115 protein-coding genes and 2 tRNA genes (2 of these 117 only partly in view) are annotated in these 110,439 nt (G+C 63.8%); 54 read left to right on the plus strand and 63 right to left on the minus strand.

The genetic code is table 11. The features are described from left to right. The 3 genes from trmB to AWB74_RS04050 form a co-directional block, all read right to left on the minus strand. A protein-coding gene (gene trmB, locus AWB74_RS04040; RefSeq protein WP_061145474.1) for a tRNA (guanosine(46)-N7)-methyltransferase TrmB crosses the window boundary here: on the minus strand, positions 1-551 show its 5' portion. It extends 205 nt beyond the left edge of the window; the window shows 551 of its 756 coding nt (coding positions 1-551); the start codon lies at positions 549-551; the stop codon falls past the left edge of the window. Positions 552-617: 66 nt separating this feature from the next. Further along, positions 618-692: transfer RNA gene (locus tag AWB74_RS04045), tRNA-Gly, on the minus strand. Between the two features lie 53 nt (positions 693-745). Then, positions 746-1,306 (minus strand): YggT family protein, encoded by a 561-nt coding sequence (locus AWB74_RS04050; protein ID WP_061145475.1) that lies wholly within the window; start codon positions 1,304-1,306, stop codon positions 746-748. A 144-nt stretch (positions 1,307-1,450) separates the two neighbouring features. Between AWB74_RS04050 and AWB74_RS04055 the strand changes: the two genes are divergently transcribed. From AWB74_RS04055 to AWB74_RS04065, 4 genes are all read left to right on the plus strand, one after another. After that, a complete protein-coding gene (locus AWB74_RS04055; protein ID WP_143749139.1) occupies positions 1,451-1,729 on the plus strand; it encodes a hypothetical protein in 279 nt (92 codons plus the stop codon). 388 nt (positions 1,730-2,117) lie between these two features. Further along, entirely contained in the window at positions 2,118-2,279 is a 162-nt protein-coding gene (locus AWB74_RS46840) for a hypothetical protein (protein ID WP_014190770.1), read from the plus strand. 334 nt (positions 2,280-2,613) lie between these two features. Next, positions 2,614-2,937: a hypothetical protein gene (locus AWB74_RS04060; RefSeq protein ID WP_061145605.1), complete on the plus strand. Its 324-nt coding sequence runs from the start codon at positions 2,614-2,616 to the stop codon at positions 2,935-2,937. Positions 2,938-3,076: 139 nt separating this feature from the next. Then, positions 3,077-4,042 carry a threo-3-hydroxy-L-aspartate ammonia-lyase gene (locus AWB74_RS04065; protein WP_061145477.1) on the plus strand — a complete coding sequence of 322 codons (966 nt, stop codon included), beginning with the start codon at positions 3,077-3,079 and terminating at the stop codon, positions 4,040-4,042. Positions 4,043-4,052: 10 nt separating this feature from the next. Here the strand turns inward: AWB74_RS04065 and AWB74_RS04070 are convergent, their stop codons facing one another. Genes AWB74_RS04070 through AWB74_RS04080 form a run of 3 tightly spaced genes read right to left on the minus strand, consistent with a single transcriptional unit; the run spans position 4,053 to position 7,326 of the window. Further along, on the minus strand, positions 4,053-4,721 hold the full coding sequence (locus AWB74_RS04070) for a LysE family translocator (RefSeq protein ID WP_061145478.1): 669 nt from the start codon (positions 4,719-4,721) through the stop codon (positions 4,053-4,055). Positions 4,722-4,726: 5 nt separating this feature from the next. Beyond that, the gene (locus AWB74_RS04075; RefSeq protein WP_061145479.1) at positions 4,727-5,734 is read right to left on the minus strand and encodes an asparaginase; all 1,008 of its coding nucleotides are present in this window, start codon (positions 5,732-5,734) and stop codon (positions 4,727-4,729) included. Next, a complete protein-coding gene (locus AWB74_RS04080; RefSeq protein WP_061145480.1) occupies positions 5,731-7,326 on the minus strand; it encodes a UbiD family decarboxylase in 1,596 nt (531 codons plus the stop codon). Before AWB74_RS04080 ends, AWB74_RS04075 begins: the two co-directional genes overlap by 4 nt. A gap of 399 nt (positions 7,327-7,725) precedes the next feature. Between AWB74_RS04080 and AWB74_RS45515 the strand changes: the two genes are divergently transcribed. Both AWB74_RS45515 and AWB74_RS04085 read left to right on the plus strand, forming a co-directional pair. Continuing rightward, a complete protein-coding gene (locus AWB74_RS45515) occupies positions 7,726-7,920 on the plus strand; it encodes a hypothetical protein (protein WP_143749140.1) in 195 nt (64 codons plus the stop codon). After that, complete coding sequence (locus tag AWB74_RS04085) at positions 7,917-9,071, plus strand: transglycosylase SLT domain-containing protein (RefSeq protein WP_061145481.1); 1,155 nt, start codon at positions 7,917-7,919, stop codon at positions 9,069-9,071. The genes AWB74_RS45515 and AWB74_RS04085 overlap by 4 nt, the downstream gene beginning before the upstream one ends. 53 nt (positions 9,072-9,124) lie before the next feature. Here the strand turns inward: AWB74_RS04085 and AWB74_RS04090 are convergent, their stop codons facing one another. The 4 genes from AWB74_RS04090 to ribBA are packed head-to-tail and all read right to left on the minus strand — an operon-like array spanning position 9,125 to position 12,481. Continuing rightward, positions 9,125-10,318 carry a pyridoxal phosphate-dependent aminotransferase gene (locus AWB74_RS04090; RefSeq protein WP_061145606.1) on the minus strand — a complete coding sequence of 398 codons (1,194 nt, stop codon included), beginning with the start codon at positions 10,316-10,318 and terminating at the stop codon, positions 9,125-9,127. Positions 10,319-10,330: 12 nt separating this feature from the next. Next, complete coding sequence (gene nusB, locus AWB74_RS04095; protein WP_061145482.1) at positions 10,331-10,768, minus strand: transcription antitermination factor NusB; 438 nt, start codon at positions 10,766-10,768, stop codon at positions 10,331-10,333. After that, positions 10,765-11,274, minus strand: coding sequence for a 6,7-dimethyl-8-ribityllumazine synthase (gene ribH / locus AWB74_RS04100; RefSeq protein WP_061145483.1), 510 nt, complete (start codon positions 11,272-11,274; stop codon positions 10,765-10,767). Before ribH ends, nusB begins: the two co-directional genes overlap by 4 nt. A 43-nt stretch (positions 11,275-11,317) precedes the next feature. Next, on the minus strand, positions 11,318-12,481 hold the full coding sequence (ribBA, locus tag AWB74_RS04105) for a bifunctional 3,4-dihydroxy-2-butanone-4-phosphate synthase/GTP cyclohydrolase II (protein ID WP_061145484.1): 1,164 nt from the start codon (positions 12,479-12,481) through the stop codon (positions 11,318-11,320). A gap of 220 nt (positions 12,482-12,701) precedes the next feature. Here ribBA and AWB74_RS04110 point away from each other — a divergent pair, with 220 nt between their 5' ends. Beyond that, positions 12,702-13,025: a type II toxin-antitoxin system prevent-host-death family antitoxin gene (locus AWB74_RS04110; RefSeq protein WP_061145607.1), complete on the plus strand. Its 324-nt coding sequence runs from the start codon at positions 12,702-12,704 to the stop codon at positions 13,023-13,025. Then, entirely contained in the window at positions 13,018-13,437 is a 420-nt protein-coding gene (locus tag AWB74_RS04115) for a type II toxin-antitoxin system RelE/ParE family toxin (RefSeq protein ID WP_061145485.1), read from the plus strand. Before AWB74_RS04110 ends, AWB74_RS04115 begins: the two co-directional genes overlap by 8 nt. A gap of 27 nt (positions 13,438-13,464) precedes the next feature. Here the strand turns inward: AWB74_RS04115 and AWB74_RS04120 are convergent, their stop codons facing one another. From AWB74_RS04120 to AWB74_RS04135, 4 genes are all read right to left on the minus strand, one after another. Further along, positions 13,465-14,076 (minus strand): riboflavin synthase, encoded by a 612-nt coding sequence (locus AWB74_RS04120; protein WP_061145486.1) that lies wholly within the window; start codon positions 14,074-14,076, stop codon positions 13,465-13,467. Positions 14,077-14,104: 28 nt separating this feature from the next. Next, positions 14,105-15,217, minus strand: a complete 1,113-nt coding sequence (gene ribD / locus AWB74_RS04125; protein ID WP_061145487.1) for a bifunctional diaminohydroxyphosphoribosylaminopyrimidine deaminase/5-amino-6-(5-phosphoribosylamino)uracil reductase RibD — start codon at positions 15,215-15,217, stop codon at positions 14,105-14,107. A gap of 18 nt (positions 15,218-15,235) precedes the next feature. Next, entirely contained in the window at positions 15,236-16,519 is a 1,284-nt protein-coding gene (hemL, locus tag AWB74_RS04130; RefSeq protein WP_061145488.1) for a glutamate-1-semialdehyde 2,1-aminomutase, read from the minus strand. A gap of 163 nt (positions 16,520-16,682) precedes the next feature. Continuing rightward, positions 16,683-17,174, minus strand: coding sequence for a hypothetical protein (locus tag AWB74_RS04135; RefSeq protein WP_061145489.1), 492 nt, complete (start codon positions 17,172-17,174; stop codon positions 16,683-16,685). Between the two features lie 148 nt (positions 17,175-17,322). On the opposite strand from AWB74_RS04135, the gene AWB74_RS04140 reads away from it, so the two are divergent. Beyond that, positions 17,323-18,534, plus strand: a complete 1,212-nt coding sequence (locus tag AWB74_RS04140) for a Bcr/CflA family multidrug efflux MFS transporter (RefSeq protein ID WP_061145490.1) — start codon at positions 17,323-17,325, stop codon at positions 18,532-18,534. Here AWB74_RS04140 and AWB74_RS04145 read toward each other — a convergent pair whose 3' ends face one another. From AWB74_RS04145 to AWB74_RS04175, 7 genes are all read right to left on the minus strand, one after another. After that, positions 18,535-20,655 carry a prolyl oligopeptidase family serine peptidase gene (locus AWB74_RS04145; protein WP_061145491.1) on the minus strand — a complete coding sequence of 707 codons (2,121 nt, stop codon included), beginning with the start codon at positions 20,653-20,655 and terminating at the stop codon, positions 18,535-18,537. It lies immediately after the preceding gene. Positions 20,656-20,736: 81 nt separating this feature from the next. Next, positions 20,737-21,261, minus strand: coding sequence for a helix-turn-helix transcriptional regulator (locus AWB74_RS04150; RefSeq protein ID WP_061145492.1), 525 nt, complete (start codon positions 21,259-21,261; stop codon positions 20,737-20,739). A 15-nt stretch (positions 21,262-21,276) separates the two neighbouring features. Then, positions 21,277-21,537 (minus strand): hypothetical protein, encoded by a 261-nt coding sequence (locus tag AWB74_RS04155; RefSeq protein ID WP_061145493.1) that lies wholly within the window; start codon positions 21,535-21,537, stop codon positions 21,277-21,279. A 237-nt stretch (positions 21,538-21,774) separates the two neighbouring features. Continuing rightward, the gene (locus tag AWB74_RS04160; RefSeq protein ID WP_061145494.1) at positions 21,775-22,893 is read right to left on the minus strand and encodes an ABC transporter ATP-binding protein; all 1,119 of its coding nucleotides are present in this window, start codon (positions 22,891-22,893) and stop codon (positions 21,775-21,777) included. A gap of 34 nt (positions 22,894-22,927) precedes the next feature. After that, on the minus strand, positions 22,928-23,785 hold the full coding sequence (locus AWB74_RS04165; protein WP_061124372.1) for a carbohydrate ABC transporter permease: 858 nt from the start codon (positions 23,783-23,785) through the stop codon (positions 22,928-22,930). Continuing rightward, complete coding sequence (locus AWB74_RS04170; RefSeq protein ID WP_061145495.1) at positions 23,775-24,713, minus strand: carbohydrate ABC transporter permease; 939 nt, start codon at positions 24,711-24,713, stop codon at positions 23,775-23,777. The genes AWB74_RS04165 and AWB74_RS04170 overlap by 11 nt, the downstream gene beginning before the upstream one ends. Positions 24,714-24,873: 160 nt before the next feature. Then, the gene (locus AWB74_RS04175; protein ID WP_014190792.1) at positions 24,874-26,127 is read right to left on the minus strand and encodes an ABC transporter substrate-binding protein; all 1,254 of its coding nucleotides are present in this window, start codon (positions 26,125-26,127) and stop codon (positions 24,874-24,876) included. 606 nt (positions 26,128-26,733) lie between these two features. On the opposite strand from AWB74_RS04175, the gene zwf reads away from it, so the two are divergent. From zwf to AWB74_RS04190, 3 genes are all read left to right on the plus strand, one after another. Next, positions 26,734-28,194, plus strand: a complete 1,461-nt coding sequence (zwf, locus tag AWB74_RS04180; RefSeq protein ID WP_061145496.1) for a glucose-6-phosphate dehydrogenase — start codon at positions 26,734-26,736, stop codon at positions 28,192-28,194. A gap of 129 nt (positions 28,195-28,323) precedes the next feature. Then, on the plus strand, positions 28,324-29,034 hold the full coding sequence (pgl, locus tag AWB74_RS04185) for a 6-phosphogluconolactonase (protein ID WP_061145608.1): 711 nt from the start codon (positions 28,324-28,326) through the stop codon (positions 29,032-29,034). After that, positions 29,015-30,925 carry a bifunctional transcriptional regulator/glucokinase gene (locus AWB74_RS04190; RefSeq protein ID WP_061145497.1) on the plus strand — a complete coding sequence of 637 codons (1,911 nt, stop codon included), beginning with the start codon at positions 29,015-29,017 and terminating at the stop codon, positions 30,923-30,925. The genes pgl and AWB74_RS04190 overlap by 20 nt, the downstream gene beginning before the upstream one ends. Before the next feature lie 59 nt (positions 30,926-30,984). Here the strand turns inward: AWB74_RS04190 and AWB74_RS04195 are convergent, their stop codons facing one another. The 6 genes from AWB74_RS04195 to AWB74_RS04220 form a co-directional block, all read right to left on the minus strand. Beyond that, on the minus strand, positions 30,985-31,830 hold the full coding sequence (locus tag AWB74_RS04195; protein WP_061145498.1) for an alpha/beta hydrolase: 846 nt from the start codon (positions 31,828-31,830) through the stop codon (positions 30,985-30,987). 317 nt (positions 31,831-32,147) lie between these two features. Next, positions 32,148-33,290 (minus strand): porin, encoded by a 1,143-nt coding sequence (locus AWB74_RS04200; RefSeq protein ID WP_061145609.1) that lies wholly within the window; start codon positions 33,288-33,290, stop codon positions 32,148-32,150. Between the two features lie 307 nt (positions 33,291-33,597). Then, a complete protein-coding gene (locus tag AWB74_RS04205) occupies positions 33,598-34,746 on the minus strand; it encodes a porin (protein ID WP_061145610.1) in 1,149 nt (382 codons plus the stop codon). Positions 34,747-35,281: 535 nt separating this feature from the next. Further along, positions 35,282-36,061, minus strand: a complete 780-nt coding sequence (locus AWB74_RS04210) for an ABC transporter ATP-binding protein (RefSeq protein ID WP_061145499.1) — start codon at positions 36,059-36,061, stop codon at positions 35,282-35,284. A 25-nt stretch (positions 36,062-36,086) separates the two neighbouring features. Continuing rightward, a complete protein-coding gene (locus AWB74_RS04215) occupies positions 36,087-36,800 on the minus strand; it encodes an ABC transporter permease (RefSeq protein WP_061145500.1) in 714 nt (237 codons plus the stop codon). A 27-nt stretch (positions 36,801-36,827) separates the two neighbouring features. Then, positions 36,828-37,514 carry an ABC transporter permease gene (locus AWB74_RS04220; RefSeq protein WP_061124379.1) on the minus strand — a complete coding sequence of 229 codons (687 nt, stop codon included), beginning with the start codon at positions 37,512-37,514 and terminating at the stop codon, positions 36,828-36,830. A 444-nt stretch (positions 37,515-37,958) separates the two neighbouring features. Between AWB74_RS04220 and AWB74_RS04225 the strand changes: the two genes are divergently transcribed. Further along, complete coding sequence (locus AWB74_RS04225) at positions 37,959-38,657, plus strand: pirin family protein (protein ID WP_061145501.1); 699 nt, start codon at positions 37,959-37,961, stop codon at positions 38,655-38,657. Between the two features lie 69 nt (positions 38,658-38,726). Here the strand turns inward: AWB74_RS04225 and AWB74_RS04230 are convergent, their stop codons facing one another. After that, positions 38,727-39,308 carry a Spy/CpxP family protein refolding chaperone gene (locus tag AWB74_RS04230; RefSeq protein ID WP_061145502.1) on the minus strand — a complete coding sequence of 194 codons (582 nt, stop codon included), beginning with the start codon at positions 39,306-39,308 and terminating at the stop codon, positions 38,727-38,729. Between the two features lie 246 nt (positions 39,309-39,554). On the opposite strand from AWB74_RS04230, the gene AWB74_RS04235 reads away from it, so the two are divergent. Together AWB74_RS04235 and AWB74_RS04240 are read left to right on the plus strand one after the other, a co-directional pair. Beyond that, the gene (locus AWB74_RS04235; protein ID WP_061145503.1) at positions 39,555-40,277 is read left to right on the plus strand and encodes a response regulator; all 723 of its coding nucleotides are present in this window, start codon (positions 39,555-39,557) and stop codon (positions 40,275-40,277) included. Next, positions 40,261-41,601, plus strand: a complete 1,341-nt coding sequence (locus AWB74_RS04240) for an ATP-binding protein (protein WP_061145504.1) — start codon at positions 40,261-40,263, stop codon at positions 41,599-41,601. The genes AWB74_RS04235 and AWB74_RS04240 overlap by 17 nt, the downstream gene beginning before the upstream one ends. A gap of 28 nt (positions 41,602-41,629) precedes the next feature. On the opposite strand, the gene AWB74_RS04245 is transcribed toward AWB74_RS04240, so the two are convergent. Further along, entirely contained in the window at positions 41,630-41,893 is a 264-nt protein-coding gene (locus tag AWB74_RS04245; RefSeq protein WP_014190806.1) for a double-stranded DNA-specific endonuclease, read from the minus strand. A gap of 120 nt (positions 41,894-42,013) precedes the next feature. Next, on the minus strand, positions 42,014-43,699 hold the full coding sequence (locus AWB74_RS04250; RefSeq protein WP_061145505.1) for a sensor domain-containing diguanylate cyclase: 1,686 nt from the start codon (positions 43,697-43,699) through the stop codon (positions 42,014-42,016). A gap of 735 nt (positions 43,700-44,434) precedes the next feature. Between AWB74_RS04250 and AWB74_RS04260 the strand changes: the two genes are divergently transcribed. The 4 genes from AWB74_RS04260 to AWB74_RS04275 all read left to right on the plus strand — a co-directional run bounded on the left by AWB74_RS04260 (position 44,435) and on the right by AWB74_RS04275 (position 48,354). Continuing rightward, on the plus strand, positions 44,435-46,198 hold the full coding sequence (locus AWB74_RS04260) for an ABC transporter permease (protein WP_061145507.1): 1,764 nt from the start codon (positions 44,435-44,437) through the stop codon (positions 46,196-46,198). 12 nt (positions 46,199-46,210) lie between these two features. Further along, complete coding sequence (locus tag AWB74_RS04265) at positions 46,211-47,566, plus strand: ABC transporter ATP-binding protein (protein WP_061145508.1); 1,356 nt, start codon at positions 46,211-46,213, stop codon at positions 47,564-47,566. Positions 47,567-47,741: 175 nt separating this feature from the next. Then, on the plus strand, positions 47,742-47,942 hold the full coding sequence (locus tag AWB74_RS04270; protein ID WP_087038837.1) for a type II toxin-antitoxin system HicA family toxin: 201 nt from the start codon (positions 47,742-47,744) through the stop codon (positions 47,940-47,942). Positions 47,943-47,952: 10 nt separating this feature from the next. Then, positions 47,953-48,354: a type II toxin-antitoxin system HicB family antitoxin gene (locus AWB74_RS04275; protein ID WP_061145509.1), complete on the plus strand. Its 402-nt coding sequence runs from the start codon at positions 47,953-47,955 to the stop codon at positions 48,352-48,354. A gap of 67 nt (positions 48,355-48,421) precedes the next feature. Here AWB74_RS04275 and AWB74_RS04280 read toward each other — a convergent pair whose 3' ends face one another. From AWB74_RS04280 to AWB74_RS04290, 3 genes are all read right to left on the minus strand, one after another. Further along, positions 48,422-48,946, minus strand: a complete 525-nt coding sequence (locus AWB74_RS04280) for a hypothetical protein (RefSeq protein WP_061145612.1) — start codon at positions 48,944-48,946, stop codon at positions 48,422-48,424. Continuing rightward, positions 48,943-49,497 carry a hypothetical protein gene (locus AWB74_RS04285; RefSeq protein WP_061145611.1) on the minus strand — a complete coding sequence of 185 codons (555 nt, stop codon included), beginning with the start codon at positions 49,495-49,497 and terminating at the stop codon, positions 48,943-48,945. The genes AWB74_RS04280 and AWB74_RS04285 overlap by 4 nt, the downstream gene beginning before the upstream one ends. 291 nt (positions 49,498-49,788) lie before the next feature. Continuing rightward, the gene (locus tag AWB74_RS04290) at positions 49,789-50,856 is read right to left on the minus strand and encodes a sigma-54 interaction domain-containing protein (protein ID WP_061145510.1); all 1,068 of its coding nucleotides are present in this window, start codon (positions 50,854-50,856) and stop codon (positions 49,789-49,791) included. A 589-nt stretch (positions 50,857-51,445) separates the two neighbouring features. Between AWB74_RS04290 and AWB74_RS04295 the strand changes: the two genes are divergently transcribed. From AWB74_RS04295 to AWB74_RS04335, 9 genes are all read left to right on the plus strand, one after another. After that, positions 51,446-51,814: a hypothetical protein gene (locus AWB74_RS04295; RefSeq protein WP_061145613.1), complete on the plus strand. Its 369-nt coding sequence runs from the start codon at positions 51,446-51,448 to the stop codon at positions 51,812-51,814. Positions 51,815-51,877: 63 nt separating this feature from the next. Further along, complete coding sequence (locus AWB74_RS04300; protein WP_061145511.1) at positions 51,878-52,195, plus strand: DUF883 family protein; 318 nt, start codon at positions 51,878-51,880, stop codon at positions 52,193-52,195. A 76-nt stretch (positions 52,196-52,271) separates the two neighbouring features. Beyond that, complete coding sequence (locus AWB74_RS04305) at positions 52,272-52,502, plus strand: hypothetical protein (RefSeq protein WP_061145512.1); 231 nt, start codon at positions 52,272-52,274, stop codon at positions 52,500-52,502. A 348-nt stretch (positions 52,503-52,850) separates the two neighbouring features. Continuing rightward, entirely contained in the window at positions 52,851-54,254 is a 1,404-nt protein-coding gene (locus AWB74_RS04310; RefSeq protein ID WP_061145513.1) for a sigma-54-dependent transcriptional regulator, read from the plus strand. Between the two features lie 221 nt (positions 54,255-54,475). Next, positions 54,476-54,694 carry a hypothetical protein gene (locus AWB74_RS04315; RefSeq protein ID WP_061145614.1) on the plus strand — a complete coding sequence of 73 codons (219 nt, stop codon included), beginning with the start codon at positions 54,476-54,478 and terminating at the stop codon, positions 54,692-54,694. A gap of 224 nt (positions 54,695-54,918) precedes the next feature. Next, positions 54,919-55,155 (plus strand): hypothetical protein, encoded by a 237-nt coding sequence (locus AWB74_RS04320; protein WP_061145514.1) that lies wholly within the window; start codon positions 54,919-54,921, stop codon positions 55,153-55,155. Positions 55,156-55,346: 191 nt separating this feature from the next. Continuing rightward, a complete protein-coding gene (gene otsA / locus AWB74_RS04325; protein ID WP_061145515.1) occupies positions 55,347-56,798 on the plus strand; it encodes an alpha,alpha-trehalose-phosphate synthase (UDP-forming) in 1,452 nt (483 codons plus the stop codon). A gap of 130 nt (positions 56,799-56,928) precedes the next feature. Then, positions 56,929-57,282, plus strand: a complete 354-nt coding sequence (locus AWB74_RS04330) for a hypothetical protein (protein ID WP_061145615.1) — start codon at positions 56,929-56,931, stop codon at positions 57,280-57,282. 121 nt (positions 57,283-57,403) lie between these two features. Beyond that, the gene (locus tag AWB74_RS04335) at positions 57,404-58,312 is read left to right on the plus strand and encodes a YihY/virulence factor BrkB family protein (RefSeq protein ID WP_061145516.1); all 909 of its coding nucleotides are present in this window, start codon (positions 57,404-57,406) and stop codon (positions 58,310-58,312) included. A gap of 153 nt (positions 58,313-58,465) precedes the next feature. Here AWB74_RS04335 and AWB74_RS04340 read toward each other — a convergent pair whose 3' ends face one another. Next, positions 58,466-59,950, minus strand: a complete 1,485-nt coding sequence (locus AWB74_RS04340; protein ID WP_061145517.1) for an RNA polymerase factor sigma-54 — start codon at positions 59,948-59,950, stop codon at positions 58,466-58,468. A gap of 458 nt (positions 59,951-60,408) precedes the next feature. Between AWB74_RS04340 and AWB74_RS04345 the strand changes: the two genes are divergently transcribed. Further along, the gene (locus AWB74_RS04345) at positions 60,409-60,750 is read left to right on the plus strand and encodes a BON domain-containing protein (RefSeq protein ID WP_061145518.1); all 342 of its coding nucleotides are present in this window, start codon (positions 60,409-60,411) and stop codon (positions 60,748-60,750) included. A 314-nt stretch (positions 60,751-61,064) separates the two neighbouring features. Continuing rightward, entirely contained in the window at positions 61,065-61,289 is a 225-nt protein-coding gene (locus tag AWB74_RS04350; protein ID WP_061145519.1) for a hypothetical protein, read from the plus strand. A 101-nt stretch (positions 61,290-61,390) separates the two neighbouring features. Here the strand turns inward: AWB74_RS04350 and AWB74_RS04355 are convergent, their stop codons facing one another. Next, positions 61,391-61,843, minus strand: a complete 453-nt coding sequence (locus AWB74_RS04355) for a PA2169 family four-helix-bundle protein (protein WP_061145520.1) — start codon at positions 61,841-61,843, stop codon at positions 61,391-61,393. A gap of 201 nt (positions 61,844-62,044) precedes the next feature. Here AWB74_RS04355 and AWB74_RS04365 point away from each other — a divergent pair, with 201 nt between their 5' ends. Further along, positions 62,045-62,299, plus strand: a complete 255-nt coding sequence (locus AWB74_RS04365; protein WP_143749141.1) for a hypothetical protein — start codon at positions 62,045-62,047, stop codon at positions 62,297-62,299. A gap of 65 nt (positions 62,300-62,364) precedes the next feature. Here AWB74_RS04365 and AWB74_RS04370 read toward each other — a convergent pair whose 3' ends face one another. From AWB74_RS04370 to AWB74_RS04395, 6 genes are all read right to left on the minus strand, one after another. Then, positions 62,365-62,937: a glycine zipper family protein gene (locus AWB74_RS04370; protein ID WP_061145523.1), complete on the minus strand. Its 573-nt coding sequence runs from the start codon at positions 62,935-62,937 to the stop codon at positions 62,365-62,367. A gap of 65 nt (positions 62,938-63,002) precedes the next feature. Then, positions 63,003-63,368, minus strand: a complete 366-nt coding sequence (locus AWB74_RS04375) for a DUF1488 family protein (RefSeq protein WP_061145524.1) — start codon at positions 63,366-63,368, stop codon at positions 63,003-63,005. Further along, positions 63,365-63,910, minus strand: a complete 546-nt coding sequence (locus AWB74_RS04380) for a DUF4142 domain-containing protein (protein ID WP_235024473.1) — start codon at positions 63,908-63,910, stop codon at positions 63,365-63,367. Before AWB74_RS04380 ends, AWB74_RS04375 begins: the two co-directional genes overlap by 4 nt. Positions 63,911-63,930: 20 nt before the next feature. Further along, a complete protein-coding gene (locus AWB74_RS04385) occupies positions 63,931-64,482 on the minus strand; it encodes a type 1 glutamine amidotransferase domain-containing protein (protein WP_061145525.1) in 552 nt (183 codons plus the stop codon). Between the two features lie 105 nt (positions 64,483-64,587). Then, entirely contained in the window at positions 64,588-65,955 is a 1,368-nt protein-coding gene (locus AWB74_RS04390; protein ID WP_061145526.1) for an MFS transporter, read from the minus strand. A gap of 99 nt (positions 65,956-66,054) precedes the next feature. After that, entirely contained in the window at positions 66,055-66,558 is a 504-nt protein-coding gene (locus tag AWB74_RS04395; protein ID WP_061145527.1) for a YbhB/YbcL family Raf kinase inhibitor-like protein, read from the minus strand. A gap of 309 nt (positions 66,559-66,867) precedes the next feature. Here AWB74_RS04395 and AWB74_RS04400 point away from each other — a divergent pair, with 309 nt between their 5' ends. Further along, the gene (locus AWB74_RS04400) at positions 66,868-68,346 is read left to right on the plus strand and encodes a sensor domain-containing diguanylate cyclase (RefSeq protein WP_061145617.1); all 1,479 of its coding nucleotides are present in this window, start codon (positions 66,868-66,870) and stop codon (positions 68,344-68,346) included. A gap of 44 nt (positions 68,347-68,390) precedes the next feature. Here the strand turns inward: AWB74_RS04400 and AWB74_RS04405 are convergent, their stop codons facing one another. Then, positions 68,391-68,780, minus strand: a complete 390-nt coding sequence (locus AWB74_RS04405; RefSeq protein WP_235024474.1) for a hypothetical protein — start codon at positions 68,778-68,780, stop codon at positions 68,391-68,393. A 129-nt stretch (positions 68,781-68,909) separates the two neighbouring features. Between AWB74_RS04405 and AWB74_RS04410 the strand changes: the two genes are divergently transcribed. Next, entirely contained in the window at positions 68,910-69,587 is a 678-nt protein-coding gene (locus tag AWB74_RS04410) for a TetR family transcriptional regulator (protein WP_061145528.1), read from the plus strand. Between the two features lie 69 nt (positions 69,588-69,656). Here the strand turns inward: AWB74_RS04410 and AWB74_RS04415 are convergent, their stop codons facing one another. Next, positions 69,657-70,514 (minus strand): shikimate dehydrogenase, encoded by an 858-nt coding sequence (locus tag AWB74_RS04415; RefSeq protein ID WP_061145529.1) that lies wholly within the window; start codon positions 70,512-70,514, stop codon positions 69,657-69,659. A 243-nt stretch (positions 70,515-70,757) separates the two neighbouring features. Between AWB74_RS04415 and AWB74_RS04420 the strand changes: the two genes are divergently transcribed. Continuing rightward, the gene (locus tag AWB74_RS04420; RefSeq protein WP_061145619.1) at positions 70,758-72,653 is read left to right on the plus strand and encodes a bifunctional sugar phosphate isomerase/epimerase/4-hydroxyphenylpyruvate dioxygenase family protein; all 1,896 of its coding nucleotides are present in this window, start codon (positions 70,758-70,760) and stop codon (positions 72,651-72,653) included. Between the two features lie 18 nt (positions 72,654-72,671). Here the strand turns inward: AWB74_RS04420 and AWB74_RS47160 are convergent, their stop codons facing one another. Next, positions 72,672-73,175, minus strand: coding sequence for a hypothetical protein (locus AWB74_RS47160; RefSeq protein ID WP_235024475.1), 504 nt, complete (start codon positions 73,173-73,175; stop codon positions 72,672-72,674). Here AWB74_RS47160 and AWB74_RS04430 point away from each other — a divergent pair. The 3 genes from AWB74_RS04430 (at position 73,161) to AWB74_RS04440 (ending at position 74,930) form a co-directional block, all read left to right on the plus strand. Further along, a tRNA-Arg gene (locus AWB74_RS04430) sits at positions 73,161-73,235 on the plus strand. The genes AWB74_RS47160 and AWB74_RS04430 overlap by 15 nt on opposite strands. Before the next feature lie 142 nt (positions 73,236-73,377). Continuing rightward, on the plus strand, positions 73,378-74,178 hold the full coding sequence (locus AWB74_RS04435) for a bestrophin-like domain (protein WP_061145531.1): 801 nt from the start codon (positions 73,378-73,380) through the stop codon (positions 74,176-74,178). Next, the gene (locus AWB74_RS04440; RefSeq protein ID WP_061145532.1) at positions 74,178-74,930 is read left to right on the plus strand and encodes a class I SAM-dependent methyltransferase; all 753 of its coding nucleotides are present in this window, start codon (positions 74,178-74,180) and stop codon (positions 74,928-74,930) included. Before AWB74_RS04435 ends, AWB74_RS04440 begins: the two co-directional genes overlap by 1 nt. Positions 74,931-74,970: 40 nt before the next feature. Here the strand turns inward: AWB74_RS04440 and AWB74_RS04445 are convergent, their stop codons facing one another. Next, a complete protein-coding gene (locus tag AWB74_RS04445) occupies positions 74,971-75,153 on the minus strand; it encodes a rubredoxin (protein WP_041730228.1) in 183 nt (60 codons plus the stop codon). Positions 75,154-75,423: 270 nt separating this feature from the next. Between AWB74_RS04445 and AWB74_RS04450 the strand changes: the two genes are divergently transcribed. From AWB74_RS04450 to AWB74_RS04475, 6 genes are all read left to right on the plus strand, one after another. After that, entirely contained in the window at positions 75,424-75,807 is a 384-nt protein-coding gene (locus tag AWB74_RS04450; protein ID WP_407642396.1) for a DUF4399 domain-containing protein, read from the plus strand. 184 nt (positions 75,808-75,991) lie between these two features. Continuing rightward, on the plus strand, positions 75,992-77,926 hold the full coding sequence (locus AWB74_RS04455) for an ATP-binding cassette domain-containing protein (RefSeq protein WP_061145533.1): 1,935 nt from the start codon (positions 75,992-75,994) through the stop codon (positions 77,924-77,926). A gap of 317 nt (positions 77,927-78,243) precedes the next feature. Then, positions 78,244-80,223 (plus strand): DNA topoisomerase IV subunit B, encoded by a 1,980-nt coding sequence (locus AWB74_RS04460; protein WP_061145621.1) that lies wholly within the window; start codon positions 78,244-78,246, stop codon positions 80,221-80,223. A gap of 34 nt (positions 80,224-80,257) precedes the next feature. After that, positions 80,258-82,576, plus strand: a complete 2,319-nt coding sequence (parC, locus tag AWB74_RS04465) for a DNA topoisomerase IV subunit A (RefSeq protein ID WP_061145534.1) — start codon at positions 80,258-80,260, stop codon at positions 82,574-82,576. Positions 82,577-82,777: 201 nt separating this feature from the next. Then, complete coding sequence (locus AWB74_RS04470; protein WP_087038846.1) at positions 82,778-83,089, plus strand: type II toxin-antitoxin system RelE/ParE family toxin; 312 nt, start codon at positions 82,778-82,780, stop codon at positions 83,087-83,089. After that, positions 83,076-83,399: a helix-turn-helix domain-containing protein gene (locus AWB74_RS04475; protein ID WP_061145535.1), complete on the plus strand. Its 324-nt coding sequence runs from the start codon at positions 83,076-83,078 to the stop codon at positions 83,397-83,399. Before AWB74_RS04470 ends, AWB74_RS04475 begins: the two co-directional genes overlap by 14 nt. A gap of 23 nt (positions 83,400-83,422) precedes the next feature. Here the strand turns inward: AWB74_RS04475 and AWB74_RS04480 are convergent, their stop codons facing one another. Then, positions 83,423-83,998 carry a PIN domain-containing protein gene (locus AWB74_RS04480; protein WP_061145536.1) on the minus strand — a complete coding sequence of 192 codons (576 nt, stop codon included), beginning with the start codon at positions 83,996-83,998 and terminating at the stop codon, positions 83,423-83,425. Continuing rightward, complete coding sequence (locus AWB74_RS04485; protein WP_061145537.1) at positions 83,995-84,462, minus strand: helix-turn-helix domain-containing protein; 468 nt, start codon at positions 84,460-84,462, stop codon at positions 83,995-83,997. Before AWB74_RS04485 ends, AWB74_RS04480 begins: the two co-directional genes overlap by 4 nt. 74 nt (positions 84,463-84,536) lie before the next feature. Between AWB74_RS04485 and AWB74_RS04490 the strand changes: the two genes are divergently transcribed. After that, entirely contained in the window at positions 84,537-84,995 is a 459-nt protein-coding gene (locus AWB74_RS04490; protein ID WP_061124418.1) for a CopD family protein, read from the plus strand. A 9-nt stretch (positions 84,996-85,004) separates the two neighbouring features. Here AWB74_RS04490 and AWB74_RS04495 read toward each other — a convergent pair whose 3' ends face one another. The 6 genes from AWB74_RS04495 to AWB74_RS04525 form a co-directional block, all read right to left on the minus strand. Beyond that, on the minus strand, positions 85,005-87,434 hold the full coding sequence (locus AWB74_RS04495; RefSeq protein ID WP_061145538.1) for a bifunctional diguanylate cyclase/phosphodiesterase: 2,430 nt from the start codon (positions 87,432-87,434) through the stop codon (positions 85,005-85,007). A 459-nt stretch (positions 87,435-87,893) separates the two neighbouring features. Next, entirely contained in the window at positions 87,894-88,784 is an 891-nt protein-coding gene (locus AWB74_RS04505; protein WP_061145540.1) for a PhzF family phenazine biosynthesis protein, read from the minus strand. Between the two features lie 82 nt (positions 88,785-88,866). Continuing rightward, positions 88,867-89,328, minus strand: a complete 462-nt coding sequence (locus AWB74_RS04510; RefSeq protein WP_061145541.1) for a RidA family protein — start codon at positions 89,326-89,328, stop codon at positions 88,867-88,869. A gap of 25 nt (positions 89,329-89,353) precedes the next feature. Further along, on the minus strand, positions 89,354-90,550 hold the full coding sequence (locus AWB74_RS04515) for an aminotransferase-like domain-containing protein (RefSeq protein ID WP_061145542.1): 1,197 nt from the start codon (positions 90,548-90,550) through the stop codon (positions 89,354-89,356). A gap of 85 nt (positions 90,551-90,635) precedes the next feature. Beyond that, the gene (locus tag AWB74_RS04520) at positions 90,636-91,556 is read right to left on the minus strand and encodes a DMT family transporter (protein ID WP_061145543.1); all 921 of its coding nucleotides are present in this window, start codon (positions 91,554-91,556) and stop codon (positions 90,636-90,638) included. A 39-nt stretch (positions 91,557-91,595) separates the two neighbouring features. Further along, positions 91,596-92,378: a VOC family protein gene (locus AWB74_RS04525; protein WP_061145623.1), complete on the minus strand. Its 783-nt coding sequence runs from the start codon at positions 92,376-92,378 to the stop codon at positions 91,596-91,598. A 175-nt stretch (positions 92,379-92,553) separates the two neighbouring features. Between AWB74_RS04525 and AWB74_RS04530 the strand changes: the two genes are divergently transcribed. After that, entirely contained in the window at positions 92,554-94,017 is a 1,464-nt protein-coding gene (locus tag AWB74_RS04530) for an aminotransferase-like domain-containing protein (RefSeq protein WP_061145544.1), read from the plus strand. A gap of 299 nt (positions 94,018-94,316) precedes the next feature. Here AWB74_RS04530 and AWB74_RS04535 read toward each other — a convergent pair whose 3' ends face one another. Then, positions 94,317-94,820, minus strand: a complete 504-nt coding sequence (locus tag AWB74_RS04535) for a hypothetical protein (RefSeq protein ID WP_061145624.1) — start codon at positions 94,818-94,820, stop codon at positions 94,317-94,319. A 212-nt stretch (positions 94,821-95,032) separates the two neighbouring features. Between AWB74_RS04535 and htpG the strand changes: the two genes are divergently transcribed. The 7 genes from htpG to AWB74_RS04570 all read left to right on the plus strand — a co-directional run bounded on the left by htpG (position 95,033) and on the right by AWB74_RS04570 (position 102,323). After that, positions 95,033-96,937: a molecular chaperone HtpG gene (gene htpG, locus AWB74_RS04540; RefSeq protein WP_061145545.1), complete on the plus strand. Its 1,905-nt coding sequence runs from the start codon at positions 95,033-95,035 to the stop codon at positions 96,935-96,937. Between the two features lie 85 nt (positions 96,938-97,022). Further along, positions 97,023-97,664, plus strand: coding sequence for a chorismate--pyruvate lyase family protein (locus tag AWB74_RS04545; protein WP_061145546.1), 642 nt, complete (start codon positions 97,023-97,025; stop codon positions 97,662-97,664). Beyond that, positions 97,661-98,155 (plus strand): DNA-deoxyinosine glycosylase, encoded by a 495-nt coding sequence (locus tag AWB74_RS04550; protein ID WP_061145547.1) that lies wholly within the window; start codon positions 97,661-97,663, stop codon positions 98,153-98,155. The genes AWB74_RS04545 and AWB74_RS04550 overlap by 4 nt, the downstream gene beginning before the upstream one ends. Next, a complete protein-coding gene (locus AWB74_RS04555; protein ID WP_061145548.1) occupies positions 98,152-99,054 on the plus strand; it encodes a class I SAM-dependent methyltransferase in 903 nt (300 codons plus the stop codon). The genes AWB74_RS04550 and AWB74_RS04555 overlap by 4 nt, the downstream gene beginning before the upstream one ends. Before the next feature lie 206 nt (positions 99,055-99,260). Beyond that, on the plus strand, positions 99,261-99,509 hold the full coding sequence (locus AWB74_RS04560; protein WP_061145549.1) for a DUF3311 domain-containing protein: 249 nt from the start codon (positions 99,261-99,263) through the stop codon (positions 99,507-99,509). Further along, positions 99,509-101,059: a monocarboxylate uptake permease MctP gene (gene mctP / locus AWB74_RS04565; RefSeq protein WP_061145625.1), complete on the plus strand. Its 1,551-nt coding sequence runs from the start codon at positions 99,509-99,511 to the stop codon at positions 101,057-101,059. Before AWB74_RS04560 ends, mctP begins: the two co-directional genes overlap by 1 nt. 154 nt (positions 101,060-101,213) lie before the next feature. Next, positions 101,214-102,323 carry an FUSC family protein gene (locus AWB74_RS04570; protein WP_061145550.1) on the plus strand — a complete coding sequence of 370 codons (1,110 nt, stop codon included), beginning with the start codon at positions 101,214-101,216 and terminating at the stop codon, positions 102,321-102,323. A gap of 11 nt (positions 102,324-102,334) precedes the next feature. Here AWB74_RS04570 and AWB74_RS04575 read toward each other — a convergent pair whose 3' ends face one another. The 7 genes from AWB74_RS04575 to AWB74_RS04605 all read right to left on the minus strand — a co-directional run bounded on the left by AWB74_RS04575 (position 102,335) and on the right by AWB74_RS04605 (position 108,321). Continuing rightward, positions 102,335-102,763, minus strand: coding sequence for a VOC family protein (locus tag AWB74_RS04575; protein WP_061145551.1), 429 nt, complete (start codon positions 102,761-102,763; stop codon positions 102,335-102,337). 238 nt (positions 102,764-103,001) lie between these two features. After that, on the minus strand, positions 103,002-103,955 hold the full coding sequence (tal, locus tag AWB74_RS04580) for a transaldolase (RefSeq protein WP_061145552.1): 954 nt from the start codon (positions 103,953-103,955) through the stop codon (positions 103,002-103,004). 206 nt (positions 103,956-104,161) lie between these two features. After that, positions 104,162-104,404 (minus strand): energy transducer TonB family protein, encoded by a 243-nt coding sequence (locus tag AWB74_RS04585; protein ID WP_061145553.1) that lies wholly within the window; start codon positions 104,402-104,404, stop codon positions 104,162-104,164. A 72-nt stretch (positions 104,405-104,476) separates the two neighbouring features. Next, positions 104,477-105,673: a benzoate/H(+) symporter BenE family transporter gene (locus AWB74_RS04590; RefSeq protein WP_061145554.1), complete on the minus strand. Its 1,197-nt coding sequence runs from the start codon at positions 105,671-105,673 to the stop codon at positions 104,477-104,479. A gap of 10 nt (positions 105,674-105,683) precedes the next feature. After that, a complete protein-coding gene (locus AWB74_RS04595) occupies positions 105,684-106,859 on the minus strand; it encodes a vWA domain-containing protein (RefSeq protein ID WP_061145555.1) in 1,176 nt (391 codons plus the stop codon). Positions 106,860-106,883: 24 nt separating this feature from the next. Beyond that, positions 106,884-107,474 carry a GNAT family N-acetyltransferase gene (locus AWB74_RS04600; protein WP_061145556.1) on the minus strand — a complete coding sequence of 197 codons (591 nt, stop codon included), beginning with the start codon at positions 107,472-107,474 and terminating at the stop codon, positions 106,884-106,886. Between the two features lie 4 nt (positions 107,475-107,478). Next, entirely contained in the window at positions 107,479-108,321 is an 843-nt protein-coding gene (locus tag AWB74_RS04605) for an AAA family ATPase (RefSeq protein ID WP_061145557.1), read from the minus strand. 407 nt (positions 108,322-108,728) lie between these two features. Between AWB74_RS04605 and AWB74_RS04610 the strand changes: the two genes are divergently transcribed. Beyond that, on the plus strand, positions 108,729-109,094 hold the full coding sequence (locus AWB74_RS04610; protein ID WP_008350687.1) for a c-type cytochrome: 366 nt from the start codon (positions 108,729-108,731) through the stop codon (positions 109,092-109,094). A 45-nt stretch (positions 109,095-109,139) separates the two neighbouring features. Next, positions 109,140-109,520 (plus strand): c-type cytochrome, encoded by a 381-nt coding sequence (locus AWB74_RS04615; protein ID WP_061145558.1) that lies wholly within the window; start codon positions 109,140-109,142, stop codon positions 109,518-109,520. A gap of 88 nt (positions 109,521-109,608) precedes the next feature. Here the strand turns inward: AWB74_RS04615 and AWB74_RS04620 are convergent, their stop codons facing one another. Both AWB74_RS04620 and nth read right to left on the minus strand, forming a co-directional pair. Continuing rightward, positions 109,609-110,040, minus strand: a complete 432-nt coding sequence (locus tag AWB74_RS04620) for a DUF1841 family protein (protein WP_061145559.1) — start codon at positions 110,038-110,040, stop codon at positions 109,609-109,611. A gap of 62 nt (positions 110,041-110,102) precedes the next feature. Then, positions 110,103-110,439: the 3' portion of an endonuclease III gene (gene nth, locus AWB74_RS04625; RefSeq protein WP_061145560.1), read on the minus strand. 308 nt of this gene lie beyond the right edge of the window; only the last 337 of its 645 coding nucleotides appear in the window; its start codon lies off the right edge, out of view; the stop codon is at positions 110,103-110,105.

Consider the following 110,439-nt stretch of genomic DNA (forward strand, 5'->3'; position numbering starts at 1 on the left):
ATGCGCGACACGAGCTGCGCGACGAACTTCGGCTGGATCAGGCGGCGCTTGTGATGACGCGCCTTGTGCCACGGATCGGGAAAGTAGATGTGTACGCCGTCCAGGCTGTCGGGCGCGATCATGTGTTCGAGCACTTCGACGGCGTCGTGCTGAAGGATGCGGATATTGCCGAGCCCTTGCTCGCCGATCAGCTTGAGCAGCGCGCCGACACCCGGCTCGTGCACTTCCACGCCGATGAAATCGTCGCCGGGACGCGTGGCGGCGATCTCCGCCGTGGTCGCACCCATGCCGAAGCCGATCTCAAGGATGCGCGGCGCCTGCCGCCCGAAGATCGCGCTCCAGTCGGCGAGTTGCGGCGAGTAGGGCACGACATAGCGCGGACCGAGTTCGTCGATCGCGCGCTGCTGACCCGGCGACACGCGGCCCGCGCGCGTGACAAAGCTGCGGATGCGCCGATGGTGCAGCGTGGAGGCTTCGCTTGCTTCGTTCGTTTCGGGTGAGGCGCTGTCGTCGATGCCGTCGGTGGCGTCGTCCTGGGGATCGTGGTTCATGACAAGGCGATGCTGGAAACTAAAAAGCCGCCCAAGCGTGACTTAGGGCGGCTTTCGTGAGGATTCTGGAGCGGGCGATGGGAATCGAACCCACGTCTGTAGCTTGGGAAGCTACGGTAATAGCCATTATACGACGCCCGCGAGAGCCGACTATTGTAAGCGCAACGCGTCTCGCGGCGCAATTGCGCGAGGTTTCAGATGCCGAACAAGGTCATCGAAACGGCGACCCGCGTCACGACCATCAGCAATACCTGCACGATCACGAACAGCAGAATCGGCGAAAGGTCGATGCCGCCCAGACGCGGCAGAATGCGCCGCAGCGGATCCAGAAACGGCGCCGTGATCTGATAGAGCAGCGGCATCGCAGGCGATTGCGGATTGAGCCACGAGAGCAGCGCCATCAGAATCGTCACCCAGATGATGAGGTTCAGCGCCCACTTGACGACGGTCAGCAACGCGACGAGCAGCAGCATCGGCAGCATGAGCGTCGGATCGATGCCGGCGAGCACGACCATCAGCGTGACATACACCGCCGACGCGATGAACGCGGCGAGGATGCTCGCCCAGTCGATCTTCCCGCCCGGCAGAATCTTGCGAAGCGGCAGGACGATCCAGTTGGTCGCCTGCATCACGGCGTTCGACACGGGGTTGTAAGGCGGCATGCGCACGACTTGCATCCATGCGCGCAGCAGGAGCGCTGCGCCGAACAGCGTGAAAAGGGTATTGAGCAGAAAGCGGGCGATATCGCCGAACATCTCGGGTCCTCTGGAATGCGGTGCGCAGTGTCGCGACTTGCGCCGGGTCGAATAAGCGAAAAGATAAAGAAGAAAGCGGCGCTAGCGGACGATGCAAAGCCCGCAAGTCCTGCCGGTGAGGCGGCCGTCCGTGCGGCGCGAATCGTGAATGCTGACCTTGATCATTGTTCGTTCTCTGGACTTGATTGGCTTGCCGAATTCTTCGGAATGCGCGGCGCGTCGTGCCACATCGTGCAGATTCGAATGCACGCATGCCGCCCGATGAAGCCTCGCGATTTCCTGATTGCGGCGCCTGAATTCCCCGTCCACCAACCTGTCTGGTGGGGCGCCGGACGTCACCATAACATGGCTTTAAGCTGGCTTGGGGACGTTGTCGCACGCGGCACGAGCGATCGGCCGCTCAAAGCGATGAAAGAGAAGTGAAGGCAATCGGAAAGCCGGTTTTGGCGGCGAACGCCAGCCTAGTGTTGCCATTCCGAGACGATCTCTGAAAAGCACATTTCATGCAAAACTGGCAGGATATAAAGACAGAAAGCGAAAAAGCGGATCGTCGGGGCGGGCTTGCCAGAGGCGCGGACTTCGCACGAAACCCGGTTTTTCCGCGACAGAGGTCTGAAGTGCGAAAAAGGCATGTTTTCTGCTGAATGTGGCGCAGCGCACATGCACCGGAAGACTTGGTTTCTTTGCGAACATCGAGGGACGAACAGGGCGCTCAATACTAAAGAGAACACGAATTCAGCGGGAAAGGCGCGCGGTGGAACACTGGCGGCTTTTCCCTTCCGGGTTTCATTCGCTACGTTCGGAGGTCGCCATGAGCATTTTTTCTTATCGAAAGCATTTGCGATTCTTGAGCCAGACCCAGCGGCGTTGCTGGTGGGATCAGAAAAAGCGCCTGACGCCCCGGGTCGTGATCGGCGCAGCGTATGTGCCGCCGAACGTCACGCGTGAATTCGCTTATATAAAGGTGGGCTGAAGCGCGCGCTTTAGGACTCTCACGTAATACATGAAAAGCCTCGCCGGGCGAATAGTCCGGCGGGGCTTTTCGTTCTTTTGTAAATAGACGTTACGCGCTTTTTATCTGGCCGAGAGCAACCGTTCTGGAACTGGCCGCCGAGGTCCGCCGAACGGACGATCGGCGCGTGTCGGAGCGCGTCGTCCGGCTTTCAAATTCGTACCCACGTTAAGGAACTTGCAATTTGCAACAAATGGGCACGCCGACCCCGCGGCTTTTTCGATAAATTCATTTCATGCCGTCGCTCGTGAGCCGTCAGACCCGGCCAACACGCGAAGCGACGAGGAGAACGAAAGTGAAAAAGCTCGGTGGTTTACTGGTGGTCGGCGCGCTTGGCGTGGGCTTCGTGAGCGCGGCGCAAGCGCATGTTTCGGTGGGCGTGGGAATCGGAGTGCCGGCGTATCCGGTCTATGCCGCGCCGCCTGCTCCCGTCTATATGGCTCCGCCACAGCCGGTATACGTGGCGCCGCCTCCGCCTGTCGTTTATGCGCCGCCGCCCGCGGTGGTCGTCGGCGGTTACCCCGGTTACGGTGGCTATGGCGGTTACGGCTACTATGGCCGTCCGTATTACCGGCATCACGGCTATTACCGGCACGGGCCGGGCTATTGGCGTCACTGAGCGCGTCACTGACCGGTCTAATCGGAAAGTGCAAAGGGCGATGCAACGCGCATCGCCTTTTTCATGCGCGCGCGGTTTTTGAATTTCGCGACGGAACTTGGGACAATGGTGATCCCCTTCACCTCCCGTCCCGACTCCGATGTCCTCACTTCCCGCCCCCACATTCGATGACGTCGCCGATGCCGCCAGGCGCATCGAAGGCTTCGCGCATCGCACGCCCGTCCTGACTTCGCGTACCGCGGATTCCATCGCGGGCGCATCGCTTTTCTTCAAATGCGAGAACTTCCAGCGCATGGGCGCGTTCAAGTTCCGCGGCGCGTACAACGCGCTCTCGCATTTCGACGACCGCCAGCGCGCTGCGGGCGTCATCACGTATTCATCCGGCAATCACGCGCAGGCGATCGCGCTGTCGGCGAAGCTCGCCGGCATCCGCGCGACGATCGTCATGCCCGAGGACGCGCCCGCCGCCAAGATGGAAGCGACGCGCGGCTACGGCGGCGAAGTCATCACGTACGACCGCTATACGCAGAGCCGCGAGGAAATCGGCCGCAAGCTTGCGGAAGAGCGCGGCATGACGCTGATTCCGCCGTACGACCATCCGCACGTGATCGCGGGGCAGGGGACGGCCGCGAAGGAACTGATCGAGGAAACCGGTCCGCTGGACTATCTCTTCGTGTGTCTGGGCGGCGGCGGGCTCATCGGCGGATGCGCACTCGCGGCGGCGGCGTTGTCGCCCGACTGCAAGGTGATCGGCGTCGAGCCGGAAGCGGGCAACGACGCGCAGCAGTCGCTTGCTCGCGGCCAAATCGTGCATATCGAGGTGCCGCGCACGATCGCGGACGGCGCCGCGGCGACGCACATCGGCGAATACAACTTTCCGATCATCCAGCGTCACGTGGATCAGATCGTCACCGTGAGCGATGCACAGCTCGTCGAGACGCTGCGTTTCTTCGCGCAGCGCATGAAGATGGTCGTCGAGCCGACCGGCTGTCTCGCGGCGGCCGCGGTGCTGCAGAAGGTCGTGCCGGTCGAGGGCAAACGCGTTGGCGTGATCGTGTCGGGCGGCAACGTCGATTTGCCGAAGCTGTCCCAGTACCTCGCTTAACGACGGATCGTCACGACGCCGCGTGCACGATCAGATCGCGGTAGCCGTTGACGATCACGCTGTACGCGAAATACGCGAAGAGCACGGCGGACATCACGTGGCAGGCGCGCAGGAGCCGGGTTCCGGCGCGCTTTCTGCCGTGGCTCGCGAGCGTGCAGACGAAGAGCGTCCAGCCGAGCCCGCCGCAGAAGAAGCCGATAAGAAACACGGACGCGCTTATTGGACTCGTCGCGCCCGCTTTCGCGATGAGCGCGCCGCCCACCGCCGCGAACCACAGGATCGCGCTCGGCGACGACACCGCGAGGAGGCATCCGCGCACGAAGCTTTTCCAGTGCTTCGGGCGCGGCACGCTGAAATCCGCTTCACCTTCGACGGGCGGCGCGGACGCCGGATTGAGCGCCTCGCGCGTCATCTTCCAGGTCAAGAACAGCAGCACGATCGCGCCGCCGATCCACACGACCCAGCGCACCGCATCGAACTGCAGGAGCGCCGACATGCCCGCGAGCGCGAGCGCCGCATAGAACAGATCGCCGAAACACGAGCCGAGACCGAGCATGAAGCCCGGCTTGAAACCGTGCGTCAGCGCGAGGGAAATGATCGCGACATTCGCGATGCCGATATCCAGACACAACGACAGCGACAGAAAAAACCCGTCCGACAGCAGCGGCCACGAATGCATGTTTGTTATGGATGGTTGTGAAGCGTGAAGCTCACGTCGAGACGGCCGGTCGGCACGCCCATCGTGTTGCGCGTCGGCGGATTGCGAAAGGCGGCGAGCGTGTCGCGTTGACCTTGCGTGCCGATGCCGAGCAGATCGAGCACGTGAACCACGATTGCATTTACCACCGCCGTGTTGCCGTCCTCGACCTTCACCGCGATGCCGAGTGCGCCGGCATCGGGATTTGCCGCGCGCCGCACGCCGATCGCATAGCTCGCATCGGCGCCCGTCTTGCCGACGAGCTCGCCGCCGAACGCCTGCATCAGCAGCGTGCAGAAGCGTCCTTCACCCGCGACGAGTTCCGGATGCGACGTCATCGCGCGATGAATGCGCGCGAGCGGCGAGCCTTCCGGCGCATCCGCGATTTTCATGTAGAGCCGCGCGAGACGGTCGAGCGGGAACGCGGGCGTGGGCAGATTGCAGCCGTCGATGGCCCATTGCACGTCGTCGTCGGCGAGATCGACCGCGCGCGCCACGGTGCGCTTCACGTGCGCCTGCAGCGCATGGCCGGGCAAGTGATAGTCGGCGAGCGATTCGCCCATCGCTCGCGCCCCCGCGAGCATGCCGGCGTGCTTGCCGGAGCAGTTGCTGCATGCGGGCGTCGGCGTGAAATCGCGTTTGATCCAGTCGCGATACACCGCGTCCGAAATCGGCGCATGACCGCCGCAGCGCAGATCGCTTTCAGTCGCGTTCGACCGGGCGAGCATCGCGAGCGCGCGCTCGATATGACGCGGCTCGCTGCTATGCGAGCCGCACATCAGCGCGAGGTCTTCATCGGTGAAGCCGAAACGCTCGAGCGCGCCGGTCCCGATGACGGCGAGCGCCTGCGCGGGCTTCGCCGCCGAGCGCGGCAATGTCACCCGATGCGGATCGCCGAAGGAATGCAGGAGGCGCCCATGCGCATCGACGACGGCGACGTGCGCCGCATGCGTGTTCTCGATGACATCGCCGCGATAGAGGGTGGCTGCGATCATTTGTCGAGTCCGAGTTCGGCCCAGAGACCATCGACGCGGCGTTTCACGGCTTCATCCATGACGATCGGGCGGCCCCATTCGCGCGTCGTTTCGCCGGGCCATTTGTTGGTTGCGTCGAGACCCATTTTCGAGCCGAGCCCCGCTACCGGCGACGCGAAGTCGAGATAATCGATCGGCGTGTTGTCAACCATGACGGTGTCGCGTGTTGGATCGACACGCGTCGTGATCGCCCAGATGACTTCCTTCCAGTCGCGCACGTTGACGTCTTCATCGACCACGACGATGAACTTCGTGTACATGAACTGGCGCAGGAAGCTCCACACGCCGAACATCACGCGCTTCGCGTGGCCGGGATAGCTCTTCTTCATCTGCACGATCGCCATCCGGTAGCTGCATCCCTCGGGCGGCAGATAGAAATCGGTGATCTCGGTGAACTGCTTCTGCAACAGCGGCACGAAGACTTCGTTCAGCGCGACGCCGAGTACGGCGGGCTCGTCGGGCGGCTTGCCGGTGTAGGTCGAATGGAACAGGGCGTCGCGGCGCATGGTGATCTTCTCGACGGTGAAGACCGGAAACCATTCCTGTTCGTTGTAGTAGCCCGTGTGATCGCCGTACGGCCCTTCGAGCGCGTGCTCGTATTTAGCGCTTGCAGAGTTCGACGGACGCGGCGGCGCGCCTTCCGGCGCGGGCGGCACGTTGCCGTCATGCGGATAAATGAACCCTTCGAGCACGATTTCCGCGCGCGCCGGCACCTGCAACGTATCGACGCCCGGCGTCAGGCACTTCGCGAGTTCGGTGCGCGAGCCGCGCAACAGCCCCGCAAACTGATATTCGGACAACGAATCGGGCACGGGCGTCACGGCGCCGAGAATCGTCGCGGGATCGGCGCCGAGCACGACCGCCACCGGATAAGGCTTGCCGGGATTCGCGAGCGCAAACTCGCGGAAGTCGAGCGCGCCGCCGCGATGCGCGAGCCAGCGCATGATGAGCTTGTTGCGCCCGATCAACTGCTGCCGGTAGATGCCAAGATTCTGGCGCGACTTGTTCGGACCGCGCGTGACGGTGAGGCCCCATGTGAGCAGCGGTCCGGCGTCGCCCGGCCAGCATGTCTGGATCGGCAGCTTGTTGAGATCGACGTCGTCGCCTTCCCACACCACTTCCTGACAAGGCGGCGCGCTGACCGATTTCGGCGCCATGTCCCACACAGCCTTCGCGAGCGAGAGCAGCTTGCCCGCGTCCTTGAGGCCTTTCGGCGGCTCGGGTTCCTTCATCGCGGAAAGCAGCCTGCCGACATCGCGCAGCGAGCTCAGCGCGGCGACATCGCTGCCGAGGCTCACATCGCCGCCACTCTGCGCTTCCGTCTCGATGCCCATGCCGAGCGCGACGCGCCGCGTCGTGCCGAACAGGTTCGCGAGCACGGGCATCGTGTAGCCGGTGGGCGCTTCGAAGAGCAATGCTGGTCCGCCCGCGCGCAACACGCGATCGGAGACTTCGGTGATTTCGAGAACAGGGGAGACGGGCTGCCGAATGCGGCGCAGTTCACCGAGCGCTTCGAGGCGGGCGGTGAAGTCGCGCAGATCTTTGTATTTCATCGATGGTCGAATTTGGACTCGAAGGCGCCTGGATCATGAGCGACCAGGGGGCGGGACGGCTGCGCGCTAGGCGATTGTCGATTTTACCTGCGTCGGCGTCCGTGCGTTGCCCGACATTAAGCAAATTCCGCTTCGAACCGCCCGAGAGACGTGCTTTTCGGGCGCTGAACGCTGTTCAATATAACTGTAAGTAATTGAAACAGAAGTCTTTAGCATTGACTCATCATTAAACCCTGATAGAATCGCTTCGAATCTATTGCAGGTTTTGAAACTTTTTACCTTAGCCTCAGGTCTTTCAGACGCACATGCGTCGCCTGCGCCGCTCCTGCCCGGCGACTCATGGCTGTTGGTTGTCATTGCCGGCGTTTTGCACGCCGGTTTTTTCGCGTGGAAAGCCACGTGCGCGTTCAGGGCATGCAGTTCGTGCCGCGCAACCCGGTGACCTTTTGCCGGATCGGCTTTCCAGACGGCGCATGCCGTATCCCCGATGCCGCTTATGCTTGCCAAGCGCGAGCGGTGTCTGATTTGCGCATCGAATACGTCGTTTATTCGTATTCATCTGCGCTAATCAAGCAACATTGGGAGTATCGATGAACGCTTCAGCTTGGTGGGGTTCGGACACTCGCGCCGCGCAAATCATGCGCATCGCAGTGCGTCGCGGACGCCGTTTGAGTCACCATCTCTTCGCCGTGGTCGGTTGCGCGGCCGTCATCAGCGCGCTCGCACTGTGGTTGCTGCCGTCCTGGCGCACCACGTTTGCAGCAAGGATCATGCCGTTCGTGTCGGCCGCCGTGCAGGCCGGACCGGCGCGCCTGCTAGCGGGCCAGCCGCTGCCGCCGTTCGCGGCCGTGCATCGCCAGCCGAGCGACGCGATGCTGCCCATGAACCTCGCGGCGAACACGGCCTCGTCGGTCAAGTCGAAGGCGCCGGGCGCCGCCGCGCCGTCGCTGGGCGCTGCCGCCACCGACGACGCCAGCACGCACCATCTCACCGGCGGCATCAGCCTCGCGATTTCGCCGAACGGGCTCGATCCGCGCACGATGCCGTCCGTCGGCATGCTCGCAAGCGCGATTCCGGCGCAGCGCATCGCCGCCGACGCCCGAGACGACCGCGTGCTCGCCTCCACACGCGAGCAGAAGCTCGTCGCGAACTTCATCGCGCGCCGCTATCGCGTGGCGGAAGATCCGGTCAGCCAGCTCGTGCGCGCCGCGTTCGACACCGGCCGCGAAGTCGGCCTCGATCCGCTGCTCCTGCTTTCCGTGATGGCGATCGAATCGGGCTTCAATCCGTACGCTGAAAGCGGCGTAGGCGCTCAAGGCCTGATGCAGGTGATGTCGAAGGTTCATTCCGACAAATTCCAGTACTTCGGCGGCTCGCACGCGGCGCTCGATCCGCTCGCGAACATCAAGGTCGGCGCGCTCGTGCTGAAGGACTGCATCGCGCGCGGCGGCTCGGTGGCGGGCGGCTTGCGCTATTACGTCGGCTCGACGACGCAGGACGACGGCGGCTACGGCGCGAAGGTGCTGGCCGAGCGTTCGCGTCTGCGCGATATCGCGCGTGGTCGCAACGTACCGATCAACGCGCCGCAGGCGCCGGTTCAGACCGCCGCGCCGAAGCAGGTGCTGGCGTCGGCCGCTGCGGACAAGCGTGTCCACATGACGATCGATACGGCGAAGAAGTCGGCATCGCAGGATGACGGCGATGGCGACACGAAGCACGTCGCTTCCGCGGAGCTCGGCGCTTAAAGCTCGCTTTGCGTCAGACGAAAAAAAGGCACCGTTCGGTGCCTTTTTGTTTTTTATCGACGGAACAATGTGCCGAGCCGTTCGACCGCTTCCTCCAGCTTCGAATACGCGGTCGCATACGAAACGCGGATGTAGCGCTCCGGCGCATGAAACCCGAAGTCCATGCCGGGCACGAGCACGACGCCCGCGTCGTGCAGCATCGAGTGCGTGAGCGCGTCGCTGTTGCCGGCGGCGGGGTGGCGGACCGTGGTGGTATCGGCGTAGACGTAGAACGCGCCATCCGGCACCACCGGCACGCCGAAGCCGAGCGAGCCGAGCGCCGGCACGATGTAATCGCGCCGCCGCTTGAACTCCAGCCGGCGCGCTTCGTAGATCGCGATGGTTTCGGGCTCGAAACACGCGAGCGCCGCGTGCTGCGCGAGCGCCGATGCGCAAATGAACAGATTCTGCGACAGCTTCTCGACCGCGCTGACCATCGCGTGCGGCACGACGAGCCAGCCGAGCCGCCAGCCGGTCATGTTGAAGTACTTCGAAAAGCTGTTCACGGTGACGACATCGTCGCCGAAGGAGAGCGCCGACACCGGTTTCGCGTCGTAGCTCAAGCCCTGGTAGATCTCGTCGACGATCGTGAAGCCGCCACGCGCACGCACCGTGTCGACAATGCGCCGCAACTCGTCCGGTTCGATCGACGTGCCCGTCGGATTCGACGGCGACGCGAGCAGCACGCCGCGCGTCCTGTCGTTCCAATGCTCTTGGACATGCTCTGCCGTGAGCTGAAAACGCTCGGCCGGACCGCTCGCGATGAGCACCGGCTTGCCATCGGCGGCCGACACGAAATGCCGGTTGCACGGATAGCACGGGTCGGGCATCAGGACTTCGTCGCCGTTGTCGACCAGCGCCATGCACGCGAGCAGAAGCGCCGCCGATGCGCCCGCCGTCACGACGATGCGCTCCGGATCGACAGTGAGGCCGAACGTATCGCGATAATGTCCCGCGATCGCCTCGCGCAGCGCGTGAATGCCGAGCGCATTGGTGTACTGCGTGACGCCGCGCTTCAGCGCATCGGCGGCGGCGCGGGTGACGGGCTCCGGCGCGGTGAAATCCGGCTCGCCGATGCTCATGTGGATGACGTCGCGGCCCGCGCGTTCGAGCGCCTGAGCCTCTTTCATCAGCTCCATCACGTAGAAAGGCTCGATCGCACCGACGCGCGACGCGAGCCTGACGAGCGGTTCCGCGGTCTGGTTCACGGGCTGGTTCACTCAGGCTCCGCGACCGCGCGCCTGGGCCTCGGTCGGGCGCATGACGACAGCGAGCTTGTCGAGCACGCCGTTCACGTATTTGTAGCCGTCCGAGCCGCCGAAGGTCTTCGTCAGCTCGACCGCTTCGTTGATGACGACGCGATACGGCACGTCGATGTGATGCTTGAACTCGAACGCGGCGACGAGCAGCACCGCGCGCTCGACCGGCGACAACTGCTCGATCGGGCGGTCGAGGCACGGCTGCAACTGCTCGGACAGCGCGTCGGATTCCTTGATCACGCCATGCAGGATCGCATCGAGATGCGTCTGGTCGGCCTTGTCGAAGCCTTGCGCGCTGCGCAGCTGCGCGTCGATTTCGCCGGCGGGCGCGCCCGACAGCAGCCATTGATACAGCCCTTGCGTCGCGAGTTCACGCGAACGGCGTCGAGCGCTTTTCATGCACGATCCTCGTCTTCTTCGTCTTCGTCTTCTTCATCACCGTCGAGCTGTTCGAGCGCGACGGACAGATTCGCCATTTCGACCGCCACGCGCGCGGCGTCGCGACCCTTTTCGGTCATGCGCGCGACCGCCTGCTCGTCGTTCTCGGTCGTCAGCACGGCGTTGGCCACCGGAATGCCGAAATCGAGCGCGATGCGCGAGATGCCCGAACCGCTTTCGTTCGACACGAGCTCGAAGTGATACGTCTCGCCGCGCACGACGGCGCCGAGCGCGATGAGCGCGTCGAACTGGGCCGATTCGGCGAGCTTTTGCAGCGCGAGCGGAATTTCGAGCGCGCCGGGCACGGTGACGAGCAGCACGTCCTGGCCGATCACGCCGAGGCGCTCCAGTTCTTCGATGCACGCATCGGCGAGGCCGTTGCACACCGGTTCGTTGAAGCGCGACTGCACGATGCCGATGCGCAGGCCGTCGCCGTCGAGGTTCGGCTGATATTGTCCGATTTCCATGTATGAGGTCCGTTGGTTTTAGATTGTTCGGTTGAAAGGGGCGTCAGGCCGAGCGCAACTGCGTGATGCCCGGATCGGCGGGCGCGGCCGTCGCGGGGCAGCCGGGCATCGGCACGAAGCCTGTCACTTCGAGCCCGTAGCCCGACATGCTGCCGAGCTTGCGCGGATTCGCGAGCACCTGCATCTTGCCGACGCCCAGATCGCGCAGGATTTGCGCGCCGATGCCGTAAGTCTTGAAGTCGATCGGGCGGCGCTTGAGCTCGGCGGCCTTGTCCTTCTGTTCGAAGGCGCGGAACACGTCGACGAGATGCTCCTTCGTGTCGCCGCAGTTGAGCATGACGATCGCGCCGAGATCGCGCGCGGCGATTTCCTTCATCGCGGCGTCGATGGTCCAGGAGTGCGTCGACACATCGATTTCGAGCAGATCGAGCACGGAGAGCGGCTCGTGCACGCGCACGGGCGTTTCGCGATCGGGGTGCGGCATGCCGCGTACGAGCGCGATGTGCGGCGAGTGCGTCGGGTCGTCGCGATACAGCACCGCGCGGAACGGGCCGTGCGCGGTCTGCATCGTGCGCTCGCAGACTTTTTCGATGATCGATTCGGTGCGGCTGCGGTAATGGATCAGGTCGGCGATCGTGCCGATCTTGATGCCGTGCTGCTGGCTGAATTCGATGAGATCGGGCAGACGCGCCATTTCGCCGTCGTCCTTGATGATCTCGCAGATCACCGCGGCGGGCGTGAGGCCGGCGAGCGCGGTGAAGTCGCAGCCGGCTTCCGTGTGGCCCGCGCGTACGAGCACGCCGCCCGGCTGCGCCATGATCGGGAACACGTGGCCGGGCTGCACGATGTCTTCGGCGCGCGCGTCGTGAGCGACCGCGGCGGCGATGGTCTTCGCGCGGTCGGCCGCGGAAATGCCGGTGGTCACGCCTTCGGCCGCCTCGATGCTGACGGTGAACGCCGTGCCGTACTGCGTGCCGTTGCGGTGCGTCATGAGCGGCAGGTTCAGTTGCTTGCAGCGGTCCTGCGTGAGCGTGAGGCAGACGAGGCCGCGGCCGTACTTCGCCATGAAGTTGATGGCTTCGGGCGTGACGAATTCGGCGGCGATGACGAGATCGCCTTCATTCTCGCGGTCTTCTTCGTCGACGAGGATCACCATCCGGCCGGCTTTCAGTTCAGCGATGATCTCAGGAGTGGAGGCGAGCGACATGATGACGTCCCGTACTGGGTCCGGTTTGGGGAAAGCGCGTATTTTACGCCACGGCCGATGGACAGTTGCTGAAATCGGCGGACAGGTGAAAGGGAAGTTTGCCTATGCCTTTCGGACGAATGGTGTGGAGGCGGTGAGCGAAGCAAACTAACATCGTCGCAATCTTCACACGAACTGGATTCGTACCATGCCGAACACCCGAGACCGGAAGGACCCTTGCATGATTTCTTCCGCAACAGACATCATTCCCCTTTCGCACGCGAGCGCTCGCCTCTCGGAACTGGTCGATGAAGTACGCGACGGAACCGAGAAGATCATCACCAAAGACGGTAAGCGCTGGGCGGCGTTGATCAGCGCGGAGAAGCTCGACGCGTTCCATCGGATGGAGCTCGCACAACTTCATTTGCAGACGCTGCACGACGTGAAGAACGGGCTCGACGATATCGCGGCCGGCCGCACTACCAGCGCACTGGATGCGATCGCGCGTATCAGGGCGCGCCGAGCCACGAATCGTACCGAACGAGGGGACGCTGATCGTGAATGATGGACGCAGACCCGCCGACATTCTCTTCACGGAAGGGTTCATCGACAGACTCGCGAGCATCGAGGAATACTGGAACCGCATCGGCTTTCCGCAAGGCTTCGATCGTCTGCTCGACGCTATCGAGAACGATGCAATTCCACTCCTGCAAAGCTTTCCGGCGATGGGGCGGCGCTTTGTCGGCGCGCTATCCGAGGCTTGCGAGTCGCGACTCGTGAACGACGTGCTCCCGGCCATCACTCGAGCCGATGGGCGGGCGCAAGGAGAGCTCCGCGAGTACGTGCTGGACGACCATGTACTGCTTTATCTGCTGACGGGCAACACGGTTCATTTGCTTTCGATTCGCTACGACAGGCAGCCGTCCTTCGACTTTCATTTGCTGCACTCACCGGAGGCCGAATATTCGACCGGCTGACGATACTGCGCGTCGCCAACGCCCGGCTCACCCCGCACTCATCATCCGCTCGACATACCGCGCGATCAGATCGATCTCCAGATTGACCTTCGCGCCCGCGGACAGCGCCTTGAGCGTCGTCACTTCGACGGTATGCGGAATCAGGTTGATGGAGAATTCGCAGCCATCGGCGCGGTCGCTGACCGAGTTCACGGTGAGGCTCACGCCGTTCACCGTCACCGAGCCCTTGTAGGCCAGATACTTGCCGATGTCCTTCGGCGCGACGATGCGCAACTCGTGCGACTCGCCGACAGGCTCGAACTTCGACACGACGCCCAGTCCGTCTACATGGCCGGAGACCAGATGGCCGCCCAGCCGGTCGTGCGCGCGCAGCGCTTTCTCCAGATTCACCTGCACGAGCGCATCGCCGAGGCCGACGGTCTTGTTCAGGCTTTCGCGCGACACGTCCACATCGAACGATTCCGCGGACTTCTGGATCACCGTCATGCACGCGCCCTGAATGGCAATACTGTCGCCGAGCTCGACATCGGCGAGATCGAGGCCGCCCGCCGCGACCGTCAGACGAACGCCCGCTTCCTGCGCCCCGAGCGGCGTGACTTTTTCGATGCGGCCCACCGCCGCGACGATTCCTGTGAACATCGGCTTTCTTCCTTGAGTCGGTGCGTGATCAGTTCGCGACGTTGGCCTCTGCGAAGCGCGCAAGAATGCGCAGATCGTCGCCGAGCCGGTCGATGCGATGAAACTTCAGATGCGGCCGCGCATCGAGCGTGTCGGGCGGCGCGAAGTCGAACATGCCGGGCGCGCTGCCGAGCAGGCTCGGCGCGAGATAGACCAGCAGTTCGTCGACGCAGCCCTCGCGCAACAGCGAGCCGTTCAGCTTGTGGCCCGCTTCGACATGCAGTTCGTTGATGCCGCGATCGGCGAGCGCGGTGAGCATCGCGGGCAGATCGACCTTGCCGTGCTCGTTCGAAAGCTCGATCAGCTCCGCGCCTTTGTCGCGCAGCGCATCGATGCGCGCAGTGTCCGTGTCGGCCGCATGAAAGATCCACGGCGGCGCGCCATCGAGGATGCGCGCGTGCATCGGCACGTCGAGACGGCTGTCGATCAACACGCGTTGCGGCTGGCGCGGCGTGTCGACCGCGCGCACGGTCAGTTGCGGATCGTCCTCGCGCACCGTGCCGATGCCAGTAAGAATCGCGCAGGCGCGAGCGCGCCACGCGTGGCCGTCGGCGCGCGCGTCTTCGCCGGTAATCCACTGGCTTTCGCCCGATGGAAGGCCCGTGCGGCCGTCGAGCGTCGCCGCGACTTTCATGCGCACCCACGGACGGCGGCGCGTCATGCGCGACACGAAGCCGATGTTCATTTCATGCGCCTCGTTCGCGAGCAGGCCGCAGCGCACGTCGATGCCCGCGTCGCGCAACATCGCGAGACCGCGGCCTGACACCGTCGGATTCGGATCTTCCATCGCGGCGATGACCTTCTCGACGCGCGCATCGATGAGCGCATGCGTGCACGGCGGTGTGCGCCCGAAGTGGCTGCACGGCTCGAGCGTCACATACGCCGTTGCGCCGCGCGGGTCCTTGCCGCGTGAGCGGGCGTCTTTCAGCGCCTGCACTTCGGCATGATCCTGACCGGCCGGCTGCGTGAAGCCCATGCCGATCACTTCGCCGTTCTTGACGAGCACGCAGCCGACGCGCGGGTTCGGCGTCGTCGTGTACATGCCCTTCGACGCGAGCGCGAGCGCGCGCTCCATGTGGGTGAAGTCGGTTTGCGAGAACATCGGCGCGGTCCGGAAGCGTCAGGCCGCGAGCGACGCGAATGCGCCGCGCGCCGCGTCGATGGTCGCGTCGATCACGGCGTCGTCGTGCGCGCTCGACACGAAGCCCGCTTCGAACGCGGACGGCGCGAAGTACACGCCGGCGTCGAGCATCGCGTGGAAGAACGCGTTGAAGCGCTTCGTGTCGCCCTGCTGGATCTGCGCGAAGCTGCCCGGCACGGTGTCCATGAAGTACAGGCCGAACATGCCGCCAATCGAATCGGCGGAGAAGGGCACTTTGGCGTCGCGCGCGGCGTTCGTCAGGCCATCGACGAGCTTGCGTGTCTGCTTCGCCAGATCGTCGTAGAAGCCGGGACGCTGGATCAGTTGCAGCGTCTTCAGACCGGCGGCCACCGCGATCGGATTACCCGACAGCGTGCCTGCCTGATAGACGCCGCCGAGCGGCGCCAGATGCGCCATGATGTCGCGCCGCCCGCCGAACGCCGCCGCCGGCATGCCGCCGCCGATGACCTTGCCGAGGCACGTGAGGTCCGGCTTGATGCCGTAGACCTGCTGCGCGCCGCCGAGCGCGACGCGAAAGCCGCACATCACTTCGTCGAAGATCAGGACCGAACCGTGCTCGTTGCAGCGCTCGCGCAGCGCGTTCAGGAACTCGGGCGTCGCGCGCACGAGATTCATGTTGCCCGCGACCGGCTCGACGATCACCGAAGCGATTTCCGCACCGAACGCCGCGAACGCCTCGTTCAATTGCTCGACGTTGTTGTATTCGAGCACCGTCGTGTGCTTCGCGATATCGGCGGGCACGCCCGCGGAAGTCGGATTGCCGAACGTGAGCAGACCGGAGCCGGCCTTCACGAGCAGGCTGTCCGCGTGACCGTGATAGCAGCCTTCGAACTTGATGATGCGGCTGCGGTTCGTGAAGCCGCGCGCGAGACGCAGCGCGCTCATGGTCGCTTCGGTGCCGGAGGACACCATGCGCACCTGTTCGATCGACGGCACGAGCTTGCAGATTTCCTCGGCGATCTCGATTTCGGCCTCGGTCGGCGCGCCGAACGAGAAGCCGTTCGCGAGCACGCGCTGCACGGCGTCGAGGACTTCGGGATGCACATGGCCGAGGATCATCGGGCCCCACGAGCCGATGTAGTCGATATAGCGCTTGCCTTCGGCGTCCCAGAAGTACGGCCCCTGCGCGCGCTCGATGAAACGCGGCGTGCCGCCGACCGAGCGGAACGCCCGCACCGGCGAGTTCACGCCGCCGGGAATGGTTCGCTGGGCGCGTTCGAAGAGAGCTTGATTCTTGGACATGGAGAAAGCCTGCGCTGAAAGTGGATGCGGGAGTCGCGAGGACCGGCCGGACGCTCGAGCGGCGACGCGTGCAGCGCGCAAGATGCGCGGTCCGACGCGAAAAAACGATGCTGAAATTGTACCGGAGTCGATGCGAGCGAGCCCGTCGCGTCGTGTCCGAGGCTTACGCCGGCTTCGAGCGCTTCGCGGTTCCAGATCCCGTATGTGGGTTCGCCGCGCGCCGTCCGGTCCGCGCGGTCCACAGCTTCTCCAGCGCGCCTTCGGCCACCGGCTTGATGAGCGTGCCGGACATCTGCGCGTCCCACGTCTGCACCGAGAACGGATGCGCCCGCAATTCGTCGCGCGTGACGACGACTTCCTTGTGCGCATCGGTGAGAAAGTCATACACGAAATCGATGCACAGCCGATAACCGCGTTTGCTCGCGGCATCGGGCACTTCGTAAGGCGCGCGCGTCACCCAGCCCGACGCGAACACGCCCTTCGGTTCCTGCGACACGCGATGCACGAACACGCGATCGCCCGGCAGGAGCCCGCGCGCAGTGCCGCAGCCCCAGACATCAGCGACGGCTTCGCCCGCCTTGACGCGCCGCGCGATATCGGGCAGTTCGGGCCACGGCCACTTCTTCGGGCTCCAGATCAGCAGAAAGGCGGCCATCGGATCCACGCGACGATAAAGAAAGGAAGCGATGAGCTTAGCGCAACGCCGCGCTCAGGGACGGATCACGGCGGCGCTCGCGTACAATGTTTGCTCCTTACGCGGCAGAAAGGCCGCGTTGCCTCGAATCTTCCCCTGTGCCCACCTCATGTCCGACACCACCCGGCGCCGGCCCGATGGCCGTCTGATCCTGCTGCTCGGCGCGCTTGCCGCGTGCGGCCCGCTGTCGATCGACATGTATCTGCCGAGCCTGCCGGCGCTCGCCGCGTCTTTCGGCACGAGCCCGGCCGCCGCGCAAAGCACGCTCACGAGCTTCATGTTCGGCTTCTCGTTCGGCATGCTGCTGTATGGCCCGCTTTCCGACGCCTACGGCCGCCGGCCCGTTCTGCTCGGCGGCATCGCGTTGTACGCGTTCGCGAGCATCGGCTGCACGGCGGCGTGGTCCATCGACGCGCTCGTCTTCGTGCGCTTCCTGCAGGCGCTCGGCGCGGGCGCGGCGTCGGTGCTCGCGCGCGCGATCGCCCGCGACGCCCACGAGCCGGGCGACGCCGCCCGCGTGCTGTCGATGCTTTCCATCGTCACGTCGATCGGACCGTTGCTCGCACCGCTGATCGGCGGGCAACTGCTTCTGTTGGGTGGATGGCGCGTGGTGTTCGTCGCGCTGACGCTCTTCGGCCTGACCTGCGCCGTCACCGCGTATCTGCGCGTACCCGAGACGTGGCCGAAGGAGAAGCGCGCGAGCGCGGCGGTCGGCAAGTCGTTCGCGGCGTACGGTCATCTGCTGACCGATCCCGTCACCTGGGGCCACATGATGTGCGGCGGCATGGCGTTCGCGTCGATGTTCGCGTACATCACCGCGACGCCGTTCGTCTATATCGATTACTTCCACGTGAAGCCGCAGTACTACGGGCTGCTGTTCGGGCTGAACATCGTCGGCATCATCGCGGGAAACGTGCTCAATACGAAGTTCGTCGGGCGCGTGGGCGCCATGAAGATGATCTCGGCCGCGTCGTTCGTGAGTGTCGCGGCGGCGCTCGCGGTCGCGCTCGTGTCGCTTACCGGCTGGGGCGGGCTCTGGTCGATCGTCGCAACGCTCTTCTTCGTCGTCGGCGTCGTGGGCCTGCTTTCGGCGAATTGCACGACCGAGCTGATGCATCGCTACCCGAAGAACGCGGGCGCGGCTGCCGCCGTTTTCGGCGCGATGCAGCTTGCGCTCGGCGCGCTCGCGAGCCTCGCGATCGGGCTCTTTCACGATGTGTCGCCGCATGGCATGGGCATTGTGATCGGCGTATGCGGCGTGCTGACCTTCGCGGGGCGCACGCTGGTGCTGCGCTCGCATGCGGCGCCCGTGAAGGTGTGATCAGGCGAGCGGGCCGATCGTCGTCGCGAGGAACGTGAAGGCCGCCGCTTCCGCCTGCGCAACCGCTTCCGGCTCGACGCCCGCGCCGTGTCCGCCTTCGCCGGTCTCCTGATACCAGACCTCGTCGTGGCCTTGCGCTTGCATCTTCGCGGCCATCTTGCGCGCGTGGCCGGGATGCACGCGGTCGTCGCTCGTCGATGACGTGAAGAGCGCCGGCGGATACGCGATATCCGCATCAACGTTCTGATACGGCGAATACGCCATGAGATGACGCAGATCGTCGGCGTCGTCCGGATCGCCGTATTCATCGATCCAAGATGCGCCCTGCAACAGCAAGTGAAAGCGCGCCATGTCGAGCAGCGGCACTTCGGAAAGCACCGCGCCGAACAGCTCGGGCCGCTGCACCATGCATACGCCGGTGAGCAAGCCACCGTTGCTGCCGCCGCGAATCGCGAGCTGCTTTGGCGTGGTGATGCCCGTGTCGATGAGCGCCTGCGCGACCGCGATGAAATCGTCGAACGAAATCTGGCGGTTCTCGCGCAGCGCCGCCTGATGCCACGCCGGCCCGAACTCGCCGCCGCCGCGGATGTTGGCGATCGCGTAGAGCCCGCCGCGCTCCAGCCACGCGATGCCGGTGGTCGCGTCGTAATGCGGATCGAGCGCGACTTCGAAGCCGCCGTAGCCGTAGAGCAGGCAAGGGCGCGTGTTCGTGCTCTTCGTGCTCGTTTCGATGTCGCGTCCGATCAGCCAGTAGGGAATGCGCTCGCCGTCCGGCGCGATCGCGTGGCGGCGCACGGCGCAAAGACCGCTCGCGTCGAACTGCGCGGGCAGGCGCGCGAGCAGTTGCCACGGCGCGTCGCTCGCGAGATCGGCGTGATGGAGCGACGGCGGCTCCAGAAAGTGCTCGACGTGGATGAGCACGGTATCGTCGCGCTCGCTGTCGATCGAATCGACCCAGGACTGGCTCGCGTCCGGGAGCGCGAAGTCGCGCGCTTCCCAGTCGCCGTTTTCCTGCGATGGCGGACGCATGAGCGTGACGCGCGGCGTGCCGTCGTCCATCTGCGAGACGATGAGGAACTGTTTCGTGAAGTCGATGCCCGCGAGCACGAGGCGTTCGGACGGCGTGAAAAGCGCGGTGAAATGGCGCGAGCCCGCGAGGAACGCATCGCGCCGGATGACCGTCAGCGTGCCGGGCGCATGGCGGCGGCCGCCCGCATTCCAGAACTTGCGCGGCGTGACGAAAAGCCAGCCGTTCCAGTGCTCGATCTCCACGTGCGCTGGCAGGTCGTACTGACGCCATGCGTTGACCGGCTCGTCGAGCCAGTAGTTGAGCGTGTCGTAGAAGCTCACCGCGCGCGACGCGAGATGCAGTTTCTCGATGGGATCGTAGTCGACGCCCGCCGACACGTCGCGCCGCTCGCCCTCGAACACGACGGGCGCATCGGCCAGCGGCGTGCCGCGCTTCCAGCGGCGCGACTGGCGCGGAAAGCCCGAAGTGGTCAGCGCGGGGCGCGGGTTCGTCTTGCTGTCGTCCCAGCCGACATAGACCGTATCGCGATCGATCCACGAGATGTCGTGCTTGCCGACATCGGGCAGTCCGAAGCCATCCGCGACGAAGCTTTTCGATTTGATATCGAACTCGCGCACGATCACCGCATCCGAGCCGCCCGGCGACAGGCTCACGAGCGCGCGGTCGTAATCGGGGTAGAGCATGTCGAAGTCGGCGAGCGCCCAGCGCGTGTCGTCATCGGCGCGGGTGTTGAGGTCGAGCGCGTCGACGTCGAGGATCGTTTCCCATTCGGTCGCGCCCGCGAGCCATGATGCCCAAGGCGTGCGACGCACGATGCCGAGCGGATGGGCGTCGTCCTGCCACGTGTTGTAGGCCCAGTCGCCATAGCGCGAACAAGTGACGATGCGATCCTTCGACGTGTACGCTTTTTCGAGCCGCGCGGCCAACGCGCGCGCTTCGGGCGTGCGGCCGAACGCGGCTTCGGTGCGGCGGTTCTGGGCGTCGACCCAGGCTTGGGCGCGGGCGTCGTCGAGGGATTCGAGGCCGATGTAGGGATCGGAGCCTTCGACTGTGGACCAGGCGAGTTCGGGATGCGAGGAGAGAAGTGTCATGCGGCGAGAGCCAATCGGAATGCAAAAGGCCGATTGTGCCTGTAATGGCGACGAGTGAGGCATTCATGCTCTCGCGCCAGTTCAGGCGACCAGCTTCTTCAGCTCCCGAGTCATCTGGGGCAAGACTTCCCGATCTCCGATTGCAAGATTGACCTGTTTAGCTGCGTTCGCCACGTCAAGCAGGTCAGCGTCGATGTCATAGCCTCCGCGGTCGTTCAGCCACGCAAGAATGTCGGACAGGTGCCAAACGGATGGATTGCCCTCATGAACGGGCGCCGGGAATTCCAGCGCGTTCGCGAGCATCAATTTGCGCATGTTTTGGCGTGTCATTCCCGTCATCTCGGCTACGTCTGTAAGACCGATGAAGTCGGGAGCCGCTTCGATAAGGCGAGCAGAGGCAATGGCCTGCTTGACGTTCACAAGCGCCGAGAAAATAGCGCTCCATGCAGTCGTGCTATCTCGCGTGAATGCTAACGCAAGTCGTCCGGGCTGACCGATTCCCACAGTCGCGTCATCACAACCGGATTCTGCGAGCCGCTCGACGAGTTGCTCGTGATCGCAGTCTTCTGCTGACAGCCGGTACTTGAGAGTGAACACGTATTCCATGAGGTATCCCGCGAATTATCGGGCAGTCTTCTTTCTGCGGGTCGTGCAGTTGTCGACCACGCGTTTCAGGTTATTCGCATGATTCACTGCATTGCGAGGCGTGCTCCAGATGCTCGTGATGCAGAATTCCCCGCAACGGCAATCCGAATCGTTATACGGGCAATAAATTCTTCCCCACGCATGCCCGTTTCCTTTCTTGGGCTCGACCACCCAGCCGTTCGCTTCGGCATAAAGAAGCGCGGCTTCGATCTCTTTCTTCGGATGCGGTCGCTTCATCGGCAATTCAGTCTATTTACAGCTTGATTGGTTGTCAAGTGACAACCCACGAGATCGTCGCGAAGGCGGGTCAACGCGTTCGCGGTGTTGCCCCTTTACCTGACGACTAGCGCCAATCTTACCGATAACTCCGCATTAAACGCGATATGCAGTAATCCGAAATATGCTGGATGCGAGGCGCAAAACGAAAAACGCCACGGCTCACCGTGGCGTTCGAAGTCAATCAAAAAAGCAGAATCAAGCCAGCCGCTCTTCCGTCTGCGGATCGAACAACACCGCCTTCGATACATCGAACAACAGCGTCATATTCGTCAGCGGTTGCGGATTCGACGCCGGATGCACACGCGACACGATGCGCTTGCCGTTCACCTGCGCGAACACGAGCGTGTCCGGGCCGGTTGGCTCGATCACGTCGACGCGCACATCGACCGGCTGCAGGCTCGCATCCGACACATCGTGTGCGGCGCGCGAATCGGTGATGCGCTCCGGGCGCAGTCCGAGCACCACGTCCTGTCCGACCTTGCTGCGCAGACGGCCCGCATCGAACGGCAGATTGAGCACTTTCTGCGCGACGCCCGTATCGACCTGCAAGCCGACGCCCGAGCCCGATTCGACGAGCTTGCCGGTGATGAAGTTCATCGGTGGGGCGCCGATGAAGCCCGCGACGAACAGATTCGACGGCGAATCGTAAATCTCCTGCGGCGCGCCGAACTGCTGCACGATGCCGTCCTTCATCACCGCGATGCGATCGCCGAGCGTCATCGCTTCGATCTGATCGTGCGTCACGTAGACAATCGTCGTGCCCAGACGCTGATGCAGCAGCTTGATTTCCGAACGCATCTCGATACGCAGCTTCGCATCGAGGTTCGACAAAGGTTCATCGAACAGGAACATCACAGGATCGCGCGCCAACGCACGACCCATGGCGACGCGCTGACGCTGACCGCCCGAGAGTTGCCCCGGCTTGCGATCGAGCAGATGACCGATCTGCAACGTCTCCGACACGCGATCGACGATCTTCTTCTGCTCGTCCTTTGGCACCTTGCGGATATTGAGGCCGAACGAGATGTTGTCGCGCACGCTCATCGAAGGGTAGAGCGCGTAGGACTGGAACACCATCGCGATATCGCGGTCCTTCGGCGAGAGGTCGTTGACCGTCTTGCCGTCGATCATGATGTCGCCCTGGGTCACGTCTTCGAGACCGGCGATCATGTTCAGCAAGGTCGATTTGCCGCAGCCCGAGCCGCCGACGAGGATCAGGAACTGACCGTCCTCGATGTCGATGTTGACGCCCTTGAGAACCGGCACCCCGTTGGGGTAGGTCTTGTACACGTCACGGATGGAAAGGCTTGCCATGTGAATCCTCTATATCTCTATCGAACGAAGTCGATTAACCCTTCACCGCGCCGGCCGTCAGCCCGCGCACGAAATAACGTCCGGCGATCATGTAGACGAGAATCGTCGGCAATGCGGCGATGATCGCGCCCGCCATGTCGACGTTGTATTCCTTCACGCCCGTCGATGTGTTCACGAGGTTGTTCAGCGCGACCGTGATCGGCATCGAATCCACGCCGGAAAACACGATACCGAACAGGAAGTCGTTCCAGATCTGCGTGAATTGCCAGATCAGGCACACCATGAAAATCGGCAGCGAGACGGGCAGCAGAATCTTCGTGAAGATGGTGAAGAAGCCCGCGCCGTCGATGCGCGCCGCCTTCACGAGTTCAGCCGGAATGCTCACGTAGAAGTTGCGGAAGAACATCGTCGTGAACGCGATGCCGTAGATCACGTGAACGAGCACGAGGCCGGTCGTCGTGTTCGACAGTCCCAGGAAGCCTTGCAGACGCGCCATCGGCAGCAGGATCGCCTGGAAAGGGATGAAGCAGCCGACCAGCAGCATCGTGAACAGGCCGTCCGCGCCGCGGAAGCGCCAGTGCGTGAGCACATAGCCGTTGAACGCGCCGACGAACGACGAGATCAGCACGGCCGGAATCACCATGCGCACGGAGTTCATGAAGAACGGCTGCATGCCGTCGCAGCGCACGCCGGTGCACGCTTCCTGCCACGCCTTCACCCACGGCGCGAAGGTGAAGTGCGAAGGCGGCGTCAGCAGATTGCCCGTGCGAAGCTGGTCGAGATCCTTGAACGACGTCGACAGCATCACGTAGATCGGGAACAGAAAGTACAGCGCGAACAGAATCAGCACCGCATAGATGACGGCGCGGCTCAAAGTCATCTTAGGCTGCATTTCGCGTGCTCCTCGATTCGAGATACATGAGCGGCACGAGCACCGCGACGACGGTGGCGAGCATCATCATCGACGATGCCGCGCCTACGCCCAGCTGTCCGCGGTTGAACGAGAACGTGTACATGAAGATCGCGGGCAGCGAAGACGACGTGCCCGGACCGCCCGCCGTCAGCGCGACGACCAGGTCGAAGGTCTTGATCGTGATGTGGCAGAGAATCAGCAGCACGGAGAAGAACACCGGGCGCATGCTCGGAATCACGATCTTGCGATAGATGGTCGGCAAGCCCGCGCCGTCCATCTGCGCCGCCTTGAAGATTTCACTGTCGACGCCGCGCAAACCGGCGAGGAACAGCGCCATCACGAAGCCGGTCGATTGCCACACGGCTGCGATCACGACGCAGAAGATCGCCTTGTCCGGATCACCGAGCCAGTTGAACGAGAAGCTCGTCCAGCCCCAGTCGTGGAAGACTTTTTCCAGGCCGAGGCCGGGATTCAGAATCCACTGCCACGCGGTGCCCGTCACGATGAAGGAAAGCGCCATCGGATAAAGAAAGATCGCGCGCAACGCGCCTTCGTTGCGGATCTTCTGGTCGAGAAGGATCGCGAGGAAGAGGCCGAGGAACACGCAAATCCCGATGAACGGAATGCCGAACCAGCCGAGGTTGGCGGCGGAAGTCCACCAGACATCGTTGGCGAAGAGTTGTCGATATCGGTCGAAGCCGGCGAAATCGTAGCGCGGCATCAGCCGCGATTCGGACAGCGACAGATACCCCGTAATGGCGATGAAGCCATACACGAAGACGAGCGCGATCAGGACGCTGGGAGCAAGCACCAGCTTCGGGATCAGGCGATCGGCGAGCGCCGCCGTCGGTGATGCGCGACGGGGCGGGCTTTGCGGTTTCTTGTCCGCGGTGATGGAGGCAGTCACGACTCGACTCCTGGAAGATGCGCCGGCGCGTCTCGTGCGTAGGGCGGCACGGTCTCGCGCGCATGCGGCGAATGGCGGCGGCGCTAAATGGTGCGACGTTGCTTGTGGCTGACAAACCGCCCGGCGCATGCATCAGCACACGCGCCGGGCGGACACTGCCTTACTTCGTCTTGGCGGCGTTCGCGAGTGCGGCAACCGCGCTCTTCGAATCCTGCGACGAGTTCATGAACTTCGTCACGACATCGGTCATCGCGCCGGCGACGGCATCGCCCTGAGCCATGCCGTGCGCGAGCGACGGAACATAGCCGCCCGATTTGATCGCCGTTTGTTCATCAGCGTAGGACTTCTTCGCGCAGTCGTCGAATTTATCCATCGACACGCCCAGACGCACCGGGATCGAACCCTTGTTCAGGCTGAACTGCTCCTGGAATTCCGGCGTCATGATGGTCTTCGCGAGTGCGAGCTGGCCCGGCGTCGCCGCCTTCTGGCCCTTCTGCTGGAAGAACACGAAGGAATCGACGTTGAACGTGTAGGCCTTTTCCGTGCCCGGCACCGGCGCGCAGATATAGTCCGTGCCCGCCTTCTTGTTCGCGCCGGCGAATTCGCCCTTCGCCCAGTCGCCCATGAACTGCATGCCGGCCTTGCCGTTGATGACCATCGCGGTCGCGAGGTTCCAGTCACGGCCCGTGCGGCCGCTGTCGAAGTAGCCCTGGATCTTGCGGACCGTATCGAACACCTGAACCATCTTGTCCGACGTCAGGGTCTTCTGGTCGAGATCGACGATCGCCTTCTTGTAGAAGTCCGCGCCCTGCGACAGCACGACGTCTTCCCACAGCGTCAGGTCCTGCCACGGCTGGCCGCCCATCGCGATCGGCATGATGCCCGCGGCTTTCATCTTGTCGGCGACCTGGAAGAACTCGTTCCAGTTGGCCGGCACCTTGCCGCCGGCTTTGTCCAGCGCCGCCTTGTTGATATACAGCCAGTTCACGCGATGCACCGAGAAAGGCGCGGCGACATAGTGGCCGTCGGCGTGGATGATCTTGTCGATTTCCGGCGGCAGGTTCTTCTTCCAGTCGCCCGCGACGGAATCGATCGGCACGAGCACGCCTTGCTCGGCCCATTCCTGGATCAGCGGGCCCTTGATCTGCGCCGCCGACGGCGCATTGCCCGAGATCACCTGCGTCTTCAGCGCGGTCATCGCGGCCGCGCCCGCACCGCCCGCGACGGCGAAGTCCTTCCAGGTGTAACCCTGCTTCGTCATGTCGTCCTTGAGCACGCCGACTGCCTTGGATTCGCCGCCGGAGGTCCACCAGTGCAGAACGGAAACAGCCTCGGCAGCCTGAACCGCCGACGCCGTCGCGCCGCACAGAAGACCTGCGGCGCACAGCGCGCCCATGAGCTTACGGACTTTCATTGTTAATCTCCTCCAGACACCTGAACAAGAAACGATTGGCTCCCGATGCCGCCAGAAGCATGGCTAAAAGCGTGATCAAAAGCGGTGGTCAAACGGCAAAACTGTATGGCTGAAAATCGGCGGTGTCGGCGGGGAAGCGGCAGGCGCGAATCGAACGAGCGCGGCGTGCCGGGCCGGCAACCGATGGTCGGCCGCACGGCTCTCAAGAGATGAGTAAATTGAATCGCAACGGCTGTCTCCTCTTTTGATTTTTACCTGGGCGTTCAGGCTTCGCCACGCAGGGCGCGCTCGACGGCAAGGCGCGAGGCCCGTCGCATGCGAACCGGAAAGGGCGCTTTCCGGTGGAGAGCGGCACACCGCAGGCTCCATTAACATGCGCTCAGGATGTCTACCCGGGAAACTGCAAATCTTCAGATTGATCTGGTTGTCAGATTGCGGTTTTTCCTTCAGTGACATTTCCTCTTGATTTGGATTGTAGTTAAACTACAATTCAGTGTCAAAAAAATTTTTATCGGACTACGGCCCTCGTCGGGCGTCCGAAAGTTTCATAGGCGGCACATCCCGATTTCGACTCACATCCCAGTTCTCGAACCCACGTTCAGGCCCATGCAAAGCGACTCGAACTTCACCTTCGTACTCTTCGGCGGCACCGGCGATCTCTCGATGCGCAAGATTCTTCCCGCGCTCTTCGAGGCGCATCGCGCGGGCATGCTCAACCCGGCGGGCAAGATCGTCTCGGTCGCGCGCGAAGCCAAGGAGCAGGCCGAATATCGCGCCTGGGTAGAAGAGCACGTGAAGCCGCACGTGTCGAAAAATGGCGTCGACGAGTCCGCGTGGCGCAGCTTCGTCGAGCGCTTCGAATACGTCGGGCTCGACCTCGGCCGCGCGGAAGACTTCGCCCTGTTGCGCGACGTGCTCGGCCGCTACGACGGCACGCGCGTCTTCTATCTCGCGACGGGCCCGTCGCTCTTCGTGCCGATCTGCCGCGGGCTCGCCGATGTCGGGCTGAACCAGAATTCGCGCATCGTGCTGGAGAAGCCGCTCGGCTACGACCTGAAGTCGTCGAACGCGATCAACGACGCCGTCGGCGAAATCTTCCAGGAAGAGCAGATCTACCGGATCGATCACTATCTCGGCAAGGAGCCCGTGCAGAACCTGCTGGCGCTGCGCTTCGGCAATGCGCTCTTCGAGCCGCTATGGCGCCGCGAATGGGTCGAGAGCATCCAGATCACGATCGCGGAAGAATTGGGCGTGGAAGCGCGCGGCGACTTCTACGACAATACGGGCGCGCTGCGCGACATGGTGCAGAACCACCTGCTGCAATTGCTCTCCATCGTGACGATGGAGCCGCCGCACTCGATGGATTCCGACTCCGTGCGCGACGAAAAGCTGCGTGTGTTGCGCGCGCTCAAGGCCATCGACGAGCGCGACATCAGCCGCGTCGCGGTGCGGGGGCAATATCATGCGGGTGTGATCCGCGGCGCGCAGGTGCCGGCCTACGCGACCGAGAAGGGCGTGCGGCCCGAGAGCAGCACGGAGACGTTCGTCGCGCTGAAAGTCGAGATCGAGAACTGGCGCTGGGCAGGCGTGCCGTTTTTCCTGCGCACGGGCAAGCGCCTTGCCGATCGTGTCGCGGAGATCGTCGTGAACTTTCGCGCGGTGCCGCATTCGTCGCTCGGCTCCATGCCCTTGCGCGCGGGCGCGAACCGGCTCGTGATCCGCTTGCAGCCCAACGAGTCGATTCGTCTCTATTGCCTGGCGAAGCAGCCCGGCGAGGGCATGAATCTCGCGAGCGTGCATCTGGATCTCGCGTTCGATCAGTTCTTCAAGGAAGGACAGATGGAGGCGTATCAGCGCCTGTTGCTCGACGTGATCAACGGCCGGCTCGCGCTCTTCGTGCGGCGCGACGAGCAGGAAGCGGCCTGGCGCTGGGTCGAACCTATTCTGAACGCGTGGGCGTCGGCGACGACCCGGCCGAAGCCGTATGCGGCCGGCACGTGGGGTCCGGCGGCATCGAGCGCCATGCTCGCGCAGGCGGGCACGTGCTGGCTCGAAGAGGAAAATTGACGGCGTGAGCCCGACGCTGCCCGAACGAGGCGCGCGGCGCGCACGGGAATGCAGGACTCCGCTTCGCCCATCGTCGCGATGGTGCGAACAGATGGCGGATCGATAAACCAGAACAAGCAGGAGGAGCAAGTGATCGAGCTTCGTACTTTCGACGATCCGCGCGCCCACTCGGACGCGCTGGCGAAAGCCGTGGGCGACGCGCTGAAGGCGTCCCTGGCGGCAAGGGGCGCGGCGTCGGCCGACGCCGCGGGACAAACCGCGCACGCCACCCTCGCGGTATCGGGCGGATCGAGCCCGAAGCCGTTCTTGCAGACGCTTTCGCGCGCGCCGCTCGACTGGGCGCACATCGACGTGACGCTCGTCGACGACCGCTGGGTGCCCGAGACGGACCCGGCAAGCAACGCGACGTTCGCGCGCGAGACGCTGCTGCAGAACGCGGCTGCGTCGGCCTATTTCCTGCCGCTCGTCGATACGGCCAAGACGCTCGAAGCGCACATCGCCGAACTGAACGCCGATCCGCGCCGCCGTCTGCCGGATGTCGCCGTGCTCGGCATGGGCGAGGACGGCCACACGGCCTCGATCTTTGCCGACGCCCCCGAATGGGAGTTCGCGACCACGACGAAGGATCGCTACGTGTCCGTCCATCCGGGCGCGGCGCCGCATGCGCGCGTGAGCCTGTCGATGTCGGCGCTGACGCAGGTCAGGCAGTTGTATCTGTTCATTTCCGGCCAAAAGAAACTCGACGTACTGAACGCGGCGCTCGCCGCGCCACAGAAGAACGCCATCTCGACGCTGGCCCACGCTCAAGGAGTGAAGCTCGATGTCTACTGGTGTGCATAAGGCAGCGGCTCAGCACGCCGACGGACCGAGGCTGCTCGCCGACATCGGCGGCACCAACGCGCGTTTCGCGCTGGAGACCGCGCCCGGCGAGGTCGGGCAGATCCGCGTGTATCCGGGCGCCGATTACCCCGGCATCGCGGAAGTGATGCAGCAGTATCTGAAGGACACGAAGGTCGGCCGCGTCAATCATGCGGCGATCGCGATCGCGAATCCGGTCGACGGCGATCACGTGAAGATGACCAATCACGACTGGAGCTTTTCGATCGAAGCGACGCGACGCGCGCTCGGCTTCGACACGCTGCTGGTCGTGAACGATTTCACCGCGCTCGCGATGGCGCTGCCCGGCCTCACCGACGCGCAGCGCGAGCAGGTGGGCGGCGGCTCGCGCCGGCAGAACAGCGTGATCGGTCTGCTCGGACCGGGCACGGGCCTCGGCGTATCGGGCCTGATTCCCGCCGATGATCGCTGGATCGCGCTCGGCAGCGAAGGCGGCCACGCCACGTTCTCGCCATTCGACGAGCGCGAAGATCTCGTGATGCGCTATGCGCGCCGCAAGTTTCCGCACGTATCGTTCGAGCGCGTGTGCGCGGGGCAGGGGCTGGAGCTGATCTATCGCGCGCTGGCGGAGCGCGACAGCGTGGCGGTCGCGGACGACTTCAGCGCCGCCGACGTGACGCAGCGCGCGCTGCAGGGCGAAGCGCTCGCGCTAGAGACCGTGAACTGTTTCTGCGCGATCCTCGGCACGTTCGCCGGGAATATTGCGGTGACGCTCGGCGCGCTGGGCGGCATCTTTATCGGCGGCGGCATCGTGCTGAAGCTCGGCGAGCTGTTCCACAAGTCGCCGTTTCGTCAGCGATTCGAGGCGAAAGGGCGCTTTCAGCAATATCTGTCGGGCATCCCGACGTACATCATCACGGCCGAATATCCGGCGTTTCTCGGCGTGTCCGCGATTCTCTCGGAGCAGTTGTCGAACCGGGCGAATAGCGGCTCGTCCGCGGTGTTCGAGCGCATCCGCCAGATGCGCGACGCGTTGACGCCCGCTGAGCGGCGCGTCGCGGATATCGCGCTGAATCACCCTCGCTCGATCATCAATGATCCGATCATCGACATCGCGCGCAAGGCCGACGTGAGCCAGCCGACCGTGATCCGCTTCTGCCGTTCGCTCGGCTGCCAGGGTCTGTCCGATTTCAAGCTGAAGCTCGCGACCGGGCTCACGGGCACGATCCCGGTGAGCCACAGCCAGGTGCATCTCGGCGACACGGCCACGGACTTCGGCGCGAAGGTGCTGGACAACACGGTGTCGGCGATTCTTCAGTTGCGCGAGCATCTGAACTTCGAGAACGTCGAGCGCGCGATCGACATTCTCAACGGCGCGCGGCGCATCGAGTTTTACGGGCTCGGCAATTCGAACATCGTCGCGCAGGACGCGCATTACAAGTTCTTCCGCTTCGGCATCCCGACGATCGCTTACGGCGACTTGTACATGCAGGCGGCCTCGGCAGCGCTGCTCGGCAAGGGCGATGTGATCGTGGCCGTGTCGAAGTCGGGGCGCGCGCCGGAACTGTTGCGCGTGCTCGAAGTGGCGATGCAGCAAGGCGCGACGGTCATCGCGATCACGTCGAGCAACACGCCGCTCGCCAAGCGCGCGACGGTTGCGCTCGAGACGGATCACATCGAGATCCGCGAGTCGCAGCTTTCGATGATCTCGCGCATTCTGCACCTCGTGATCATCGACATCCTCGCGGTCGGCGTGGCGATTCGACGCGCGGCGCCGAAGCCGGGCGCGAAGATCAGCGAAACGGTCGCGAAGGCGCGCCAATCCGGCGACGATGACGCCGCCGCGGTGCTCGACTGGCTGAGCCACGGCGCGTCGGGTATGGCGCGGGACTGACGGATTCGCGTTTCGTGATCAAGAAGGCCGCCGATGAAGAATCGGCGGCCTTCGTTCGTTCAGTACGAGGCGACCGCGTACTTGGAAGCGGGACGCCCGACATTCTTCACCGACGTCGATGCAGGCGCCGCCGCGTCGTTCGCGGCGAGGCCGAGAAAGTCCAGCACGCTGCTGGCGACCAGACGGCGATCGTTGTCGATGCAAATCATGTGGTAGCTGTTTTCGAGCACGACGAGTGTCGATTGCTCGATGGTGTCGCGCAGGAAACAGGCGGATCTGAGGCTCGTCAGATCATCGTCGCGCGCGTGCAGGACGAGCGTCTCGCAGCGAAGTCTTGCGGCGTCGCGCTTCGCCATGCGTCGCAATCGATCGACTTCGCGCAGGCAGGCGAGCGGCACCCAGCGATAGTGAAACGTGTCGCCGCGTTCGAACTTCGCCTTGATGATCGTGCGCATCAGCGTGTTCTTGACGCCGAACGGCTCGTGCTCGCGCACCCGCATGCGCGTGCGCAGTATCGGGAGGCGATACAGCAGATGACGGGCGAAGGCGTACCACGGCGTCGCCCAGCCGTCGACATAGATCGGCGACGCAAGCGTGATCAGCTTGCCGCGCTCGTGCCGCTCCTGCGCACATAACCAGATCGCAAGCAGCGCGCCCATGCACATGCCGATGACATGCACGACGTCGTAGTCCTGCGTCACTTCGTGATACTTCGCGCGGACGGCTTCGAGCCACTGTTCGGCGCGCAGGCCGATCAGATCGTCGGGCGTGCCGCCGTGACCGGGCAGCGTCAACGTGTGCGTATCCACGCCGGCACGCCGGAGCATCTTGTGGATCGAGCCCAGATCGAATTCCGTGCCGCCGAGCCCGTGGATCAGAAGCACGGCGGTGCGACGCGTCTGCATGCCGATCAGCCGCGCGCCGTCGGACGCACGTCCGTGCGATCGATGGTCCGGGGCTCGCGCAGAGCGGCGCGGGAGGCGAATTTGACTGGCTGAGGCACGGGAAGCGCTCGCATAGGGAAACGAACCCGCGAGGCTATCGGTTGGGCGGAACAGCGATAATTGGATGTATCCGAAATGGCTGCTCTATCGCAAGCAATCTGTAAATAATGCGGATTTAAAAAAAACGGTGCGACATCACGGGGACATCGCACCGGCACGCGCCTCTCGCAGCGGCGTGAAAACTTTCTATCGAGCTATGACTGGTCTTGTCCCGCCGATCAGAACGAGTGCTGGATACCCGCGTACACGCCCGTCTGGCTATGGCCCGGAATCGGGTTGTCGGTCGCCGCGGAGTAACCGTAGTTGTTGGCGTTCAGGCCGTAGTTCGCGTTCTTGCTGTTCTGCACGGTTGCGACCTGCAGATCGAACAGGGTGCGCTTGGACAGGTTGTACGAACCGCCGACCGAGTAGATCGTGGCGTTACCCGCGCCGTTGTTGCCGTTCACGTGGTAGACCGCGGCGATCAGTGCCGCCGCCGGCGTTGCTTGCCATGTCACGCCGCCCCATTCGTGGTCGAGCGCGGTCGGCTGGCCGGGCAACTGGGCCACCATGCCCGACGTGCGGATCGCCTGATAACCAGCCTGCAACTTGAACTGGCCGAGGAACACGTTGGCCATCGCGGTGTATTCGCGCGAGTAGGCGTAGGCGCCGTTGCCATTGGCCTTGTTCAGCTTGTTGCCGCCGTTGACCGGATCGTAGATGCCGCCGAGCGCGCCATTGTTCGGATTACGGATTTCATCGTAGATGCCGCGAACCTGGAAGTACGGCGACGTGTAGGTGACCTGCGCGCCTGCCTGACGGCCTTGATCGGTCGTGCCGTTGCCGTTCCAGCCCGTCGCGTTGGAGAACGAATACTGACCGTAGAAATCGAAGCCGGCGAACTTCGGCGACTGGTACGAAATGTTGTTGCTCGACTGCGGCCAGTTGCGGCCGCGCACCAGCGATGCCGACGACCAGTTCGACTGACCGAACGGATCGAAGTCCCACACGCCGTTCGAGATGAACAACTCGCGTCCCAGCAGGAAGGTACCGAACTGCTGATTCGCGATACCGACGGTCGCCCAGCGATTGAACAGGTTGCCTTGTGCCTGTCCGTTCATGGCATTGAAGCCGTTTTCCAGCTGGAACAGGACACGGTTTCCGCCGCCCAGATCCTCGGCGCCCTTGATACCCCACAAGCTCGTGCCCCAGTCGCCGCTTTCTGCCCGGAAGCGATTTGTGCTGCCGCCATTTCCGGACGGCACGCCATTCATGTATTCGAGTCCCGCATCGATGCGACCGTACAACGTCACGCTGCTTTGTGCGTGCGCGACCGCGCTGAAAGTGAGTAGCGCCGCTGTCGCGAGCAAAGCCTTTTTCATCATCTCCTGCCAACCCCTAGAAAGGTGTAGTTCAAAATTGCCGTGTTTTACTTTCGAAACGAGCGCGCGGCCGCACATTGCAACGTGCGTGGTCGATTCGAATTCGGATTTTGGAGGAGAACTGACTTTGTCTGCGCCTTCAATTTGTAGTTTTTGGTCTTCGGCTTGACAGGCCTGTTCGGACTGCGATAGGACTCGCGTGCGCCAATAAAAAACGGTGCGATACCCTTTCGGGCACCGCACCGATACGCGCCTCTCGCAGCAGCGTGAAAACCTGATGAAGCTATGTTTTGTTCAGACTCGTCGCTTAGAACGAGTGCTGGATGCCTGCGTACACGCCCGTCTGGCTGTGACCCTGGAACGGGTTGTCCGTCGAGGCGGCCGTGCCGAAGTTGTTGGCGTTCAGGCCGTAGTTCGCGGTCTTGCTGTTCTGCACCGTCGCGACCTGCAGGTCGAGCAGGGTGCGCTTGGACAGGTTGTACGAGCCGCCGGCCGTATAGATGGTCGCGTTACCCGCGCCATTGTTGCCGTTCACGTGGTAGACCGCCGCGATCAGCGCCGCTGCCGGCGTCGCTTGCCACGTCACGCCGCCCCACTCGTGATCGAGCGTGGTCGGCTGGCCGGGCAGCTGACCGGTCATGCCCGAGCTGCGAATGGCCTGATACGCGCCCTGAATCTTGAACTGGCCGAGGAAGACGTTGAACATCGCCGTGTATTCGCGCGAATACGCGTAGGCGCCATTGCCGCCGTTGCCGCCGTCGATCGGGTTGTAGACGCCGCCGAGCGTGCCGTTCGCCGGATTGCGGATTTCGTCGTACATGCCGCGCACCTGGAAGAGCGGCGTCGTGTACGTGATGTAGGCGCCAGCTTCACGGCCTTGCGGGGTCGTGCCGTTACCGTTCCAGTTCGTCGCGTTCGAGAGCGAGTACTGACCGTAGAAGTCGAGGCCCGCGAACTTCGGCGACTGGTACGAAATGTTGTTGCTCGACTGCGGCCAGTTGCGGCCACGCACCAGCGACGCCGACGACCAGTTCGACTGGCCGAACGGATCGAAGTCCCACACGCCGTTCGCGATGAAGAGCTCACGACCCAGCAACAGAGTACCGAACTGGTTGTTCGCGATACCGACCGTCGCCCAGCGATTGAAGAGACCGCCGCCGCCCGGGCCCTGGCCCGTCATGGTGTTGAAGCTGCCTTCCAACTGGAACACGGCGCGATAGCCGCCGCCCAGGTCTTCGACGCCCTTCATACCCCACAAGCTAGTGCCCCAGTCACCGCTTTCCGCCTTGAAGCGGTGCGAGGAGCCGGTGGCGGGCGCGCCGGCCGGACCGGTCGGCACACCGTTCATGTATTCGAGCCCAGCGTCCAGGCGGCCATACAGCGTCACGCTACTTTGAGCGTGCGCCACCGCGCTGAACGTCAGCAGTGCTGCCGACGCGAGCAAAGCTTTCTTCATCATCTCCTCCAACCCTGTCAAGAAATAGAACCCAAGTGCTGCTGTGTGGTTCGATGCGAGCGCACCCAACCGAAAAATCGTTTTCAGAGGAAGGACACGCGGGCTGTGGTGCTTGACGATCCGCGCGTCGTGGGCGCGAACCCGGCGCCGATCCGTCGATCGGCGCCGTTCCTCCGTTTCTTTTGGACTTTTGAAGTAAAACTACTTTTTGCGTACTTCGTTTTGGTACTTTCGTTACCAATTTAACAAAATACGTTACAGCCGCCAAAGAAAATCGAGGAACCGCTGCCGTGTGTGTCAAAAATGCAATGCCCATGTGGTAGACACGCTACCCAAAGCATGGGAAATCGCCCGCAAAGCCTTATCCCATCAGGGCTTCAGCCTGCTGTAAGTTTCAGGGTCAGGTTTGTCGCCTATTGACGCGGGAGTGCCGTAGCGCTAGTTCGGCGAAGAGCGCAAGGCCGGCCCGCACCGCCGCGCGCAGGACGCAAAAAAGGCGCCTCGCGGGCGCCTTCGGGAAGGGAGTTGTTTCGGCTTACTTGAGACTGCCGGACAGGAATTGCCTGAGCCGCTCGCTGCGCGTATTGCCGAATACTTCATCCGGATGGCCTTCTTCCTCGATGCGCCCCTGATGCAGAAACACCACATGATTCGACACGTTGCGCGCGAACGCCATCTCGTGCGTGACGACGATCATCGTGCGGCCTTCTTCTGCTAGCGTCTGCATCACTTTGAGCACTTCGCCGACGAGCTCGGGGTCGAGCGCGGACGTCGGTTCGTCGAAGAGCATGACGTCGGGATGCATCGCGAGCGCGCGGGCGATCGCCACGCGCTGCTGCTGTCCGCCCGACAGATGCGACGGATACTGCTTCTCGACGCGCGGCGCGAGCCCAACCTTCTCCAGATACGTGCGCGCGCGGTCCTCGGCTTCCTTCTTCGAGAGCCCGAGCACGTTCACGGGCGCCTCGGTCACGTTCTCGAGCACGTTCATGTGCGACCACAGATTGAAGTGCTGAAAGACCATCGAGAGCTTCGAACGCACTTGCCGCAGTTGCTTCGCGTCGGCGGCCTTGAGCGCGCCGGTCTTGTCTTTCATCGTGCGGACTTCGTCGCCGTCGACGAAAATGCGCCCCTGATTCGGCTGCTCCAGAAAGTTGATACAGCGCAGCATCGTGCTCTTGCCCGAGCCCGACGAGCCGATGATGCTGATCACGTCGCCGGCTTTCGCCTTGAGCGAAACGCCCTTCAGAACTTCGTTGCTGCCGTACTGCTTGTGGATGTCGTCGACGAAAAGCTTGTGCTGCTGGGAAATCATGAACGGTCCTTGGGCGGCGATGTTCTTATTTGCCTTGCGGCCGCAAATAAGCGAGCCAGCGATGCTCGGCGCGGCGGAACAGCCACACCAGAGCGAACGAGATGATGAGATAGAGCAGGGCGGCGATGCCGAACGCCTCGAACGACTGATACGTCGCCGAGTTGACATCGCGCGCGATCTTGAGGATGTCCGGGACGGTCGCCGTGAACGCGACGGTGGTCGCGTGCAGCATCAGAATGACTTCGTTGCTGTAGTACGGCAGCGCCCGTCGCAAGGCCGAAGGAAGAATCACCCGCCGATAAAGCGTGAACGACGACATGCCATAGGCGCGCGCCGCCTCGATCTCGCCGTAGGGCGTCGCCTTGATCGCGCCCGCGAAGATTTCGGTGGTGTACGCGCAAGTGTTTAGCGTGAACGCGAGAAGTGTGCAGTTCATGCCGCTGCGGAAAAATTCAGCGAGCGGCAGGGAATCGCGCACGACCTGCAAACTGTACAGGCCCGTATAGCAAAGCAGCAGCTGAACGTAGAGCGGCGTGCCGCGAAACACATAGGTGTACAGCCACACGGCGCGCGACAGCAGCTTGTTCTTCGACACCCGCGCGACCGCGAGCGGCACCGAGAGACAGAAGCCGAGTCCGATGGAAATGACCAGCAGCCACATCGTGATCGCGAGACCGGTGATGCGGTAGCCGTCGGTGAAGAGGTAGTTCTTCCAGTATTCCTGGATGATTTCGATCATGATCCGTGACGCTCTTTCATGGGCAAATTAGAGGTCGGCCTTGCGCACGCCGATGGAATAGCGCCGCTCCAGCCAGATCAGCACGAGATTCGAGATCGTGGTGATCGCGAGATAGATCGCGCCCGCGATCAGCGTGAAGAAGAAGAAACGCAGCGTGCCCTTGCCTGCGTCCTGCGAGGCCTTGACGACGTCGGCGAGACCGATGATCGACACGAGCGCGGTCGCCTTGACCATCACCTGCCAGTTGTTGCCGATGCCCGGCAGCGCGAAACGCATCATCTGCGGAAACATGATGCGCGAGAAGGTCTGCCACGGCGTCATGCCGTAGGCCACGCCCGCCTCGAGCTGGCCGCGCGGCACGGACAAGAACGCGCCGCGAAAGGTTTCGGTGAAATACGCGCCGTAGATGAAGCCGAGCACGAGAATGCCGGCGAGGAACGGATCGATGTCGATCTGATCCCAGCCCGCCGCATCGGTCAGCAGATTCAGCCAGATCTGGATGCTATAGAAGAGCAGCAGCATCAGCACGAGATCGGGCACGCCGCGGATGAGCGTCGTGTAGACGGTGCCGACGCCCGACGCAAACCGGTTTCTCGACAGCTTCGCCGCCGCGCCGATCAGGCCGATCACGAAGGCGAACGCGAGCGAGAGCACCGCCAGCTTGACGGTCTGCCAGGTGCCCGCGAGGATCAGCGGACCGTAGCCTTGCAACATGGTGATTCCTTGATGAGGTGCCTAACGTGCATGGAGCGCGGGTGCGGCTGCGTCTGGCGCGGCGCGGCTTTTGCCCGCGCGCAGCCTTTTTTCCGTCCGCCTCTCGCTTCGCGGCCGGCGGTCGCTATTCTAGATGGTCAAAATTGCGGACTGCCGTTGCTGCTAACCCTGCTGTGCGGCGGACTCGCTTTTTCTCTGATTTCCGGGCGCCTGAAAGCGGCGAACCGCGCTTCAGGTCAGGCTTGTGGCCGATCGCCGCCCCGTCGCACCCCGAAAAGCGCGGTATTTTACCCGAACGCGGCTCACGCGCGAGCGCGAAGCCGGACGCGTCCGATTACACGCATGAGCGGAACGATGTAGTGCCGCCGCACGCGTTGTTTCGGAAGGTCCGCGCCCTTACATTCTCTCCATCGCAAAACAACGCCTTGGGCGGGAGCAAATATCATGATCGAGATTCGCCGCAGCAACGAACGGGGTCACGCCAACCACGGCTGGCTGGACTCGTATCACAGCTTCTCCTTCGCCGATTACTACGATCCCGAGCACATGCACTTCGGCGCGCTGCGCGTGATCAACGAGGACCGCGTCGCGGGCGGCCAGGGCTTCGGCGCGCATGGCCATCGCGATATGGAAATCGTGAGCTACGTGCTCGATGGCGCGCTGGCGCACCGCGACAGCATGGGTAACGGCTCGACGATCCGTCCCGGCGACGTCCAGCGCATGAGCGCGGGCACCGGCGTGCGTCACAGCGAGTTCAACGGCTCGCCGACCGAAACCGCGCATTTCCTGCAGATCTGGATCATTCCGGATGCGCCGGGCGGCGCGCCGGGCTACGAGGAAAAGCGTTTCGCGGACGATGAAAAGCGCGGCCGGCTGCGCGTGATCGCGTCGCCGGAAGGTGAGGACGGCTCGGTGAAAATCGGCGCGGACACGCGCATCTTCGCGGGTCTCTTCGATGGCGACGAGCGCACCGACTTCGACGTGCCGGCGGGCCGCCGTGTGTACGTGCACGTGGCGCGCGGCGCGGTGACGGTGAACGGCGAGACGCTCGCTGCCGGCGATGCCGCCAAGCTCGAAGACGTTTCGAAGGTCACGGTCGAGAAGGGCGACGACGCGGAAGTGCTGCTGTTCGATCTCGCCTGATCATTGTCCTGATGTGACAAAGACCGCGGAGCGCAAGCTCCGCGGTCTTTTTTTACGCGTCAAGCCAGCTTACGGCTTGGCAGTCGCCGATGCGCCCGCCGCCGCGCCCGGCGCGCCGTGCTTCTCCCAGCGCTCATGCCGCTTCTGCTCGTGCTCGCGCATCTTCGCGAAGTGCTTCTTGAGCGCCGTGCTGACGGTCGTCTTCTGCTGATCGTTCAGCGAGTGATAGAAGTTGAGCCACGCGGTCGCGGTCTGCTCGCGCAGTTGCGACGCCTGCTGATCCAGCTTCTGATGCGCGGCGTGCATCGCGTCCAGGTCGAGGATCGCCTGGTTTTCCGCCGACTTGAACTGCTCGTGCATCTGTTTGCGCGCTTCACGCATCTGCTGGTGGCTCTGCTTCATCGTGTCGAGCGCGGTCTGCCACAGCTTTTCCTGATCCGCGTTGAGCTTCAACTGGCCGTGCAGCTCGTCCAGTTGCTTCTTCATGCGCATTTCCATGCGATGCCCGCCGGGGCCGCCGTGACCGCCCATCATGGCCGGGCCGCCGGGGGGCGGCGCCGGCGGCGCGTCGTTCGTGGCGGCGTAGGCCGTGCCGAACGTCAGCGCGATTGCAGCAGCGGCGGCGGTGAGGATGCGATATTGCTTGGCCATCTCGTGACTCCCTGGATTGTTGTCGAAGCCGAAGCCGCGAGACCCTGAAAAGACGTGTCGGAAAGTGCGTCGAGGTCTTGCGCTTGTCGGTGAGACACAGCGTAGGGGTTCGCAACGGGACGCGTGTTACGGCATCGTTTAGGCTTATTACGCGGGTTTACGCCTCCCTTTCGTGGTAACACGCGGTAACCCTTATGGGGCGGCTGTCATCAATCGAGTTCTGACTCACGCGCTAAACTTCATCCCATGACTACGCAAATACTTGTCGTCGACGACGACGCCGAACTGCGCGACCTTCTGCGCGACTATCTGGTCCGGCAGGGCATCGAGGTATCGGTGCTGCATGACGCCGGTGGACTCGAACGCCGTATCGAACGCGAGCGGCCGGATCTCATCGTGCTCGATCTGATGATGCCGGGCGTCGACGGGCTTACCGCGCTCAAACAACTGCGCGCGTCCGGCGACGACATCCCCGTCATCATGCTGACCGCGCGCGCCGACGACGTGGACCGCATCGTCGGCCTGGAGCTCGGCGCGGACGATTACCTCGGCAAGCCGTTCAACCCGCGCGAACTGCTGGCGCGCGTGCAGGCAGTGCTGCGCCGCCGCCGCACGATTCCGTCGGCGGCGCCCGAGCAGCGCGAGCCCTTTTCGTTCGGCCGCTTCCGGCTGGATTTCCAGTCGCGCACGCTGCAACAGGACGACAAGCCGATCACGCTGTCGGGCAGCGAATTCGCGCTCCTCAAGATCTTCGTGAACAACCCGATGCGCACGCTCACGCGCGAGCGCCTGCTCGAACTGCTGCACGGCCCGGAATACGACGGCACCGACCGCGGCATCGACGTGCAGGTGTGGCGCCTGCGCCGCATCCTCGAGACGGACCCGTCCGCGCCGCGCTTCATCCAGACGGTGCGGGGGCGCGGTTACGTGTTCGTGCCGGACGGCGAGCAAAATGCGCCGGGCATTTGACACGCTCTTCGGCCGGCTGGTCCTGATCGTCATCGGCATGCTGGTGTTGTCGCATGTCGCCTGGTTCGCGATCATCCGCTTCGAGCGCGACAACGTGCAGACGCGCTTCGCCGTCGAGGAGGCCGTGTTTCTCGTCGAGGCGGTGCGTCAGCACATCGCCAACACGCCGAATCAGCCTTTGCCGCCGCGCGTGCGCACGGTCGAGCTCGACAGTCCGGACGTGCCGAGGCAGCCGGACGGCGACATTCCGCCGCCGCTGCAACGCTTCATCGAAGATTTGAAAGACCGTCTGCCCGACGGCACCGACGTGCGCCTGAACGAGCCCGGCGGCCCGCCGAGCGTATGGGTGCATGGCGTGAAAGACACGGGCTGGATCGTCGTGCCGGTGCAACCGCTGCGGCCGCCGCGCTCGCGCGACCGCATGCTCGTGTGGCTCGCGCTGATCTTTTCGACGGCCGTGCTCGCCGCGCTCTTCGGCGCGTGGCAACTGCAATATCCGCTGCGCGCGCTCGCGCAGGCGGTCGGGCGTTTCGGGCGCGGCCAGCCGACGCCGCCCGTACCCGAGCGCGGCCCGCGCGAATTGCGTCAGCTCACACACGGCTTTAACCAGATGGTGCGCGAAGTCTCGCAGACCGAAAACGATCGCGCCGTGATGCTCGCGGGCGTCGCGCACGATCTGAAGACGCCGCTCGCGCGCCTGCGCCTGCGCGCCGAAATGATGGACGACGAGAAAATGCGCGACGGCGTCGTGCGCGACGTCGAATCGATGGCGCATATCGTCGATCAATTCCTCGTGTTCGCGCACGACCGGCCGGACGGCAGCGAGCCGGTTCCCGTCGACGAGCAGTGCGAGCGTATCGTGCGCGCGTATCGGGCGGTGTCGCCGGGCGTGCAGCCCGTTCACCTGAATCTGGAGGCCGGGCCGGCGTTCGTGCTGCCCGCGGCCACGCTGGACCGGCTGCTGTCGAATCTGCTCGACAACGCGCATGCGTATGGCGCGCCGCCTGTCGTCATCGAGACGCGGCGGGGCGCGAAGGGCTGGGTCTTATCCGTCGCCGATCACGGCAAGGGCATTGCGCCGGACGATCTCATCAAGGCGAGCCGGCCGTTCGTGCGGCTCGATCCGGCGCGCGGCGGCAGCGGCCATAGCGGATTGGGACTTGCGATCGTGGAGCGGCTCGCGCGGCGCGTGGGCGGCGAGTGCGAGATCGGCAATCGTCCCGAAGGTGGGCTGCGGGTCGCGATGACATTTCCCTTCGACATCGCCACGCAGCCGCTCGCCGAGCGCCGCGCCGGCCCGCAGCACGAAGAGCGCGCGCTGTAACGCCGCGCGCCAGTCGAACGAAGCGGCGTCAGTCGAACAGGGTTTCGAGCGCCGACGCCGCTTCGCTGTCGACCGTGTTGTACGTCACCGTCGACGCTTCGAAAATGTAGTGCGTCGTGTACTTGCCGAGGCGCGAGAGAATCTCTTCCTGAATCACTTCGGGCGCGAGGTCGATCTTCAGGAACCACGCCGTCGACGAAAGCCGCGTCTGAAACGAGCCGTACTCGGCGAGCAGATGGTCGAACGTTTCAGCGTCCTGATCGCGGCATACGATGACCAGATTTCCCTTCATGCAATCCTCCCGGTTGGGGCCAGCGGCATTCGTTATCGAACATCGATGATACCTGCGGGAGGCGTGCGCGTCGCGACATGCGGATGACCGTGCGATGACCCGGCGCGCCGGCAAAAGGCCTCACTTGCCTGCGAGCGTGTCTTCCGGGTGCCGCGCGGACGAGCCCGGATCGGCGGGGCGCACTTCGCTGCGGTCGCGCCCGCGCGATTTCGCTTCGTAAAGCGCGAGATCGGCGCGCGACAGGATCCATTCGAGCGCGTCGTCCGGCGCGAGCTCGGTGATGCCGATGGAAACCGAGAGCGCCGCATCATCCGGTAGATGCGCGCAATGCTCGTGATGAAAGCGCTTTCGCAGGCGCTCCAGCACCGCTTGCGCATCGGCGAGCGAGGTTTGCGGCAGCAGAATGCCGAACTCTTCGCCGCCGAGCCGGCCGATCGCATCGCTCGGACGGAGCTGCGCGCGACACACTTCGACGAAATGCTCCAGCGCGCGGTCGCCCGACGCATGGCCGAAGCGGTCGTTGATCTGCTTGAAGTGATCGAGATCGGCGATCGCCACCGACAACGGCGTGCCGGCCGAGCGCGCGAGCTCCACTTCATGACGCAGCGTGTCGAGGAAATAGCGCCGCGAGAGGGCGCCCGTCAGCGCGTCGTGACGCGCCTCGGCCGACAGCAGCGTATTGGCGGACTGCAACTGCTCGGCGAGATCGCGCGTCGCGCGGTGCAGGCGCCGCTCGCGCGAGTACGACGTCGCGATCACGAGAGCGAGGGTCACGACGCCCGCCATCGTCAGGAACACGAGCAGGCGGTCGCGGCTGTGATTGCGGCTGATTTCCGGCCAGCTCGTGAGCGGATGCACGATATGCGCCGAGAGGCCCGAATTCAGACCGGTGCGTTCGTCGTAGAGCGAGGGCACGTTGCTGCCGTTCGCGGCGTAGAAGGTTTGAGCCAGCGCGGGCGCGAGCCAGTGCTCGGAGGCGCGCATCTGCTCGCCGATGTGCGATACGCGCAGCTCCGGAAACGACTCGCGCCGGTAATGCTCGATGCGCTCATGCTCGGTCATGCGCGCGACGGGCGCGTTGGGCATTGCCTCATATTCGAGCCGGCCGTCGTGCGCCATCACCACGACGCCGTTCTCGTCGGTCACGAAGGTGCCCGCGCGCGACACCCAGTGCCGCAGACGGTCGATGCTCACCTTGGCGATCACCGCGCCGACGAGAAAGCCGTCCTCGTAGGCGGGCGCCGCGATGAAAATGCCCGGCTCGCCGGAAAGGCGTCCGACGCCGTACATTTCGACGAAGCCGCCGAGCAGCGCGCGCGTGACGTAGCCGCGGGCGCTCATGTCGTAGCCGATGAAGCTGTCGTCGTCGTTGGCGTTGCTCGACGCGATGCAGAATCCCTTCTCGTTGACGAGCCAGATCGAATCGAGGCCGGAGAAGCCCTGGGCGTCGTGCAGGAAGTGGTTGACCTTCGCGAGTCCGGGGCGCGCGGTCCAGTCCTTGCGGCGTTCGAGTTCCGTCGCGGCCGGGTTCGAGGCATAATTCCGCGACTCCGCCAGCGCCCGCTGCGTGAGGTCCATCTGCGCGAGCGTGGCGGGAATGGCGCGCGACATCGCCAGATCGCTCGCGATGATCTGCGCCATGTTGTCGACGATGGACGCCGCCATCTGGCGCTCCGTGCGCACCGTGGACGTCATCTCCTGCTGTACCATTCGGTCCGACAACAAGCCGGCAGCAATCCAGCACGCGAATGCCAGCGCCGCGAGGCCGAGCGTCGCGATCACACGGTGCAGGATGAGCTTGTTCATCGATCTCGGGCGGCGTGGAAGATCACGCCGTGCGCGGACAGCGCGCGCGCCATCCGTGCGGGGCGGCCGGCGCGAAGCCGGCAACGCGGGCGCGCGGATTGCAGCGCACGAGGTCTGCCGCGTCACGGATCGCGCCCGCAACGGCGCGGCGAGTCGGGCTCAGGTGGTCTTGCGGCTCGGATCTGGCGTCGTGTCGCATCGCTTCGGCGCTCAATTTATTGTTCGTGATAAGCCAAGATTGGACGATGTTTTTCGCCGCCTATCAAGGGTCTTGTTACGGCGGGCGGCGGGCGTCGAACATAACGGACGCGCGCCGTGCCACCACGCTCGCCGCCTCGTTGCGTCGCTGCCCGGCCCGGCGAAGCGCAGCCGGTCTGAAAGGAAGCGAAAGCACGCGGGCGACGGCGTATCCGGTGCGGAATGCCCTTCATTTTGCCCGTGCCGTGCCGAAGAGCAACAGAAAGATCGCACGAATCGCGCGCCGGGCCGCATGAACGGTTGTATCTGTCACATCGCTTGGTGTAGTGTCGCTCGGTTCAGCGCGGGCAATTCTCGACGCGGCGACTGCCTGGCGCCGCTCATTGCGCGCTTCGTGTCGTCCTTTCGACGGCCGCGTGCGTTGAGCATGGGGTCGTCCGGGGCGAAGGTTCCTTGCCCGCCCGACGGCTCGCTTGCCGTCTCAAGCACTATCCCGCGCTCGCGCGGCCGGAACAAAGCCTTACGGGGAGGGCCTTCATGGAATTTGGTTTCAATCTGAATCGCACGGCGAACGCGTCCGCGTGGCGGCTCCTGCCCAATCGCTGGGATTTCGTGGCGTTCCCGATGATCATCTGCATGATCGCGCTCGCCGCCGTCGGTTTTCATGAAACCCTGGCGCCGATCTCGACGCTGCAGTCGCAGGCGATTTCGCTCGATCCTGCGAATCTGCCCGAATATGCGTTGCGCACGACCTTGCGCATGCTGCTCGCGATGATCGCATCGCTGATCTTCACGCTGGTCTACGGCACGCTCGCGGCGAAGAGCCGGCGCGCGTCGATCGTGCTCGTGCCGATTCTCGACATTCTCCAGTCGGTGCCGGTGCTGGGCTACATCTCCTTCACGGTGACCTTTTTCCTGGCGATGTTCCCGGGCCGCGTGATCGGCGCCGAGCTCGCGGCGATCTTCGCGATCTTCACGAGCCAGGCGTGGAACATGACCTTCAGCTTCTATCAGTCGCTGCGCACCGTGCCGCGCGATCTGGATGAAGTTTCGCGCGGCTTTCATCTAACCAACTGGCAGCGTTTCTGGAAGCTCGAAGTGCCGTTCTCGATGCCCGGCCTCATCTGGAACATGATGATGTCGATGTCGGGCGGCTGGTTCTTCGTCGTCGCATCCGAGGCGATCACCGTCGGCAACCGCACGATCGTGCTGCCGGGCATCGGCGCGTATCTGGCCGCGGCCATCGGCGAGCGCAATGTCGGCGCGATCGGCTGGGTGATCCTGACGATGATCGTCGTGATCCTCGCCTACGACCAGCTGATGTTCCGCCCGCTCGTCGCGTGGGCCGACAAGTTCCGCATGGAGTTCACGAGTTCGGGCAACGCCCCGGAATCGTGGCTGCTCGACCTGATCCGCCGCACGCGCCTGATTCACCGTCTGCTGGTGCCCGCGGGCTGGATTCTCGCGAGGCTCGCGCGCGTGCCGATCAAGCTGCCGTCGTTGCAGGGCGCGTTCGAGAACGTCGGGCTGCCGCTGCGCGCGAAAGTGCCGTCCACGCGCGTGGGCGACATCGCGTGGGGCACCGTCGTGCTGCTGGTCACCGTGTTCGTCGTGTGGAAGGTCGCGTCGTTCGTCGCGACGGGCGTCACCTGGGGCGAAATCGGGCGCGTGTTCCTGCTCGGCTTCATCACGCTCTTGCGCGTGGTGGTGCTGATCGCGATCGCATCGGTGATCTGGGTGCCGATCGGCGTGCTGATCGGCCTGCGTCCGGCGCTCTCGGAGAAGATCCAGCCGCTCGCGCAGTTCCTCGCGGCATTCCCGGCGAACCTGCTGTTCCCGGTGTTCGTCGTGGCGATCGTGCACTGGAACCTGAACCCGGATATCTGGCTGTCGCCGCTCATCGTGCTCGGAACGCAGTGGTATATCCTCTTCAACGTGATCGCGGGTGCGTCCTCCTACCCGAACGATTATCGCGAGGCCGCGACCAACTTCCAGATCCGCGGCTGGCAATGGTGGAAGAAGTGCATGCTGCCGGGCATCTTCCCGTACTACATCACCGGGGCGATCACCGCGTCGGGCGGCGCGTGGAACGCGAGCATCGTCGCGGAGGCGGTGTCGTGGGGCAAGACGGAGGTCGTCGCGCACGGCCTCGGCGCCTACATCGCCCAGAACACCGCCGCGGGCGACTACCCGAAAATCATTCTTGGCATCGCCGTGATGTCGCTGTTCGTCACGCTGTTCAACCGACTGTTGTGGCGCCCGCTATACGCCTACGCCGAAGCAAGACTCCGGCTGGATTGAGGACGAGTTCCGATGCAGAACCTGAAAAATACGCAGACCCTTCAGCGCACTGCGGGCGCGGCGCCGGCTGGCACGCCGCCGCGCCTCGGCGCGGAAATTCTGCGCGTGCAGAACGTGAGCCGCGGCTTCAACAAGACGCAGGGCGAACTGCTCGTGCTCGACGACGCGAACCTCGCGCTGCGCGAAGGCGAGATCGTCGGTCTGCTCGGGCGTTCCGGCTCGGGCAAGTCCACGCTGTTGCGCATCATCGCCGGGCTGATCGAGCCGACGGCGGGCGAGGTCACGTACCTGAACGAACCGTTGCGCGGCCCCGCGAAGGGCGTCGCCATGGTGTTCCAGACGTTCGCGCTGTTTCCGTGGCTGACCGTGCTGCAGAACGTGGAAGCGGGACTGGAGGCGCAGGGCGTGGGTTCGCGCGAGCGCCGTGAGCGCGCGCTCGCCGCGATCGACCTGATCGGTCTCGACGGCTTCGAGAACGCGTATCCGCGCGAACTGTCGGGCGGCATGCGCCAGCGCGTGGGCTTCGCGCGGGCGCTCGTCGTCGATCCGACCTTGCTGCTCATGGACGAGCCGTTCTCCGCGCTCGACGTGCTGACCGCCGAGAACCTGCGCACCGATTTGCTCGATCTGTGGACGCAGGGCCGCATGCCGATCAAGTCGGTGCTGATCGTCACGCACAACATCGAGGAAGCGGTGTTCATGTGCGACCGCATTCTCGTGCTGTCGTCGAATCCGGGCCGCGTGATGGCCGAAATCAAGGTGCCGTTCAAGCATCCGCGCAACCGTCTCGATCCGGCGTTCCGGCGGCTCGTCGACGATATCTACGCGAAGATGACTGCGCGCCAGATGGACGAAGCGAAGAAGAAGGGGCTGGAGCTGCGGAGCTGGCTGCCGTCGGTATCGACGAACCTGATGGCGGGTCTCATCGAAACGCTCGCGGCCGAGCCGTATCACGGCCGCGCCGACATGCCGGAAATCGCGCGGACGCTGCATCTCGAAGTGGACGAGCTCTTTCCGATCGCCGAAGTGCTGCAGCATCTCGGTTTCGCCGATGTGCGCGAGGGCGATATTTTCCTGACGCCGCAGGCGCGCGTGTTCGCGGAGTTCGGCACGCAGGAGCGCAAGATGATGTTCGCGGAGCATCTGCTGCGGCATGTGCCGCTCGCCGCGCGGATCAAGAAAGTGCTGAACGAGCGGCCAGGGCATCGCGCGCCGCGGGTGCGCTTCGAGCAGGAACTTGAAGACTTCCTCTCCGACAAGGCCGCGCAAGAGACGCTCGATGCGGTCATCGACTGGGGACGGTATGGGGAGATTTTCTCGTATAACGACCAGACCGAGATGCTGAGCCTGGAGGATGTGGAGGCTTGAGTTTCGTTGTGTTTTGATTCGATTTCGAAGCGCGGTTGCCGGTGACGGAACCGCGCTTTTTCGTTGGCGTTGGCCGTTTGGCTGAATGTTCGCTTGGTGCGACGGATCGTAACGTTCTCGTCTTGAGGATCAATGCTGCGTGTGTAAAATTACACACGCAGCATTCGGAGACGAGATGGAATCATCGCGCTTGATACGAATGCTTATGGATGACGGCTGGGAGTTGGTTCGTACCCGAGGCAGCCACCACCAATTCAGACACAGAACCAGGGGCGGTCGCGTGACCGTGGTTCATCCAAAGAAAGACATGGCGATCGGGACAGTCAGATCAGTACTCAAAGGCGCCGGATTGCTCAACCGTCTGTACTCGTCCTAAGGAGCCGGACATGGAATTTGCCCTCGCCATTCATAAAGATCCTGAAAGCTGCTACGGAGTGACCGTGCCCAACGTGCCCGGCGTTTTTTCGGCCGGAGATACGATCGACGAAGCGATTCAAAATGCCAGGGAAGCTATCTTTTTTCACATCGAGACGATTATCGAAGACGGCGGAGAAGTCTCGATCACGTCGAGAAGCATCGAGGAACTGATCGTCGACCCCGATTTCGCCGGCGCTATCTGGGCCTATGTCGAAGTCGACCTCTCCAAGCTCGACTCGCGTCCCGAACGCATCAACATCAGCCTGCCGCGCTTCGTCCTGCACAAGATCGACAGTTACGTTGAAGCGCGCCACGAGACGCGCAGTGGCTTCCTCGCGCGCGTCGCGCTCGAGGCGATCGCAAACGGCTGAAACGAAAAAAGCGCGGCCTCCTTTCAGGAGCACCGCGCTTTCCGTATTCAGATCGCGACAAAACAGACTACTGCAAACTTCCCCACCGCTCGACCGCAGGCTCCGCCGATGCCCACTTCCATCCCTCAGACTGCTGGCAGGCCGTCGCGATGAACCAGTCGGCGGGCGCCTTGGCGTCGTCGCCATCGACGACCGAGAAGGCGAACTCCTTGCACGTCGCGAGCGCGCTGCCGAATTCGCGCAGCACGCGCACTTCGCCGTGGCCGTTCTCGACCGGCAACGTGTGCTTGACCTTCCAGGGCCGTGTCTCGCCGACCTGCGAGCTGCCCGCCGTCACCGCGATCATGACCTGCTGATCCTGATGCAGCGATTTCGTCACGCGCTTGACGGCTTCGTCCGTGGCGGCCTGTACCGCGACGCCCACCGCGAAGCCGACCGCCGGATTGGTCGTGAACGCGCCGGTCGCGATGCCGGCCGTGGCGCCCGCCGCCGCGCCGATCGACGCACAGCCGCTCATCGACACGCAAGCCGCCGCCGCCGCCGCGACGACGCTCACGCGCAGCGCCAGAGTTACGTCGAAGCTCAGTGTCATTGCAGCGAGCCCCAGCGCGGCGTAGCGGGTTCGGCCGACGCCCATTTCCACTTGTCGCCATCGCGGCACACCGATGCAACGTAGAACGCGCTGCCGGCAGGACGGTCCTTGGTCGCGTCGCGGTCGACGGAGAACACGATTTCCTTGCAGTCGAGCACGCCGTTGCTGATGGTGCGGCTCACCGTCACGCGGCCCTTTTCGTCTTCTTCGATCGGCACCGAATGGACGATCTTCCACGGCGCGACGGCCCCGACCGCCAGCGGTCCGGCGACGAAGGCAATCTGATCCTGTGTGTTGGTATGGACGACGCGCTGCGAGTATTGGACCCCCGCGCGCGCCGCGGCGACCGCGCCGAGGCCGATGCCCGTCGCCACCGCGGCGTTGCTGGTGACGCTGTTCGCCACCGCTGCGCCCGCGATACCCGCGCCGGCCGTCGCGCCTTCGCTGTAAAGCGAGTTGCATCCGCTGAGGCTCACGCAGGCGATGGCGCCAGTGATGACCGCGGCGAGCGTGGCGGCGCGCGGCCCGCGCCGATGGACCCTGATCTGCATGTTGCTGTTTCCTTCGTCTGCCGTTTCCCGATGCTTGCGATCGGGTTTCGAGAGGTTCGAATCTACTTGAGGTTTCGCTTTCAAATGACCGTCCGGCAACGCCCGGAGACAATCACGAAGCGCGGACCTCGCGCATTCTGAAGCATGCTTCTAATTACCGCTTTGAGAAAATTGCAAGAAATTGCAAACGAGCAGAGCACGTTGCGATCCACGATCCGATCGCGGACAAAAAAGCGAGCGCGTGGAATGCGCGCTCGCTCGATGTTCATGCGAAAAAGCCGGGCAGGGCGCTCAGCTTTCGTTGTTCGAACCCGCTTCGCCGGATTCCGTGTCCTCGTTCTCGTACGCGCCGAGGCGGTTGTACAAAGTCTTCAGGCTCACGCCGAGCGCTTTCGCCGCGCGCCGCTTGTCGCCGCCGCAGTGCTTGAGCGTGCCGAGAATGATCTGCTTCTGCGCATCGGCGAGCGGCGTGCCGACCCATACGTTCATCGCATCGCCTTGTGTGACAGGCTTCTTCACGCGCGACGCGAGATGCGGGTGCGCGATTTCCACCGTTTTTTCCGCAAGAATGAACGCGCGATACACCGTGTTCTTCAACTCGCGCACGTTGCCTGGCCACGAGTAGGTACGCAGCACGTCGAGCGCACGCTTGCTGAAGACCTTGCTGGTGCCTTCCTGCGCGTTCATTTCGGCAAGGAAGTGCTGCGCGAGCAGCTCGCGGTCCGAATCGCGCTCGCGCAAGGGCGGCGCGCGCAGCGGAAAGACGGCGAGGCGATACATCAGATCCTCGCGCAAGCCGTTTTCCTTCACGGCCGTGACGGGATCGCGGTTGGTCGCTGCGATCACGCGCACGTCCGAGCGGATGAGATCGTTGCCGCCGACGCGAAAGAACGTGCCCGTCTCCAGCGCGCGCAGCAGTTTCACCTGCCGAACCGGCGACATTTCGGTCACTTCGTCGAGAAAGAGCGTGCCGCCGTTGGCATGCTCGAAGTAGCCGATGCGTCCCTGCACCGCGCCCGTGAAGCTGCCTTTCTCGTGCCCGAAGAGCTCGGCCTCGATGAGGTTGTCGGGAATCGCGCCGCAGTTCACGGCGATGAACGGCGCGTCCTTGCGCGCGCTGTAGTCATGAATCGTCCGGGCGACGAGCTCCTTGCCGGTGCCCGACTCGCCGATGATGAGCGCGGTCGCATCGGTGGCGGCGACGCGCTCGATCTGCGCGTACAACTCCTGCATCACGGGCGATGAGCCGTAGAGCAGTCCATAAGACCTCAAGCCCGGCACTTCTCCCGTGTTGCGCTTTCTTTGCGCGGGTGTATCGCCGACCGCGATGGGCGGCGGATCCAGATCGGTTGACGCCATGTGTCCTGATCGTTCCTGAGTTCTGCGTATGTGGTGGGTGGTGGGCGGGCGGCCCGCGCTCGTCTGCGGTTTCGGCCAGTGTGTACGCAGTCGGCGCGCGCGAGCGGCGCAACCGTGGATGACCGTGCGCACCGGCATGTGACGCGCCTCGTGCGCGCTGCCCGTCGGCTCACGTTCTTCGCGAGCCCCTTTTCCTAATCGTGCGTCCGTACAGGGTCGTTTGCATTGGCTGCTTTCGCATTCGAATCGTTGCCAACCAGCCTGTCTCAATAACGCTATTTAACCATTCGCAACGACTCGGCGGCAATGCGCGATCCTACTCCGCGCATATTTTGTCAGCGGCCGTTGCGCGCCGTCCGGCGGTTTCGGAAAGGTTCTCTTTTCGGCTTCGAGAAATTACAACGCGACGGCGTAATTGTTACCCGACCATCCGGTGATAAGCGGGGATAGCGTGCGTTCGTTCAAGGCCGATCGGCCGTGGCATGAAAGCTGCATCAACGAGGTCATCGTGATTCTTATTCGAAAGTCCGCCAACGAAGCATCGCGTCCGAGGCGCACACACGAGGATGGGCGAGAGAGGCAACGCATCATGGAAGACTTCTTTAATTTCGAAGCGGCCGCGCGAGAGCGCACGAACCCGCGCATGAGCACCGCACGGCCCACCCGCGCACGGCGCACGCACGGATCGGGCGGCGATCGGCAGGAACTCGTGGCTGGCGAGCCGATCGACATCTATCACTGGGCCGCGGTCGCGCTCGTCACCGCGCTCATGTGTGCGGTGCTAGGCTATGCAGCGGGCACGCCAGCGCTCGCGCGCGCCGCGAACGTGACGAGCCTCGTGTTCGGCGCGATGGGTGGCGCGCTGATGGCGAGCGGCGTCGTACGCAGTCTGCGCGCGCGGATCGCGTCAGGCGGGCGGCTCGCGGTGGCGCAGGTGCCGGTCGCTGAATCACAGTGATCCGGCGCCGCCTCAGGCCAATACCCCGTTCCACAGAACCCACTTAGGCGAGGACTTCATTCCATGAGTCAAACGACTGTCCAGCTTGCGTTGGGCAAGCAAAAGATCATCGAGGACATCAAGGTGCTGCTGAACGACTCCGAGGAGTTGTTGCGGCTTTCGGCGTCGCTGCCCGGCGAGGGCGTCGAAGCGCTGCGCTCGCGCCTGCGCGATCACGTCGATTCGGCGCGCGTCGCGCTCGAAGACGCGCAGGCGAGCGCGCAGGGCCGCTATCGCGCGGGCATCGATTGCACCGAGAAATACGTGAAGGACAACCCGTGGCAATCGCTCGGGATGGCCGCTGGCATTGGCTTTTTGGTCGGCCTTCTGGTTTCACGCTGATTCGCCGCGGCACACTGCGACCGCCGCTGGTTTTCTGCGGCGGCATCGAATTTCTTGAAGATGGGAGAGAACACAAATGGCACGGCCTTCGATCGGAATCTTCGGCGCGCTGTTCGCGGTGGGCAGCGTTCTCGCATGGAAATGGGTGCAATCGCAGGATCTCGCCGGACGGCGCACGGCGCGTGACCTGAATCGCTGGGAAGACGAGGGCGGCAAGGTGCTGACGCCCGGCGGCTCCGCGCAAGCCGTTAACGGCCACGGCCCCGTGGGCGGGACGGCCGATGCGTGGCATTTCCCGCGCAGTTGATTTGCGGGAAATACCGCAGTTGAGGTGATCGTTTCACGCCGGTTAAATGATGCGATCAATGAGAACGCACGCTGGATCAGCGTGCGTTCTCATCTTGATAAACGCTTATAATCAGCGAAACTTCGGCGATAAGTTGCCTAAATGGAAAAACTTACGCGGAAGTCGTGCCAAGCGTACAGAACTTCGGTAATTATTTTTAGTCGCGCATTTGCGTTGCCCGCTGATCTAATCGGGCATCACTGAGAACGTGAATCGCACCGGCCCGCACGGCGTCCTTGCCGCGCGGAGAAGACCACGCCACCACCGGGCGTGTGACCCTGAAAACGCTTTGGAAGAATTCGAGACGCAATGCCACACGTATTGATTGTCGATGACGATCCCAGTACCCGCGAGGCGCTAGCCGCGATCATCGGCGAAGATGGACTGACGACGGCCACCGCCAGCGATTTGCGCGAGGCGCGCATTCAGCTCGTGCGTCAGACGCCGGACGTCGTATTCACCGACCTGAAACTCCCTGACGGCACCGGCGTCGATCTTTTCGAAGATCTCGACCCGCGCTCGGGCGTGGAAGTGATCGTGATAACCGGTCATGCGACCGTGGAGTCCGCCGTCAGCGCGCTCAAGATGGGCGCAGCGGATTACCTCGTCAAACCGATCAACATGCAGCGCGTGAAGGCGATCCTTTCGCGCCTGCCGCGCGCCGGCGATCTCAAGGCGGAAATCGGTACCCTGCGCGGCGAATTGCGCCGCATGGGCCGCTTCGGTCTGATGCTCGGCAATTCGTCGGCGATGCAGACCGTCTATGACCAGATCGGCCGTGTCGCGCCGACGGCCGCATCCGTGCTGCTGATCGGCGAATCAGGCACCGGCAAGGAAGTCGCCGCGCAGACGCTGCACGAGCTCAGCCTGCGTCGCAAGCATTCGTTCATCGCCGTGAACTGCGGCGCGATTTCGCCGAACCTCATCGAATCGGAGATGTTCGGCCACGAGCGCGGCTCGTTCACGGGCGCGGACCGTCAGCACAAGGGTTATTTCGAGCGCGCGAACGGCGGCACGCTGTTTCTCGACGAAATCACCGAGATGCCGATCGAGCTTCAGGTGAAGCTGCTGCGCGTGCTCGAAACGGGCATGTTCATGCGCGTGGGCACCACCAAGGAGATCGAGACGGACGTGCGCCTGATTGCCGCGACCAATCGCGATCCCGAGCAGGCCGTGCTCGAAGGCAAGCTGCGCCTCGACCTGTATCACCGGCTCAATGTCTTTCCGATCAACCTGCCGCCGCTGCGCGAGCGGGGCAAGGACGTCGAGCTGCTGGCGCAGGCGTTCCTCGACGAACTCAACTCCCGCTACAACACGAAGAAGAATTTCCCCACCGCCGTGCGCGAGATGCTGGGCTCGTACAACTGGCCCGGCAATGTGCGCGAGCTGAAGAACTACGTGCAGCGCGCGTACATCATGTCGGCGTCGGACTCGGACAGCACGGCGACCGTGCCGCTGCAGATTTCGCTGTCGAAGCCGTCGGCGGGCACGGCGGTGACGATTCCGTTCGGCACGTCGCTCGCGCAGGCCGACCGTCAGCTGATTCTCGCGACGCTCGATCAATGCGGCGGCGTGAAGACGCGCGCCGCGGAAATCCTCGGCATCAGCCTGAAGACGCTCTACAACCGCCTCGTGGAATACGGCGAGGACGCGAACAAGGCGGCCGTCGGCGAAGGCGGCGACGTCAACGAGTCGGACAACGAAAATCCCTGAACGTCGCGTATCTTTAGACGAAAACATGCCTGCGTCTTTTAAAAGCGCAGGCGTTTTTCATTGGCAGGCGCGTTTTCTACGCCGATAATGTGACAGATGGATGCAGACCGGACGCTTCCAGGGGCATGTCCCTTGCTGTCGATCGAATGACATCGGCGCGCGCCGCGCAATGGCGCCGCGCGGATGGGAAAGTACGATCACGAGACCGCAAGGAGCCCGCCATGTCCCTCAGTGTTCCCGATCGCGCCTGCGCAAGCGCCCGTATCGATGCACAGACGCCGCAGCCGCCGGACCCGCCGGTGACGCCGCCCGATCAGCCGCCGCCCACGCCGATGCCACCGGACACGAATCCGGACCCGACGCGTGAACCGCCGGTGCCGCCGTCGCAACCCATCGGCGATCCGCCGCCGGGACCGGGCGACCAGCCGCACGTGTACTAGCAGCGCCGAAAGATGCTGGACTGCAGACGTTGGACAATGCCCAGAATTCGTGCAAGGTTTGAATAAGTTTCCATCCCGGACGTAGGGATTACAACAGATGACGCAACAATGACCGGCGACGCCCCAGTCGCCGGTCGTTTTTTCTGAAGCCGCGCTTGTTTCGAGCGCACCGGTCCGACGCCGCCGACGTCACTATCGCGACGGCCTTCTTTTCTGGAGGCATCATGAGGCATCCCGCACTCCGACGCTCTGCGCGTCATTCTTCCAAGCGCGAAGCGCGCGCCGAAGCCGCCAAGGCTGCCGGCGTGCAAGGCGCATCCGCGCCGCCCGCCGAGCACGATCCCGCTGGTCAGAACCGCCCTGCGCCTGGCGCTCCGCCAGACGGCGAACACAACCAGGGCGGTGTGCGCCGCGAGGGCATCGACTATCAGCGCGACCTGGGTTCCGAGCAGGACGCGTGATTTCCTGCCGGCAGACGTACCCGGCACAAGAACAAAAATTTCTACGCGGCGTGCGTTCGCCGCGTGTTTTCGTTCGTCCGTAACATCTTCATACAAACTTCTATTTACAAAAATCGCCAAAAAGGCACAAGTTTTGCATACCCTAGATCGCCAATTCGAGCATGCAACGACAACTGAGAGGTGATGCTGTAATGAGCAGATTGATCGTGGTATCGAATCGCGTTGCGCCGACGCAGGAAGGCAAGCCCAGCGCGGGCGGCCTCGCGATCGGGGTACTGGACGCGCTCAAGGAGACAGGCGGCGTCTGGTTTGGCTGGAGCGGCGAGATCGTCGGCGAGGCGGGTGCTCCGGTCGTCGAGCAGAGCGGCAAGGTGACTTACGCGACCGTCGGGCTCACGCGCCGCGATTACGACCAGTACTACCGGGGCTTCTCGAACGCCACGCTGTGGCCGACTTTCCACTATCGCAACGACCTGTCGCGCTTCGATCGCGAAGAATATGCGGGCTACATGCGCGTCAACGCGAGTCTTGCCGCGAAGCTGAAATCGCTTCTCAAGCCCGATGACATCATCTGGGTGCACGACTATCACATGCTTCCGTTCGCGAACGAATTGAGAAAGCTCGGCGTCGCGAATCCGATCGGCTTCTTCCTGCATATTCCGTTTCCGGTCCCGGAGATGATGCGCACCGTGCCGCCGCACGAGGAACTGATCGCGGCGATGTGCCAGTACGACGTCGTCGGCTTTCAGACCGACGCGGACAAGCAGTCCTTCATCGATTACGTGGAGCGCACCGGCCGCGGCCACTACAGCGACGACGGCATGCTGCAGGCATTCGGCCGCATGCTGAAAGTGGGCGCCTATCCGATCGGCATCTATCCGGAGGCCATCGCGAAGGCCGCCGAGCAGTTCTCCAACCGCAAGCAGGTCAAGAGCCTGCGCGACAGCATGCACGGGCGCAAGCTCATCATGAGCGTCGACCGTCTGGATTATTCGAAGGGTCTCGTCGAGCGCTTTCAGGCGTTCGAACGGCTTCTGCTGAACGCGCCAGGTTGGCACGGTCGCGTGTCGCTCGTGCAGATCGCGCCGCCGACGCGCTCGGACGTGCAGACGTATCAGCGCATCCGTCAGAATCTCGAAGGCGAGGCGGGGCGCATCAACGGGCGATTCGCGCAGCTCGACTGGACGCCGATCCAGTACCTCAACCGCAAGTACGAGCGCAATTTGCTGATGGCGCTGTTCCGGCTCTCGCAGGTCGGCTATGTGACGCCGCTGCGCGACGGCATGAATCTGGTCGCCAAGGAATATGTAGCGTCGCAAGACCCGGCCGATCCGGGCGCGCTGGTGCTCTCGCAGTTCGCGGGCGCGGCGGATCAGTTGCCCGGTGCGCTGGTCGTCAATCCGTTCGATTTGTCGCAGATGTCCGAAGCGCTGGAGCGAGCGTTGTCGATGCCGCTCGCCGAGCGTCAGGCGCGCCACGCCGACATGATGGTGCCGCTGCGCGAGAACAATCTCTCGGTCTGGCGCGATTCGTTCCTTTCGGATCTGCGCAGCGTCGCGACGGCGACATCGGTGACGGAGAAGACCGTCAAGACCGTCAAGCAGGGCGCCAGCGAAGCAAAGCGTCCGGCGGCGAAGGCCTGATCCAGTCGAAAAAGTCGTCTCGTACGCCGGCCCCGCGCTTCGCAAAGAGCGCGGGGTTTTTTTGCGCCGATGGCCCGCGTTCGCGGAACGGGTTTTGCGGACTCGTCAGGGACACGATCCAATGGAGGTCATGATGAGTGGAAGCACATTGAACCCGCCGGAAGACGACGGCGTGGAGTACGGCAAGGGGCATGGAACCGGCGCGCTCGGTCCGAGCGACTCGTCCGACAGCGGCTCGGACGTGCAGGGCGAAAAGCGCTATCCGGGCGATATCGAAGACGAACTCGACGCGCACGCGCTCGGGCAGTCCGCCGCGGAACTGAACAGCGATACGGATCGCGCGGGCACGGGCGAGGCCGCATCGGCTGACGGCGACAACAATATGGCGGCCGACGCCGATATCCTGCCCGACGAAATCCAGGACGAGGTCGGCGGCCTCGCCGATGAGGACGCTGACTCCGACCCTGACGAAGAACAGGCCTGAACACGCTGCATCCGGCGCAAGCGCGGCGCGCTCCTCACGGAGCGCGCCGTTTTTTACACGCGCTTCGCATCGCGGGGCTAACATCGTCGATTGACACCTTTCGCCGCTCACGCCTTCACCGATGGACCAGCACGTTCCCACTCAATCCGCGCCCGTTGCCTCGGGCCGCACGTCGCGTTTCGGCTGGCTCTCGTGGATCTTCGATCCCATCGTGCAATGGACGCAGGACCACTGCCTGATGTTCTCGGCGGCCATCGCGTTTTTCGCGGCGTTTTCGCTCGCGCCGACGCTCGTCATCGTGATCGCGGTGGCGAGCGTGTTCTTCGGTGCGGACGCCGTGCAAGGGCGGCTCTTCGCTGAAATCAGCGGCGTCGTCGGCGTCGATGCGGCGCACGCGCTGGAAGCGATCGTCGCGAACGCGTGGCACGCGGATATCGCGCGCAGCACGGCGATTCTTTCGCTCGCGGGCGTGCTGATCGGCGCATCGGCGACGTTCTCGTCCTTGCACAGCGCGCTCAACGTGATCTGGCCCACGCCCGCCGTGAGCACGCGCGAAAGCATCGTCACGCTGTTGCGCGTGCGACTCATGTCGTTCGGGCTGGTCGTCGGCTCGGGTTTGCTGGTCGCCGTGCTGCTCGTAATGGATGCGTTCGTCGAGCTGCTCGGCCATTGGGTGCTCGGCGATGGCAGTCCGTTCATCCTGCTGTCGGGACTGACGAGGCGCGCGATATCGCTCGGAGTGCTGATGATCGCGTTCACCGTGCTGCTCAAGTTCCTGCCGACGACGCGCATGCTGTGGCGCGACGCCGCGCTCGGCGCTGCCGCGGCCGCGCTGCTCTTCGAAGGCGGCAAGCGCCTCTTCGCGTTCTATCTCGCGCACGCCGGCACCGCGAACATGTTCGGCGCGGCCGGATCGCTCGCGATCATCCTCATGTGGCTCTACTACTCGGCGGCGGTGTTTCTGCTCGGCGCGGAACTGGCGGCGACGGCGGCGCGAAAGCGCACGCATCGGGCGTCGGGCTGGCGTTGATGTGGACCGATGCGTCGTTACGATTGCGGCGCAAAAAAAGGCCGTCCGCGAACGGACGGCCTGTCGGCTACGCTCTTTGTCGCTCAGGCGCCTCGCTTGACCGGGTCGTCGCCGAACGCTTGAGAGCGTGGAAACATCGACGCCATCGGCCCTTCAAGCCTGGCGGCGCAATTCCGCCGGCGGCACCTTCATCAGATGCCGATACTTCGCCACCGTGCGCCGCGCCACGATCACGCCCTGATCGGCGAGCATCTTCGCGAGACTTACGTCGGACAGCGGATCGCGCGTATTTTCCTTGGAGATCATCTCCTTCAGTAGCGCGCGCACCGCCGCGGCCGAGCACGTGCCGCCGCTTTCCGTGCTCAGTTCGCGCGGGAAGAAGTGTTTGAACTCGAAGATGCCGCGCGGCGTGGCCATATACTTGTTGCCCGTCGCGCGCGAGATGGTCGATTCGTGCAGGCCGAGCTCGTCGGCGACATCGCGCAGCACGAGCGGCTTCAGCGCGATCTCACCGTAATCGAAGAACGCCTTCTGATGCGAGACGATGCACTCGGCTACGCGCTGAATCGTCGTAAAGCGCTGCTGCGCGTTGCGGATCAGCCAGCGCGCTTCCTGTAGCTGCTGCGCGAGCGGCGAGCGGCTCGCGCCCGCCGACTGCGCGAACAGCTCCGCATACATGCGATGGATTCGCGCGCGCGGCAGCACTGCCGGATTGATCGTCACGACCCATTGCTTTTTCACCTGACGCACGATGACGTCCGGCACCACATAGTTGTCTTCGCTTCGGCCGTAGTTCTCGCCCGGCTTCGGATCGAGACGGCGCACGAGCGCGCACGCGATACGTAGTTCATCGGCGGTGCAGCCGATCTTCTTCTGTAACTCGGCCTGCTCGCGGCGTGCGAGCCGCTCCAGATGATGCGCGACGATTTCGAGCGCGACAGCGCGGCCCGGCGTCTCTTCGTCCAGCGCTTCCAGTTGCAGCGAGAGGCATTCGGAGAGATTGCGCGCGCCGACGCCCGGCTTGTCCAGCGACTGTACGAGCCTGAGCGCGATGGTGAGTTCGTCTTCGCTCAACCCCGGCTCGATTTCGACGACGCCCGCGAGCTCGCTCAATTCCTGCCGCAGATAACCGTCGTCGTCGAGCGCTTCGATGATGAGTTGCGCGATCGCGCGATCACGCTCGTTCAATTGATATAGCCGCAGCGCGTCGTGCAGCGTTTCATGTAACGACGGCTCGATGCGCACCCAGTCGGCGGGATCGGAACCTTCGCCATCGCCACTGCCGCGCGATGCGCCGCGGCCGAAGGGATCGGACGAGAACTCGCTGACGTCGTCGCGCGAGCCGGCATCGGCGCTGGCTTCGCTCTCCATGCTGGGTTCGGATGCGAGCGGGACTTCGGCCGCTGCATCGGCAGTGTTCGTGGACGTGGAGTCGGCCATCGAGCTGCCATTGTCGGCGCCGAGCGCGTTGTCTTCGGTCTGCGACTCGTCGTATTCGAGAAAGGGGTTCGTGTCCAGGGCGTTGCGCAATTCCTGCTGAAACTCCAGCGACGAGAGTTGCAGGAGACGAACGGACTGCTGGAGGCGCGGCGTGAGCGCGAGCGTTTGCTTGGCGCGGAGTTCGAGTGTAGGCGGCATTGCTTGCTAATCCTCGATTGTTCTAAACGTAATGGGCTGGTTTGGAGGTGACTAAAGCAACAGCCATGCCATCTAACGATAAGCTCGCGCCGCGACTACGTTTTTTCCGTCGGCTCGCTCCTTCCGCAAGCCTCGGCGAGACAGTTTTCACGCAGTTTTTACACGTGCCCGACCAAAAGCGACGCGCGTTTCGGGCCGCATTGCTCAGCCCGCGCGACGCGATTTCACGAGCGTCGAAGATTTGTTCGAAGGCTCACGTTGCCCTTGAGCGACGGTGCTTCGCGAGCTTTTTTCAGACGCATCCATCGCGCCCGCGTCGGTGGCGGCACGCAAGTTGCGGACAAAGGGGACGATCCGCGTGCTACGGCGCGGACGTGACAAAGAGCGGTTCCTGCACGCATCGCATGAAGCGGGCGAACGGGACGCAAGACCAAAATCGACAAAATGGGAGTAATGCCATGAAGACGACTCAAATCCTGAAGGCAGCCGGCGGTATCGCATGTGTCGTGTTTGCGCTGAACGTGGGGGCGCAGACGAATTCGGCGTCGTCGACGAGCGGTTCCGATACGTCAATGGGCCAGAAGGTCGACGACAGCGCGATCACCACCAAGGTCAAGGCCGAACTCCTCGGAGCGAAGAACGTCAAGTCTACGCATATCCACGTGAAGACGCACGCGGGCATCGTTTCGCTGACGGGCTCCGTGCCCTCGGCGGCGGACAAGACCGCGGCGGAAGAGGTCGTCTCGAACGTCTCGGGTGTTGCTTCCGTGAAGAACCATCTTAAAATTGCCGCCAAGTAATGGCATAGTTCGTATGCCCGGCTTCGCCACGGCGGGCCGCGGTTGAGTGCCAGCAGTACGGAACCCGCGCGGGGTCCGACGATTCGCCTCACACGGCGAGCAGTCGGACGAAGCGCGGGTTCTCGCATGGAGGCGCCGGGTCCGCACGGCGCTTCAGTCGCAACTTCACGCATGACGCTTCACGCAGTGCGCATCACCTCGCAGCACTTCGAAACTTAAAACACGAGTACGACCGTTCAGGACGGTACTTACCCAGGCGGTTCACGAATGCGCAGTAGCCCGGCGTTCGGAGGCCGCGGAAAAAGGAGCTCTTCATGAAGACGAAAAAGATGGCATTGATCGGCGCGCTCGCGCTGGCGTTCTCGACGACGGCGTTCGCGCAGGCAGCGTCCGATGCAGCCGGGACCGCGGGCACGCAGGCGAAGAAGGAGAAGGGCACCTATCTGCATCAGCAGAACAAGGCGCACAAGCTGAAGGGCGCATCGGCAGCGGCGGCGGCTTCGTCGCTCGGCACGAACGACAAGGGTCAGCCGCAATAACGGGCGTCTCGCCTGCGCTGGACAAACGAACGGCCGCATCGCGCGGCCGTTCGTGTTTCTTCGCGGCCCGTTACGACTGACGGGCCGCGGGCTTCATCGCATCAGGACTTCGCTGCTGCGTACTGATCGCGAAGATCGCGGATGCGATCGTGATTTTCCACCACGCCCTGATACTGGCGCTCCACGACGGCGCGGATATCGGCCGGCAGGTCCTTGTCTAGCGCCTCGCGATAGTTCTTCTTCGCGGCATCCTCGCCGCGCTCGCATTCGGCGAGAATCGCGTGATCGCTGTGGCCCGTCACGGCCGACTTCACGTCGACCCAGCCGCGATGCAGCGCGCCTGCCATCGAACCGCCGGTCTCGGGCTTGCCGCCCAAGCGGGCGACGATATCCTGCAACTCGCGCGCGCCTTCCGTGCATTTCTGCGCGCGGTTCTGAAACAGCAGCTTGAGGCTCGGGTCACGCGTGTCCTCGGCGGCCTTGAGAAATCCCTTCTCGCCGTCCTTCGACGTTTCGACGAGATCGTTGAGTACCGATACGACGTTCGTGCTCATATGACACCTCCTTTTCGTTTGACATTGTCACGCCGCATTCTCCCTGCGGGATGCGGCTCGCCGATACATAGCGCACGCGGCGTGCCAGCAGACGCCGGGCTGCGCGGTATGTGACTTGCTGTCGCCGATAGACCAAAGCGACGCATTAAAGCGCGCGTCCGATATGAGACGCGCGCACATGAACGGCAACAGGAGAGCGTAGTGAAATACTTCAATCGACTCGTGCATCGCGAGTTTCTGATTCTCGTGGCGATCGCGGCATCGGCCGTGACGTTGCAGGTGCGTGAGCATGTCGCGGGCGTCGAATCGCAGCCGGCGCAGGGATCGCGTGAAACCGATAGGCGCTTATGCGAGCCGTCCGCTGCGAACGATGGCGATGCACCGCGCATGCTGCCTGCCGACTGCGGCATTCGGGCGGACATGCGGCCTCATCGCGAGCGCGCAACCTGGGTCTGAATCCGGCGCACCATAAGAAACGCCCGCACGAGGCGGGCGTAGTCATCGAACGAACAGCAGATCGCTCAGGCGCGCGTCTGCGCGAACTCGCCGACCGGATGCGGCGGCTGCGACGGGTCGAAGTCGCTCCAGCGGCCTTGTTTCCAGCGTCCCGATGCGCGCTCGATATCCATACCGCCCGCTTCGCGCAACGCGGTCGCGGCCTGGTCCTGCGATTCCGGCGACACATGCACGGCCACGAGCACGCCCGCGTGGCGCGCGGGCTCCTCGGCCTGCGCGGCCGTTCTGGGCTTCTTCGTATGCGACATCGCGCCGGCGAGCGATCCCACGTACGCGCCGACGCCCGCCGCGATCACCGAGACGAGCAGCGGGGCCTTGAAGATCGCGAATATCGCCGCGCCCACCACGGCGCCGATCACCGCGCCGATCGTGACGCCCTTGCCGGCGCCTTTGGGCGCGCCGCTCGCGCCCGGGTCGGTGTCGACATCGCCGCCGACCGGGAAACGCGCGTGCTGCCCGCTCGGGTTGACGAAGAAAAGCGTCACGTCTTCTTCCACGAAGCCTTGCGCGAAGAGCTTCTGAGCCGCCGATTCGGCGGCGCGAAAAGTCTGGAATCGGCCCGCAATGATCAAGGACATGTTCCCTCCTTATTGGCTCAGGTTTGGTCGGACTGGCGGCACTGCATGACGAACGCCCCGCGCGCTTACTCCGGCTCCATTCCGGCGACGCGGAACAAGCCGCTGCGCAGGACGGCGGGCTGTCCGCCGTTGTCGTCGAGGACTTCGGCGCACACTGCGCGAATACGCGCGGCGCCCTGTTCGAAGGCGTCGAGCAGATCGTCCTCGCGCGGGGATTTCGCGCCGAAGTGATCTTCGAGCGCCTCTGCGGTGATCGAACATACGACCGGCTCGCCGTCGATGAGCGCGGCGAAGTGAATCGCTAGATCATCGCCGTCATAAACGGGGGCTTCGTCTGCAAACGTGATGTGCATGGTCGAGTCCTCATAAGCGGGACGGGAAGCGGGTTGCGAGGCGCGATGCGAGGCGGCTTCGGAAGTAACGGCGCTCATGACGCCGCCTTCGTTTTCGCGAGCTGCTGCGCCATCTCGTAGTGATGGCTGATGACCGGCAACGCCTTGTTCGCCGCCGCCTTCAGCGCGGTGTCGTTGCCGCTTTCGCTCTCCTTCCTGAAAAGTTCGACGGCCTTCTGGTGCCCGCCCACGGCTACCTTTTCAATATAGGCCTTGTCGAACTCCGCGCCCTGGAGATTTTGCAGGCTGCCGATCACGGCGGAATCGGCGGCGGCCGGCTCGGTGATGCCGTGACGTTTCGCGATCACGTCGAGATTGCGTGCGAGCTTCGTGTGATCGACGATCATTCGCTGTGCGAATTCCCGCACCTGCCGGTCGCTTGCATGCGAGAGCGCCAGCTTGCTCGCGGCGATTTCCGTCGCGCCCGCCTGACCGGCGTCCTGCAGGAATTGCTGATCGACGGGCGAAAGTTTCTGGCTCTGCAACGCGCCATCCGTCTGCGCGTTCGCGACGGGTGCGCAGGCTGCAGCGGCCAGCACTAGCGCAAGCACGCGCATGAGTGATCCGGGCGACTTCGGCATCGGCATCGGCTCCTGTCCAGTCACGCTGCGCGCGCCTTGCCGAGCGCGTCGATCAGCGCTTGATTGAACGCGGGCAGATCGTCGGGCTTGCGGCTGGTGATGAGATTGCCGTCGATCTGCACTTCCTGATCGACCCACGTGCCGCCCGCATTGCGCACGTCGTCCTGAAGACTCGGCCAGCTCGTCATCGTGCGGCCCGCGACGATGCCCGCCGAGATCGGCAGCCAGCCGCCGTGACAGATCACGGCGATCGGCTTCTTCGCCTGATCGGCTGCCTTCACGAAACTTTGCGCCTGCGCGTCGAGCCGGATCGCGTCGCTGTTCACGACGCCGCCCGGCAGCACGAGCGCGTCGTAATCGGCGGCGTTGGCTGCATCGAACGTGACGTCGACATTCACCTTGTCGGCCTTGTCGACATGCTTGAAACCCTGGATCTGACCGGGCTTCTGCGACACGACATCGACGTGCGCGCCGGCTTCCTTCAGCGCGCGCTGCGGCTCGACGAGTTCTGCCTGCTCGAAGCCGTCGACGGCGAGAATGGCGACCTTGAGGCCGTTGAGGGAATTGGCCATGAACACACTCCTCGTTGCTGAAATTCGAACGTTCCGCGCATCGAACGTCGCGCGGAAATCATGTCCGGATTTTCAGCAAGGGCCGTGCCCAGCGATGCTCACGTGTCAGGCCGGCTCGACGCTGCGCTTGCCCGTGAGGCGCAGCATGCTGACGACGGCGGCCGCGGCAGCGAACACCGCCGCGACGGCGAGTGCGATCACCGGGCCTTGCTTCGGCGCGACGCCGAAGATCAGCGCGACGAGCGCCGCGCCGAACGTCTGTCCGGTGAGACGGGCGGTGCCGAGCATGCCGCTCGCGCCGCCGCTGCGATGACGCGGCGCAGATGCGAGCATCTGACGATTGTTCGGCGACTGGAAGAGGCCGAAGCCGAGCCCGCAGACGGCCATGCGCCACGTGATGTCGAACGCGTCCGGATGTGCGCCGACGCTCGCGAGCAGCACGAGCCCGATGGTGAGAATCGCGAGACCGATGCCGCCTAGCAGTCCGGCCGAATAGCGATCCGCGAGCACGCCCGCGAGGGGCGCGACGAACACGATCACGAGCGGCCACGGCGTCATCAGAAAGCCGGTCTCGACCTGGCTCATGCCAAAGGTGCCCTGCAGCAGGAAAGGCAGCGAAACGAACGCGAGCATCTGCGCGCAGAACGAGCACACCGACGTGCCGACCGACAGCGCGAACACCGGAATGCGCATCAGGTCGACTGGCAGGAGCGGGGCGCTTTGCGTGAGTTGCCGCCGCACGAAGAAGTAGCCGATGACCGCCGTCGCGACGAGTTCGCCGACGAGATACGGCCGATGCTCGCCGTGCCCGAAGCCATCGACCGCGACGATCGCGATGCCGAAGAAGAGCGCGTTCATGATCGCGCTGATGTAATCGTACGGCTGCCGATGCCCCGGCGTGCGCGGCATCGATTTCCAGCCGATCGCGAACGCCGCGAGACCGATCGGCACGTTGATCGCGAACAGCCACGGCCACGTCGCGACGGCGAGCACGCCCGAGGCGACCGTCGGACCGATCACCGACGAGATCGCGACGACCGTCGCGTTGATGGACACGCCGCGCCCGAGCTGATCGTGCGGATAGATGACGCGCACGAGCGCCGTGTTGACGCTCATGATGCCGGCCGCGCCGAAGCCTTGGATCACGCGCGCGATCGTCAGCGTGACGAGCGAGCCCGACAGCGCGCACGCGAACGACGACACCGTGAAGAGCGCGAGCCCGCCCATATACACGCGCCGGTAGCCGATGCGGTCGCCGAGCGACGCGAGCGGCAACAGCGAAATGGTGATGGCGAGCTGATAGGCGTTGACGACCCAGATGGAGTCGGCGGGCGATGCGTTCAGATTGCGCGCGATGGTCGGCAGCGCGACGTTGGCGATGGCGCCGTCGAGCACCGCGAGCGTGATGCCGAGCGCGACGACGGCAATGGCCCAGTATCGCTGGGGCAGCGGCAGACCTTGTTCGGAATCCATCGATCGACGGTGAGTGGCGGGCGGCGCATTCTAAGGCGCGCCGTTTTCAAACAGCTTCCATGGCGGCGCGGCGGCAAGGGCCGCGCCTCGTCCGCGTGCTTACTTCAGTTCGTAGAGACCGGTGTACGTCGCCGAGTCGATCTCGTTCAGATGCGTCATGAAGCGCGCGACCGCGTTGGTCGCATTCGCATCGAGCGGAAGGCTCTCGCCGGAGAGCGCATGGATGCGGAAGATATAGCGATGCGGCTTGTCCCCACGCGGCGGCGCCGCGCCGCCGAAGCCGACCGTGCCGTAATCGTTGCGAAGCTGCAGCGCGCCTTGCGGCAGCAGGCTGCCGTCGGCCTTGCCGGCATTGCGCGGAAGCGAGCGCACGTCGGGCGGAATATTGACGACGATCCAGTGCCAGAAGCCGCTGCCCGTGGGCGCGTCAGGATCGTAGACGGTGAGGGCGAGACTGCGGGTATCGGCGGGCGGATCTTCCCATTGCAGCGCCGGGGAAACGTTCTCGCCCGAGCCGCCGAAGGCTTGCTGGTCGAATTCCTGCGCGTGCGTCATGAAGCCGTTCGCCGGAAATTCGTCGGACCAGATGCGGAAATCAGCCATGAGAGTCGTGCCTCCTTCTTCTTGCGATGTGGATGGATGCGGCACTGCGCACCGGACTGCGTGATGTCGCGCGCTCAGCCGGACGAGTGCAGCAAACGTGCCCGGGCGCTGCCCGCGGAACCGCGAGGGAACCGCAAGCACGGCGAGGGCGACAGCCAATCGAGTGTAGCATCCGCCCCCGATATCCGGCGCGGGCTGAAACGTCGCGCCCGGCTTGCGCAGGACCGTGATTCGGCCCGCAAAAATCCTGCGCGATACAATAATGAGATGAATTCAGACGGCGCGAGCCGAAAGGACGACAGGACGACCATGCCCAACGACCCGCGCCGCGCTGCCGGTCAATTCATGCCGGCGAGCGTGCCGGAGGACGATGCCGACATGTTCGACCTCGCACCGGTTTCCCTCTGGCTCGAGGATTTCAGCGCGGTGCGCGAACAGTTCGAGCGCTGGCGCGCGGCGGGCGTCGCCGATCTGCGCGCGTTTCTCGCGGAGAATCCCGGGCGCGTCGCGGAGTGTTCGTCGCGCATTCGGGTCGTGAAGGTCAACCGGCGCACGCTGTCTCTGTTCAACGCGAAGGACGTCGATCAGCTCGTGCAGAACCTCGGTCGCGTGTTTCGCGACGACATGCTCACCACGCACGTCGACGAACTCGAACAGCTATGGTCCGGCAAGACGCGCTTCGTGAGTCAGACGGTCAACTACACGCTCGACGGCAAGCGCCTCGACGTGCTGCTCAAGGCGGTCATACTGCCGGGACACGAGGCGTCGTGGAGCCGCGTGCTCGTCACCATCGAAGACATCACCGAACTCGAAGCGATGCGCCGCACGGCCGCCGCAAGCGAGCTTTATGCGCGCGGACTGTTCGAGCATTCGCCGGTGTCGCTGTGGGTGGAGGATTTCAGTTCCGTGAAGGGCTTGCTCGACGATGTGCGCGAGCGCGGCATCGTCGATTTCCGCACCTTTACGAACGTGCATCCGGAGTTCGTCGAGCGCTGTATGCAGGAGATCCACGTACTCGACGTGAATCAGCACACGCTTCGCATGTTCGCCGCGCCCGACAAGGCGACGCTGCTCGCGCGGCTGCCCGACATCTTTCGCGACGACATGCAGCAGCACTTCCAGGAACAGCTGATCGACCTGTGGGACGGCAAGCTCTTCCATCAGCGCGAAGTGCTCAACTATTCGCTGGAAGGCAACGAGGTGCACGTGCATCTGCAGTTCTCGGTGTTTCCGGGGCACGAGGCGCGCTGGGATCTGGTGCTCGTCGCGCTCACCGACATCACTGCGCGCAAGAAGGCCGAAGCGTATCTGGAGTTTCTCGGCAAGCACGACGTGCTCACGAAGCTGAAGAACCGCTCGTTCTACATCGACGAAATCAATCGGCTCGAACGCAAGGGCCCGTTTCCGGTGACGGCGATCGCGGTCGATGTGAACGGGCTCAAGGCCGTCAACGATCAGCTCGGCCACGCCGCCGGCGATGCGCTTCTGCGGCGCGCGGGCGAAGTGCTCGGCAAGGCGGTGGAAAAGCCGTTCCAGGCGGCGCGCATCGGTGGCGACGAGTTCATGGTGCTCCTGCCCGGCATCGACGAGCGGGCAGGCATTGCGGTGATCGACAGCATTCGCCAGTTGCTCGAAGTGAACAATCAGTTCTATTCCGGCATGCCGCTATCGTTCGCGATGGGCGCGGCCACCGCGCACGAAGGCGAGCGGCTGGAGACGATGCTGCAACGCGCCGACGCCGCAATGTACGCCGAAAAGCGCGCGCATTACGACGGCACGAGCGCGTGATGAATGCGTGACCAGCGCGCATAGAGCGCGTAAAGAGCGCGTGGCTATTGCGGCTGCGTGACTTCGTCCATGCCGCGATCGATCGCCGGGCACGCCTCGCCGGTCTCTTTCTTGTATTCCGCCGGATTGCTCGTCTTCAGCTTCTCGAAGCGGTCGACGGTCGGTTGCGCCTGCGCGAGACCGAGCTTCCATTCGCCGTCGAAATCGGGGGCATCGGGATAGCTTTTGCGGACGACATCCCGAAAGCGCGCGATCTTCGCGGCATCGAGGTGACAGACGTCCGCCGCGCCGCGCGCGATGTTCGCGCTCGTCATCACGCCTTCGGCGGCCATCAGTTGTTTCGACGACGGATGGCCGGGCGGCATCGCGGTCTGGGCCGTCGCGGACAGGCACGATGCGGCCAGACAGAAGGTTGCGAAGAGCTTGATGCGCATCGGATTTATTCGTGTATGCGGGGAAGAAAAATTATAGGTGAAGCGGGCCGAATCGAACGCTGCCTAAGGCAAAGAAGCCTATATAGCCCGTGCTAGAATCGATTTTCAATGCCGTTCTCAGACAGAAAAATGAAAAAAGGAAGCAAGGCCGCCAGTGCTGCGCCCTCGTCGACCACAGCAGAAGGGCGGCGCAAGTACGATCCTGAGGAGACCAAGCGGAACATTCTCGACATCGCCACGCAGGAGTTTTCGGCGATGGGCTTAGCGGGCGCGCGCGTCGACGCCATCGCGGAGCGCACCAATACCACCAAGCGCATGCTGTACTACTACTTCGGCAGCAAGGAAGGGTTGTACGAGGCGGTGTTGGAGCAGGTGTACGGTGATATCCGCGCGCTCGAGCAGGAGTTGCAGCTCGCGGAAATGGACCCGGAAGAAGCGCTGCGAGAATTCGTCGGCTTCACGTTCGACTATCACGACAAGCATCGCGATTTCGTGCGTCTCGTCACGATCGAAAACATTCATACGGCGAAGTACATCGAGCAGTCGAAGACGTTCAAGGCGCGCAATTCGACGGTCGTGAAGACCATCGAGGATCTCATCGCGCGCGGCGTGGCGGCGGGCAAGTTTCGCGACGACGTCGATCCGATCGACCTGCATCTGATGATCAGCTCGTTCTGCTTTCACCGCGTGGGGAATCGTCACACGTGGGGCGCGGCGTTCGGGCGCGATCCGTCGGGGCCGCGTTCGCGCGCGCGTCATCGCGAGATGATCGTCGATGCCGTGCTGCGTTACATGCGGCGCGACTGAACGCTCCGGCGCACCAAAAAAAACGGCGACACTCTCACGAGGTCGCCGTTTTTCCTTGCGATAGATGGATCAGCCTTCCAGCAAGCTCTGGAAGTGCGCGAACATGCGTTCGGCATCCGGCTCGCGGCCGGTGAAGATGCGCAGCGCGTCGACCGCCTGACACACCGCCATGCCGCCGCCGCTCACCGTGCGGCAGCCGAGCGCCTTCGCCGCCTTCAGCAGTTCGGTTTCGAGCGGGAAATACACGATCTCCGCGACCCACAATTCCTTGTGCAGATAGTCCGCCGGCAACGGCAGGCCCGGCAGTTTCGCCATGCCGGTGGGCGTCGCGTGAATGAGGCCGCTCGCCGACGCGAGCGTCGCGCGCAGATCGCCGCCGCTTTTCACGACGCGATCCGGGAAGCGTGCCGCGAGCTCGGCGGCGAGCGAGGCCGCGCGTGCATCGTCGGAGTCGAAGAGCGTGAGTTCGCGTGCGCCCATCGTGAGCGCCGCATGCGCGACGGCCGCGCCCGCGCCGCCCGCGCCGAGCTGCACGACGCGTTCGAGCGGCACGCCTGGCAGCCCGCGCTGGAACGCGCGCGCGAAGCCCGACCAGTCCGTGTTGTAGCCGATGCGCTTGCCGTCCTTCAGCACCACCGTGTTGACGGCGCCGAGCGCGCGGGCATCGGGATCGAGGTCATCGAGCAACGGGATCACACTTTGCTTGCACGGATAGGTGATGTTCAGGCCGTCGTAGCCCATGCGCTCGGCCGCGACGAGCAGATCGGGCAGGGCGGCCGGCTCCAGCGCAAGCGCCTGAAGATCGATGCGCCGGTACACGTAGTTGAGCCCGAGCGTGGCGCCTTCCTTTTCGTGCATGGCGGGCGTGAGCGAACCGCCGATGCCCGATCCGATCAGGCCGATGAGATACGAAGTCTTGTTGGTCATGCGAGCGCTCCGGCACGGTGCACTGTTGCTGCAGTGCGAAATTGAGTATGTCGCAGTGTGAACGCACGCGCGAGGCTTGTCGGTTCGTGTTTTCACTAATTTGTACGGTCTAGTTAGTTTGTTATCATCTCGCAGAATTGACGTGGATTGCGCGCGTCCGTCATGCGGACGTCCTAAACTGGAAGGCACCGCATCCATCCCGCATTCATTGATTGCAACGAGGAGGCAGCGATGCTGCGTTCAATCCGTACATCCATCGCGACGGTATCCATCAGCGGCACGCTTCCCGAGAAGCTGAAGGCCATCAAGGCGGCCGGTTTCGACGGCGTCGAGATCTTCGAGAACGACCTGCTGTATTTCGACGGCACGCCCGCCGACGTGCGCCGCATGTGCGCCGATCTGGGCCTCGAAATCTATCTGTTCCAGCCGTTTCGCGACTTCGACGGCGTGAGCGCCGAGCGTCTCGCGAAGAACGTCGAGCGCGCCAAACGCAAGTTCGAGCTGATGCACGAGCTCGGCACGGACCGCATCCTCGTGTGCAGCAACGTGTCGCCGGACACCATCCGCGACGACGCGCTCATCGTCGATCAACTGGGCACGCTGGCGAAGATCGCGGAGGAAGCGGGCGTGGTCGTCGCGTACGAGGCGCTCGCGTGGGGCCGCTACGTGAATTCGTACAAGCACGCGTGGAAGCTCGTCGATGCGGTGAATCATCCGAATCTCGGCCTCGCGCTTGACACCTTCCATACGCTGTCGATCGGCGATTCGGTGGACGAGATCGCGTCGATTCCCGGCGAGCGCATCGCGTTCGTGCAGATCGCCGATGCGCCCGTGCTCGCGATGGACGTGCTCGAATGGAGTCGTCACTATCGCTGCTTTCCGGGGCAGGGCGCGTTCGATGTCGCGGGCTTCACGGCGCGCGTGCTCGAATCGGGCTACAAGGGGCCGCTTTCGCTGGAAATCTTCAACGATGGTTTCCGCGCTGCGCCGACCGCGATCACGGCGGCGGACGGTCATCGCTCGCTGCGTTATCTGGAAGAGCAGACGCGCGCGCTGATGGGCGACAAGGCGCCGCCGGAACTCTTCAATCCGCCCGCGCCGCCCGAGCATATCGGCTTCCAGTTCCTCGAATTCGCCGTCGACGATTCCACGCGCGAACTGCTCGCGCGCTGGCTCGGCAGGCTCGGCTTCAGGCTTGCGGGCAAGCATCGCTCGAAGGATGTCGCGCTGTATCGGCATGGCGCGGGCTCGATCGTGCTCAACGCCGAAGCCGATTCCTTCGCGAGCGCGTTCTTCCAGAAGCATGGTTTGTCGCTGTGTGCGTCGGCGTTTCATGTCGATGACGCGAAGCTCGCGTTCGAGCGCGCCGCGGCGTATGGGTCGCAGCCGTTTTCGGGGCGCGTCGGCCCGAACGAGCGCGTGGTGCCCGGCGTGCAGTCGCCAGACGGCAGCCTCGACTATTTCGTCGACGAAGCGAAGGGCGGCCCGACGCTGTGGGAATCGGACTTCATCCTGACGGATATCGACGGGCCGTATGAAGTGGGGCCGCTGTCGCGCATCGATCACGTGTGCCTTTCGCTGCCCGCCGATGCGCTCGACACGTGGGTCTTGTTTTTCCGCAGTGCATTCGGCTTCGAGACGGAGCCTGCCGTGCTCGTGCCCGACCCTTACGGCCTCGTGCGTAGCCGCGCGGTGCGGAGCCGCGACGGTTCGGTGCGCATTGCGCTGAACGCGTCGGTGGACCGCTACACGGCGGTGGCCGAATCGCTGTCGACGTATCGCGGCTCGGGCCTGAACCACGTCGCGTTCAGCACGCCGGATATCTTCGATGCGATTCCGCGCCTCGAAGCCGATGGCGTGAAGTTCCTGCGCATCCCGCGCAACTACTACGACGATCTGGTCGCGCGTTTCGGATTGCCCGACGAGCAGATCGAGCAGATGCGCGAGCACAACATCCTCTACGATCGCGACGAGCGCGGCGGCGAGTTCTTCCACGCGTACACGGAGCAACTCGATCAGCGCTTCTTCCTCGAAGTGATCGAGCGGCGCGGCGGCTACGACGGCTATGGCGCGGCCAATGCGGCGGTGAGGCTCGCGGCGCATGCGCAACAGCAGCAGCGCGCGCGTCAGGCGGCGTAGGAAACACGCGAAGGGCGCTCAGGCGCTTTGTGACTTTTCGCTGGCTACGCGCGCGCGTTCGATGCTGAGCTCTTCCTCGCGGGCGCGTGCGGCGGCTTCGAACGCATCGATATGCAGATACAGCCGATGCACGGTCTGAATCTGCGTATGTGAAAGGTGGGACTGGCGCATGATCGATGCGAGCCGCTCACGCCAGTACGAAGGCGGCAGCAATGGCCCGCCGAGGTCGCACGCCAACGAGCGACGCAGCACCATTTCGAGGTGCGTCAGGTCCTGGTCCGCCAGCAACGCCGAAAACGCGCCCTGCGGCTTCATATCGGGAAAATGGTCCATTATCCCGATGGCGGCGCGCTTCGGCGAGACTTGATAGGGAGAAACCCTCGACGTACGCGAATTTTTTCGCTGCGCGCCGAAGGCTTCGAATTTGTTCGCGCCGAACCGAAAGCCGCCGCGCGCCTTTGCTATACTCTGCGCTCGCTCGCCGACGCCTCGGCTGAGCGCGGTCCGCTCCCCGTAGTTCAATGGATAGAACGAGTGCCTCCTAAGCGCTAGATGCAGGTTCGATTCCTGCCGGGGGGACCAAGATTTCGACACGGCGTTCGTCGTGTCATGCTGCTGCCCGCCGCCTCTTTCCCCGCCTTCCCGCTGTCTTCGCATTGAACCGTAAGCACTTTCGCGCCGATAATGCGACCACCTGAGGCTCGCCTTCACGGCTCATGCGTTCATGACCGAAATCGAATCCGCGGTGCTCGTCTTCATTCTCCTGCTCGCCTGCACGGGCCTTGGTGCAATCGTGCGGCCGCTTCTGCCGGAGGAGCACAAGGCGCAGGAAACCGTGCAGTTGATCCAGTTGCTCGTCGGCATGCTGGTCACGTTCGCGGCGCTCGTGCTCGGCCTCCTGACCGCATCGGCGAAAACGATTTTCGACACCACCAACACCGACATGCGCAACTACGCGACCTCGATCATCGAGCTCGATCGCGCGATGCGTGATTACGGCGGCGAACTCGATCCGGCGCGCAGGCTGCTGCGCTCGTACACGGCGGCGGCGATTGCGAGCACGTGGCCGAACGAGGCGCCGCCGCCCGGTGATGACTATCCGAACGTCGAGCAGTCGAAAAAGGACGACAGCCTTGCGAACGCGACGCTTGGCGCGCTGTTGAGCAAAGCCCAGCACGACGTGCGCATGCTCGTCCCGCGCGACGACTATCACCGCCAGCTCGCCACCGAAGCCGCCACGCGCTTCGAGCAGCTGGTCGCGCAGCGCTGGAAGCTGGTCGAGGAGGCGCACGGGTCGATCTCCTATCCGTTCGACCGCATTCTCGTCGGGTGGCTGCTCATCATCTTTCTGTGCTTCGGGCTGATCGCGCCGCGCAACGCGCTTTCGCTCGTGACGATCATGCTCGGCGCGCTGTCGATCGCGTCGGCGGTGCTCGTGATCCTCGATCTCGATACGCCGTTCTCGGGACCGATCATGATCGGCAGCCAGCCGTTGCGCGACGCGCTCGCGTATCAGAGCCGCTGATGCGCTACGACGATCCGCGCCTCGTCGCGCTGTACGACACCCTCAATCCGTTCGCCGACGATACGGCGTTCTATCTCGCGCTGGCGGCATCCGCGCGGCATGTCGTCGATCTCGGCTGCGGCACGGGCTTGCTCGCGTGCGAACTCGCGAGGCGCGGTCATCGCGTGACGGGCATCGATCCGTCGCCGCACATGCTGCGCGTGGCGCGCGCGCGTCCGGACGGCGACACGGTGACGTGGATCGAAGGCGATGCGAAGGCGCTGCCGTTCGTCGGCGCGGCGGATCTGCTCGTGATGACGGGACACGTCGCGCAAGTCTTTCTCGACGATGCATCGTTCGTCGCGACGCTCGATGCCGCCCGCCGCGCGCTGCGGCCCGGCGGCGCGATCGCGTTCGAGAGCCGCAATCCGGCTGCACGCGCGTGGGAAAACTGGACGCCGGAGCGTTCGCTGAGGCGCATCGAAGCGCCGGACGGCAGGACGGTCGACGTCTGGCTGGAACGGCACGCAGTACCCGACCCGCTCGCGACCGGGCGCGTGGCGTTCACGACGCACTATCGCTTCATGCCGAAGCCAAGCGGTGAAATCGCCGAAGAGACGCTCAGCGCGACGAGCGAACTGCGCTTTCGCACGCTCGAAGAACTGACGAAACGGCTGACCGAAGCGGGTTTTGCGCAGATCGACTGGTACGGTGACTGGAACCGCGCGCCGGTGGATGAAACGAGCCGCGAGTTGATCGCGGTGGCGCGCTGAAAAATGAAACGATGCCGCCGCACGCGGCGGCCATCGGCAATCAGAACTCGACGACGACGAAATCGGCCTTGCCCACGTCGCACAGCGGGCAGCGCCAGTCGGCGGGAATGTCGTCGAAACGGGTGCCCGCGGCGATGCCTTCGTCCGGCAGGCCTTCTTCCTCGTTGTAGATCCAGCCGCAAATCAGGCAGACCCAGCTTTTGTATTCGATGACTTCGCTCACGACAGACTCTTGATTCGAAAGAAATAAACGGACCGCGTGCGGCAAAGGACAGCGCCTTGCGCGGCGAGCCGGCATCTTACAGGAATCGGCGCGATCGTTCCCCGCTCCGGCCGCCGGCCGCATGCCGTGTCATATTGCGTCGGCAGGATGGTACGGATACGCGGCTCCGAAAGCTCGGTGTATGCTTTTCCGGGTCTCCGGCGCCGATTTCGCGCCATCGACCGGTTTCACAACATGGAGAAAACGATGAAGCAAAAGCTCTTGGGCGCGATGTTGTCGGGCGCGGTCCTGTTTTCGTTCGCTGGCGCGGTGCATGCGCAGGCGCGCGTCTATTTCGTCGAGCCGAAAGACGGCGCGACCGTCACGAGCCCCGTGCACGTGAAATTCGGCGTCGATGGCATGTCGGTCGCGCCGGCCGGCACGATGACCGAAGGCACCGGGCATCATCATCTGCTGATCGACGAAAAACCGATTCCGAAAGGCACGGTCGTCCCGATGGACGACAAGAACCTGCACTACGGCAAGGGCCAGACCGAAGCCGACGTGAAGCTGCCCCCCGGCGATCACACGCTGACGATGCAGTTCGCCGACGGCGCGCATCGCTCCTACGGGCCGGAAATGAGCCAGACGATCAAGGTTCACGTCAAGCAATAACGCATCACGCGCACGAGAGGCCGCCGCGGACCGCGTCCGGGCGGCCTTTTTGCTTCTCGTCCGTTCGGCCAGCGCCGCGTGAGCGCCACGGCAACGCGCGCCGCGCCCGGTACGACCGGTACAATGGGCGCTTCCATCGGTTGCCGTTTTCGTCACCGACTCTTCGCCATTCATCCGGTTTCCCATGTCGCTTTATTCCATTTCGGACGCGCAGCTCGCGTTCGGCCATGTCGCATTGCTCGACCACGCCGACTTCTCGCTCGAAGCGGGCGAGCGCGTCGGGCTGATCGGCCGCAACGGCGCAGGCAAGTCGTCGCTCCTGAAGATCGTCGCGGGCCTTGCCGCGCCCGATGACGGCCTCGTCACACGTCAGAGCGAGCTCACGACCGTCTATGTTCCGCAGGAACCCGAGTTCGATCTCGACGCTTCCGTGTTCGATGTCGTCGCCTCCGGCCTCACCGATGCGCGCGCGTTGCTCGACGAATACGACGCCGTCGCGCATGCGCTCGCCGACACGCCCGAAGGCCCGAAGCACGACGAACTGCTCGCGCGCATGAACGCGCTGCAATCGGCGCTCGATACGCGCGATGCGTGGAACTGGCGCACGCGTGTCGCGACGACGCTCGCGCAGATCGGCCTCGACGGCGACGCCCGCGCAGGCGACCTGTCCGGCGGCATGAAGAAGCGCGTCGCACTCGCGCGCGCGCTCGTCGTGCAGCCTGACGTGTTGCTGCTCGACGAGCCGACCAACCACCTCGACTTCGACGGCATCCGCTGGCTGGAAGAGCTGCTCGTCACCTTGCGCTCCGGCCTGCTCTTCATCACGCACGACCGCGCGTTCCTCGATCGCGTGGCGACGCGCATCGTCGAACTGGATCGCGGCAGGCTGCTGTCGTATCCGGGCAATTTCAGCGCGTATCAGACGCGCAAGGCGCAGCAGCTAGAAGTCGAACAGGTCGAGCAGGCGAAGTTCGACAAGCTGCTCGCGCAGGAAGAGGTGTGGATCCGCAAGGGCGTCGAGGCGCGGCGCACGCGCAGCGTCGGCCGTATCGCGCGGCTCGTGGAAATGCGCAACGAACGCGCCGAACGCCGCAACGTGCAGGGCAACGTCAGGCTCGATGTCGGGCAGGGCGAGAAGTCCGGCAAGATCGTCGCGGAGCTGACCGACGTGACGAAGCGCTTCGGCGAGCGCACGATCGTCGACTGCTTCACGGCGACGGTCATGCGCGGCGACAAGATCGGTCTCGTCGGGCCGAACGGAGCAGGCAAGACCACGCTTTTGAAACTCATCCTCGGCGAGCTGCAGCCCGACGAAGGGCGAGTGCGCACCGGCACCAACATTCAGGCCGCGTATTTCGATCAGATGCGCGCGCAGCTCGATCTCGACAAATCGCTCGGCGACACCATCAGCCCCGGCAGCGAATGGGTCGAAGTGAACGGCGTCAAGAAGCACGTCATGAGCTATCTCGGCGACTTCCTGTTCGCGCCCGAACGCGCGCGCTCGCCGGTGCGCTCGCTGTCGGGCGGCGAGCGCAATCGCCTGCTGCTCGCGCGGCTCTTCGCGCGTCCCGCGAACGTGCTCGTGCTCGACGAACCCACCAACGATCTCGATATCCCGACGCTCGAACTGCTCGAAGAACTGCTCGCGGATTACGACGGCACCGTGTTGCTGGTGAGCCACGACCGCGCGTTCCTCGACAATGTCGTGACCTCGGTGTTCGCGGCGGAAGGCGGCGGCATGTGGCGCGAGTATGTCGGCGGCTTCTCCGACTGGCAGATTCAGCGCGAACGTTCGGAGCGTATCGCGGAAGAGGCGGCGCGTCAGAGCGCGAAGGAAGCGACGAAAGACGACGCGCCGAAGGAAAGCGCCGCGGGCCGCAACGCACAGCGCACCGTGAAGCTGTCGTTCAAGGAGCAGCGCGAGCTGGAAGCGCTGCCGGCGCGTATCGCGGAGCTCGAGGAAGAGCAGAAGACGATCGGTGCGCAGCTCGAAGACGGTTCGATCTTCGCGAAGGACGCGAAGGAGGGCGCGCGTCTGTCGGAGCGCCATGCGGCGATCGAAGAGGAATTGCTCGTCGCGCTCGAACGTTGGGAAGAGCTGGAAGCGAAGCGCAAATAAGTGCTTTCGTGCGCCGCAGGGGTGTCCGTTTCGTGAAGACGGATTGTCCACGCCTGCATCGCGTTTTATGGCGCCGTGGTGGGCGCGGCGGGCGAAAACCGCTATTCTCCTAGCGCGGCTCGGATCGGCAGGCGGTTTTCCGCTTCGCTCATCGCGCATCCGGCCAGGCACATTCATCAAGCATCCGCCGGCTTGCCGGGCGTCACGTCGTGACATTTCCCGCGAGAACGCCCGAGAAGCCGGATCAACGTCCAACTATGTCCACGAAAAAATCCAGCGCAATGGCGACGGGAACGGAACGAGGCAAACGTCCTGTCATGAACGCCAAGGCAGCCGGCTACAGCGAAGCATCGATCAAGGTGCTCAAGGGCCTGGAGCCGGTCAAGCAGCGGCCCGGCATGTACACGCGTACCGAGAATCCGCTGCACATCATTCAGGAAGTCATCGACAACGCCTCCGACGAAGCGCTCGGTGGCTACGGCAAGCAGATAACCGTCACGCTGCATAACGACAACTCCGTTTCCGTCGACGACGACGGCCGCGGCATTCCCATCGGCCTGCATCCGGAAGAAGGCGTGCCGGTCGTCGAGATCGTGTACACGCGGCTGCACGCGGGCGGCAAGTTCGATAAAGCGGCGGGCGGCGCATACACGTTCTCGGGCGGCCTGCATGGCGTCGGCGTCTCGGTGACGAATGCGCTCTCCACGCGTCTCGAAGTGACCGTCTGGCGCGACAACAAGGTGGCGCAACTCGCGTTCTCCAATGGCGACGTGATCGAAGAACTCGCGACGCGTTCACCCGAACGCGGCGAAAAGAAAAGCGGCACGCGCGTGCGTGCGTGGCCGAATCCGAAGTACTTCGATTCCGCGAATCTGCCGCTCGGCGAGTTGCAGCGCCTGCTGCGCTCGAAAGCCGTGCTGCTGCCGGGCGTCGAAGTGGCGCTCGTCATCGAGAAGACGGGCGAGCGTCAGACATGGAAGTATGAAGACGGCCTGCGCGGCTATCTGCTCGAAGGTATGGGCGGCAGCGAACTGCTGATTCCGCTTTTCGAAGGCGAGCGCTATGCGGAAAGCTCGAAGAACACCGAAGAGACCTTCGCTGAAGGCGAGGGCGCGTCATGGGTCGTCGCGTGGAGCGAGGAAGGGCCGCTCTTGCGCGAATCGTATGTGAACCTGATTCCGACGCCCGCGGGCGGCACGCACGAATCCGGCCTGCGCGACGGGCTCTTTCAGGCGGTGAAGAATTTCGTCGAGATTCATAACCTGCAGCCGAAGGGCGTGAAGCTGCTCGCGGAAGACGTGTTCGCGCGCGTGTCGTTCGTGCTCTCGGCGAAGGTGCTGGACCCGCAGTTCCAAGGCCAGATCAAGGAACGGCTGAACAGCCGCGATGCCGTGAAGCTCGTGTCGTCGTTTTCGCGGCCCGCGCTGGAGTTGTGGCTGAATCAGCACGTCGAGTTCGGCAAGAAGCTCGCGGAACTCGTGATTCGTCAGGCGCAGGCGCGCACGCGGGCCGGTCAGAAGATCGAGAAGAAGAAGAGCTCCGGCGTTGCCGTTTTGCCCGGCAAGCTGACCGATTGCGAATCGACGGACATCGCCCGCAACGAGCTCTTTCTGGTCGAGGGCGATTCGGCGGGCGGCTCCGCGAAGATGGGCCGCGACAAGGAATTCCAGGCCATTCTGCCGTTGCGCGGCAAGGTGCTGAACACGTGGGAAACCGAGCGCGACCGCCTCTTCGCGAACAACGAAGTGCATGACATCGCTGTGGCGATCGGCGTCGATCCGCATGGTCCGGACGACAAGATCGATCTCTCGAATCTGCGCTACGGCAAGATCTGCATTCTTTCCGACGCGGACGTCGACGGCGCGCACATCCAGGTGCTCTTGCTCACGCTGTTCTTCAAGCACTTCCCGCAACTGATCGAGCGCGGGCATGTGTGCGTCGCGCGTCCGCCGCTCTTTCGCGTCGATGCGCCCGCGCGGGGCAAGAAGCCCGCGCAGAAGCTCTATGCGCTCGACGAAGGCGAACTCGAAGCGATCCTCGACAAGCTGCGCAAGGACGGCGTGCGCGAAACGGCATGGACCATCAGCCGCTTCAAGGGCTTGGGCGAAATGAGCGCGGAACAACTCTGGGACACGACCATGAACCCCGACACGCGGCGTCTCCTGCCAGTCGCGCTCGGTGAACTCGGCTTCGATCTCACCGTCTCGCGCATGACGATGCTGATGGGCAAGGGCGAAGCGGCATCGCGCCGAAGCTGGCTCGAAGAGAAGGGCAACGAAGTCGAAGCGGACATCTGAGCTCGACTTGAAGCAACGCACAACGGATTAATCGATGGGAATCACAGACGATCTCTTCGCCGAACAGACCGCACCGGACGGCGAGCAACTCACACTGGGCGATTACGCCGAACGCGCCTATCTCGACTACGCGGTGAGCGTGGTGAAGGGCCGCGCGCTGCCCGATGTCAGCGACGGGCAGAAGCCCGTGCAGCGCCGCATTCTCTATGCGATGAGCGAGATGGGCCTCGCCTCCAACGCGAAGCCGGTGAAGTCGGCGCGTGTCGTCGGCGATGTGCTGGGCAAATATCATCCGCACGGCGATCAGTCGGCGTACGACGCGCTCGTGCGTCTCGCGCAGGACTTTTCGATGCGCTATCCGCTCATCGACGGTCAGGGCAACTTCGGCTCGCGCGACGGCGACGGCGCCGCGGCCATGCGATACACCGAAGCGCGCCTGACGCCGATCGCGCGCCTTCTGCTCGATGAAATCGATCAGGGCACGGTCGATTTCATGCCGAACTACGACGGCTCGTTCGAAGAGCCGAAGCTGCTGCCCGCGCGCTTGCCGTTCCTGTTGCTGAACGGCGCATCGGGCATCGCGGTCGGTCTCGCGACGGAATGTCCGTCGCACAATCTGCGCGAAGTGGCGGCGGCGGCCGTCGCAATGATCCGCGATCCGAAGATCGGCCACGCCGGTCTGATGGACAAGCTGCCCGGGCCGGATTTCCCCGGCGGCGGACAGATCATCTCGTCGCAGGCGGAAATCTCGGCGGCGTACGAGACCGGCCGCGGCTCGCTCAAGGTGCGCGCGCGCTGGAAGATCGAAGATCTCGCGCGCGGCCAGTGGCAGGTCGTCATCACGGAATTGCCGCCGGGGGTGTCGAGCCAGAAAGTGCTGGAAGAAATCGAGGATCTCACCAATCCGAAGATCAAGCTCGGCAAGAAGACACTCACGCCCGAGCAGGTTCAGACCAAGCAGTCGATGCTCGCGCTGCTCGACGCCGTGCGCGACGAGTCCGGCAAGGACGCGCCCGTGCGGCTGGTGTTCGAACCGAAGTCGAGCCGCATCGATCAGACCGAGTTCGTCAATACGCTGCTCGCGTACACCAGCCTGGAATCGAACGCGTCGATCAATCTCGTGATGATCGGCGTCGATGGCCGGCCGCGTCAGAAGGGCATCGTCGAAATACTGCACGAGTGGGTCGGCTTCAGGTTCGTCACGGTCACGCGGCGCACGCAGCATCGTCTGGGCAAGGTCAACGACCGCATCCATATTCTCGAAGGACGGATGATCGTCTTCTTGAATATCGATGAAGTCATCCGCATCATTCGTGAAAGCGAGGAGCCGAAAGCGGCGCTGATCGCGCGCTTCAACCTGTCGGACCGGCAGGCGGAAGACATCCTCGAAATCCGTCTGCGTCAGTTGGCGCGGTTGGAGGCGATCAAGATCGAGCAGGAGTTGAAGGACCTCGGCGAAGAAAAGGCGAAGCTCGAAGAACTGCTCAACAGCGACGCCGCGATGAAGCGGCTGCTCATCAAGGAAATCGAAGCCGACGCGAAGCAATTCGGCGACGATCGCCGCACGCTGATTCAGCAAGCCACGCGCGCGACGTTCGAGGCGCGTGTCGTCGACGAACCGGTGACGGTCGTCGTGTCGCAGAAGGGCTGGGTTCGCGCGCTGAAGGGCCACGGGCTCGATCCGGCGGGCTTTACCTTCAAGCAGGGCGATGGCCTCTACGCCGCGTTCCAGGCGCGCACGCCGGATTCGCTCGTCGCGTGGGGCAGCAAGGGGCGCGTGTATTCGGTTCCAGTCTCGGCGCTGCCGGGCGGGCGCGGTGACGGCGTGCCGGTGACATCGCTGATCGAGCTCGAATCGGGCACGCATCTGCTGCATTACTTCGCGGCGAACGCGGAGCAGCAACTGCTGCTGGCGTCGAGCAACGGCTTTGGCTTCGTCGCGAAGCTCGGCGATCTGATCAGCCGACAGAAGGCGGGCAAGGCGTTCATGACGATCGACGAAGGCGCCGCGCCGCTCGCGCCGATGCCTGTCGTTCCGGGTGCGACTTACGTCGCGTGCCTGTCGAGCGCGGGGCGTCTGCTCGTGTTCGGCATGGACGAGATGAAGACCCTGTCCGGTGGCGGACGCGGCGTCATCCTGATGGCGCTCGATGAGAAGGAAACGTTGCGTCAGGCGCTCGCGATCGATGCGCGCGGCGTCGTGATGACCGGCACCGGCCGCGGCGGGAAGGTGAGGGACGAGAAGCTCGCGGGCTCGCAGATGCAATTGCATCTGGGCAAGCGGGCGAGGAAGGGAAGGGCGCCGGATTCGTCGTTGAAGGTGACGGATCTGCGGCCGGTTTTCGAGGAGTGATGGTGTGATGGAGCGTTGCTGAAGCGCCGTCACGACCCGATAAGCCCGCTTTATGCGGGCTTTTTTGCGCCTGTCCTTCGCGAGATTCAGACATTAATCATTTCAACGCGCGCTTCGAGCGGACAAGCTTCCTGGCGAAGTGGGACGAAGCAGAATCCAGATATTCCCAAATGGGTATCCGCAAAGCGAGATTTGAAGTCGATGCCGATTGAGGTGCAGGATACCTTCGGCTTTGCGCTGCATCAGGCGCAGACAGGCAAGAAGCACGAACACGCGAAACCGTTGCAGGGATTCGGATCTGCGGGCGTGCTGGAGGTTGTGGAAACTACGCTGAACGGCACTTACCGCGCCGTTTATACGGTGAAGCTCAGATATGCGGTGTACGTGTTGCACTGTTTTCAGAAGAAATCGAAACAAGGCATCGGCACGCCGAAGCCGGAGCTGGACATCATCCGTACGCGGTTGAAGGCGGCACAGGCACACGCGGAAGGGGCAAGCAATGATCGAGATTGAGAAAGGAAGCGGCAACGTCTACGCCGATCTGGGACTCGCCGACGCTGACGAGATGCACGTAAAGGCGCAGCTTGCGGGAAAGATAAGCGAGATCATCAAAGCACGGCGCTGGACGCAACAGCGGGCCGCCGATGCTCTCGGCATCAGTCAGCCCAAGCTCTCGCAATTGATGCGTGGCCAATTTCGCGGGGTCAGCGAGGCGAAGATGCTCGAACTGCTCGCGCGCCTTGGTCGTAACGTGCAGATCGTCGTCGGTCCACCCCGGCGCTCGGCGAGGCCGGGACGGGTCGAAGTCGTATTTGCGGCGTAATCGATGCTACCGCTGCGTCGCTGTCACAATATCGCCTTGTACATCGCGAGCGACTTGCACGTCTGAACCAACCCCTGCTTCAGCAGAATTTCAATGAACCGCTCCGCTTCCATCGGAGGGTGCCGCAGCTGCTTGCGCTGTTGTTGCGCGGCGTGAATCACGGCGGCCGGCGCAAGATCGAACAACTCATCGACGAATACGTCAGGGTGCCGCGCCTCGATTCCGAAGGGACTCAATACCCTCTCGGGGAAGTCCTTCTCGTTGAACGTGACGATCACGCTGGCGTTGCTGCGAATGGCTGCCGCCAGCACGTGGCGATCGTCGACGTCGGGCAAATCCAATCCGGCGATCAGGCTTTCGTGCCCGGTGACGAGCGCATCGGGAATCGCCAGGTCCATCAGCTCGGCCGTCCGATCTACTTGTTCTCTCGTCAGGTCGGGGCGGTTCTTCAAGAGACTGCGTTTCCACTCTTCGTGAATCTGCAGGCTCCATCTCGCCCGGAACTCTCCCGAGAGCCCGAGCCACATGAGAAAGTCTCGCAGCGGAGCCGGATACAACACGCACGCGTCATAAATGACTATGAAACGGGAACTCTTCATTCGTAGTCCGTTCCTAGTCTCTGTGCCTGCTCGGCCAGTGCCTTCATCGCTTCTTCGCTCGTGCGGTCGCGCTCGGCTTTGTATCGCATGACATCGGCAAAGCGGACGCGCCGATGTTTCCCGGTCTTGTGCGATGGCAGCGCCTCGGCTTCCAGCAGTTTGACGAGATGTGGACGTGAGACATTCAGCAGGTCAGCGGCTTCCTGCGTCGTCAGTTCAGCATGAACCGGCACGATCTTGACGGCGTTGCCGTCGGCGAGCTCGGCGAGAATGTCGACCAGAAGGCGTAGCGCGGAGGTCGGCAACTCGATCTGATGCGCTTCGTCCTTATCGTCGAAGATCTGAATCCGCTGTGTCTCGAAACTGGTCGACAGGTACGTGGCGAGTGTGCGTTGTCCCTCGACTGCCGCCTTAACTTCGCGTTCGACCGGCAGATTGACGTCGGGATGGATGATTCGTGTCATGGCGTGCCCCGCTTGAATGAGCGTAGAGCGCCATCTTAATCGAAACAAACGAAAATCGAAATAAACGAAACGAAATGAACAAAGCCATCGAAGCGGCGCTCTTTCTGCATTTGCTCGGCGTAGCCGTTTGGATAGGCGGCATGGTCTTCGCGCATTTCTGCCTGCGTCCTGCGCTCGGCGATCTCACGCCGCAACTACGCCTGCCGCTATGGGAGGCGGTCTTCGCGCGCTTCTTCAACTGGGTGGCGGCCGCTGTGCTCGTGATTCTCGTCACCGGCGGCTTTCTGCTCGTTGAGTTCGGCGGCGGTCATGCGGCGTGGCCGCTGCACGCGATGGCCGGGCTCGGCATCGTGATGATGCTCATCTTCGGGCATATCCGCTTCGCGGTCTTTCCGCGCATCCGCCGCGCGGTGCAGGCGCAAAACTGGCCCGACGGCGCGCGTGCGGTCGGCACCGTGAGACGGCTCGTCGTGATCAATCTCGTGCTCGGCGTCGTGACGATCGGTACGGCGGTGCTTTCTCGCGGCTTCTGAACCCGTGAATCAGCCGCCGCGCTCATCGGAGAGCGCGGTGCTCGATTCCTGTCCCGCATCCTTGCGCGAGCGCGGCGACTGCCCGCGCGGCCACCCGCACACACCGAAGCGGTCGAGCAGCGCCTGCACGCCATCCGCCGGCACGGGCCGCGAGAACAGGAAGCCCTGCGCTTCCACCGGCCCGAGCGCCGCAAGCCACGCAATCTGCTCTTCCCGCTCGGTGCCTTCCACGACGACGGTTAGCCCCAGCGATCGCGCCAGGTTGATGATCGCCGACACCATCACGCATACGCTGCGGTCCTCGGGAATCGCCTGGATGAACGAGCGGTCCACCTTGAGCGTATCGACCGAAAAGCGGTTCAGATACGACAGCGACGAGTAGCCCGTGCCGAAGTCGTCCAGCGCGATGCGCACGCCCAAACGCTTCAACGCAGCGATCTTCTCCTGCACGAGCTCCGGATACTCGACCATCACGGTCTCGGTGATTTCGAGCTCCAGCTTGTCCGGCGGAATGCCGCTCGCCTCGATCGCGCGCGCGACCGTCTCCAGCAAATCGCCGCGCCAGAACTGCACCGCCGAGATGTTCACCGCGAGCGACAGCCCCGTATAGCCGTCGCGCTGCCATTGCGCGAGCTGCATGCACGCGGTGTGGATCACGAAGTCGCCGACCGCGACGATCAGTCCCGTCGACTCGGCGACCGGAATGAACTCGTTCGCTGGAATGAGCCCGTGCTGCGGATGATTCCAGCGCACGAGCGCCTCGAAGCCGGTGATGCAGCGGCGCGTCAGATCGATCTTCGGCTGATAGACGAGGAAAAGCTGCTGCTCGGTGAGCGCGACGCGTAGTTGCTGCTCCCACCGCATCAGATGATCCGCGCGATGCGACAGTTGCGGCGAATAGAACTGATAGCAGTTCCGGCCCGCGTCCTTCGCGCTGTACATCGCGAGATCGGCCTTCTTGAGCAGATCGATCTCGCTTTCGTTCGACACCGAGAAGAGCGCAATGCCGATGCTCGCATGCAGCACGAACGCGCTGCCGCGCACGTCGAACGGCGTGGCGAACATGGTCGAGATATCGTCGGCGAGCGTGACCGCGCGTTGCTCGACATCGTCGCCCTTCACGACGACGACGAATTCATCGCCGCCGATTCTCGACAGCGTGCCGCTTTGCCCCACCGTCTCGGCCAGCCGCGACGCGGTCATTTGCAGGACGATGTCGCCGGCGTTGTGGCCGAGCGTGTCGTTGACCGTCTTGAAGTTGTCGAGGTCGATGAAGAGCAGCGCGAGCCGTCCGATGTTCTCCGGTTGCGCCACGTCGTGACGCAGCGCGCGCAGCGTCGAATAGCGGTTGCGCAGGCCGGTGAGCAGGTCGTATTCGACGAGATGCGTCATCTCGCGCTCGCGTCCGAGCAGCTTGCCGATCAGGCCCGTCGCGACCGCGAAGAAGCCGAGCATCGCGAGCGAGATGAAGCTCGCCATCAGCAGATAGACATTGCGCGTGTGGTTGTAATCGACCATCTCCTCGCGCTCGGAGAGGCCGACGAGCACGCCGAGCGGATAGCCGTCGATATGCCGGTACGACACGATGCGCTTCACATGATCGATCGGATCGACATAGATGCCCGACGCGTGTTCCGTCGTCGGGTAGACGCCGCTCGCGCTGAATTCGGCGTGTGCATGATCGGCCGGGCCGCTGCGCCCGCCGCTCTTCGCGGCGGCATTGGCCGCGGCGCTCTCGGCAAGGCTGCCGCCCGTGCTGCGCGCGAGTACCGAGCCGTTATCCGACACGACGGCGATCACGCCTTCATGACCGATCGACGCGACGTTATAGAAGTCGTTCGTGAAGTAGGCCGGATTCTCCGACACGACCACGACGCCCGCGAACGAGCCGTCCGGATGATTGAGCCGCCGCGTGATTTGCAGGGTCCACAGTCCCGACACGCGCCCGCGCACCGGACGGCTGATGTAGAGCAGATCGTCGTTGGAATGCGCATGCACCTTGTAGTGCTCGCGGTCGGACAGGTCGATGGGTTTCGGATGCGGATCGGACGTATTGCCGATGAGCGTGCCGTACTCGTCGATCAGCGACACTTGCACGAGCGTGTCGCTTTGCACGACGCCTTTCTCGACCGTCGCGATGAGATCGAAGTTGTCGGGCGACTTCTCGTATTCGTACTTGACGAAGCGCGTGATCTGGTCGACCTGATGAATCGCCTTGATGGTGTGCTGCTCGAGCGCGGAGGAGAGGATGGCGGCGGAGGCCATCGATTCATGCGTCGTCGCCTCGCGCTCGACGGAGAGCCGCGCGAAGATCACCGCCCACAGCAAGACCAGCACGAAGGTGCCGAGCACGGGAATGGCCAGCAGCGCGCGCCGGCGCCGCGCGGCGGGTGCGCCGAGAAAAGTGTCGGAAAAGGCGTGGGCACGTATGCGCTTCATGGCGCGTCCGTGCACGCGAAGTCGCGTAGCGCGTGGCGTGCTGCGAACTGCGCGAATTTGACGAAGCGATGCATGTCGTGAGGCGTTCGGCCGAATCGAATGAATATACCGCGCGCGGCGCGCAGCGGAGGGTCGGCGGAAAAGCTGTCCGGGACGCGCTTCACGTCCCAGTCCATGTTCCGATCCACATCGGCAGGCAGCGCAACGGCCGTTCGGCGAGCCGTTTTGTGCAGCAGCGCGCGGACCCCGCCATGAGCGAAACGACGAGTGTCCGGTGTCGTTGAGAGCATACGTTTGCGCTGCGGCGCAAGCGGCTCACCTCCATGACGACGGACCGTCCGATGTGAACCGCAATTGCCATCCCCGATTGTTCAGATATTAGCGAAGCCTCGGAGATTAAGAAAGGGGCGGGCCTTGGGGGTATACGCGCGGGCTTCACGCCGCGCGTAGGTCATTGTTTCAAAGGCGGAAAGTGCCGTCGATCACCGTTACCGACGCACCGCCGATCCACACCGGCGCGCCGCTCGCTTCGTCGTCGTAGGCGATGCTCACGCGGCCGTCGCGATCGAGCGCCGTGCCTTGCCGCACCGTATAGCGCTCGCCCGGCCGCCTGCCTTGCGTGGTCAGGAGCATCGCGAGCGCGGCGTTGGCGCTGCCCGTCACCGGATCTTCGATGTTTTCCGCGCCGAGCAGGATCACGCGCAGCTCGAAGGTCGCGGGTCCGCCCGGCTCGTGCGGCCCGTAGACCGCGATGCCATGCGTGCCGACCTCCGCGACGAGCGCCTGCAACGACTCGCGCGCGGAGCCTTGCAGCGACAGCGCGAGACATTGCGCGGCGTCCTGCACGCGCACGACGAGCCACGGTGCGCCGTTGTTCACGGCGGCGGGCGGCGCGTTGAAATCGATTTCCACGGCGCCGAGCGCAGCGGCGAGACGATCGTTCTGCGCGCCGGTCAGCGGCACGATGGTCGCAGGCGGCGCGGCGAACGCCCACTCGCCGTTCTCCTGCTCGGCGAGCGTCACGAGCCCGACGCCGCATTCCTGCACGAGCCGGCCTGCCGTCTTCGGCGTGTAGCCGCTGTCGATCAGCGCGTGCGCGCTGCCGAGCGTCGGATGTCCGGCGAACGGCAATTCGACCGCGGTCGTGAAGATGCGCACGCGATAATCGGCGCGCGGATCGGTCGGCGGCAGCAGAAACGCCGTCTCCGACAGATTGGTCCAGCGCGCGATCTCCTGCATGCGCTCCGTCGAGAGACCTTCGGCGTCGAAGATCACCGCGAGCGGATTGCCTTTGAACGGAACCGGCGTGAAGACATCGACCTGCTTGAACTGGACAGTGCGTGAGGACATGGGAGTGTTCCGGCTTCAGCGAGAAATAAAAAACCCGACGCGCGGGACGCGTCGGGTTCGCTTGTCGAGCGAAGAAGACGCGTCAGGCGACTTCCGCGATCATTTCGATCTCGACACATGCGCCAAGCGGAATCTGCGCGACGCCGAATGCCGAGCGCGCATGCTTGCCGGCATCGCCGAAGACTTCCGCGATCAACTCGGACGCGCCGTTCGTGACGATGTGCTGCTCGGTGAATTCGAGCGTCGAGTTCACGAGGCTCATCACCTTGACGATGCGCTTGACCTTGTTGAGATCGCCGACGTGCGCATGCAGCGTCGCGATCAGGTCGATGGCGACGCTGCGCGCGGCGGCCTTGCCTTCTTCCGTCGTGATGTTGGCGCCGAGCTTGCCGGCATGCACCTTGCCGTCCTTCTTCGCGATATGCCCGGACAGATACACGGTGTTGCCGCTTTGCGCGCTCATCACATAAGCGGCGGCGGGCGCGCCCGCGGCGGGCAGGTCGATGCCGAGTTCCTTCAGCTTGTCGTACACGTTGGATGCCATCGGTTGCTCCTCTTAACGTTGAAAGTCAGATGCTTGCGCGAATCAGCGCGCCGAGCTTCGCCACGCCGACGTCGATCGTCGCGGGCGGCACGGTCACGAACGACAGGCGCATCGTATTGTGCTCGGCCTCGTTCGCGAAGAACGGACCGCCCGGCACGAAGGCCACATTCTGCGCGATCGCCTGCTCCAGCAGCTTCATCGAATTGACGTGCTTCGGCAGTTTCACCCACACGAACATGCCGCCTTCCGGGCGGTTCCATTCGACTCCGGCGGGCATGTGGCGTTCCAGCGCGTCGAGCATCGCGTGGCATTGATCGCGATAGAGCGCGCGGATAGTCGGCACGTGCGTATCGAGAAAGCCGTCTTTCACCACTTCGTACACGATGCGCTGCGTGAGGCTCGGCGTGTGCAGATCGGTCGCCTGCTTCGCCTGCACGAGCTTGAAGTGCAGTTCCTCGGGCGCGATGATGTAGCCCACGCGCAAGCCCGGCGCTAGAACCTTCGAGAACGAGCCGAGATGCACGATGTGATCGGGCGCCATCGAGAGCAGGGTGGGCAGCGGCGCGCCGGCGTAGTCGAGCGCGCCGTAGGGATCGTCTTCGATGACCGGGAACGCGGCGGTTTTCGCGAACGCGGCGAGCGCGTGGCGGCGCTCGAGCGGCAGGCGGCGGCCCGTCGGATTCTGGAAGTTCGGCTGCGCGTAGAGCAGGCGCGCGTTCGCGGTGAGCGCGGCGTCGAGCGCTTCGGGAATCAGGCCGGATTCGTCGGTCGGCACCTGCACGTAGTGCGGCTCGAACAGCGAGAACGACTGCAGCGCGCCGAGGTACGTGGGCGTTTCGACGAGCACGCGGCTGCCGGGATCGACGAGCGTCTTGCCGAGCAAATCGAGCGCCTGCTGCGAGCCGGTCGTGATGAGCACCTGCGTCGGGCGGATATGCGCGCCGTTCACCGAATAGCGTGCAGCAACCCATTCACGCAGCGGCATGTAGCCTTCCGTCGCGCTGTACTGGAGCGCGGCGGCGGGCTGATCGCGCAGGATGCGCTCGGAGGCGTGGCGCATTTCCTCGACGGGAAACGTTGCGGGCGAGGGCAGTCCGCCCGCGAAGGAAATGACTTCCGGCCGTTCCGTGACCTTCAGGATTTCGCGAATCGCCGAACTGGTGAGCTTGCGTGCGCGTTCGGAGAGTTGCCACGGCGTGGCGCGGAGATCGGCTTGATTCATGAAATGCCTCGGTTGTCTCTGATGTGTCCCGGGATTGGTTTTTATCGCGGCGCTTGCCGCAAACGTCAATTATCGCGCGAGTGCGTCATCTTGCGTGCGTCGCGACACGCGCGGCCGGCGGCGCGGCACGCACGGATGCCTTGCGGCCGAGTACGACGGTCACGATCACGGCGGCCGCATACAGCCACGTCGACGCGCTCACGTGTTCGCCGAAGAACAGCGCGGAAAACGCCATCGTGAAGAAAATCTGCAGCAGTTGCACCTGCCCGACGCGCGCGATGCCGCCCATCGCGAGGCCCGCGTACCACGCGAAGAAGCCGATGAATTGCGAAAACAGCGTGACATAGCCGAACGCGAGCCACGTGCGCAGCGCAAGCGGTTCAGGATGCGCCATATGATGCGCCCACGCGAGCCAGCCGACCGGCAGCAGCAGAAACGGCGCGGACAGCACGAGCGCCCAGCAGATCACCTGCCAGCCGCCCATCTGGCGCGCGAGCCGCGCGCCTTCCGCATAGCCGAGCGCGCCGATGCCGACCGCGACGAGCATCAGCAGGTCGCCCGCCTGCAGGCCGCCGCCGCCCGCCTGCAATGCGAACGCGACGACGATCGCGCTGCCCGCGATCGCGCTCGCCCAGAACGCTTTGGAGGGCCGCTCGTGCGAGAGCCACGCGGCATAGACCGCGACGCAAAGCGGCTGCAAGCCATTGACGACCGCGCCGTGCGACGCGGGCACGGTTTTCATGGCCCACGCGGAAAACACCGGAAACGCGATGATGACGCCGAGCGCGACCACGGCAAGGCTCTTGACCTGCGGCCAGGTCGGCAGCTTTTCGCGACGCCAGAGGAGGAGCGCTGCAGCCGGAACCGCCGCGACGAGCGCGCGCCCGAGGCCGTTCAGAATCGGATGCACCTGTTCGACGACGATGCGCGTCATCGGCAGCGTGAGGCTGAAAATGACGACGCCGATCAGGCCGAGCAGCATGCCTTCGGTTTCGCGGGTCTTCATCGTGTGGCGTCTCCTTGTCTGGACCGCTGCGTCGATGCGTCAGTCCGTTGTATCGGGCGATTCTGCTTTCTTCACGCGACGGCGCTTCGCTGCCTGTCGCGCTTCTTCCTCGCGCGCCTCGGCCGCTTCCGCCGATTCACCGAGCGTCAGCACGGAGCCGTCCGGCAGATCGAACTGCGCGACGATCACGGGCGCGCCCGCGGTTTCCTCGACGCGCATCAGATGCGCCGCGCCGAGCCACGCGAGCTGCGCCGCGAGCGCCTCCGCCTGCGGATGAAAACCCGTCAGCGAGCGCAGCGCGATGCCCGATTCCGGCAGCGTCGCGCTCGGATGGCGCGGCGTGTCCCACTGGATCAGCGACGGCAGCACGCCATCGCCGGCGCCTTGCCATGCGGGAAACGCGCCGTCGTCGGGGACGGTCAGGCCCCATGTATTGCCGCCGCGCGACATCGCCGCGACGGGTGGAATGCGTTCGGGATACTGCTCGCGCCAGCGCACCAGCGATTTCGGCCGGTCGACGCGCGCGGCCCAATGCACGAGTTGCGGGCCGTGTTCTTCGAGAAGGCGTTGCATTGCCGCATCGTCGAGCGCGAAGAGGCGCGGCCTTGGCGATTCGACGCTCGCCGCCCCCGGATCGATCGCGATCACTTCGAGGTACGCGCCATCCCAAAGATTCAGCAGGCGATTGTGCGTGCGCATCAGCGGATGCGCGCCGCCGGCCACCGTTTCGACGCCGAATTTCGCTGCGACGAACCGGGCGCCTTCGTCGAGCGTGCGTGCGGCGATCACGAGGTGATCGAGTTTGAGTCGATGTTCGGTCATGACGGGCGATGCGAGCCAGATAAGGGCCGATAGCATAACGCTTCCGTCTCGCGCGCCGGGAGCCCGAAAGCAAAATGTAGCCGCTATCTCCGTAACAGTAACGGTACAATCGGCCCAATACTATTCGGTACAGTTTTTCACCGCGCACCATCGCGTTCGCCGAAGAGAGGCCCGCATGTCCGTTCCGCTCGATCAGATTCCCGCCCCGCACGACGCGGCTCAGCTCACGCTCGTCGATCAGCTGGTGCAGTGGGGCCGCCGCCGCATCGACGAGCGCGTGTTTCGTCCCGGCATGCGCATGCCGTCGATCCGCAAGCTCGCGCTCGACAAGGGCGTGTCGCGCTTTACCGTCGTCGAGGCTTATGAACGGCTCGTCGCGCACGGTTATCTCGACTCGCGGCGCGGCTCCGGCTTCTACGTGCGCGAGCGCAGCGGGCCGACGCTCGTCGCGAAAGGCGAGGCGCCCGCCGCCGCGGCAGAGCGCGAGCCGGTGCAGAACACCATCGACGTGGTCTGGCTGCTGCGCAACATGCTGCATACGTCCAGCCCGGAAAAAGGGCCGGGTCTCGGTTACCTGCCGGGCCGCTGGCTCGATGGCGAGCTCATCACCAACGCGCTGCGCTCGCTATCGAGGCAGAGCGGCGCGCAAATGCTCGGCTTCGGCACGCCGCAGGGTTTTCTGCCGCTGCGCCAGCAGTTGCAAACGCGGTTGGAGGAGCTGGAGATTGGCGCGTCGGCGGCGAAGCAGATCGTGCTCGTGTCGGGCATCACGCAGGCCATCGACCTGATCGCGCGCCTCTACGTGAAGCCGGGCGATGCGGTGATCGTCGGCGATCCGGCGTGGTTTCAGATGTTCGGCCGCTTCGCGTCGCAGGGCGCGCGGCTCGTCGGCATGCCGTACACGCCCGATGGTCCCGATCTCGATGCGCTCGAAACGCTCGTCGCGACCTGGCGTCCGAAGATGCTCATCATCAACTCCGTTTTGCAGAACCCGACGGGCACGTCGCTGACTGCGGCGCAGGCGTTTCGCATCCTGCAAATGGCGCAGGAATACGACTTCATCGTCGTCGAGGACGATGTCTACGGCGATCTGTGCCCCGCGGGCTTTCCCGCGACGCGCCTTGCATCGCTCGATCAGTTGAAGCGCGTGATCTTTCTCGGCAGCTTCTCGAAGACGCTCGCGGCGAATCTGCGCGTCGGCTATATCGCGGCGGCGCCGGATGTGGCGAAGGCGCTCGCCGACCAGAAGATGCTCGTCGGCATGACGAGCCCCGAGCTCAACGAACGCGTCGTCTACAAGGTCCTGACGGAGGGGCACTATCGGCGGCACGTCGAGCGCCTGCGCGCGCGGCTCGATGGCGTGCGCGAGAAAACCGCGCGCATGCTGGAGAAGACCGGCTTGCGGCTGTACGCGACGCCGGACGCAGGCATGTTCCTGTGGGCGGATGCGGGCGTCGATTCCGACGGCCTCGCGGCCGCAGGACACGAAGCCGGCTTTCTGCTGACGCCCGGCAGTCTCTTCTCGCCGCATCAGTCGCCGACGACGTGGATGCGCTTCAATGTCGCCAATTGCGGCGATCCGGTGCTGGCCGAATTCCTGTCGAACTATCTGGACAAGGCCGCGCGGCGCAGCGCTTAGGCGCGGCCTGATAGACGACAACGGGCACTTAGATAACGAAAGCTAGAAATAGCCCTCGCTGTCTGTTGCTTGTTCAAGCGTCTAAGGTAGCCTTCTGACGCTTTATCGCCGATAGAGCCAGATACCAAATACGAGGGATTTATGCAGAAATGGAAAGTTAGTTACGAAAGCTATGGCAATCGATTTGTTTCACATGAGGTCGTCGAAGCTATGTCTGCTGACGAAGCCGAATCTAAGGTGTTGCGGAAATTTCGTGGTAACGACACTTTCGACCGAATCGTTCGTGTCGAGAAAATAGACTAACAAATACCGCGCCGGCGTCCGGGTAGATTGCGCCGCTCGCCGGGCGCGCGGATGAAATCCGCGAGCACGGATTCGTAGAGCGCGAGCGCGTTGGCCAGTTGCCGATAGCGATGTTCGTACAATCGGCTCTGCCCGTCGCAGAATTTCAGCGCGAAATAGTCCGCGAGCAGGTTGCCCTGCGCTTCCATGTTGTAGTCGGAGAGACGCTTGCCGTGCCCGAGCGTGTACGCGTACGGCAAAGCGATCCGAATCGCCCCGCGCAAGCGCACCGGATAGCCGAGTTGGAATTGCCACACGTGCGTCATCTCGTGGATGAACCACATGCGGTCGGCGAGGCCGCAGGCGGAGAAGTCGTCCTGAAAGCAGCCGCGCGGAAAATAGAGGTTGCCGTTGGGCGCCATCGCCGTGCGGCGCGGCTGCAGACCGAGCGGCAGATAGGCGCGGGCGTGGACTTTCACTTTCGAATAATCGATCGCGTCCGCGAACACGCACCGGGCCATCGCGATTTCGTCGCGCGTGAGCGGGCGACAATGTTGCTCGGATGATGGCATCGCAATGACGGGTGTGATCGGTCGTTCGAAAGCCGCATCTTACGATGGCCCTTGAAAATCGCGGCGCCGTCCTCATATCGGACGAATTCGCGGCGCGGCAGGACGATGGCGCGCCCGATCGACATTTGGCACCAACGCAATCAACACCAGAGGACCCGAGCATGGCGCAAGAAACCATGAGCTTTCAGGCAGAAGTGAAGCAGCTTCTGCACCTGATGATCCATTCGCTCTACAGCAACAAGGAAATTTTCCTGCGCGAGCTGATTTCCAACGCATCCGATGCCGCCGACAAGCTGCGCTTCGAAGCCATTGAGAACAGCGCGCTCTACGAGAACGATCCGGAACTGCGTATTCGCGTGTCGTACGACAAGGCGGCGCGCACGGTCACCATCGACGACAACGGCATCGGTTTGAGCCGCGACGAGGCCATTTCGCACCTCGGCACCATCGCGCGTTCGGGCACGAAGGAATTCTTCTCGAAGCTCTCCGGCGACCAGCAGAAGGACGCGGCGCTCATCGGGCAGTTCGGCGTCGGATTCTATTCGGGCTTCATCGTCGCGGACAAGATCACGGTCGAAACGCGCCGCGCCGGCCTGCCGGCAAACCAGGGCGTGCGCTGGACGAGCGCGGGCGAGGGCGATTTCGAAGTCGATGACATCGAGCGCGCGCAACGCGGCACGACCATCACGCTGCATCTGCGCCCGGAAGAGGACGAGCTGCTCTCCACGCACAGGCTCAAGTCGATCATCCAGAAGTATTCGGACCACGTCGCGCTGCCCATCCTGATGAAGAAGGAAGAGTGGGACAGCGAAAAGAGCGAGATGGTCGTGAAGGATGAGGACGAGACCGTCAATCAGGCGAGCGCTTTGTGGACGCGTCCGAAGAACGACATCAGCGACGAGCAGTACAAGCAGTTCTATCAGCACATCTCCCACGATCACGACGATCCGCTCGCATGGACGCACAATCGCGTCGAAGGCCGCAGCGAATACACGCAACTGCTGTACGTGCCGAAGCACGCGCCGTTCGATCTGTGGAACCGCGAGCATCGCGGCGGGCTGAAGCTGTACGTGAAGCGCGTGTTCATCATGGACGATGCCGAGCAACTGCTGCCCGCGTATCTGCGCTTCGTGAAGGGCGTCGTCGATTCGGCCGATCTGCCGTTGAACGTTTCGCGCGAGATCCTGCAGGAAAGCCGCGACGTCAAGGCGATTCGCGAAGGCGTGACCAAGCGCGTGCTGTCGATGCTCGAAGACATCGCCACTTCTTCCGCCGAAGCCACCGAAGACGCCGACAAGCAGAAGTATCAGACGTTCTGGAACGAGTTCGGTCAGGTGCTGAAGGAAGGCATCGGCGAGGATTTCAGCAATCGCGAGCGGATCGCGAAGCTGGTGCGCTTCGCATCGACGCAAAACGATAGCGACGAACAGAACGTCTCGCTCGCGGATTACGTCGCGCGCATGAAGCCCGAGCAGACGAAAATCTATTACGTCACCGCGGATAGCTGGCAGGCCGCGAAGAACAGCCCGCATCTCGAAGTGTTCCGCAAGAAGGGCGTCGAAGTGCTGCTGCTGACGGATCGCGTCGATGAGTGGATGCTCTCGTTCCTGAACGAATTCGATGGCAAGCCGCTCGCCAGCGTCGCGCGTGGCGATCTCGATCTCGGCGCGCTCGACGACGAGGAAAAGCAGCAGCAGGAAAAAGTCGGCGAGGAACTGAAGCCGCTCGTCGAGAAGATGAAGGAAGCGCTCGAAGGCAAGGCGAAGGACGTACGGCTCACGTTCCGTTTGACGGATTCGCCGAGCTGTCTCGTCGCCGATGAAGGCGACATGAGCGGCTATCTGCAACGCATGCTGAAGGCGGCGGGGCAGAATGCGCCGCAAGCGGAGCCGATTCTGGAGGTGAATCCGGAGCATCCTCTGGTCAAGGCTTTGAACGCGGACAGCGCCAATTTCGCGGACTGGTGTCATCTGCTCTTCGATCAGGCCTTGCTCGCCGAAGGCGGCGCGCTGGACGATCCGGCGAGCTTCGTGAAGCGGACGAACGCGTTGTTGCTCGCGCGTTAAACACGAGTAAGCGCTTCGAAATGGACGCGCCGCCGGGAAACCGGCGGCGCGTTTTCTACTTCATGACGGTCCTATAATCACCGCCATGCTCACGCCCAACGATCCCACTGACGCGCACTGGCGCGTCGTCCCGCTTCCCTCGCTCACCGATGCACGAAAGGACTGGCTCACGCGAGGCGGCTCGCTGACCGCGCATTTGCGCACGCTCGGCGCGGTGACGGTCGAGGTTACGCGCGAGGCCGTCGACATGCCGTGGCGCGACGAAGCGCGCGCTCTGAAAATCACGCCGCGCACGCCGGTTTGGGTGCGCGAAGTCGCATTGAAAGTCGATGGCGTGCCGTTCGTCGTCGCGCATAGCGTCGTCGCGCTCGCGCACAGCACCGGTGTGTGGCAATCGATGCGCCGTCTGCGCACGCGCCCGCTCGCCGAACTGCTCTACAGCGACAGCAGCGTGTCGCGCTCGGCGCTCGCGAGCCGTCGAATCACGGCGCGGCATCCGCTGCATCGACTGGCTCGCAAGCAAACGGAACGGACGTCGCACGCGCTCGTCGCAAGACGATCGGTCTTCAAGCGTCATGGCGCGCCGCTGATGGTCACCGAATGCATGCTCGATGCGCTCTGGACGCGCCTTGCCGCCTCGCGCGCGCGGAGTCATCGCGAACATGCGCGCTCGCATGAGCACCTGAGCTCGCATGCAAAGCGCGTCGCGCACGGCGAGGCGAAATGAAGCTCGCAGCGAAACTGGCAGGCTTCGCGCCGGTCGGCGATGAAGCGACGCACACGCTCATCCTCGGCAGCTTTCCCGGCGTCGCGTCGCTGGCGGCGACGCAGTACTACGCGCATCCGCGCAATCAGTTCTGGCGGCTCGTCGGCGCGGCGATCGGCGAACCGCTGCACGAGTCGGGCTACGACGAACGCCTCGCACGGTTGATGCAACATGGCATCGGCTTATGGGACGTGCTCGCCGCATGCGAGCGCGAAGGCAGTCTCGATGCAGCGATCCGCAACGCAACGCCGAACGATTTCGACGCGTTCCGCACGCGCTTTCCGAAGCTGCGCAAGGTGTGCTTCAACGGCAAGACTTCAGGCAAGTTCGCACCCGTGCTGAGCGCGGCGGGGTACGCCACACTCGTGCTGCCATCGTCGAGCGCGGCCAATGCTATCCTCTCGTTCGATCAAAAATTGCGCATCTGGCGCGACATCCTCTCCGCACAATGACCAATCTCATCAAGCGCGCGTCGGCTGAAGCCCGCGCGTTCGGCCGCAAGAAAGACAACAGCAAATCGAAGCACAAACGCGATGATCGCGATCGCGACGATCTCGCAAACGCGCCGCGCATCGACGCGCCCCGCAAGCCGCGCTTCGCACCCGTGACGTTCTCGGAAGAGGGCGGTGTGCGCTATCTGCACTTCGGCACCGAATGGGTGCAAGGCGCGATGCGCCTGAAAAAGCCCGGTCACATCGAACTGGAATATGCGCAGCAGATGATGGCGTGGCTGCTTTTCATCGAAACGCCCGCGCGCATCGTGCAACTCGGGCTCGGCGCGGCCGCGCTCACCAAGTTCTGTCATCGCTTCCTGAAGCGCGCGCAGGTCGAAGCCGTCGAGCTGAATCCGGCCGTCGTGATCGCCGCGCGTGCGATGTTCGAGCTGCCCTACGACGACGCGCGCCTCACCGTCACCGAGCGCGACGCGTGGGAGTACGTCAACGACCGCGCGAATCACGGCACGACCGGCGCGCTGCAGATCGATCTCTACGACGCCACCGCGCGCGGCCCCGTGCTCGACAGCGTGTCGTTCTATCGCGCATGCCGCGCGTGTCTCACGCCAGAAGCCGGAGTAGTCACGATCAATCTGTTCGGCGATCATCCGAGCTTCGTGCGCAACATGCGTCATCTGAACGAAGCGTTCGATCATCGCGTGATCGCGCTGCCCGAAGTGCACGACGGCAATCGCGTCGCGATCGCGTTCGCCGGTCCCGCGCTCGACGTGCCGTTCGCCTCGCTGGAAACGCGTGCGAAGCTCATCGAAACGCAGCTCGGCTTGCCCGCACGCAAGTGGGTGAAGGGTCTTGCCGAAAGCGCGGGCATCGCGACGAGCGGTTCGTTCGCGATCTGATCATCGAAGAGCAATGGACCAAAATATAATTACAAAATCCTTTCAAATCATGGGAATAGTCGGGATTCTCCCTGCTTGACCATGTTTTAAGGGTCCATATACTCCCCCTGTTATTTCGGGGCGCTTTCAGCGGCATGTCTGCCCGACACCGGCATCCCGCCGGGCTCGCGATAACCCAAGCGAATCAAAACAAGAGGAGACCGTTCATGGCCCACGAAGCTGCGACCGGCACCGGACAACCGCGCAATAAGCATTGGCTTTGGCTTTTGATCCTTCCGTGGATCGGTGTGGTATGGGTGCCGTTTTACAACAAGATCGAGCCCGTTCTGTGGGGCTTTCCGTACTTCTACTGGTATCAGCTTCTGTGGGTGCTGATCAGCGCGGTCATCACGGCCGTCGTCTATCAGAAGACCAAGGCGCTGCCTTCGGGCCGTAAGAACGGAGGTGCGCGATGATGAATCTCACCGCAACCATCGTCTTCGTTCTGTTCTTCGTCGGTGTCACGATTCTCGGCTTCGTCGCCGCGCACTGGCGCCGCGGCGATCTCGCCCAACTCGACGAATGGGGTCTCGGCGGACGCCGCTTCGGCACCATCGTCACGTGGTTCCTGCTCGGCGGCGATCTCTATACCGCCTACACGTTCGTCGCGGTTCCGGCGCTCGTGTTCGGCGCGGGCGCGACGGGTTTCTTCGCGTTGCCGTACACCATCCTCATCTATCCGTTCGCGTTCGTCGTGTTTCCGAAGCTCTGGAGCATCGCGAAGCGTCACGGCTATGTGACCGCCGCCGACTTCGTACACGCGCGCTACAACAGCCGCATGCTCGCGCTTGCCGTCGCCGTGACGGGCATCGTCGCGACGATGCCGTACATCGCGCTGCAGCTCGTCGGCATCGAAGTGGTGATCGGTGGGCTCGGCTTTTCCACGCAAGGCCTCATCGGCGATCTGCCGCTCATCATCGCGTTCGCGATTCTCGCCGCGTACACGTACACGTCGGGCCTGCGCGCGCCCGCGATGATCGCCGTGGTGAAGGACGTGCTTATCTACATCACGATCATCGCCGCGGTGCTCGTGATTCCGGCACAGCTCGGCGGCTTCGGGCACATCTTCAGCACGGTGCCACCCGAAAAGCTGCTGCTGAAGGCACCGGACGCCACGAGCCTGAACGGCTACAGCGCCTATGCGACGCTCGCGGTCGGTTCCGCGCTCGCGCTGTTCCTGTATCCGCACTCGGTGACGGCGATCCTGTCGTCGAACTCGGGCAACACGATCCGCCGCAACATGTCGCTGCTGCCGGCGTATTCGCTCGTGCTCGGCCTGCTCGCGCTGCTCGGTTACATGGCGCTCGCGTCGGGTGTGAAGGACATGCCGGAGTACGCGCCGTACTTCAAGGCCTATGGCGCGAACTTCGCGGTGCCGGCGCTGTTCCTGCACTACTTCCCGTCGTGGTTCGTCGGTGTGGCGTTCGCGGCGATCGGCATCGGCGCGCTGGTGCCGGCGGCGATCATGTCGATCGCGGCGGCCAACCTGTACACGCGCAACGTGCATCGCGAGTTCGTCAACAGGAAGATGACGCCGGAGCAGGAAACCAACGTCGCCAAGCTCGTGTCGCTGATCGTGAAGGTGGGCGCGGTCGCGTTCATTCTCGGGCTGCCGCTGACCTACGCGATCCAGCTGCAACTGCTCGGCGGCATCTGGATCATCCAGACGCTGCCCGCGCTCGTGCTCGGCCTCTACACGCGCGTGCTCGATCATCGCGGCCTGCTGATCGGCTGGGCGGTGGGCATCGGCGTGGGCACGTGGATGGCCGTGTCGCTGCAACTGAAGAGCTCGATCTATCCGATGCATCTCTTCGGCTATGTCGTGCCGGGCTACGCGGCTGTGTGGGCGCTGATCGCCAACCTGATCGTTTCGGTCGTCGTGAGCCTGCTGGTGCGCGTGATGGGCCTCAAGCGCTCGGAAGACCGCACGCGTCCGGAAGACTATCTGGACATCGTGGAAAGCTGATCCGGCACGCCGCGGTCACGCGCCGGTCAGCCGCCCGACGCGTGTCGCGAAAAGCTGGTAAAACGCCCGTAGCAGCCGACTGGCCGCTGCGGGCGTTTCGTTTTCAGGCCGCCTTCGTTTGTGAGGCGTGTGTCTTCATCGACGCGAGCGAACCATGTTTTCACCAACATCGACGTCACTCCGGCGCGGCCGATTCGCGCGCCTTCTTCAATGGATCGCGTCGCCGTACTTCCGCTACCGGCACGCGGCGATGATCCACGCGGTGCGCGTCGGGCTCGCGATGGCGGTGTCGATCGCCGTCACGACGGGCATCGACATGCCCCACGGCGTCTGGGCTTCGGTGTCGGTACTCGTGGTGATCGGCGGGTTGCAGCACTACGGCAACATTCGCAAGAAGGCGGCCGAGCGCGCGGTCGGCACGGCGCTCGGCGCGTGCTTCGGGCTGGTGCTGATCGTCGCGCAAATGCTCACCGGCTCGCCGATGGTCTTCTTTGTGCTGATGTGCGTGATCGCGGGCGGATGCGCCTATTACGCGATCGGCAAGGCGGGCTATGTCGCGCTGCTCACGGCGATCACGATGGTGATCGTCTCCGGTCACGGCGACCTGCCGCTTTCCACCGGCTTGTGGCGCACGGCCAATGTGATGATCGGCGTCGTGATCGCGCTCGGGTTCTCGTTCGTTCTGCCGCAGTACGCGACGTATTCGTGGCGTTACCGGCTCGCGGACAATCTGCGCGAATGCGCGCGGCTCTACGGCGCCTTGCTCGACGGCACGCCGCTGCTCGCGGAGGAGTCCGCGCGGCACTTTTTCGGGATGAGCCAGCGGCTCGTGCAATCGCGCGGGCTGATGGAATCGGTCTCGAAGGAAACCGACGTGCCGATGGCGCGTCTGGAGGAAATCCAGCGGCTGCACCGTTCGATTCTCGCCGCGCTGGAACTACTGGTCGGATCGATGCCCGAAGTGGCCGGCGCATCGCCGGGCGGCTTCGCGATCGCATGCACGCCGCGCGAGTACACGGTGCGCCAGCAACTCTTGCAGATGGCGCGCGCGTTGCGTTTCGGGCGCGTGGGATTGCTGTACCGTGCAGTGGAGTTGTCGCCGCTGCCGCAGCCGTGCATCGGCGACGAAGGGCAAAACGACGCGACGCAGGGCATGCACTGGCTCGCGATGCGTTTCGTCGAGCAGGTGGAACGCTTACGCCTGCGTCTGTCAGAAATCGAGCGGCAGTGGAATATAGAAGGTGCGCGGCCGCTCAATGGATGATTCGCCGACGCTCAGGCTGCCTGTGCTTCGTCGGCCTGCACCACGTTGATGAGCCAGGGCACACCGAAGCGATCCGTCAGCATGCCGAAACCTTGCGTCCAGAAGGTGGATTGCCACGGCGTGAGCACGTTGCCGCCTTCGGCGAGCATGTTGAAGACGCGCTCGCCGGCTTGCGCGTTGTCCGCGGCGATCGACAGCGTAAAGCCGGAGTAGTCCTTGCGCGGCTGGCCGTAGCGGCCGTCCGACACCATGATCGCGTTAGGACCGACGCAGAACACTGCGTGCATGACTTTGTCCTGCCAGTCGGGCGGTGCGTTACCGCCGTCCGGCGCGTCGCGGAAGCGGACCAGCGCGGCGATCTGCGCGCCGAACGCGGCCTGATACAGCTCGAGCGCGGCTGCGCAATCGCCGTTGAAGAAGAGATAGGTATCCAGTTGCATGACCGAGAGACTCCGTGCACATAAAGCGGACATGCCGCCGAAGCCTGAAAGTCTATTGCAATGGAATGTCGCCCTGACTCGGAAAAGGTCAAATTGAGTCAAGAAGCGGCGCAAGTCGGTGTAACGGAAAAAACCGCAAATCGAACCAATGCGCCGGTGCGATTTGCGGTTTTGTATTTACAGCTTCGGGCCATCGGACGCGGACGAATCTGCACGCGTCGTCAGGCGTAACCGCGCGTTACTGCAGCGTGGTGATCAGCTTTTCGAGCTTGATCGCGTCGGCGGCGAACGTGCGAATGCCTTCCGCGAGCTTTTCGGTCGCCATCGCGTCGTCGTTGACGAGGAAGCGGAAGGTCGGCTCGTCGACGCCGATTTTCTCCACGTTCTCGTTCTTGACGTTTTCAGGCGAAAGCTTGCGCTCCACCTTGTCGTTGCTGTCGGCGAGCTTCTTCAGCAGATCGGGGCTGATCGTCAGCAGATCGCAGCCCGCGAGTTCGGTGATCTGGCTCACCGTGCGGAAGCTCGCGCCCATGACCTCGGTCTTGTAGCCGAACTTCTTGTAGTACGAGTAGATGCGGCGCACCGACTGCACGCCGGGATCGTTCGCGCCGCCGTTCTTCACTTCGTCCCATTCCGCGCCGGCGGACTTCTTGTACCAGTCGTAGATGCGGCCGACGAACGGCGAGATCAGTTGCGCGCCCGCCTCGGCGCATGCGACTGCCTGCGGGAGCGAGAAGAGCAGCGTCATGTTGCAGTGGATGCCTTCCTTCTGCAGCACTTCGGCCGCACGGATGCCCTCCCAGGTCGATGCGAGCTTGATCAGCACGCGGTCGCGGCTGACGCCCGCGTTTTCGTATAGCTTGATGATGTCGTGCGCCTTGTCGATCGACTTCTTCGTGTCGAACGAGAGGCGCGCATCGACTTCGGTGGAGACGCGGCCCGGAATGATCTTCAGAATCTCGGTGCCGAACGCGACCAGCAGATTGTCGATGATCTGCGGCATCGGCTGTTTCGCGTGCTCCTTGACGGTCTTTTCGAGCAGCGGCTTGTAATCGTCCTTCTGGACGGCCTTCAGAATCAGCGACGGGTTCGTGGTCGCGTCCTGCGGCTTGAATGCGATGAATTGCTGGAAGTCGCCCGTGTCGGCGACGACGGTCGTGTATTGCTTGAGCTGGTCGAGAGCGGATGTCATGTCGAGTCTCAGACGCGATGCGCCTTGTCAAATTGCGGTAACCCGCGGATTGCCCATGAATGCGACGCCGCGCGGCGACTTCCTTCGCGCGGCGCGCCCCTGAATGTCATTCTCCCATTCTAGTCCCGAGCGCGGCGAGCGCGCTGATACCGTGCGCGTCAATGCCCGGACGACGCCGGGTTTCGACAGGACGCGCAAGCGCGCGTTCAATCGGCCGCGTAGGCGAGCTCGTGCCAGCGCCGCACCGTGCCCGAGCCGAGCTGGCCGCGCGCGAAGCGCATCTTGCGGACTTCTTCGAGCGCGTGCGCGTCCTTTGCCGGATCGCCGCAACTCATCTTCAGGACGACGTCCTGCACGTGCCCGGCGTCGTCGAGCAGCACGCGCACGATCGTCTTGCGTTTCTGGGTGCCCGGCGTGGAGCGCGCGAGCAGTTTGTCGATCAAAGCCATGACGGAATACCACCAGTCTGTAACGGAAGTTCGGTCCGGAAAACGGGGCCGATCCCGCCATTGTAGGCCGCGTCAGGGCCGCCGGGCGTTGAGCACGACATGCGTCACGACGCCCGCGACGAGCCCCCAGAACGCGGAGCCGATCGACAGGAGCGTGAGCCCCGAAGCCGTCACCATGAACGTGACGAGCGCCGGTTCGCGCTGGCGCGCGTCCTGCATCGCGTTGGCGAGGCCGCTCATGATGGAGCCGAAGAGCGCGAGCGCCGCGACGGAGACGACGAGCTCCTTCGGAAAAGCCGCGAACAGCGCGGCGATGGTCGCGCCGAACGTGCCCGCGATCAGATAGAAGATGCCGCACCAGACGGCCGCCGTATAGCGCTTGTCGCGATTCTCATGGGCTTCGCGGCCGGTGCAGATCGCGGCGGTGATGGCGGCGAGATTCACGCCGTGCGAGCCGAACGGCGCGAGCACGAGCGAGGCGATGCCGGTCGTCGAGATGAGCGGGGCGGAAGGCGTCGTGTAGCCGTCCGCGCGCAGGACGGCTAAGCCGGGCACGTTTTGCGAAGCCATCGCGACGACGAAAAGCGGCACGCCGATGCTGATGATCGCGGCGAGCGAGAACGCGGGCATCGTGAAAACGGGATGCGCGAGCGCGACATGAAAGCGCGAGAAGTCGAGCAGCCCGAGGCCGCCGGCGACCGCGACGCCCACCACGAGCGTCGTCGGAATCGCGTAGCGCGGCGTGAAGCGCTTCGCCGCGAGATACGCGAAGAACATCACGATGACGAGCGCCGTGCGATGTTCGGCGGCGCGGAAAATCTCGATGCCGATCTCGAACAGAATGCCCGCGAGCAGCGCGGCGGCGATGCCCGACGGGATGCGTTTCATCAGCGTGTCGAACCATCCGGTGAGGCCGACGGCGGTCAGCAGCACCGCGCAGACGATGAACGCGCCGATCGCATCGGCATAGGCGACGTTCGGCAGCGACCAGACGAGCAGCGCCGCGCCGGGCGTCGACCACGCGACGACCACCGGCGCGCGATAGCGCAGCGACAGGCCGATCGTGCAGACCGCCATGCCCATCGAGAGCGCCCAGATCCACGATGAAATCTGCGCGTCGGTGAGATGCGCGGCCTGGCCCGCCTGGAACATGAGCACGAGCGAACTGGTGTAGCCGGTCATCATCGCGACGAAGCCGGCGACGATGGTGGACAGCGACGTGTCAAAGAGAAAACGCGGCGCGGCGGGCGCCGGAGCGGAAGCTTTCATTTCGGGTTTCTTATTTGGACAGCGCGCGCATCGCGGCTTCGAGGCCGGCCATCGTGAGCCCGTACATGCGGTTGCCGAGGACGTCGCGGATTGCGGAGATCGACTGCCGGTATTCCCATAGACGCTCGGGCTCAGGATTGAGCCACGCGTGATGCGGAAACTGGTCCGCGAGCCGGCGCAGCCACACGGCGCCCGCTTCGGCGTTGTTGTACTCGACGGAACCGCCCGGCTGTAGCACTTCGTAGGGGCTCATGGTCGCGTCGCCGACGAAGATCAGCTTGTAGTCCGGCGTGAACTTGTGCAGCACGTCGAAGGTGGGTGTGCGTTCCTGATGACGGCGGCGATTGTTCTTCCACAGATAGTCGTAGACGCAGTTGTGGAAATAGTAAAACTCGAGATGCTTGAACTCGGCCTTCGCCGCGGAGAAAAGCTCCTCCACGCGCTTGACGTGATCGTCCATCGAGCCGCCGACGTCGAGCAGCATCAGCACCTTCACGTTGTTGTGGCGCTCGGGCACCATCTTGAGATCGAGCCAGCCGGCGTTCGCGGCGGTGCTGCGGATCGTGTCGGGCAGATCGAGTTCTTCGGCCGCGCCTTCGCGCGCGAAGCGCCGCAGACGCCGCAGCGCGACCTTGATGTTGCGCGTGCCGATTTCCACCTGATCGTCGTAATCCTTGTACGCGCGCTCGTCCCACACTTTCACGGCCGTGCGATTCCCCGACGATTCCCCGCCGATGCGAATGCCTTCCGGGTTATAGCCGCCGTGCCCGAAGGGCGACGTGCCGCCCGTGCCGATCCATTTGTTGCCGCCTTCGTGACGTTCCTTCTGCTCGTCCATCAGCTCCTTCAGACGCTCCATCAGCTTGTCGATGCCGCCGAGCGCTTCGATGCGCTTTTTCTCTTCCGCGGTGAATTCGCGGTCGAGGCGCTTTTTGAGCCAGTCGAGTGGAATGTCGAAGGCTTCGTCCGGAAGCTGCGTTACGCCGTGGAAATAGGCGCCGAACGCGCGATCGAACTTGTCGAAGTACTTCTCGTCCTTCACGAGCGTCATGCGCGCGAGGAAATAGAACTCATCGAGCGAGGGCGAGATCACCTGCGCCTTGAGCGCTTCGAGCAAGGTCAGGTATTCCTTCACCGAGACGGGCAGCTTCGCGTCGCGCAGCGAGTAGAAGAAGTCGATCAGCATGGCGCGCTCTCCATCGTGACGTTTTTAGCGGTCGAGCCGGTAGTTCAGATTGGCGCGCACCGCCGGCCACTCCGACTGGATGATGGAAAACACGACGGTGTCGCGCAGCACGCCATCGCGACCGACCTGATGACTGCGCAGGATGCCGTCCTGTTTCGCGCCGAGCCGCGCGATCGCCGTGCGCGATGCGTGGTTCATGAAATGTGTGCGGAACTCGACGGCAATCGCGTCGAGCTTCTCGAACGCGTGCGTGAGCAGCAGCAGTTTGGTTTCGGTATTGAGCGCGGTCTTCTGCATGCGCTTCGCGTACCACGTATGGCCGATTTCCAGCCGACGGTTCGCTTCGTCGACCGCGAAGTAACGCGTCGAGCCGACGATGGCGCCGCTCTTTACATCGACGACCGCGAAAGGATGCGCGCCGAGCCGGTCGCGCATGTCGAGCGCGGTGTCGATATAAGCGCGAGTCTGGTCGGGCGAGGGCACGAAGGTGTACCAGAGCTTCCACAGTTCGCCATCGCTCGCGGCGGCGGTGAGCGCGGGTTCATGCTCGTGCGTGAGCGGCACGAGCCTGACATGCTCGCCTTCCAGCGTGACGGGTTCGATCCAGCGGCTCATGATCTCAGCGATGATTGCGGTTCATGAACAGCAGCCGTTCGAACAGCGCGACGTCCTGTTCGTTCTTGAGCAGCGCGCCATGCAGCGGCGGCACGATCTGCTTCTGATCCGACGAGCGCAGCGCTTCGGGCGGAATGTCTTCCGCGAGCAGCAGTTTGAGCCAGTCGAGCAGCTCGGACGTCGACGGTTTCTTCTTCAGCCCTGATACACCGCGCAATTCGAAGAAGCTCTGCATGGCCGCCGCGAGCAGATCCTGCTTGATGCCGGGGAAATGCACGTCGACGATCGCTTTCATCGTCTCGGCGTCGGGGAACTTGATGTAGTGGAAGAAGCAGCGGCGCAGAAACGCGTCCGGCAGCTCTTTTTCGTTGTTCGACGTGATGATCACGAGCGGCCGATGCTTCGCTTTAACGAGCTCGCGCGTCTCGTACACGTAGAACTCCATGCGGTCGAGTTCGCGCAGCAGATCGTTCGGAAATTCGATGTCCGCCTTGTCGATCTCGTCGATGAGCAGCACGCTCTGCCGGTCCGCGTCGAACGCCTGCCACAATACGCCCTTGACGATGTAATTGCGGATGTCCTTCACCCGTTCGTCGCCGAGTTGCGAATCGCGCAGGCGCGATACCGCGTCGTATTCGTACAGGCCTTGCTGCGCCTTGGTCGTCGACTTGATGTGCCATTGCAGGAGCGGCATGCCGAGCGCGCTGGCGACTTCCTCGGCGAGCATCGTCTTGCCGGTGCCGGGTTCGCCCTTGATGAGCAACGGCCGTTGCAGCGTCATTGCGGCGTTCACCGCGAGCTTGAGATCGTCGGTTGCGACGTATTGCGATGAGCCTTCGAAACGCATGACGAAGATCCGGTTGGCAAAAAAATCCCAGTATAAGTCAGAAGACCTTTCCGCATTGAGGCGCGCCGGGTATCGTTTGAGCCGCTCCATCGGCGGGTTGCCGCCACGCGTCCGGATGGGTTGGAAGCGAGCGCGCACGCGGACTCATCGCTTGTACAGGGGCGAAATGTCGCAGGCTCAACGACTGCTTTTCAGTCGGTTCCCATTGCCAGCAAGGGTTCCGCGCGGTTGGTGTGTGGACGGAGGGTAGGTCGCGCGGTACAATTAGCCCGATTTTTTTGGCCTGCGTGGCGACAGACCCTGCAGCAGTAAAGAGTCCCGAGAGTCCCGAGAAGGTTGTAGCGCGCTCGGCGCGGGCCGCGGCCTTTTGAGCGCCGGATTTCCCCTCAAGCCAGGTTAGAAGAGCTATGAACAATTTCGTCGGCAAATGTGCCGTGATTGCAGCGCTGTCCGGTCTCGCCGGCTTCGCGAGTGAGGCGTCGGCCGACGTCGTCGGCAACGCGAAGGCTGCGGAGGGCAAGGTCGCGATGTGCATCGGCTGCCACGGCATTCCCGGCTATCGCACCGCGTACCCCGAGGTCTATGAAGTGCCGATGCTGGGCGGCCAGAACGCACAGTACATCGCCAATGCGCTGCATGCCTACAAGAAGGGCGACCGTCATTTCGACACCATGCGCGCCATCGCCACGACGCTGTCGGATCAGGACATCGCCGATATCGCCGCGTACTACGCCGCGCAAACTCCCCAATCGAAGAACAATCCCGACAAGTAATCCGGGCGTGAAACCACGCCAGAGCGACAACGGGAAGGAGAATTCATGAAGCCCTCCAAGGCACTTCAAAGCAGCTTCAAGGCAGCATGCGCGGCAGCGGCGCTCATCGGCATGACGGCGTTCGGCACGGCGCACGCGGCAGACGTGAGCAACGGCAAGGCGCTTTCCGACAGCCACAACTGCGCGGCCTGTCACGGCCCCGGTCTCAACAAGCCGGTGAGCGGCGAATATCCGCGGCTCGCGGGCCAGCACGCGACCTACATCTACTGGGCGCTGCGTCAGTATCAGATCGGCGGCAACAACCCGAACTTCGGCCGCAACAACGCCATCATGGCGGCGCAGGTGCAAAGCCTGTCGCAGAGCGACCTGAAGGATCTCGCGGCGTATATCGAATCGCTCGACGGCAGTCTCGTGCTGAAGAAGTAAGCGCGCGGCGTTCGAAGGCTGTTCTGAACGTGAAAACACCCCGCTTCGTGCGGGGTGTTTTCATTTTGTTTCCGGCGTCTGGCGATGCTTAGTCGCGCGAAGCACGCCGCTCGATCAGCGCGAGATAGGCGTCGGTGTCCGGCGGCGTGCCCGAGCGTTGCGCTTCCCAGATCACCTGCCCGAGGCAATCCATGATGGCGTGCTGTGCCTCGTGCGGCGAGCCGAGGCGCGCGACGAGCCTGTCATGCGCGCGGCGGATGCCCGGCGGCTGATCGATCGACAATTGCTCGCTGATGGCGAGATGCATCGACAGATGCAGAAACGGATTGGTCTGGCCGCGATCCGGCGAATAATCGGCGTCGCGCGCTTCGGGATTCGCGAGCGCGTCGTGATACTCGGGATGCTCGCCGATCCAGTCGGCGGCCATGCTTTCGAGCGGCGTCAGAATCTCGGCGGCGCGCTCCTTGCGCCATGTTTCGGTGAAGAACTGACGGACTTCGTCGCGACTAGGGTTGAACATAACGTATTGATTCGATTCGCGTTTCGTAACTCGTCATTGTAGCCCGTCGCGCAGTCGGCCGCTCATTCGACAGGCGCGGGCGTTTTCGGCCGATATTCACAGAGCGGCTCGATCACGCAATGCCAGCACTCGGGCACGCGCGCCTTGCACACATAGCGCCCGTGCAGGATCAGCCAGTGATGCGCGTCGCGCAGGAACTCCTTCGGCGTGAACTTTTCGAGCGCGGTTTCCACCGCGCGCACGTCCTTGCCGGGCGCAAGCCCGGTGCGGTTCGCGACGCGAAAGATATGTGTGTCGACGGCGATCGTCGGCTGCCCGAACGCGGTGTTCAGAATGACGTTTGCGGTCTTGCGGCCGACGCCCGGCAGCGCTTCGAGCGCCTCGCGATCGTCCGGCACC

This window comes from Caballeronia arvi (assembly GCF_001544695.2).
GTDB lineage: Bacteria > Pseudomonadota > Gammaproteobacteria > Burkholderiales > Burkholderiaceae > Caballeronia > Caballeronia arvi.

Excerpts from the sequence above, each read along its gene's own strand:
- AWB74_RS04050 (WP_061145475.1), bottom strand. The coding sequence starts at position 1,306 with ATGTTCGGCGATATCGCCCGCTTTCTGCTCAATACCCTTTTCACGCTG.
- AWB74_RS46840 (WP_014190770.1), top strand. The coding sequence starts at position 2,118 with ATGAGCATTTTTTCTTATCGAAAGCATTTGCGATTCTTGAGCCAGACC.
- AWB74_RS04065 (WP_061145477.1), top strand. The coding sequence starts at position 3,077 with ATGTCCTCACTTCCCGCCCCCACATTCGATGACGTCGCCGATGCCGCC.
- AWB74_RS04070 (WP_061145478.1), bottom strand. The coding sequence starts at position 4,721 with ATGCATTCGTGGCCGCTGCTGTCGGACGGGTTTTTTCTGTCGCTGTCG.
- AWB74_RS04075 (WP_061145479.1), bottom strand. The coding sequence starts at position 5,734 with ATGATCGCAGCCACCCTCTATCGCGGCGATGTCATCGAGAACACGCAT.
- AWB74_RS04080 (WP_061145480.1), bottom strand. The coding sequence starts at position 7,326 with ATGAAATACAAAGATCTGCGCGACTTCACCGCCCGCCTCGAAGCGCTC.
- AWB74_RS04085 (WP_061145481.1), top strand. The coding sequence starts at position 7,917 with ATGAACGCTTCAGCTTGGTGGGGTTCGGACACTCGCGCCGCGCAAATC.
- nusB (WP_061145482.1), bottom strand. The coding sequence starts at position 10,768 with ATGAAAAGCGCTCGACGCCGTTCGCGTGAACTCGCGACGCAAGGGCTG.
- ribH (WP_061145483.1), bottom strand. The coding sequence starts at position 11,274 with ATGGAAATCGGACAATATCAGCCGAACCTCGACGGCGACGGCCTGCGC.
- ribBA (WP_061145484.1), bottom strand. The coding sequence starts at position 12,481 with ATGTCGCTCGCCTCCACTCCTGAGATCATCGCTGAACTGAAAGCCGGC.
- AWB74_RS04110 (WP_061145607.1), top strand. The coding sequence starts at position 12,702 with ATGATTTCTTCCGCAACAGACATCATTCCCCTTTCGCACGCGAGCGCT.
- AWB74_RS04120 (WP_061145486.1), bottom strand. The coding sequence starts at position 14,076 with ATGTTCACAGGAATCGTCGCGGCGGTGGGCCGCATCGAAAAAGTCACG.
- ribD (WP_061145487.1), bottom strand. The coding sequence starts at position 15,217 with ATGTTCTCGCAAACCGACTTCACCCACATGGAGCGCGCGCTCGCGCTC.
- hemL (WP_061145488.1), bottom strand. The coding sequence starts at position 16,519 with ATGTCCAAGAATCAAGCTCTCTTCGAACGCGCCCAGCGAACCATTCCC.
- AWB74_RS04135 (WP_061145489.1), bottom strand. The coding sequence starts at position 17,174 with ATGGCCGCCTTTCTGCTGATCTGGAGCCCGAAGAAGTGGCCGTGGCCC.
- AWB74_RS04140 (WP_061145490.1), top strand. The coding sequence starts at position 17,323 with ATGTCCGACACCACCCGGCGCCGGCCCGATGGCCGTCTGATCCTGCTG.
- AWB74_RS04145 (WP_061145491.1), bottom strand. The coding sequence starts at position 20,655 with ATGACACTTCTCTCCTCGCATCCCGAACTCGCCTGGTCCACAGTCGAA.
- AWB74_RS04150 (WP_061145492.1), bottom strand. The coding sequence starts at position 21,261 with ATGGAATACGTGTTCACTCTCAAGTACCGGCTGTCAGCAGAAGACTGC.
- AWB74_RS04155 (WP_061145493.1), bottom strand. The coding sequence starts at position 21,537 with ATGAAGCGACCGCATCCGAAGAAAGAGATCGAAGCCGCGCTTCTTTAT.
- AWB74_RS04160 (WP_061145494.1), bottom strand. The coding sequence starts at position 22,893 with ATGGCAAGCCTTTCCATCCGTGACGTGTACAAGACCTACCCCAACGGG.
- AWB74_RS04165 (WP_061124372.1), bottom strand. The coding sequence starts at position 23,785 with ATGCAGCCTAAGATGACTTTGAGCCGCGCCGTCATCTATGCGGTGCTG.
- AWB74_RS04175 (WP_014190792.1), bottom strand. The coding sequence starts at position 26,127 with ATGAAAGTCCGTAAGCTCATGGGCGCGCTGTGCGCCGCAGGTCTTCTG.
- zwf (WP_061145496.1), top strand. The coding sequence starts at position 26,734 with ATGCAAAGCGACTCGAACTTCACCTTCGTACTCTTCGGCGGCACCGGC.
- AWB74_RS04190 (WP_061145497.1), top strand. The coding sequence starts at position 29,015 with ATGTCTACTGGTGTGCATAAGGCAGCGGCTCAGCACGCCGACGGACCG.
- AWB74_RS04195 (WP_061145498.1), bottom strand. The coding sequence starts at position 31,830 with ATGCAGACGCGTCGCACCGCCGTGCTTCTGATCCACGGGCTCGGCGGC.
- AWB74_RS04200 (WP_061145609.1), bottom strand. The coding sequence starts at position 33,290 with ATGAAAAAGGCTTTGCTCGCGACAGCGGCGCTACTCACTTTCAGCGCG.
- AWB74_RS04205 (WP_061145610.1), bottom strand. The coding sequence starts at position 34,746 with ATGAAGAAAGCTTTGCTCGCGTCGGCAGCACTGCTGACGTTCAGCGCG.
- AWB74_RS04210 (WP_061145499.1), bottom strand. The coding sequence starts at position 36,061 with ATGATTTCCCAGCAGCACAAGCTTTTCGTCGACGACATCCACAAGCAG.
- AWB74_RS04215 (WP_061145500.1), bottom strand. The coding sequence starts at position 36,800 with ATGATCGAAATCATCCAGGAATACTGGAAGAACTACCTCTTCACCGAC.
- AWB74_RS04220 (WP_061124379.1), bottom strand. The coding sequence starts at position 37,514 with ATGTTGCAAGGCTACGGTCCGCTGATCCTCGCGGGCACCTGGCAGACC.
- AWB74_RS04225 (WP_061145501.1), top strand. The coding sequence starts at position 37,959 with ATGATCGAGATTCGCCGCAGCAACGAACGGGGTCACGCCAACCACGGC.
- AWB74_RS04230 (WP_061145502.1), bottom strand. The coding sequence starts at position 39,308 with ATGGCCAAGCAATATCGCATCCTCACCGCCGCCGCTGCTGCAATCGCG.
- AWB74_RS04235 (WP_061145503.1), top strand. The coding sequence starts at position 39,555 with ATGACTACGCAAATACTTGTCGTCGACGACGACGCCGAACTGCGCGAC.
- AWB74_RS04240 (WP_061145504.1), top strand. The coding sequence starts at position 40,261 with ATGCGCCGGGCATTTGACACGCTCTTCGGCCGGCTGGTCCTGATCGTC.
- AWB74_RS04245 (WP_014190806.1), bottom strand. The coding sequence starts at position 41,893 with ATGAAGGGAAATCTGGTCATCGTATGCCGCGATCAGGACGCTGAAACG.
- AWB74_RS04250 (WP_061145505.1), bottom strand. The coding sequence starts at position 43,699 with ATGAACAAGCTCATCCTGCACCGTGTGATCGCGACGCTCGGCCTCGCG.
- AWB74_RS04260 (WP_061145507.1), top strand. The coding sequence starts at position 44,435 with ATGGAATTTGGTTTCAATCTGAATCGCACGGCGAACGCGTCCGCGTGG.
- AWB74_RS04265 (WP_061145508.1), top strand. The coding sequence starts at position 46,211 with ATGCAGAACCTGAAAAATACGCAGACCCTTCAGCGCACTGCGGGCGCG.
- AWB74_RS04270 (WP_087038837.1), top strand. The coding sequence starts at position 47,742 with ATGGAATCATCGCGCTTGATACGAATGCTTATGGATGACGGCTGGGAG.
- AWB74_RS04275 (WP_061145509.1), top strand. The coding sequence starts at position 47,953 with ATGGAATTTGCCCTCGCCATTCATAAAGATCCTGAAAGCTGCTACGGA.
- AWB74_RS04280 (WP_061145612.1), bottom strand. The coding sequence starts at position 48,946 with ATGACACTGAGCTTCGACGTAACTCTGGCGCTGCGCGTGAGCGTCGTC.
- AWB74_RS04285 (WP_061145611.1), bottom strand. The coding sequence starts at position 49,497 with ATGCAGATCAGGGTCCATCGGCGCGGGCCGCGCGCCGCCACGCTCGCC.
- AWB74_RS04290 (WP_061145510.1), bottom strand. The coding sequence starts at position 50,856 with ATGGCGTCAACCGATCTGGATCCGCCGCCCATCGCGGTCGGCGATACA.
- AWB74_RS04295 (WP_061145613.1), top strand. The coding sequence starts at position 51,446 with ATGGAAGACTTCTTTAATTTCGAAGCGGCCGCGCGAGAGCGCACGAAC.
- AWB74_RS04300 (WP_061145511.1), top strand. The coding sequence starts at position 51,878 with ATGAGTCAAACGACTGTCCAGCTTGCGTTGGGCAAGCAAAAGATCATC.
- AWB74_RS04305 (WP_061145512.1), top strand. The coding sequence starts at position 52,272 with ATGGCACGGCCTTCGATCGGAATCTTCGGCGCGCTGTTCGCGGTGGGC.
- AWB74_RS04310 (WP_061145513.1), top strand. The coding sequence starts at position 52,851 with ATGCCACACGTATTGATTGTCGATGACGATCCCAGTACCCGCGAGGCG.
- AWB74_RS04315 (WP_061145614.1), top strand. The coding sequence starts at position 54,476 with ATGTCCCTCAGTGTTCCCGATCGCGCCTGCGCAAGCGCCCGTATCGAT.
- AWB74_RS04320 (WP_061145514.1), top strand. The coding sequence starts at position 54,919 with ATGAGGCATCCCGCACTCCGACGCTCTGCGCGTCATTCTTCCAAGCGC.
- otsA (WP_061145515.1), top strand. The coding sequence starts at position 55,347 with ATGAGCAGATTGATCGTGGTATCGAATCGCGTTGCGCCGACGCAGGAA.
- AWB74_RS04330 (WP_061145615.1), top strand. The coding sequence starts at position 56,929 with ATGATGAGTGGAAGCACATTGAACCCGCCGGAAGACGACGGCGTGGAG.
- AWB74_RS04335 (WP_061145516.1), top strand. The coding sequence starts at position 57,404 with ATGGACCAGCACGTTCCCACTCAATCCGCGCCCGTTGCCTCGGGCCGC.
- AWB74_RS04340 (WP_061145517.1), bottom strand. The coding sequence starts at position 59,950 with ATGCCGCCTACACTCGAACTCCGCGCCAAGCAAACGCTCGCGCTCACG.
- AWB74_RS04345 (WP_061145518.1), top strand. The coding sequence starts at position 60,409 with ATGAAGACGACTCAAATCCTGAAGGCAGCCGGCGGTATCGCATGTGTC.
- AWB74_RS04350 (WP_061145519.1), top strand. The coding sequence starts at position 61,065 with ATGAAGACGAAAAAGATGGCATTGATCGGCGCGCTCGCGCTGGCGTTC.
- AWB74_RS04355 (WP_061145520.1), bottom strand. The coding sequence starts at position 61,843 with ATGAGCACGAACGTCGTATCGGTACTCAACGATCTCGTCGAAACGTCG.
- AWB74_RS04370 (WP_061145523.1), bottom strand. The coding sequence starts at position 62,937 with ATGTCCTTGATCATTGCGGGCCGATTCCAGACTTTTCGCGCCGCCGAA.
- AWB74_RS04375 (WP_061145524.1), bottom strand. The coding sequence starts at position 63,368 with ATGAGCGCCGTTACTTCCGAAGCCGCCTCGCATCGCGCCTCGCAACCC.
- AWB74_RS04380 (WP_235024473.1), bottom strand. The coding sequence starts at position 63,910 with ATGCCGAAGTCGCCCGGATCACTCATGCGCGTGCTTGCGCTAGTGCTG.
- AWB74_RS04385 (WP_061145525.1), bottom strand. The coding sequence starts at position 64,482 with ATGGCCAATTCCCTCAACGGCCTCAAGGTCGCCATTCTCGCCGTCGAC.
- AWB74_RS04390 (WP_061145526.1), bottom strand. The coding sequence starts at position 65,955 with ATGGATTCCGAACAAGGTCTGCCGCTGCCCCAGCGATACTGGGCCATT.
- AWB74_RS04395 (WP_061145527.1), bottom strand. The coding sequence starts at position 66,558 with ATGGCTGATTTCCGCATCTGGTCCGACGAATTTCCGGCGAACGGCTTC.
- AWB74_RS04400 (WP_061145617.1), top strand. The coding sequence starts at position 66,868 with ATGCCCAACGACCCGCGCCGCGCTGCCGGTCAATTCATGCCGGCGAGC.
- AWB74_RS04405 (WP_235024474.1), bottom strand. The coding sequence starts at position 68,780 with ATGCGCATCAAGCTCTTCGCAACCTTCTGTCTGGCCGCATCGTGCCTG.
- AWB74_RS04410 (WP_061145528.1), top strand. The coding sequence starts at position 68,910 with ATGAAAAAAGGAAGCAAGGCCGCCAGTGCTGCGCCCTCGTCGACCACA.
- AWB74_RS04415 (WP_061145529.1), bottom strand. The coding sequence starts at position 70,514 with ATGACCAACAAGACTTCGTATCTCATCGGCCTGATCGGATCGGGCATC.
- AWB74_RS04435 (WP_061145531.1), top strand. The coding sequence starts at position 73,378 with ATGACCGAAATCGAATCCGCGGTGCTCGTCTTCATTCTCCTGCTCGCC.
- AWB74_RS04440 (WP_061145532.1), top strand. The coding sequence starts at position 74,178 with ATGCGCTACGACGATCCGCGCCTCGTCGCGCTGTACGACACCCTCAAT.
- AWB74_RS04450 (WP_407642396.1), top strand. The coding sequence starts at position 75,424 with ATGTTGTCGGGCGCGGTCCTGTTTTCGTTCGCTGGCGCGGTGCATGCG.
- AWB74_RS04455 (WP_061145533.1), top strand. The coding sequence starts at position 75,992 with ATGTCGCTTTATTCCATTTCGGACGCGCAGCTCGCGTTCGGCCATGTC.
- AWB74_RS04460 (WP_061145621.1), top strand. The coding sequence starts at position 78,244 with ATGAACGCCAAGGCAGCCGGCTACAGCGAAGCATCGATCAAGGTGCTC.
- parC (WP_061145534.1), top strand. The coding sequence starts at position 80,258 with ATGGGAATCACAGACGATCTCTTCGCCGAACAGACCGCACCGGACGGC.
- AWB74_RS04470 (WP_087038846.1), top strand. The coding sequence starts at position 82,778 with ATGCCGATTGAGGTGCAGGATACCTTCGGCTTTGCGCTGCATCAGGCG.
- AWB74_RS04475 (WP_061145535.1), top strand. The coding sequence starts at position 83,076 with ATGATCGAGATTGAGAAAGGAAGCGGCAACGTCTACGCCGATCTGGGA.
- AWB74_RS04480 (WP_061145536.1), bottom strand. The coding sequence starts at position 83,998 with ATGAAGAGTTCCCGTTTCATAGTCATTTATGACGCGTGCGTGTTGTAT.
- AWB74_RS04485 (WP_061145537.1), bottom strand. The coding sequence starts at position 84,462 with ATGACACGAATCATCCATCCCGACGTCAATCTGCCGGTCGAACGCGAA.
- AWB74_RS04490 (WP_061124418.1), top strand. The coding sequence starts at position 84,537 with ATGAACAAAGCCATCGAAGCGGCGCTCTTTCTGCATTTGCTCGGCGTA.
- AWB74_RS04495 (WP_061145538.1), bottom strand. The coding sequence starts at position 87,434 with ATGAAGCGCATACGTGCCCACGCCTTTTCCGACACTTTTCTCGGCGCA.
- AWB74_RS04505 (WP_061145540.1), bottom strand. The coding sequence starts at position 88,784 with ATGTCCTCACGCACTGTCCAGTTCAAGCAGGTCGATGTCTTCACGCCG.
- AWB74_RS04510 (WP_061145541.1), bottom strand. The coding sequence starts at position 89,328 with ATGGCATCCAACGTGTACGACAAGCTGAAGGAACTCGGCATCGACCTG.
- AWB74_RS04515 (WP_061145542.1), bottom strand. The coding sequence starts at position 90,550 with ATGAATCAAGCCGATCTCCGCGCCACGCCGTGGCAACTCTCCGAACGC.
- AWB74_RS04520 (WP_061145543.1), bottom strand. The coding sequence starts at position 91,556 with ATGAAGACCCGCGAAACCGAAGGCATGCTGCTCGGCCTGATCGGCGTC.
- AWB74_RS04525 (WP_061145623.1), bottom strand. The coding sequence starts at position 92,378 with ATGACCGAACATCGACTCAAACTCGATCACCTCGTGATCGCCGCACGC.
- AWB74_RS04530 (WP_061145544.1), top strand. The coding sequence starts at position 92,554 with ATGTCCGTTCCGCTCGATCAGATTCCCGCCCCGCACGACGCGGCTCAG.
- AWB74_RS04535 (WP_061145624.1), bottom strand. The coding sequence starts at position 94,820 with ATGGCCCGGTGCGTGTTCGCGGACGCGATCGATTATTCGAAAGTGAAA.
- htpG (WP_061145545.1), top strand. The coding sequence starts at position 95,033 with ATGGCGCAAGAAACCATGAGCTTTCAGGCAGAAGTGAAGCAGCTTCTG.
- AWB74_RS04545 (WP_061145546.1), top strand. The coding sequence starts at position 97,023 with ATGCTCACGCCCAACGATCCCACTGACGCGCACTGGCGCGTCGTCCCG.
- AWB74_RS04550 (WP_061145547.1), top strand. The coding sequence starts at position 97,661 with ATGAAGCTCGCAGCGAAACTGGCAGGCTTCGCGCCGGTCGGCGATGAA.
- AWB74_RS04555 (WP_061145548.1), top strand. The coding sequence starts at position 98,152 with ATGACCAATCTCATCAAGCGCGCGTCGGCTGAAGCCCGCGCGTTCGGC.
- AWB74_RS04560 (WP_061145549.1), top strand. The coding sequence starts at position 99,261 with ATGGCCCACGAAGCTGCGACCGGCACCGGACAACCGCGCAATAAGCAT.
- mctP (WP_061145625.1), top strand. The coding sequence starts at position 99,509 with ATGAATCTCACCGCAACCATCGTCTTCGTTCTGTTCTTCGTCGGTGTC.
- AWB74_RS04570 (WP_061145550.1), top strand. The coding sequence starts at position 101,214 with ATGTTTTCACCAACATCGACGTCACTCCGGCGCGGCCGATTCGCGCGC.
- AWB74_RS04575 (WP_061145551.1), bottom strand. The coding sequence starts at position 102,763 with ATGCAACTGGATACCTATCTCTTCTTCAACGGCGATTGCGCAGCCGCG.
- tal (WP_061145552.1), bottom strand. The coding sequence starts at position 103,955 with ATGACATCCGCTCTCGACCAGCTCAAGCAATACACGACCGTCGTCGCC.
- AWB74_RS04585 (WP_061145553.1), bottom strand. The coding sequence starts at position 104,404 with ATGGCTTTGATCGACAAACTGCTCGCGCGCTCCACGCCGGGCACCCAG.
- AWB74_RS04590 (WP_061145554.1), bottom strand. The coding sequence starts at position 105,673 with ATGAAAGCTTCCGCTCCGGCGCCCGCCGCGCCGCGTTTTCTCTTTGAC.
- AWB74_RS04595 (WP_061145555.1), bottom strand. The coding sequence starts at position 106,859 with ATGCTGATCGACTTCTTCTACTCGCTGCGCGACGCGAAGCTGCCCGTC.
- AWB74_RS04600 (WP_061145556.1), bottom strand. The coding sequence starts at position 107,474 with ATGAGCCGCTGGATCGAACCCGTCACGCTGGAAGGCGAGCATGTCAGG.
- AWB74_RS04605 (WP_061145557.1), bottom strand. The coding sequence starts at position 108,321 with ATGCGTTTCGAAGGCTCATCGCAATACGTCGCAACCGACGATCTCAAG.
- AWB74_RS04610 (WP_008350687.1), top strand. The coding sequence starts at position 108,729 with ATGAACAATTTCGTCGGCAAATGTGCCGTGATTGCAGCGCTGTCCGGT.
- AWB74_RS04615 (WP_061145558.1), top strand. The coding sequence starts at position 109,140 with ATGAAGCCCTCCAAGGCACTTCAAAGCAGCTTCAAGGCAGCATGCGCG.
- AWB74_RS04620 (WP_061145559.1), bottom strand. The coding sequence starts at position 110,040 with ATGTTCAACCCTAGTCGCGACGAAGTCCGTCAGTTCTTCACCGAAACA.